This is a genomic window from Arthrobacter sp. Soil_C_49 (assembly GCF_057656635.1).
In genome coordinates this window covers 1-85,564 of record NZ_JBDGJZ010000019.1, presented here as the reverse complement: position 1 = coordinate 85,564, position 85,564 = coordinate 1, and the positions used below count along the sequence as shown (strand labels likewise).

Annotated in this window: 83 protein-coding genes; 47 read left to right on the top strand and 36 right to left on the bottom strand. The window is 65.5% G+C overall.

The window, feature by feature from the left end; translation table 11 throughout:
• Both AC3A4Z_RS21540 and AC3A4Z_RS21535 read left to right on the top strand, forming a co-directional pair.
• A partial coding sequence (locus tag AC3A4Z_RS21540) for an IS3 family transposase (RefSeq protein ID WP_498714243.1) occupies positions 1-132 on the top strand: 132 nt, incomplete at its 5' end.
• 116 nt (positions 133-248) lie between these two features.
• Entirely contained in the window at positions 249-1,307 is a 1,059-nt protein-coding gene (locus AC3A4Z_RS21535; RefSeq protein WP_498714231.1) for a Gfo/Idh/MocA family protein, read from the top strand.
• On the opposite strand, the gene ald is transcribed toward AC3A4Z_RS21535, so the two are convergent.
• Entirely contained in the window at positions 1,304-2,422 is a 1,119-nt protein-coding gene (gene ald, locus AC3A4Z_RS21530; protein ID WP_498714229.1) for an alanine dehydrogenase, read from the bottom strand. The genes AC3A4Z_RS21535 and ald overlap by 4 nt on opposite strands.
• Positions 2,423-2,654: 232 nt before the next feature.
• Here ald and AC3A4Z_RS21525 point away from each other — a divergent pair, with 232 nt between their 5' ends.
• Positions 2,655-3,875 carry a PucR family transcriptional regulator gene (locus AC3A4Z_RS21525; protein WP_498714227.1) on the top strand — a complete coding sequence of 407 codons (1,221 nt, stop codon included), beginning with the start codon at positions 2,655-2,657 and terminating at the stop codon, positions 3,873-3,875.
• 2 nt (positions 3,876-3,877) lie between these two features.
• On the opposite strand, the gene AC3A4Z_RS21520 is transcribed toward AC3A4Z_RS21525, so the two are convergent.
• On the bottom strand, positions 3,878-4,297 hold the full coding sequence (locus tag AC3A4Z_RS21520) for a helix-turn-helix domain-containing protein (RefSeq protein ID WP_498714225.1): 420 nt from the start codon (positions 4,295-4,297) through the stop codon (positions 3,878-3,880).
• A gap of 49 nt (positions 4,298-4,346) precedes the next feature.
• Between AC3A4Z_RS21520 and AC3A4Z_RS21515 the strand changes: the two genes are divergently transcribed.
• A complete protein-coding gene (locus tag AC3A4Z_RS21515; protein ID WP_498714223.1) occupies positions 4,347-5,141 on the top strand; it encodes an alpha/beta fold hydrolase in 795 nt (264 codons plus the stop codon).
• A gap of 15 nt (positions 5,142-5,156) precedes the next feature.
• Here the strand turns inward: AC3A4Z_RS21515 and ptsP are convergent, their stop codons facing one another.
• Positions 5,157-6,842 carry a phosphoenolpyruvate--protein phosphotransferase gene (gene ptsP / locus AC3A4Z_RS21510; RefSeq protein WP_493971446.1) on the bottom strand — a complete coding sequence of 562 codons (1,686 nt, stop codon included), beginning with the start codon at positions 6,840-6,842 and terminating at the stop codon, positions 5,157-5,159.
• Between the two features lie 162 nt (positions 6,843-7,004).
• On the opposite strand from ptsP, the gene AC3A4Z_RS21505 reads away from it, so the two are divergent.
• The 10 genes from AC3A4Z_RS21505 to AC3A4Z_RS21460 all read left to right on the top strand — a co-directional run bounded on the left by AC3A4Z_RS21505 (position 7,005) and on the right by AC3A4Z_RS21460 (position 17,321).
• A complete protein-coding gene (locus tag AC3A4Z_RS21505) occupies positions 7,005-7,733 on the top strand; it encodes a TetR family transcriptional regulator (RefSeq protein WP_493971447.1) in 729 nt (242 codons plus the stop codon).
• An 82-nt stretch (positions 7,734-7,815) separates the two neighbouring features.
• Positions 7,816-9,894, top strand: a complete 2,079-nt coding sequence (locus AC3A4Z_RS21500; protein ID WP_498714221.1) for a PTS mannitol transporter subunit IICBA — start codon at positions 7,816-7,818, stop codon at positions 9,892-9,894.
• Complete coding sequence (locus AC3A4Z_RS21495; RefSeq protein ID WP_498714219.1) at positions 9,894-11,057, top strand: mannitol-1-phosphate 5-dehydrogenase; 1,164 nt, start codon at positions 9,894-9,896, stop codon at positions 11,055-11,057. Before AC3A4Z_RS21500 ends, AC3A4Z_RS21495 begins: the two co-directional genes overlap by 1 nt.
• A gap of 180 nt (positions 11,058-11,237) precedes the next feature.
• Positions 11,238-12,185, top strand: a complete 948-nt coding sequence (locus AC3A4Z_RS21490) for a siderophore ABC transporter substrate-binding protein (protein ID WP_498714217.1) — start codon at positions 11,238-11,240, stop codon at positions 12,183-12,185.
• Positions 12,186-12,207: 22 nt separating this feature from the next.
• Positions 12,208-13,215: an ABC transporter permease gene (locus AC3A4Z_RS21485; RefSeq protein ID WP_498714215.1), complete on the top strand. Its 1,008-nt coding sequence runs from the start codon at positions 12,208-12,210 to the stop codon at positions 13,213-13,215.
• Entirely contained in the window at positions 13,208-14,257 is a 1,050-nt protein-coding gene (locus tag AC3A4Z_RS21480) for an iron chelate uptake ABC transporter family permease subunit (RefSeq protein ID WP_498714213.1), read from the top strand. The genes AC3A4Z_RS21485 and AC3A4Z_RS21480 overlap by 8 nt, the downstream gene beginning before the upstream one ends.
• Positions 14,254-15,015 carry an iron ABC transporter ATP-binding protein gene (locus AC3A4Z_RS21475; RefSeq protein WP_498714210.1) on the top strand — a complete coding sequence of 254 codons (762 nt, stop codon included), beginning with the start codon at positions 14,254-14,256 and terminating at the stop codon, positions 15,013-15,015. Before AC3A4Z_RS21480 ends, AC3A4Z_RS21475 begins: the two co-directional genes overlap by 4 nt.
• 65 nt (positions 15,016-15,080) lie before the next feature.
• A complete protein-coding gene (locus tag AC3A4Z_RS21470; protein ID WP_498714241.1) occupies positions 15,081-15,581 on the top strand; it encodes a GNAT family N-acetyltransferase in 501 nt (166 codons plus the stop codon).
• Positions 15,582-15,622: 41 nt separating this feature from the next.
• Positions 15,623-16,069, top strand: coding sequence for a MarR family winged helix-turn-helix transcriptional regulator (locus AC3A4Z_RS21465; RefSeq protein WP_498714208.1), 447 nt, complete (start codon positions 15,623-15,625; stop codon positions 16,067-16,069).
• 28 nt (positions 16,070-16,097) lie between these two features.
• A complete protein-coding gene (locus AC3A4Z_RS21460) occupies positions 16,098-17,321 on the top strand; it encodes an MFS transporter (RefSeq protein WP_498714205.1) in 1,224 nt (407 codons plus the stop codon).
• Positions 17,322-17,409: 88 nt separating this feature from the next.
• Here the strand turns inward: AC3A4Z_RS21460 and AC3A4Z_RS21455 are convergent, their stop codons facing one another.
• The 3 genes from AC3A4Z_RS21455 to rraA all read right to left on the bottom strand — a co-directional run bounded on the left by AC3A4Z_RS21455 (position 17,410) and on the right by rraA (position 21,448).
• Complete coding sequence (locus AC3A4Z_RS21455; protein ID WP_498714203.1) at positions 17,410-18,849, bottom strand: sugar porter family MFS transporter; 1,440 nt, start codon at positions 18,847-18,849, stop codon at positions 17,410-17,412.
• Positions 18,850-19,183: 334 nt separating this feature from the next.
• Positions 19,184-20,836 (bottom strand): DHA2 family efflux MFS transporter permease subunit, encoded by a 1,653-nt coding sequence (locus AC3A4Z_RS21450; protein WP_493971450.1) that lies wholly within the window; start codon positions 20,834-20,836, stop codon positions 19,184-19,186.
• A 111-nt stretch (positions 20,837-20,947) separates the two neighbouring features.
• Positions 20,948-21,448 (bottom strand): ribonuclease E activity regulator RraA, encoded by a 501-nt coding sequence (gene rraA / locus AC3A4Z_RS21445; protein ID WP_498714199.1) that lies wholly within the window; start codon positions 21,446-21,448, stop codon positions 20,948-20,950.
• A gap of 121 nt (positions 21,449-21,569) precedes the next feature.
• Between rraA and AC3A4Z_RS21440 the strand changes: the two genes are divergently transcribed.
• The 6 genes from AC3A4Z_RS21440 (at position 21,570) to AC3A4Z_RS21415 (ending at position 27,126) form a co-directional block, all read left to right on the top strand.
• Positions 21,570-22,856, top strand: a complete 1,287-nt coding sequence (locus AC3A4Z_RS21440; RefSeq protein ID WP_498714196.1) for an MFS transporter — start codon at positions 21,570-21,572, stop codon at positions 22,854-22,856.
• Positions 22,857-22,993: 137 nt separating this feature from the next.
• On the top strand, positions 22,994-23,602 hold the full coding sequence (locus AC3A4Z_RS21435) for a TetR/AcrR family transcriptional regulator (protein ID WP_498714194.1): 609 nt from the start codon (positions 22,994-22,996) through the stop codon (positions 23,600-23,602).
• Between the two features lie 281 nt (positions 23,603-23,883).
• Entirely contained in the window at positions 23,884-25,083 is a 1,200-nt protein-coding gene (locus tag AC3A4Z_RS21430; RefSeq protein ID WP_498714192.1) for an NAD(P)-dependent malic enzyme, read from the top strand.
• A 98-nt stretch (positions 25,084-25,181) separates the two neighbouring features.
• On the top strand, positions 25,182-25,685 hold the full coding sequence (locus tag AC3A4Z_RS21425) for a DUF456 family protein (protein WP_493971455.1): 504 nt from the start codon (positions 25,182-25,184) through the stop codon (positions 25,683-25,685).
• A gap of 41 nt (positions 25,686-25,726) precedes the next feature.
• A complete protein-coding gene (locus AC3A4Z_RS21420) occupies positions 25,727-26,101 on the top strand; it encodes a nuclear transport factor 2 family protein (protein ID WP_498714189.1) in 375 nt (124 codons plus the stop codon).
• Between the two features lie 47 nt (positions 26,102-26,148).
• On the top strand, positions 26,149-27,126 hold the full coding sequence (locus AC3A4Z_RS21415) for a hypothetical protein (RefSeq protein WP_498714188.1): 978 nt from the start codon (positions 26,149-26,151) through the stop codon (positions 27,124-27,126).
• A 5-nt stretch (positions 27,127-27,131) separates the two neighbouring features.
• Here AC3A4Z_RS21415 and AC3A4Z_RS21410 read toward each other — a convergent pair whose 3' ends face one another.
• On the bottom strand, positions 27,132-27,770 hold the full coding sequence (locus tag AC3A4Z_RS21410; protein ID WP_498714186.1) for a LysE family translocator: 639 nt from the start codon (positions 27,768-27,770) through the stop codon (positions 27,132-27,134).
• A gap of 105 nt (positions 27,771-27,875) precedes the next feature.
• Here AC3A4Z_RS21410 and AC3A4Z_RS21405 point away from each other — a divergent pair, with 105 nt between their 5' ends.
• Positions 27,876-28,331 carry an Lrp/AsnC family transcriptional regulator gene (locus AC3A4Z_RS21405; RefSeq protein WP_142059766.1) on the top strand — a complete coding sequence of 152 codons (456 nt, stop codon included), beginning with the start codon at positions 27,876-27,878 and terminating at the stop codon, positions 28,329-28,331.
• A gap of 18 nt (positions 28,332-28,349) precedes the next feature.
• Here the strand turns inward: AC3A4Z_RS21405 and AC3A4Z_RS21400 are convergent, their stop codons facing one another.
• The 3 genes from AC3A4Z_RS21400 to AC3A4Z_RS21390 all read right to left on the bottom strand — a co-directional run bounded on the left by AC3A4Z_RS21400 (position 28,350) and on the right by AC3A4Z_RS21390 (position 31,041).
• Positions 28,350-29,018, bottom strand: a complete 669-nt coding sequence (locus tag AC3A4Z_RS21400) for a hypothetical protein (RefSeq protein ID WP_498714184.1) — start codon at positions 29,016-29,018, stop codon at positions 28,350-28,352.
• Positions 29,015-30,496, bottom strand: coding sequence for a WXG100 family type VII secretion target (locus AC3A4Z_RS21395; protein ID WP_498714183.1), 1,482 nt, complete (start codon positions 30,494-30,496; stop codon positions 29,015-29,017). Before AC3A4Z_RS21395 ends, AC3A4Z_RS21400 begins: the two co-directional genes overlap by 4 nt.
• 77 nt (positions 30,497-30,573) lie before the next feature.
• Complete coding sequence (locus tag AC3A4Z_RS21390; RefSeq protein ID WP_498714182.1) at positions 30,574-31,041, bottom strand: Lrp/AsnC family transcriptional regulator; 468 nt, start codon at positions 31,039-31,041, stop codon at positions 30,574-30,576.
• 334 nt (positions 31,042-31,375) lie between these two features.
• Between AC3A4Z_RS21390 and gluQRS the strand changes: the two genes are divergently transcribed.
• From gluQRS to AC3A4Z_RS21375, 3 genes are read left to right on the top strand one after another with little or no spacing between them, the layout of a single operon-like run.
• On the top strand, positions 31,376-32,263 hold the full coding sequence (gene gluQRS / locus AC3A4Z_RS21385) for a tRNA glutamyl-Q(34) synthetase GluQRS (protein ID WP_498714180.1): 888 nt from the start codon (positions 31,376-31,378) through the stop codon (positions 32,261-32,263).
• 33 nt (positions 32,264-32,296) lie between these two features.
• Entirely contained in the window at positions 32,297-32,512 is a 216-nt protein-coding gene (locus AC3A4Z_RS21380; RefSeq protein WP_498714178.1) for an AsnC family protein, read from the top strand.
• Between the two features lie 26 nt (positions 32,513-32,538).
• Positions 32,539-33,192 carry an HD domain-containing protein gene (locus AC3A4Z_RS21375; protein WP_493971463.1) on the top strand — a complete coding sequence of 218 codons (654 nt, stop codon included), beginning with the start codon at positions 32,539-32,541 and terminating at the stop codon, positions 33,190-33,192.
• Here the strand turns inward: AC3A4Z_RS21375 and AC3A4Z_RS21370 are convergent.
• Complete coding sequence (locus AC3A4Z_RS21370; RefSeq protein WP_498714175.1) at positions 33,170-34,429, bottom strand: low temperature requirement protein A; 1,260 nt, start codon at positions 34,427-34,429, stop codon at positions 33,170-33,172. The two genes, AC3A4Z_RS21375 and AC3A4Z_RS21370, sit on opposite strands and share 23 nt — an antisense overlap.
• A 9-nt stretch (positions 34,430-34,438) precedes the next feature.
• Complete coding sequence (locus AC3A4Z_RS21365; protein ID WP_050057264.1) at positions 34,439-35,755, bottom strand: ATP-binding protein; 1,317 nt, start codon at positions 35,753-35,755, stop codon at positions 34,439-34,441.
• Positions 35,756-35,968: 213 nt separating this feature from the next.
• Here AC3A4Z_RS21365 and ggt point away from each other — a divergent pair, with 213 nt between their 5' ends.
• Positions 35,969-37,837, top strand: coding sequence for a gamma-glutamyltransferase (gene ggt / locus AC3A4Z_RS21360; RefSeq protein ID WP_498714173.1), 1,869 nt, complete (start codon positions 35,969-35,971; stop codon positions 37,835-37,837).
• An 86-nt stretch (positions 37,838-37,923) separates the two neighbouring features.
• Here the strand turns inward: ggt and AC3A4Z_RS21355 are convergent, their stop codons facing one another.
• The 5 genes from AC3A4Z_RS21355 to AC3A4Z_RS21335 are packed head-to-tail and all read right to left on the bottom strand — an operon-like array spanning position 37,924 to position 46,137.
• A complete protein-coding gene (locus AC3A4Z_RS21355; RefSeq protein ID WP_498714172.1) occupies positions 37,924-39,438 on the bottom strand; it encodes an amino acid permease in 1,515 nt (504 codons plus the stop codon).
• A 10-nt stretch (positions 39,439-39,448) separates the two neighbouring features.
• Complete coding sequence (locus tag AC3A4Z_RS21350) at positions 39,449-40,885, bottom strand: aspartate ammonia-lyase (protein WP_498714170.1); 1,437 nt, start codon at positions 40,883-40,885, stop codon at positions 39,449-39,451.
• 6 nt (positions 40,886-40,891) lie between these two features.
• Positions 40,892-41,956, bottom strand: a complete 1,065-nt coding sequence (locus AC3A4Z_RS21345; protein WP_498714168.1) for an asparaginase — start codon at positions 41,954-41,956, stop codon at positions 40,892-40,894.
• Positions 41,957-41,984: 28 nt separating this feature from the next.
• A complete protein-coding gene (locus tag AC3A4Z_RS21340; protein ID WP_498714165.1) occupies positions 41,985-42,692 on the bottom strand; it encodes a FadR/GntR family transcriptional regulator in 708 nt (235 codons plus the stop codon).
• A 46-nt stretch (positions 42,693-42,738) separates the two neighbouring features.
• Positions 42,739-46,137 carry a DEAD/DEAH box helicase family protein gene (locus tag AC3A4Z_RS21335; protein ID WP_498714161.1) on the bottom strand — a complete coding sequence of 1,133 codons (3,399 nt, stop codon included), beginning with the start codon at positions 46,135-46,137 and terminating at the stop codon, positions 42,739-42,741.
• Positions 46,138-46,320: 183 nt separating this feature from the next.
• Here AC3A4Z_RS21335 and AC3A4Z_RS21330 point away from each other — a divergent pair, with 183 nt between their 5' ends.
• Together AC3A4Z_RS21330 and AC3A4Z_RS21325 are read left to right on the top strand one after the other, a co-directional pair.
• Positions 46,321-46,515 carry a hypothetical protein gene (locus AC3A4Z_RS21330; protein WP_498714151.1) on the top strand — a complete coding sequence of 65 codons (195 nt, stop codon included), beginning with the start codon at positions 46,321-46,323 and terminating at the stop codon, positions 46,513-46,515.
• Positions 46,512-46,892: a PIN domain-containing protein gene (locus tag AC3A4Z_RS21325; RefSeq protein WP_498714148.1), complete on the top strand. Its 381-nt coding sequence runs from the start codon at positions 46,512-46,514 to the stop codon at positions 46,890-46,892. Before AC3A4Z_RS21330 ends, AC3A4Z_RS21325 begins: the two co-directional genes overlap by 4 nt.
• 28 nt (positions 46,893-46,920) lie before the next feature.
• On the opposite strand, the gene AC3A4Z_RS21320 is transcribed toward AC3A4Z_RS21325, so the two are convergent.
• From AC3A4Z_RS21320 to AC3A4Z_RS21310, 3 genes are all read right to left on the bottom strand, one after another.
• Entirely contained in the window at positions 46,921-47,325 is a 405-nt protein-coding gene (locus AC3A4Z_RS21320; protein WP_498714145.1) for a restriction endonuclease, read from the bottom strand.
• A gap of 530 nt (positions 47,326-47,855) precedes the next feature.
• Complete coding sequence (locus tag AC3A4Z_RS21315; protein WP_498714239.1) at positions 47,856-48,995, bottom strand: restriction endonuclease subunit S; 1,140 nt, start codon at positions 48,993-48,995, stop codon at positions 47,856-47,858.
• On the bottom strand, positions 48,995-50,491 hold the full coding sequence (locus AC3A4Z_RS21310) for a type I restriction-modification system subunit M (protein ID WP_498714143.1): 1,497 nt from the start codon (positions 50,489-50,491) through the stop codon (positions 48,995-48,997). Before AC3A4Z_RS21310 ends, AC3A4Z_RS21315 begins: the two co-directional genes overlap by 1 nt.
• Before the next feature lie 123 nt (positions 50,492-50,614).
• Between AC3A4Z_RS21310 and AC3A4Z_RS21305 the strand changes: the two genes are divergently transcribed.
• A complete protein-coding gene (locus tag AC3A4Z_RS21305; RefSeq protein WP_498714141.1) occupies positions 50,615-51,865 on the top strand; it encodes a hypothetical protein in 1,251 nt (416 codons plus the stop codon).
• Between the two features lie 67 nt (positions 51,866-51,932).
• Here AC3A4Z_RS21305 and AC3A4Z_RS21300 read toward each other — a convergent pair whose 3' ends face one another.
• On the bottom strand, positions 51,933-53,045 hold the full coding sequence (locus AC3A4Z_RS21300; protein WP_498714139.1) for a thermonuclease family protein: 1,113 nt from the start codon (positions 53,043-53,045) through the stop codon (positions 51,933-51,935).
• A 290-nt stretch (positions 53,046-53,335) separates the two neighbouring features.
• Between AC3A4Z_RS21300 and AC3A4Z_RS21295 the strand changes: the two genes are divergently transcribed.
• The gene (locus AC3A4Z_RS21295; RefSeq protein WP_498714237.1) at positions 53,336-53,599 is read left to right on the top strand and encodes a type II toxin-antitoxin system Y4mF family antitoxin; all 264 of its coding nucleotides are present in this window, start codon (positions 53,336-53,338) and stop codon (positions 53,597-53,599) included.
• A complete protein-coding gene (locus AC3A4Z_RS21290; protein ID WP_498714138.1) occupies positions 53,596-54,846 on the top strand; it encodes a type II toxin-antitoxin system HipA family toxin in 1,251 nt (416 codons plus the stop codon). The genes AC3A4Z_RS21295 and AC3A4Z_RS21290 overlap by 4 nt, the downstream gene beginning before the upstream one ends.
• Positions 54,847-54,854: 8 nt before the next feature.
• Here the strand turns inward: AC3A4Z_RS21290 and AC3A4Z_RS21285 are convergent, their stop codons facing one another.
• The 3 genes from AC3A4Z_RS21285 to AC3A4Z_RS21275 all read right to left on the bottom strand — a co-directional run bounded on the left by AC3A4Z_RS21285 (position 54,855) and on the right by AC3A4Z_RS21275 (position 57,847).
• Positions 54,855-55,787, bottom strand: coding sequence for a prenyltransferase/squalene oxidase repeat-containing protein (locus AC3A4Z_RS21285; protein WP_498714136.1), 933 nt, complete (start codon positions 55,785-55,787; stop codon positions 54,855-54,857).
• A 13-nt stretch (positions 55,788-55,800) separates the two neighbouring features.
• Positions 55,801-56,418, bottom strand: a complete 618-nt coding sequence (locus AC3A4Z_RS21280) for a uracil-DNA glycosylase family protein (RefSeq protein WP_050057302.1) — start codon at positions 56,416-56,418, stop codon at positions 55,801-55,803.
• Positions 56,419-56,533: 115 nt separating this feature from the next.
• Complete coding sequence (locus tag AC3A4Z_RS21275) at positions 56,534-57,847, bottom strand: HNH endonuclease (RefSeq protein WP_498714235.1); 1,314 nt, start codon at positions 57,845-57,847, stop codon at positions 56,534-56,536.
• A gap of 213 nt (positions 57,848-58,060) precedes the next feature.
• Between AC3A4Z_RS21275 and AC3A4Z_RS21270 the strand changes: the two genes are divergently transcribed.
• On the top strand, positions 58,061-58,591 hold the full coding sequence (locus AC3A4Z_RS21270) for a hypothetical protein (RefSeq protein ID WP_498714134.1): 531 nt from the start codon (positions 58,061-58,063) through the stop codon (positions 58,589-58,591).
• Between the two features lie 40 nt (positions 58,592-58,631).
• On the opposite strand, the gene AC3A4Z_RS21265 is transcribed toward AC3A4Z_RS21270, so the two are convergent.
• From AC3A4Z_RS21265 to AC3A4Z_RS21240, 6 genes are all read right to left on the bottom strand, one after another.
• On the bottom strand, positions 58,632-60,116 hold the full coding sequence (locus AC3A4Z_RS21265) for an amidohydrolase (protein ID WP_498714132.1): 1,485 nt from the start codon (positions 60,114-60,116) through the stop codon (positions 58,632-58,634).
• Positions 60,113-60,496 carry a S4 domain-containing protein gene (locus AC3A4Z_RS21260; RefSeq protein ID WP_493972980.1) on the bottom strand — a complete coding sequence of 128 codons (384 nt, stop codon included), beginning with the start codon at positions 60,494-60,496 and terminating at the stop codon, positions 60,113-60,115. Before AC3A4Z_RS21260 ends, AC3A4Z_RS21265 begins: the two co-directional genes overlap by 4 nt.
• A 58-nt stretch (positions 60,497-60,554) precedes the next feature.
• Positions 60,555-61,679, bottom strand: a complete 1,125-nt coding sequence (locus AC3A4Z_RS21255) for a sulfite oxidase (RefSeq protein WP_498714129.1) — start codon at positions 61,677-61,679, stop codon at positions 60,555-60,557.
• Positions 61,680-61,789: 110 nt separating this feature from the next.
• The gene (locus AC3A4Z_RS21250; RefSeq protein WP_498714127.1) at positions 61,790-62,650 is read right to left on the bottom strand and encodes an SDR family oxidoreductase; all 861 of its coding nucleotides are present in this window, start codon (positions 62,648-62,650) and stop codon (positions 61,790-61,792) included.
• Positions 62,651-62,658: 8 nt separating this feature from the next.
• A complete protein-coding gene (locus AC3A4Z_RS21245; RefSeq protein ID WP_498714125.1) occupies positions 62,659-63,663 on the bottom strand; it encodes an aldo/keto reductase family protein in 1,005 nt (334 codons plus the stop codon).
• A 27-nt stretch (positions 63,664-63,690) separates the two neighbouring features.
• Entirely contained in the window at positions 63,691-64,422 is a 732-nt protein-coding gene (locus tag AC3A4Z_RS21240) for a hypothetical protein (protein WP_498714123.1), read from the bottom strand.
• Positions 64,423-64,646: 224 nt separating this feature from the next.
• Between AC3A4Z_RS21240 and AC3A4Z_RS21235 the strand changes: the two genes are divergently transcribed.
• The gene (locus AC3A4Z_RS21235) at positions 64,647-65,045 is read left to right on the top strand and encodes a YchJ family protein (protein WP_498714121.1); all 399 of its coding nucleotides are present in this window, start codon (positions 64,647-64,649) and stop codon (positions 65,043-65,045) included.
• On the opposite strand, the gene AC3A4Z_RS21230 is transcribed toward AC3A4Z_RS21235, so the two are convergent.
• From AC3A4Z_RS21230 to AC3A4Z_RS21220, 3 genes are all read right to left on the bottom strand, one after another.
• Positions 65,046-65,888 (bottom strand): TIGR04086 family membrane protein, encoded by an 843-nt coding sequence (locus AC3A4Z_RS21230; protein ID WP_498714119.1) that lies wholly within the window; start codon positions 65,886-65,888, stop codon positions 65,046-65,048. It lies immediately after the preceding gene.
• Between the two features lie 63 nt (positions 65,889-65,951).
• The gene (locus AC3A4Z_RS21225; protein ID WP_498714117.1) at positions 65,952-67,991 is read right to left on the bottom strand and encodes an acyl-CoA dehydrogenase family protein; all 2,040 of its coding nucleotides are present in this window, start codon (positions 67,989-67,991) and stop codon (positions 65,952-65,954) included.
• A 59-nt stretch (positions 67,992-68,050) separates the two neighbouring features.
• On the bottom strand, positions 68,051-68,353 hold the full coding sequence (locus AC3A4Z_RS21220) for a hypothetical protein (protein ID WP_498714115.1): 303 nt from the start codon (positions 68,351-68,353) through the stop codon (positions 68,051-68,053).
• Between the two features lie 229 nt (positions 68,354-68,582).
• On the opposite strand from AC3A4Z_RS21220, the gene AC3A4Z_RS21215 reads away from it, so the two are divergent.
• The 4 genes from AC3A4Z_RS21215 to AC3A4Z_RS21200 all read left to right on the top strand — a co-directional run bounded on the left by AC3A4Z_RS21215 (position 68,583) and on the right by AC3A4Z_RS21200 (position 75,352).
• Complete coding sequence (locus AC3A4Z_RS21215; protein WP_493972989.1) at positions 68,583-70,031, top strand: DUF3375 family protein; 1,449 nt, start codon at positions 68,583-68,585, stop codon at positions 70,029-70,031.
• Between the two features lie 2 nt (positions 70,032-70,033).
• Complete coding sequence (locus AC3A4Z_RS21210; RefSeq protein WP_498714113.1) at positions 70,034-70,999, top strand: DUF4194 domain-containing protein; 966 nt, start codon at positions 70,034-70,036, stop codon at positions 70,997-70,999.
• The gene (locus tag AC3A4Z_RS21205) at positions 70,996-74,475 is read left to right on the top strand and encodes an ATP-binding protein (protein WP_498714111.1); all 3,480 of its coding nucleotides are present in this window, start codon (positions 70,996-70,998) and stop codon (positions 74,473-74,475) included. The genes AC3A4Z_RS21210 and AC3A4Z_RS21205 overlap by 4 nt, the downstream gene beginning before the upstream one ends.
• 190 nt (positions 74,476-74,665) lie before the next feature.
• A complete protein-coding gene (locus tag AC3A4Z_RS21200; protein WP_498714109.1) occupies positions 74,666-75,352 on the top strand; it encodes a hypothetical protein in 687 nt (228 codons plus the stop codon).
• A gap of 47 nt (positions 75,353-75,399) precedes the next feature.
• On the opposite strand, the gene AC3A4Z_RS21195 is transcribed toward AC3A4Z_RS21200, so the two are convergent.
• Entirely contained in the window at positions 75,400-75,894 is a 495-nt protein-coding gene (locus AC3A4Z_RS21195) for an FBP domain-containing protein (protein ID WP_498714107.1), read from the bottom strand.
• 378 nt (positions 75,895-76,272) lie between these two features.
• On the opposite strand from AC3A4Z_RS21195, the gene AC3A4Z_RS21190 reads away from it, so the two are divergent.
• The 6 genes from AC3A4Z_RS21190 to AC3A4Z_RS21165 all read left to right on the top strand — a co-directional run bounded on the left by AC3A4Z_RS21190 (position 76,273) and on the right by AC3A4Z_RS21165 (position 82,442).
• Positions 76,273-77,364: an iron-siderophore ABC transporter substrate-binding protein gene (locus AC3A4Z_RS21190; protein ID WP_498714105.1), complete on the top strand. Its 1,092-nt coding sequence runs from the start codon at positions 76,273-76,275 to the stop codon at positions 77,362-77,364.
• Between the two features lie 10 nt (positions 77,365-77,374).
• On the top strand, positions 77,375-78,466 hold the full coding sequence (locus tag AC3A4Z_RS21185; protein ID WP_498714103.1) for a FecCD family ABC transporter permease: 1,092 nt from the start codon (positions 77,375-77,377) through the stop codon (positions 78,464-78,466).
• A gap of 23 nt (positions 78,467-78,489) precedes the next feature.
• The gene (locus tag AC3A4Z_RS21180) at positions 78,490-79,560 is read left to right on the top strand and encodes a FecCD family ABC transporter permease (protein WP_498714233.1); all 1,071 of its coding nucleotides are present in this window, start codon (positions 78,490-78,492) and stop codon (positions 79,558-79,560) included.
• 1 nt (position 79,561) lies between these two features.
• Positions 79,562-80,377 carry an ABC transporter ATP-binding protein gene (locus tag AC3A4Z_RS21175; protein WP_498714101.1) on the top strand — a complete coding sequence of 272 codons (816 nt, stop codon included), beginning with the start codon at positions 79,562-79,564 and terminating at the stop codon, positions 80,375-80,377.
• The gene (locus AC3A4Z_RS21170; RefSeq protein WP_498714099.1) at positions 80,374-81,414 is read left to right on the top strand and encodes a siderophore-interacting protein; all 1,041 of its coding nucleotides are present in this window, start codon (positions 80,374-80,376) and stop codon (positions 81,412-81,414) included. Before AC3A4Z_RS21175 ends, AC3A4Z_RS21170 begins: the two co-directional genes overlap by 4 nt.
• Positions 81,415-81,596: 182 nt before the next feature.
• On the top strand, positions 81,597-82,442 hold the full coding sequence (locus AC3A4Z_RS21165) for an SGNH/GDSL hydrolase family protein (protein ID WP_498714098.1): 846 nt from the start codon (positions 81,597-81,599) through the stop codon (positions 82,440-82,442).
• On the opposite strand, the gene AC3A4Z_RS21160 is transcribed toward AC3A4Z_RS21165, so the two are convergent.
• On the bottom strand, positions 82,439-82,726 hold the full coding sequence (locus AC3A4Z_RS21160) for a YciI family protein (RefSeq protein ID WP_498714096.1): 288 nt from the start codon (positions 82,724-82,726) through the stop codon (positions 82,439-82,441). The two genes, AC3A4Z_RS21165 and AC3A4Z_RS21160, sit on opposite strands and share 4 nt — an antisense overlap.
• 63 nt (positions 82,727-82,789) lie before the next feature.
• Here AC3A4Z_RS21160 and AC3A4Z_RS21155 point away from each other — a divergent pair, with 63 nt between their 5' ends.
• The 5 genes from AC3A4Z_RS21155 to rpsN all read left to right on the top strand — a co-directional run bounded on the left by AC3A4Z_RS21155 (position 82,790) and on the right by rpsN (position 85,069).
• A complete protein-coding gene (locus AC3A4Z_RS21155; RefSeq protein WP_493972999.1) occupies positions 82,790-83,278 on the top strand; it encodes a MarR family transcriptional regulator in 489 nt (162 codons plus the stop codon).
• Positions 83,279-83,341: 63 nt separating this feature from the next.
• Complete coding sequence (locus tag AC3A4Z_RS21150) at positions 83,342-84,103, top strand: SGNH/GDSL hydrolase family protein (protein ID WP_498714093.1); 762 nt, start codon at positions 83,342-83,344, stop codon at positions 84,101-84,103.
• A 254-nt stretch (positions 84,104-84,357) separates the two neighbouring features.
• A complete protein-coding gene (gene rpmB, locus AC3A4Z_RS21145) occupies positions 84,358-84,594 on the top strand; it encodes a 50S ribosomal protein L28 (protein WP_003798559.1) in 237 nt (78 codons plus the stop codon).
• The gene (gene rpmG / locus AC3A4Z_RS21140; protein WP_013602737.1) at positions 84,594-84,761 is read left to right on the top strand and encodes a 50S ribosomal protein L33; all 168 of its coding nucleotides are present in this window, start codon (positions 84,594-84,596) and stop codon (positions 84,759-84,761) included. Before rpmB ends, rpmG begins: the two co-directional genes overlap by 1 nt.
• Positions 84,762-84,763: 2 nt before the next feature.
• Entirely contained in the window at positions 84,764-85,069 is a 306-nt protein-coding gene (rpsN, locus tag AC3A4Z_RS21135; RefSeq protein WP_009358853.1) for a 30S ribosomal protein S14, read from the top strand.
• Between the two features lie 253 nt (positions 85,070-85,322).
• Here rpsN and AC3A4Z_RS21130 read toward each other — a convergent pair.
• The coding region (locus tag AC3A4Z_RS21130) for a hypothetical protein (protein WP_498714091.1) at positions 85,323-85,564 on the bottom strand (242 nt) is incomplete at its 5' end.

The following is an 85,564-nucleotide window of genomic DNA, read 5'->3' as shown; positions in this document are numbered from 1 at the left end:
CGGTTCATCAACACCGACGCACTGGCAAATGCCATAGAGGAATACATCCACTGGTACAACAACGAAAGAATCTCCACGACGCTCAAGGGCCTGAGCCCGGTGCAATACCGGGCCCAGACCCACGCAGCCTAGAATCCCATTTAGCCAGTCCAACCACCGGGGACCAGTTCACTTTCTTGAAGGAAGTGAGAGAGCGTTTGCGGTTAAGGCCCGTTAAGTGAGAGAGCGTGCGGGAGTACGGTAGCCCTATGACCGGAACTGTTGCTGAACGCACCATCCGTACGGCCGTCGTCGGCTATGGCCTTTCGGGCAGCGTCTTCCACGCCCCGTTGATCGGGGCCGATGCGCGCTACTCGCTGGACGTCATCGCCACGTCGAATGCGGAGCGGCAAAAGGCGGCCACTTCCCGCTACCCCGGAGTGAGGACGGTGCACGACGGCGATGAGGTCCTCACGCACGCCGCGGACCTTGACCTCGTGGTGCTGGGAACTCCGCCCGCCACGCACTATCCGCTCGCCAAGGCGGCCCTGGAAGCCGGGCTGGACGTGGTGGTGGACAAGCCGTTCGCGGTGACCAGTGAGGAGGGGCAGGAACTGACCGCCTTGGCCCAAGAGCTGGGCCGGGTGCTGACGGTCTTCCAGAACAGGCGGTGGGACGGCGACTTCCTGACCCTCCGGAAGCTTTTGGCGGCCGAGGCCGTGGGGAAGGTGGCACGGTTCGAATCGCGGTTCGAGCGGTGGTCGCCCACCATCGCCAAGGCCTGGAAGGCACGTGCCACCGCGGCGGACGGCGGCGGTGTTCTGTTCGACCTCGGCAGCCACCTGATCGACCAGGCCCTCCTGCTGTTTGGCCCGGCCGCAGTGGCCCACGCGGAACTCAGGGCCAGGCGGGCGGATGAGCGGGCTGACGACGACGCGTTCCTTGTGCTGCGCCACGAGTCCGGGGTGCTGAGCCACCTCACCATGAACATGCTGTGCGCGCAGCAGGGGCCACGGTTCCGCGTTTTGGGTTCCGTGGGGGCCTTCACCAAGAACGGCGTTGACCCGCAGGAGCCGTACATCGTGGCTGGCGGCAGTCCCCTCGACGCGGACTACGGCGAGGAGGCGCCGGAGTGGGCAGGGCTCCTGGGCCGGGACGGCCACCTGGACGCGCTGCCCACCGAACGCGGCGCCTACCCGGAGTTCTACCGGATCCTGGCGGACAAGATCCTCGACGGAGGGGCAAAGTCAGCCTTGCCCCTCCCGGTCAACCCGGAAGACGCCGTCGAGGTTCTCAAGCTGATCGAGCAGGCCCGGGAACTGGCTTAGGCCGAAACCAGTTCGTGCCAGTCCGCGACGAGGGGCAGGTTGTGCGCCTCGGAGACGGAGTGGTGGGCCACGTGGCCGGCGGCGATGTTGAGGCCGGCGGCGAGGGCGGGGTCGCGGTCAAAGGCGGCCTTGACGCCGAGGTTGGCCAGGGACACGGCGTAGCGCAGGGTGACGTTGGTCAGGGCGTACGTGGAGGTGTTGGGCACGGCACCGGGCATGTTCGCCACGCAGTAGAAGATGGTGTTGTGGACCTTGTACGTGGGCTCCTGGTGCGTGGTGGGGTGTGTGTCTTCGAAGCAGCCGCCCTGGTCCACGGCGATGTCCACCAGCACTGAGCCGGGCTTCATCCGGGCCACGAGCTCGTTCGTGACCAGTTTGGGTGCCTTGGCGCCGGGGATCAGGACAGAACCGATCACCAGGTCCGCGTCCACCACGGATTTTTCGATCTCGTACTTGTTCGACGCTACGGTCTTGAGCCGGCCCTGGTACTGGGCGTCCAGTTCGCGCAGGCGGTTGATGTTGATGTCCAGGATGGTGACGTCGGCGCCGAGGCCCAGTGCCATGGCTGCGGCGTTGGTGCCGGCCACGCCTGCGCCGAGGACAACCACCTTGGCGGGACGGACGCCGGGGACGCCGCCGAGGAGCACGCCCTTGCCGCCGGCCGGGGCCATCAGGGATGAGGCGCCCACCTGGACGGAGAGCCGGCCGGCCACCTCGGACATGGGGGCCAGCAGCGGCAGGGTGCGGCCTTCCTGGACGGTCTCGTAGGCGATGGCGGTGACGCCGGAGTTGATGAGTTCGCGGGTGAGTTCGGGCTCGGCGGCGAGGTGGAGGTAGGTGAAGAGGATCAGGCCCTTGCGGAACCGGTGGTACTCGGCCTTGATGGGTTCCTTGACCTTCATGACCATGTCCGCGCGGGACCAGACGTCGTCGGCCTCGTTGATGATTTCGGCGCCGGCGATGGCGTATTCCTCGTCGGTGATGCCGGAGCCCAGGCCTGCGCCGCGTTCCACCAGCACGGTGTGGCCGTGGGTGCGGAACTCGTGGACGCCCGCGGCCGTGATGGCTACGCGGAATTCGTTGTTTTTGATTTCTTTGGGGACACCGATGATCATCGTGGGCTCCAGATTCTCGGCTGGTAAGCCGGAAAGTGCGGAAGGATTGCGTGTTTCAACGATAAATCCGGTTGTGAGCCAGCTGACATCCGGCATCCATCAGGGTTGGAGTAAAACCCCGGAAATTCAAGGACTTTGCAGTCGGTGGATCGACATTTGTTCAGCCTGCAAGCGTCAAGTGTCGCCTCGTGTTCGTTCGTGCGGGCTGCCTTCCACACAGTAGTCTTGGCCCATGCAGCAGCAGGGCGTGGAGCAAGTGGTCGAGGAAGTGGCGCAGAAGCTGGGCCGCGGCCTTTCGCTGGAGGATCTGGACGGGGTGCTGCTCGCCTACAGTTCCAACCAGTCCCACGCCGACCGCGTCCGGGTGAACTTCCTGCTCAGCAAGAAGGTGCCCGCGGACGTGAGCGCGTGGCAGCTGTCGCATGGCATCGCCACCGCTGTCCGCCCGGTGGTGGTTCCGGCCAACCCGCACCTGGGCATGCTGGGCCGCGTCTGTGTCCCGTTGATGGTCCGCGGCTTCCGCGTGGGTTACCTATGGGTGCAGCAGGACTCGGTGGAGGAGAACCCGACGGCGATCCTCACCCAATTGCCGGACGTGGCCAACGAGCTTGAAATGCTCTCGGCCCTGCTGCTCGACTCCAACACTGCCGAATCCGAATTCCGGCGGGGACGCGAACGGGAGTTCCTCGCGGCCTGTGCGGGGGAAACCAGCGCGGTGGCAGCTGTGGCCGGGTGGAAGGAAGTCCAGGGCCGCGGGCCTTGGCAGATGGTCACCGTGCTGGACGCCGACGGCTGGGCGGGCGGCCCGGACCCGATTGCCACCACCCTGATCCACCGCTCGGCCGCGCTCCAGGCGACCGTCGGTGTGGACGCAGCCCTCTTCAGCGCCGGAACGGAAACCCACTCCGTGGTGCTCTTTCGCGAATCGTCGGGCAGGGCCAACCACGCGCAGGTCCTGGTCCACTACCAACTGGAGCTGGCCAAACGCTCCGGCCGTCCCGTCCACCGCATCATCCTGGGTATCAGCGAAGGGTTTGCGAAGCCCAGAGAGCTCGCCGAGGCCTACCGGGAGTCCAAGCTGGCGGCCCAGGCGGCCGCGGTGGATCCGCAGCTTGGGGAGCTTGTGGACTGCCGCTCCACCGGCGTCTACCAACTCCTGGCATCAGCCGGGGGAGGGGCGGGCGCGTGGGTTGACCCGGGGTCCGTCTATTTCCGCAAGCTTGAGGACCACGACCGCAACGGCGAACTCATCCCGGTCCTGGAACTCCTCTACGACAACGACGGCTCTGTCCAGGACGTCGCCGCCAAACTCCACCTGCACCGAAGCAGCATCTATAACCGGCTGGGGCGGATCCGCCAGTTGCTGGGCGTGGATCCATTGAAGGGGATGCCCCGGCTGGAACTCCATGCCGCCCTCAAGATGCGGCGCTGGGCGGCCCGGCCACGGATCTGAAGCTAAGTGCCGGCGCCGGCCTCTTCCGTTCCCTGCCTGGCGGCCTCCTTCTTCTGCCGGTCCTTCTGCTCCTCCAGCCAGGCCATGATGGCTGTGCGCGGAATGCGCCGGTGGCTGCCGCGGTACTCCACGGGGATCTCGCCTCGGTCGGTCATGTTGCGCAGGTAGGTGTGCGAGATGCCGGCCAGCTCCGCTGCCTTTGAGGTGGTCAGCATGTCTTCAACGCTGCTGACCGTCACGGACTCACCGCGGCTGAACCGCCGCAGGAGGTCGACGACGGCGTCCCTCGCCAAGGGCGGGAGCCGGTGGACAGTGCCGTCCACAAAGACAGTGATGTCGTCGCTGCCGGCCAGCGCCCGTTGAAGCTTCTCGGCCTCTTCGGGCGGGAGGGCTGCGGCCAACCTGGGAGCAATCAGTGCCATGGCCCCAGCCTAGCGGGGATACCCGCCCATCCGGCTGTATGCTCGGCTGATGGCATTGACTGGTGGCCGCGATGTTGAATCCGGCGGTTTGCACGGAAAGCTCTACACCTCGGTCCGGCCGCCGAGGACGGGTGCAGAGGCCGAAGCCCGCCCCGCCTATGTCCTGCTGCACGGCATCGGCGTTTCCCACCGGTACCTGGCGCGGCTGCACCGTAGGCTCGCCGAGGTCGCGGACGTCTACTCCTTCGACCTCCCAGGCTTCGGGAAGGCATCGAGGCCCGGGCGCCAGCTGCAGGTTGAGGACTTTGCCGCCTTTGTCAGTGCCGTCCTGGCAGATGAGGGCGTCTCCACCTACGTCGTGGTGGGCCATTCCATGGGCACGCAGTTCGCTGTGGAACTGGCCCTGCGCGAGCCCGATCGGGTGGCTGCAGTTGTGCTCATGGGTCCCGTGGTCGATTCCAGCCGGAAGTCGGTGCCACGCCAAGCCCTGGCGCTGACCAGGGATGCCATGTTCAGCGAGTCGCCAGCCTCGAACGCAATTGTGTTCAGCGACTACTTCCGCGCCGGCCCGCGCTGGTACCTGACGGAACTGCCCGTGATGATGGAATACCCCATGGAGGACCGGCTGGCCGCCGTCCGGCAGCCGGTCCTGGTGCTCCGCGGCACCCGGGACCCCGTCGCGCGGCGTTCCTGGTGCGCGAAACTCGCCGAGGTGGCCCCGCAGGGCACTATGGTCGAAGTCCTGGGGCAGGGCCACGTCTTCCAGCACACCGCGCCGGGCATTGCGGCGCAGGCCATCAGCGGCTGGGTCCGGGCCGTGGACGTATTCGACGTCACGGCCTGAGCCTAGAGCCGGGGACTAGAGTCCCAGTTCCTCCAGCACCGGCAGCTTTTCCCGTACCCATGCGCGTGCCTCGGTAGCGCTGGGGGCGGACAGTGCCAGCTTGGCCAGCTGCTGCGCCTCCTCGAGCGTTACCGTCTTGAGGACTGCTGCCACGGCTGCGAGCGAGCGTGCCGTCATGGACAGCGTGCTAACGCCCAGGCCGGTCAGTACGACGGCGAGGGCCGGGTCCGCGGCCGCCTCGCCGCAGACGCCAACAGGTTTGTTGTTGCCCTCCGCGCGTGAGCCTTCCACCGTCAGGCCCACCAGGCGCAGGACGGCCGGCTGCCAGGGAGTGTTGAGGTTGGCGAGCGGGCCGAGCTGCCGGTCGGCGGCCATGGCGTACTGGGTGAGGTCGTTGGTGCCGAGACTCGCAAAGCCCACTTCGCGCAGGATGGCTTCGGCCGTGAGGGCCGCGGAGGGAACCTCCACCATCACGCCCGGGGTATTGATGCCGGCGTCCGCGCACATGGAGGCAAAGCGGGCAGCCTCTTCCGCCGTCGAGATCATGGGAGCCATCACCCACACGTCCGCTTCGGACTGGTCCGCTGCCAGCGCGATGGCTTCCAGCTGCCGGTCCAGGACGCCGGGGGTGGTGAAGTCGGTGCGGTAACCGCGGACGCCCAGGGCCGGGTTGGGCTCGGTGGAGTCGGTCAGGAAGGGCAGCGGCTTGTCGGCGCCCGCGTCCAGCGTGCGGAGGACAACTTTCTTGCCGGGGAAGGCGTCAAAAACGCTCTTGTACGCCGCGGCCTGCTCTTCGACAGAAGGCTCGGTGTCCCGTTCCAGGAAGCAGAATTCGGTGCGGAACAGTCCCACGCCCTGGGCGCCCAATTTGGCGGCCGCCACGGCATCCTTGCCGCCGCCCACGTTGGCGAGCAGTGGCACCTGGTGCCCGTCCGCCGTCGTACCTGTACCGGTGAACTCGGACAGCAGGGAAGCCGTGGCTGCCCATGCTTCAGCCGCAGTCCTCAGGGCTTCGTCCGGCTCGGCCGTGACCGTACCGGCTGCGCCGTCCACAAAAACTTCGGTGCCGTCCGGAACCTCGTCCACCCCGACGGCGGCGACGACGGCGGGAAGGCCCAGCGAGCGGGCGATGATGGCGGTGTGGGACTGGGGGCCGCCGCCTGCGGTCACAAGTGCCAGGACCTGGTTGGGATCCAGGGTGGCGGTGTCGGCCGGGGCGAGGTCGTCGGCCACCAGGATGAAGGGCGTGCTCGAGGCCGGGATGCCGGGTGCGGGCACGCCGCGCAGCTCGGCGACGATCCGGGCGCGGACGTCCAGTACGTCGGTTGCACGTTCGGCCATGTAGCCGCCCAGGTTGTGCAGCATTTCCGAGACAGAGGAACCTGACTCCCAGATGGCGCGCTCGCCGGAGGTACCGCGGGCAATGAGCTTGGAAGCGCCCTTGATCAGCATGGTGTCCTTGGCCATCAGTGCCGTGGCTTCGAGAACAGCCTTGCCGTCGCCGGTGGCATGGGCTGCACGCGCCTTAAGTTCGTCGTGCACGGCCTGGGCGGCCGCCTTCAGGGCTGCGGTGGCTTCCTCTGCGGTGGTGTCCGGTGCCAGCTGCTGGCCGGCCGGAGGCTCACTGATGGGTTTGGGCATCTGCCGGACGGTGCCGATAACGCGGCCTGGACTGACGCCTACTCCTGGGAAGTTCTGCACTGAAGGTCCTCATTCTTTGCCGGTTTGCCAGGCCCGCCGGTATGCCCGGCGCCATGCCGGTCCGCCGGCGCACTGCTACGTCCGCCAGGCGTGAAACGTGCCTGAAAAAATTGTATGTGATTCAGTTCATATAGCAATGCTATAGGTGCTAGGGTAGCGGTTATGAGTTTGGATGGCCAGCTTCCCCCCAAAATGCGACTGCTCCGTGCAGCGGCGGAACTGTTGGCAAAATCCGCGGGAGCTCCCGTTTCCACCCGCCAGATCACGCAGCTGGCGGGGGTATCTGCTCCCACGCTCTACCACCACTTCGGTGACAAGGAAGGTCTGTTCGACGCCGTCGTCGCCGCAGGGTTTGAAGAATATGTAGCGGGCGAAAGGGATTTCGCCCCCTCCGGACAGCCGCTCGAGGACATCCGGAGAATGTGGGACAACCATGTGCAGTTCGGGCTCAACCAGCCGGAGCTGTACCTGGTGATGTTCGGCAACATCCGCCCGGAAAGCCGCCCCGCCATCGTTGCCGATGCCGAGGCGCTGATGGAGGAGATGCTGAACAAGGCAGCGGCGGCGGGCCAGCTGAACGTCCAGCCCAGGGAAGCAGCCAGGTCCATCCTGGCCGCCAACGTGGGCGTGACGCTGATGCTGATTGCGGAGCCCGCCTCCGACCGGAACCTCGAACTGTCCACCATGACCCGGGACGCCATGATTTTCGCGGTGTCAGCCGAGCCCGCCAGCGGCGCGGTTCCGGAGGACACCGGAAAGTCGTCGGTGGTGGTGGCGGCGATAGCCCTGAACGCCGCACTTCAGGCCTCGCACTCAGACCAGCTCTCCAGCTCGGAACTCAAACTCTTCCTCGAATGGCTTCACCGCATCTCGACCAGCCCGGCGGGCTAGAAACGCCAGAACGTCAAGCAGTACGTCGTCGGAAATATCGGACCATCCTGCGCAGCCGCAGGAATGACGGTTAGGAAATCACATGGCAACAGAGACAGTTGCAAAACCCCGCACCAGCGCGCGCGTGCACGTCCAAAAGTTCGGGACTTTCCTGTCCGGAATGATCATGCCCAACATCGGCGCCTTTATTGCCTGGGGCCTGATCACCGCCCTCTTCATTGAAAAGGGCTGGATCCCCGTTCCCGAACTGGGCGGCTTCGGCACCAACGCCGAGGGCACGCCGAACACCGGCCTGGTGGGGCCAATGATCACATACCTGCTGCCGCTCCTGATCGCCTACACCGGCGGCCGGATGGTGTACGACGTCCGTGGCGGCGTCGTCGGCGCCATCGGCACCATGGGCGTCATCATCGGCGCCGGTATTCCGATGTTCATCGGCGCCATGATTATGGGCCCGCTGGGCGGCTGGACCATGAAGAAGATCGACTCCATCTGGGACGGCAAGATCCGCCCCGGCTTCGAGATGCTGGTCAACAACTTCTCGGCGGGCATCTGGGGTGCCATCTTGGCGCTGCTTGGCTTCTACGGGATCGCCCCGCTGGTTTCGGCCTTCAGCACCGGCGCCGGCAACGTGGTCCAGTTCCTGGTCAACAACGGCCTGCTGCCGCTCACCAGCATCTTCATTGAGCCGGCCAAGGTCCTCTTCCTGAACAACGCCATCAACCACGGCGTGCTCACCCCGCTGGGCATCCAGCAGTCCCTTGAACAGGGCAAATCCATCCTGTTCCTGCTCGAAGCCAACCCCGGCCCCGGACTCGGGCTTCTGCTCGCCTACATGTTCTTCGGGAAAGGGGCAGCCAAGGCCTCGGCACCCGGTGCGGCCATCATCCACTTCCTGGGCGGCATCCACGAGATCTACTTCCCTTACGTCCTGATGCGCCCGCTGCTCATCCTGGCCACCATCGCCGGCGGCATGACCGGTATCGCCACCCTGGCCATCACCAACTCCGGCCTGGTGGCTCCCGCCGCCCCGGGCTCCATCTTCGCGGTGCTGGCCCAGACCTCCAGGGACAGCTACCTCGGCGTGATCCTGGCGGTCCTGCTCGCAACTGCCGTCTCGTTCCTGGTGGCTTCGGTCATCATGAAGACCACCAAGCACAGCGATGAGGTGGACCTGAACGACGCCACCTCCCGCATGGAGCAGATGAAGGGCAAGAAGAGCTCCGTGGCCTCCACCCTCACCGGCGCCGGCGCAGCTGCCGGTGCAGGCGGAGTGGGTGTCCTCGCCGGCCCGGTGCGCAACATCGTGTTCGCGTGCGACGCCGGCATGGGCTCCAGTGCCATGGGCGCCTCCGTGCTGCGAAACAAGATCAAGGCTGCCGGGTTCCCGGACGTCAAGGTCACCAATGCCTCCATCGCCAACCTCAACGACACCTACGACGTTGTGGTCACCCACCAGGACCTCACCGAACGTGCGAAGCCGGCCACGTCCAGTGCCGTGCACTATTCGGTGGACAACTTCATGAACAGCCCCCGGTACGACGAAATCGTGGAGCTGGTCCGGGAAAGCAACACCGAGGGCAGCACGGCAACCGAGGGCCCGGACGCCGGTGCGGGAACGCCCGGCGGAGCCTCCGCCTCAGGACCGGCAACGGCTGCCGCGGCCGGAACAGCAGCCGCGGGTACCGCCGTCGGAAGCTCCGGTTCCGAAGCCCCCGCGGCAGGAACGGGCGAGATCCTGGCGCGCGAGAGCGTGGTGCTCAACGGTTCGGCCACCACCCGTGACGCTGCCATCGACGAAGCCGGCCGGCTCCTGCTGGCCCGCGGCGCCGTGGACGAGGACTACGTCCGGGCCATGCATGAGCGCGAGCAGTCCGTGTCCACCTACATGGGCAGCTTCCTGGCCATCCCGCACGGAACCAACGCGGCCAAGGACCACATCCGCAAATCCGCGGTGTCCGTGATCCGCTACCCCGAAGGCATCGACTGGAACGGCAAGCAGGTCAAGTTCGTGGTGGGCGTTGCCGGCATCAACAACGAGCACCTGCACATCCTGTCTTCCATCGCGAAGGTCTTCACCAACAAAGAACAGGTGGCCCGGCTGGAGGCGGCAACGTCCGAGGACGAGATCCTGGAACTCTTCGGAAAGGTCAACGCATAGTGAAGGCAGTACATTTCGGGGCCGGAAACATTGGGCGCGGCTTCGTGGGCCTGCTCCTGCACGACGCAGGCTACGAGGTGGTGTTCGCCGACGTCGCCGAGGAGCTCATCAACCAGCTCTCGGCTGCGGACAGCTACGCGGTGCACGAGGTGGGTGAAAACCCGGCCGTGCGGACGGTAGACAACTTCCGGGCGCTGAACTCCACCACACAGGAGGCCCAGCTGGTCGAGGAGATCGCGACGGCGGACATCGTCACCACCGCGGTGGGCCCGCACATCCTCAAGTTCGTGGCGCCCGTGATCGCCAAGGGCATCGTCGCCAGGGCGCCCGGCCTGGCGCCGCTGCAGGTCATGGCCTGCGAGAACGCGATCAATGCCACGGACATCCTCGCCAAGGAGGTGGCCTCCCAGCCTGGGGCCGCCGCCGGGGCGCTGGACGGCAAAGCGGTGTTCGCCAACACGGCCGTGGACCGGATCGTGCCCAACCAGGAAGCCGGCCAGGGCCTGGACGTTACGGTGGAAACCTTTTACGAGTGGGTCATCGACCGGACTGCCTTCGGTGCTTCCGCGCCAGTGATACCCGGGGCCACCTTTGTGGACGAGCTTTCGCCCTACATTGAGCGGAAGCTGTTTACGGTGAACACCGGCCACGCTTCGGCCGCCTACCTCGGGTTCGAGGCGGGCCTGGAGAAGATCTCCGACGCCATGGCGGACCAGGATGTTGCCGAGGACGTCCGGGCGGTGCTGGAGGAGACCAAACAACTCCTGGTCAGCAAGCACGGCTTCAGCAACGACGAGCAGGAGGCCTATGTCCAGAAGATCCTGGTCCGGTTCTCCAACCCGTACCTGCCGGATACAGTGACCCGCGTGGGCCGTGCGCCGCTGCGGAAGCTGAGCCGGCACGAGCGGTTCATCGGCCCGGCTGCCGAACTCGCGGAACGCGGAGTGGTGCCCGAAGCACTGCTCGGCGCCATCGCCGCTGCCCTGCGCTTCAACGACCCCGCCGACGCCGAGGCAACCGAACTGGCTGGCATACTGTCATCCAGCAGCCCGGCCGACGCCACGGCGAAAATCACTGGCCTGGAACCGGAACACCCGCTGTTCAACGCCGTCGCCACGCTGGTGGAGGAGCGCCAGGCGGAGGTGGCCCGCACCCCGGCCTGACCGACCCTTCCACAATGACGACGCCGGCACTCCCCTTGAGTGCCGGCGTCGTTCTGTGTGATCTCTCCCACTTATGAAGGAATGCAGCCGCTTTCGTTTTGAAGTAAGCCTTCCCTTACTTATAGGCTCTGGGCTATTAGGCAACGAAGTTGTGACGTATTAGCCGAGTGGAGAAATACCGTGAAGAAGAAGCTTTCGAGCTACCTGGGGGCACTGGCTGCGGGAGCGGCGCTATTGACCGTCACTGCATGCGGAGGAAGCGCGACGGCCACACCGGCTGGCGAAGCCGCCACCATCACCGTGGAGCACGCCCAGGGCAGCACCGCGAACGTGCCCGTCAACCCGGAGAAGGTCTTCACCTTCGACCTCGGCGTCCTGGATACCCTCGACGCGCTCGGCGTCGAGCCCGCAGGTGTCCCGGAAGCCGCCTACCCTGAAGCGCTGGCCAAGTACTCGGACGCCAAGTACGCCAAGATCGGTTCACTGAAGGAGCCGGACTTCGAAGCCGTCAGCGCGGGCGACCCGGACCTCATTATCATTTCCGGCCGCACCGCCGGCGCTTATGAGGAACTGAGCAAGATCGCCCCCACCATCGACCTTTCCATTGATGCGGCGCAGCCAATGGAAAGCTTCAAGGCCCAGACTGAAAAGCTTGGCACCATCTTCGACAAGTCGGTGGAAGTGGAAGAGCAGCTCGCGGCAGTGGATGCCACCGTCTCTGACACCAAGGCCAAGGCGGCCAGCGCCGGCAAGGGGCTGATCGTCCTGACGTCCGGCGGTGAAGTGACCGCGTACGGCGCAGGTTCCCGCTTCGGGATCATCCACGACGTCCTGGGCGTACCCACCGCCGCCGACGTCAAGGTTGACGGCAGCCACGGCGAGGCCATCTCCTTCGAGTACATCAAGCAGGCCAACCCGGACCTCCTCTACGTCATCAACCGCGACACCGCCACGGGTGGGGATGCCTCGGCAGCCAACCCCATCCTGGACAACGAACTGGTCAAGGCCACCAATGCCGCCAAGAACAACAAGGTCATCAACCTCGACCCTGCCGGCTGGTACGTCGTGGGCTACGGCCTGAACAACGTCAAAGCAATGGTGGACGCAGTCGCCGCCTCCGTGGCGTAACGCTGCCGGCCTCCACGCTCCCATGACCGCCACCGCCGTGCGCCCCCTCGCGCCGGCAACCCGCAGCCAGGCCCGCCACAGTGCAGGCCTGGCTGCGGCCACAGTTGCCGTCCTTGCCCTCGCCGCTGCCAGTATGTTCGTTGGCGTCAGCGATGTTTCCCTGCCGGACCTGTTGGCAGGCAACCCGGCCGCGGCGGAGGTCTTCTGGATCTCCCGCGTCCCGCGCACACTGGCTGTGTTGCTCGCCGGGATGGCCGTGGCCGTGGCCGGCCTGATCATGCAGCTGATGGCCCGGAACCGCTTCGTGGAACCGTCCACCGTAGGTACCGTGGAGTCCGCAACCCTGGGAATCCTGGTGGTCACGGTCTTTGCCCCGCAGGCCCCGGTTCCCGCCAAGATGCTGGTGGCCAGCGTCTTCGCGCTGCTGGGAACCGCACTGTTCCTGGCCATCCTGCGCCGCCTCCCGGCCCGGAACACCCTCCTTATCCCGTTGGTGGGCATCATGCTGGGCGGGGTCATCGCGGCCGTCACCACGTTCTTCGCCTACCGCTACGACCTGCTGCAGACGCTGAGCAACTGGATGATCGGCGACTTCTCCGGTGTGCTGCGGGGACGGTATGAGCTGCTGTGGATCGTTGCCGTCCTGATGCTGCTGGGCATGCTCGCCGCAGACCGGTTCACCGTGGCTGGGATGGGCCAGGACTTCACCACCAACCTTGGGCTGAACTACGCCCGGACCATGCGGCTGGGGCTGGTCATCGTCTCGCTCATCTCGGCCGTGGTGGTTACCACCGTGGGCGCCGTGCCCTTCCTGGGGCTGGTGGTTCCCAACATCGTGTCCCTCATTTTTGGCGACAACCTCCGCCGCGCCGTTCCCTGGACCGCGCTGTTCGGTGCCGCGTTCGTGCTGGTCTGCGACATCATCGGCCGGACCATCCGCTACCCCTACGAGGTTCCCGTGGGCATGGTGATGTCCGTGCTGGGCGCCGTCCTCTTCCTCGTCCTGATCCTGAGGAAGAGCAATGCCTGAAAGCCCAACGCTCCAGCCGCCGGTGAAAGAAGCGCTGGCCGCCCCGCCACCCGCCACGCGAGGCATGCGAACGCTCAAAGCCGCCGCCCGCAGCGCCTCCCCGCTCCTGGTGGCGGGCATCCTGCTCGCGGCGACGGCCGCCGTCGTCTGCTTCTTCCTGTTCTTCGAGCTCAAGGGCAACGTGGGCTACATCCTGCCGCGCCGTGCCATCAAGGTGGCCGCCATGCTGCTGGTGGCCGTGGCCGTGGGCGTCTCGACGCTCCTGTTCCAGACTGTCACCGCCAACCGGATCCTCACCCCGTCCATCATGGGGTTCGACTCGCTGTACATCCTGGTGCAGACGGTCATGACCTTCACCCTCGGCGCCGCCGCGGTGGTGGCGGCCCCGCCCACGCTGCAGTTCGGCGCGGAGGTGCTGCTGATGGTGGCCTTCAGTGCCCTGTTGTACCGCTGGATGTTCACCGGCGCGGCCCGCTCCCTGCACCTGCTCCTGCTGGTGGGCGTCGTCCTGGGCAGCCTGTTCCGCGGCCTGTCATCGCTGCTGCAGCGGCTGATGGAGCCCAGTGAGTTCATCATCCTGCAGGACCTGTTCTTCGCGAGCTTCAACAACGTGGACCCGGCCTTGCTTTGGGTCTCCGCAGTGATCATCACCGCAGTCTGTTCCTTGGTGTGGCGGGCCCGGCACACGCTGGATGTCCTGGCGCTGGGCCGGGACGTCGCCATCAACGTGGGTGTGGACCACCGCAAGGTGGTGATGCGCGTGCTGCTGGGGTGTTCGCTGCTGGTGGCCGTGTCCACCGCGCTGGTGGGGCCCGTGACCTTCTTCGGGCTGCTGGTGGTGAGCCTGGGCTACCAGCTGTGCCGCGGTTTCAGCCATGCCTGGTTGCTGCCCATCGTGGTGATGATCGGCGCCGTTGCCCTGGTGGGCGGGCAGCTGCTCCTGGAAAAGGTGTTCGGCTTCGGCACCGCCCTGCGCGTGGTCATCGAGTTCACGGGCGGCATCCTCTTTCTTTACCTCCTCCTGAAAGGCTCGCTGAAATGACCATCGCGGTCCGGAACGTCTCCAAAAGCTACGGTGGCCAGCCGGTCCTGGACGATGTCAGCTGTGTGATCCCCGAGGGTGGCATCACGTCCATCATCGGCCCCAACGGGGCGGGCAAGTCCACCTTGCTCTCGCTGATCAGCCGGTTGCAGCCGCTCGAGGCAGGCGCGGTCTCCGTGGCGGGCTTGGACATCGCCGCGACCGACAGCCGGGAACTGGCCCGGACGATGGCCATCCTGCGGCAGGAGAACCACCTGACCATGCGGCTCACCGTGCGGGACCTCGTGGCCTTCGGCCGGTTCCCGCACTCCGGCGGGCGGCCCACCGTGGAGGACCTCGCCAAGGTGGAAGAGGCCATCGCCCACCTGGATCTGACCCCCATGGCGGACAAGTTTGTGGACGAGCTCTCCGGAGGGCAGCGTCAGCGGGCTTTCATCGCCATGGTGCTGGCCCAGGACACCCGCTACCTGCTCCTGGACGAACCGCTGAACAACCTGGACATGAAGCATTCGGTGGAGATGATGCGGCTCCTGCGCCGGCTCGCTGACGAGTTCGGCAAAACCATCGTCCTGGTGGTCCATGACATCAACTTCGCGTCCTGCTACTCGGACACGATCCTGGCCATGAAGGACGGGCGGCTGGTCCACCAGGGCAGCCCCCGGCAGATCATGCAGCAGGCCATGCTCCGCGACGTCTACGACATCGACATCCGCATCGAGGAGATCGACGGCAACCGGATCGGCGTCTACTTCGCCTGACCCTCCCCCCCGACGCCTGCTCACTCCTGTGCGAGGCTGGGCTGGTGACCGAGAGCCAAGCTGCCATGCCCTTTCTCCTGACCTCCGACGTCGACGGCGGGACCTTCCGCCTGCGCCACGCCTTGCAAGCTGATCTGCCCGCCATCGTGGGGCTGCTCGCGGACGATTCACTGGGCTCCGGGCGCGAACGCGCCGAGGAACTGGCGCCCTACGAGCGGGCCTTCGAGGCGATCGACGCCGACCCCTCCCACCTGCTCATCGTGGGGGAATTGCTGCCGCCCGGGACCGCTCATGCAGAGGTGGTTGCCACCTTCCAGCTCAGCTTCCTGCCCGGCATCTCACGGCAGGGGGCCTGGCGCTCGCAGATCGAGGGAGTGCGGGTGGCCGACAGGCTCCGGGGCCAGGGCATCGGCAACATGATGGTGCAGTGGGCCATCGAGGAGTCCCGGCGCCGAAGCTGCGCCCTGATACAGCTGACTACACACAAAACGCGGGTGGCCGCCCACCGGTTCTATGAACGCCTCGGCTTCGAAGCCAGCCATGAAGGCATGAAGCTGACGCTCTAAACCTTGACCGTTAGGCTGCCTAACTGTTAGGCTCCCTAACGATGAACAGGAAAAGCGATAACGAGGAGCTGCAGGCACTTGCCGGAGACTTCCGCGATGCCCTCCGCCACAGTGTGTACTTGGTGCGGCGGCTCGATGCCGATGGCGAGCTCAGCGCAGCCCAGCTCAGCACCTTGAAAATGCTGCTGGACGACGGCGTGAGGGTGGGGGAGATCGCACGGAACCTGGGCGTCCGCGTACCCAGTGCCACCGAGCAGATCATCAAGCTGGAGCGGGCAGGATTGGCCCGGCGCGAACCTGACCCGCACGACTCCCGTGCCGTCCTCGTGGTGCTCACCGCGGCGGGCCGTGCCGCCGTCGACTCCGCCAATGCCCGGCGCAATGCCGTGATGGCCGGCATCCTCAGCTCCCTCACTGAGCAGGACCGGCAGGCCCTCGCGGCCGCCCTTCCCGTCATTGGAAAAATCAACGCGTCGCTGCAGCAATGACGCAAGCATCCCTTTAGGAGCAAACTTCATGAACGGCCAAGCAGACACACTGCCGGCAGCAGAAGCAACCTTGAAAGCCGAAAAGGCCTCATTCCTTAAGCAGCCAAAGGCGGTATGGGCCACAGCCCTGGCCGCCGTTTTTGCGTTTATGGGCATTGGACTGGTGGACCCCATCCTGCCCGCCATCGCCACCAACCTCGATGCCAGTCCCAGCGAGGTTTCCCTGCTCTTCACCAGCTATTTCCTGGTGACAGCCGTGGCAATGCTCATCACTGGCTTTGTTTCCTCCCGCATCGGCGGCAAGAGGACCCTGCTGATCGGGCTCGCCGTCATCGTGGTGTTTTCCTCGCTCTCCGGCCTGTCCGGCAGCGTGGGGGAGCTGGTGGGCTTCCGTGCCGGCTGGGGGCTGGGCAACGCCCTGTTTGTGGCCACGGCACTGGCCGTGATCGTCGGTGTGGCCAGCGGCGGGGCCGGCACGGCGATCATCCTCTACGAGGCCGCGCTGGGACTTGGCATTTCGCTGGGCCCACTCCTGGGCGCCCTGCTGGGCGGCTGGCAGTGGCGCGCGCCGTTCTTCGGAACTGCGGCCTTGATGGCTGCCGCCTTTGTAGCCCTGATGGTGCTGCTCCCGAAGACCCCACTGCCCGAGCGGAAGGTCCGCCTGCGGGATCCGCTGCTGGCCCTGGGCCACAAGGGACTGCGCACCACCGCCGTCAGCGGGCTGTTCTACAACTACGGCTTCTTCACCATCCTGGCGTTCACACCGTTCATCCTGGGCATGGACGCCTACGGGATCGGCGGGGTGTTCTTCGGCTGGGGCGTGGCCGTGGCCGTCTTCTCGGTGTTCGTGGCGCCTGTGCTGCAGAACCGCTTCGGGGCCACCAAGGTCCTGGCCGGAACCCTCCTGGCCCTGATGCTCGCCCTCATTGGGCTGGGACTGGCCGCGGGGCACTCGGTGCCTGCCGTCGTCGTCCTGGTGGTGATCTCCGGCGCCCTGCTGGGCATCAACAACACCATCTACACCGAGCTGGCCATGGGCGTTTCGGATTCTCCGCGCCCGGTGGCCTCCTCCGGCTACAACTTCGTTCGCTGGATGGGCGGTGCCCTGGCCCCGTTCGCAGCCGCGCAGCTGGGTGAGCATTTTGGCCCGCAGGTACCGTTCTTTGCCGGGGCGGCGGCGATGGTGTTGGCCATTGGTGTTGCCCTGGCCGGCCGGAAGTACCTGGCAGCGCACGAGCCGCACGTCGTCTAGGCATCATCCGCTCCGCAAACAGCAAACCCTCCGTCACGCCATGTGATGGAGGGTTCGCTGATTGACTGCGGAAGGTGACGGGGCGTTGCTAGGCCTTCTTGGAGCCCTTTGCCACGAACAGCGTCTCCGCCTGCTCCAGTGACATCCCGTTCGTTTCCGGCACCTTGAACATCACAAAGAAGAACGACGCCGCCGCGAACAGTGCGTACATGGCGTACGTGAGCGGCAGGGAACCGGCAGCCATAACCGGGAAGCTCAGTGTGATGGCAAAGTTCGCCACCCACTGCGCGGCGGCCGCCAGGCCCAGTGCGCGGGCGCGGATCCGGGACGGGAAGATCTCGCCCAGGAGAACCCACACCAGCGGGCCCCAGGACGCCCCGAAGCTGACCACAAAAACGTTGGCGGCAACCAGTGCCACCGGACCCCAGGCGCCCGGCAGGGAGATGTCATCGCCGGAACCCACTGCCGAGGAAAACGCCAGCGCCATGGCGCCCAAGGACACGGCCATGCCGACCGAGCCTGCCAGCAGGATGGGCCGGCGGCCGATCCGGTCCACCAGCGCAATGGCCACGAGGGTGACCAGGATGTTCGTGATGGAGGTGGCTACGGAGATGGCGAGCGAGTCCTTTTCCTGGAAGCCCACCGCCTTCCACAGGGTGGTGGAGTAGTAGAAGATCACGTTGATGCCCACGAACTGCTGCAGGACGGACAGGGTGATGCCCACCCAGACCACTGCCTGCAGTCCGAACGCCCTGCCGCGCAGGGAGCCCTTCTGGCCGGCGAGTTTGTCCTCCTCGATGGCTTCGCGGATCTCGCGGATGTGCCGGTCGGTGTCCTCCGCCGGGGCGATCGAATCAAAAACCGTGCGGGCTTCGTCCTCCTTGCCCAGGAACACCAGGAACCGCGGGGATTCGGGCAGGGTGTAGGCAACCCAGCCGTACACCACGGCGGGCACGGCGGCGGCCAGGAACATCCAGCGCCAGGCCTCGATCCCCAGCCAGAAGGACTGGTCGGCGCCGCCGGCGCTGGTGGCGAACAGCGCATCCGAAAGCAGCGCGGCGAAGATACCTGTGGTGATGGCGAGCTGCTGCAGCGATGCCAGCCGGCCACGGACCTTGCGCGGCGAGATCTCGGAAATGTACGCAGGAGCGATCACCGAGGCCAGGCCGATCCCCAGTCCGCCCACCAGGCGCCAGAAGATGAGGTCCCAGACGCTGAAGGCGAAGCCGGTGCCGATGGCGCTGACCAGGAACAGCAGTGCGCCGAGCTTCATGGCCGGAATGCGGCCATAGCGGTCCGCCACTTTGCCGGCCAGGAATGCGCCGGCGGCGCAACCCAGCAGGGCGATGGCGACGGCGAAGCCCGTCACAGCTTCGGACAGTGCGAACTCGTCCTTCATGGCATCCACGGCGCCGTTGACCACGGACGAGTCGAAGCCGAACAGGAATCCGCCCACCGCACCTGCAAGCGCCAGCCAGATCACCCGCCGCGGTATCTGGGCGGTTGTCTGCTCCTGGGCAGTGGGCATGGTTCTCCCTTGGTCTGGGGTTGGGTGGATGCGGTGCGGACGTCGTCGGCTGCGGAACCGGCCAGCAGGCCGGCGCACACGCGGTAAACAGTGTTCCACGCCACCGCGAACTCTTCCAGTCAGCAGCGTTTCAGGGCGGATCGCCTGCAAAACTGAAGAGGACGACGGCGGGCGGGGCGCCGTCGTCCTCGTTCCCTACGCAGGGCCTCACCCGGGGGAGGAACGCCGAAACCCTCCCGCGCGAGAGTGCAGGAGGGTTTCGGTGGAAGCGGCCACAAGTGAGCGGGCGTCCGGGTGGGGCGGCCACAAGTGAGCGGGCGTCCGCGGTGGGCCCTTAGTGCACCGCGGCCGGTTCCTGTGGGGCAGCCTTCGGGTCCGAGAGCTTCTTGTTGGGCAGCGCAAAGCTGATGAGGAACGCGATGCCGGTGAGTACGGCCGCGGTGAGCATCACGGCGTCGATCGCGTAGGCGAAGCCCTCCGTGATGGGGCGGGTCAGGGTGCTGTTGGCGGTGTGGAGCCAGCTGGTGTCGTTGAGGGAATCGTTGGACGCCCCGTTCTGGAAGAACTCGTACAGCTTGGCGTTGGCAGGGTCGGCTGCGACGGCGGGGTCCCGCAGGACGGCCTGGTAGTCCGGGCTGGCCATGGCCGACTTCATGCTGTCCGCGATCCGGCTGGCCGCCAGGCTGAACAGCATCGAGATGAACACAGCGGTGCCCACGGCGCCGCCCATGGAGCGGAAGAACGCGGCAGAGGACGTGCCCACACCCATGTCACGGCGCGGTACGGATACCTGCATGGCCAGCGTGAGCGGCTGCATGCAGAAGCCCAGTCCCATGCCGAAGAACACGGCGATCACACCGGGCACCCACAAGCCAGTGTCCACGCCCAGGGACAGCCCCATCACCACGGCGGCCGCGGTAAGGATGGCCGTGCCCATGATGGGGAAGATCCGGTAGGTGCCGGAGGATGAAATGGTGCGCCCGGCCGTGATGGAGCCGGTGAGGATGCCCACCGTGAAGGTGATCATCATCAGGCCTGCCTCGGTGGGCGTGAGGCCCTTGACCAGCTGCAGGTACATCGGCAGCATGGCGATAGCACCGAACATGCCGATGCCGATGATGAAGTTCAGCAGCGATGACAGCCCGAAAGTTGCATTCCGGAAGAGCCGCAGCGGGATCAGCGCGTAGTCGCCGGCGCGTTTCTCGGCGAGCAGGAACCAGACGATGCCCACCACGCCCAGGCCGTAGCACAGGAACGAGTTCAGGGAGGCCCAGCCCCAGGTGCGGCCCTGCTCGGCCACCAGCAGGAGCGGCACGATGGCCAGGGTGATGGCGGCCGCGCCCCAGTAGTCGATCTTCTGCTTCACGTGCTTGGCCGGCAGGTGCAGGAACAGGAACACCACCGCCAGTGCGGCCAGGCCGATGGGCAGGTTGATAAAGAACACCCAGCGCCAGCCGTCGAAGCCCAGGATGTTGGCAGAACCGGCGAATGCCCCGCCCACTACGGGGCCAAGTACCGAGGAAATGCCGAACACGGACATGAAGTAGCCCTGGTACTTGGCCCGGTCCTTCAGGGACACGATGTCGCCGATGATGGTCAGCGCGAGTGCCAGCAGGCCGCCGGCGCCCAGCCCCTGGACGCCGCGGGCAATGGCGAGTTCGGTCATGGAGTGGACCGACCCCGCGTACAGGGAACCTGCCAGGAAGATAACGATGGCCGTCAGGTACAGCGGGCGGCGGCCGAAGATGTCGCTCAGCTTGCCGTACAGCGGCGTGCTCACCGTGGATGTGATGAGGTACGCGGTGGTGGCCCACGCCTGGAGCGACAGCCCGTCCAGGTCGTTGGCGATGGTGTAGATGGACGTGGACACGATGGTTTGGTCCAGTGAGGCCAGGAACATGCCCAGCATCAGGCCCACCATCACGGTGACGATTTGGCGCTGCGTGAGGGTTTCTCCGGCGGCGCGCGTGGCAGGGGGTTGGGACATGGGTGCTCCAGGGGAAGAATCAGGCTTGATAGTTGCTTTCAGTAACTATCTTACGCGGAGACCTATTCCCTGGAACAGGAAGTTATTTTCTACCTGCAGCGGGGGCGCCCTTCAGCGCTCCACGAGGATCCCGTCCGGGTCGCACCAGATGGTGGCTCCGGGGCGTATGGTCACGCCGTCAATGTCCACTTCCACATCCACCTCGCCGGCTCCCTCTTTGGCGCTCTTGCGCGGGTTGCTGCCCAGGGCTTTGACCCCAAGGTCCAGCGCGGCGATCGCCTCGCGGTCGCGGATTGCCCCATTAATAACGACGCCGGCCCAGCCGTTCGCCACGGCGCTTTCGGCGATCATGTCCCCCATCAATGCCGTGCCCAGCGAGCCGCCGCCGTCCACCACCAGCACGTTCCCGTTCCCCGGCGTGGCCAGGGTGGACTTCACCAGCGCGTTGTCCTGGAAACAGCGGATGGTCCTTACCGCACCGCTGAAGTGCGAGCGGCCGCCCAGGGACTGGAACTGCAGTGACACCGACGCCAGCTCGTCCCCGCGTTCGTCGTAGAGGTCGGCGGTATTAACAGCCGCACCAGCTGTTCCGGGGGTGGTCGCTGCGCTCATATGGTTCTCCTTGATGCTCCGGCTGCCGTCAGTGGTCGCCGCGCGCATCGGACAGCGGCGGCACGGTAAAGCCCACGATAGTCTGATTCCCTAGCCAACCAGCCGTATGGGGGAGAATGCCATGAGCCTGTCCAATACTCCAGCTCCCCCCGATCGCGGCACCGGACCGGACGGCGCTGCGGCGGTGCTTGCGGAGCCCACACGCAAGGTCACTCCCCGGTGGGTCACCGGGCTGGTCCTGGTCAACGTGGGGATCAACGCCGCCTTCTTCGGCCCCATCAATATCTTCATCGGCCAGCAGGCCATCAGCATCGATGAACCCAGCAAGGAAGCGGTCCTTTCCCTTGCCACCGCCTGCGGCGCCGCCGTCTCGCTGGTGGCAAACCCGCTGTCCGGGGCTCTCTCGGACCGCACCACGTCCCGTTTCGGCCGCCGCGCGCCCTGGGTGGCGGCCGGGGCGGTGCTCGCTGCCATCGCGCTTCTTGGGATGTCCGGCGCAACTACCGTGGCGCTGGTGGTGGCCTTCTGGTGCGTGGTCCAGCTCGGGGCGAACGCCGCCTACGCAGCCATTACGGCCGCCGTGCCGGACCGTGTGCCGGTGCTCCAGCGCGGCAAGGTGGGAGGGCTCGCGGCCTTTGGCCAGACGCTGGGTATCCTCACGGGCGCGGTGTTCGGCGCCGTGGTGTCCGGCAACTTCATGGTGGGCTACTGGCTGTGCGCCGCGGCCCTGCTGCTGTCCGTGCTGCCGTACCTGGTGCACCGCGATGACCCGGTGCTGCCCAAGGGCGTCCTGCCCCGGTTGCGGCTGGGTGCCTTCCTCCGGGGGTTCTGGATCAGTCCCCGGCAGTACCCGGATTTTGCCTGGGCCGGGCTGACCCGCTTCCTGGTCAACGTGGGCAACCAGCTCACCATCGTTTACCTGCTCTTTTTCCTGCGCGACATCCTGAAGCATAACGACCCCCCGGCGGGAGTGCTGGTCCTCACCGGCATCTACGCGTTGATGGTGATGATCACCGCCGTGGTGGCGGGCCCCTGGAGCGACCGGGTGGGACGCAGGAAGCCGTTCGTGATCGGATCTTCCGTCATCATTGCCATGGCCGCCCTGATTATGGCCTTCTTCCCGGTCTGGCCCGGGGCCATGGCCGGCGCTGCCGTATTGGGCATCGGCTTCGGGGCCTACGTCGCGGTGGACTACGCCCTGCTGACACAGGTCCTGCCCGCGGCGCTGGACCGGGGCAAGGACATGGGCATCATCAACGTGGCAAACTCCTTGCCCCAGGTGGTGGCGCCTGCACTCGCTTTGCTTGCTGTCACATTGTGGGGCGGCTACCGCTCGCTGTTCCTCGCTGCGGCGGTCATCGGCCTGCTTGGGGCTGTTTTTGTGGTGAAAATCAAGGGCGTCCGCTGAGTTTTCGGGCCGCCGGAAGTAAGGCACCTGACGAATTACCGCACACGGCTGTGCCGTATAGTTGAACCGGATCGCAGGCGGTCCGGGATGGGGACGCTCCTGGCTGCTGCACCGTCAAAACACAACCCGGAATACAGATGCCTGAGACTCTTCCAGACCATCCGCCCATGGCCGCCATGCCCTCAGCCCCGCGTCAGCGGCTGCGCTATTCACGCATCCTGGACAGTGCCGCCGGGTTTGCCCGGAAGGGCCTGGACTCCGTGGACCTGGCCGAGGTCGCGGCCAAGGCGGACGTTCCGCTGGGTACGCTGTACCGCTACTTTCCCACCCCAACGCACCTGATGCTCGCCCTCTACCGGCACCAGCTTGGCGAGCTGCAGGCCGCGGGCAGGAACACCGCAGCCAGGTTCCGGGGCCGCGCCCTGGGCGGCCTGGTGATGGAAATCTTCCACATGCGGGTGATGCAGCCGGCCGTGGAGCAGTGCCTGAGCCGCGGCGTGTACCTTCCGGACCGGGACACCACCACCCTGCTGCGCGAAATCGACGCGCTCGGGGAAAAAGTGGTGGCCACAGCCTGCGGTGACCCCATTGTGGCCAGGGTGCTCCTGCTGACGGTAACTGGTCTGGTCCAGTCCGTCCGGAATCGCCGGCTCTCCCTCTTCGAGGCCGAGGAAGACCTCAAAAAGGCCTGTACAAGGCTCGCACCGGCCACCGAAGGCAGCTACACACTCCATCAGAGCGCGTAACTGGCCTAGACCAATAACCCATTAAATCGGGCTTATTGCCGTGGCGTGGGTCACAATAAGGCCTGCATAAGCGTTTTAGCATCCCTCGGCGGCGTCAAATCGCATCCTGGTGCCCCCTTCCGATGTCTACGATGGGGAACGGAGCAGCAGGGAGCATCCCCGACGCTCCCACGGACCCGCCACCCCTGGGTAATCCGCCGCACCTCTTCCAATGCCTCAGGTCTGTTTGGGCCTGAGCCCCATGTGCCGTGTGACCACGGCGAGCACCAGGAGACAACGACGTGTCCATTGACGCAATTGCAGCCACCGACAACTCCGCAGCCAGCGCGCTGACCGAAGCCGAGATCTTCGACGCCCACCAGGGCGGCAAGCTCTCCATCGCCAGCACGGTCCCGCTGTCCAACAAGCGCGACCTGTCCATCGCCTACACTCCCGGTGTGGCCGAGGTCAGCCGCGCCATCCACGCCAGGCCGGAACTGGCCCGCACCCTGACCTGGGCCGAGCGCCTGGTGGTCGTGGTCAGCGACGGCACCGCCGTCCTGGGCCTGGGCAACATCGGCGCCAGCGCCTCGCTGCCCGTGATGGAGGGCAAGTCCGCCCTGTTCAAGACCTTCGGTGACCTCGACTCCATTCCCCTGGTGCTGAACACCACGGACGTGGACGAAATCGTCGAGACCCTGGTCCGCCTGCGCCCCAGCTTCGGCGCCGTCAACCTCGAGGACATCTCCGCGCCGCGCTGCTTCGAGCTGGAGGAAAAGCTCATCGAGGCGCTGGACTGCCCGGTGATGCACGATGACCAGCACGGCACCGCCGTCGTTGCCCTCGCCGCGCTGACCAACGCTGCCAAGGTGACCGGCCGCGAACTGGACAGCCTGCGGGTGGTGGTCTCCGGCGCAGGCGCCGCGGGCATCGCCGTCGCCGAAATCCTGCTGGCCGCCGGCATCACCGACGTGGTCCTGCTGGACTCCCGCGGCATCATCAACTCCGGCCGCAAGGACCTCGCCGCGGACCCGGCCAGCAAGAAGGCTGACATCGCCGGGCGCAGCAACCCCCGCAGCGTGGAAGGCGGCCCCGCCGAGGCCCTCGCCGGAGCCGACGTCTTCATCGGAGTCTCCTCCTCCAAGCTGGCCGAAGAGCACCTCGCCCTGATGAACCAGGACGCCATCGTCTTCGCGCTCTCCAACCCGGACCCCGAGGTCCTGCCCGAGGTCGCCGTGAAGTACGCCGCCGTCGTGGCCACCGGCCGCAGCGACTTCCCCAACCAGATCAACAACGTGCTGGCCTTCCCGGGCATCTTCCGCGGCGCCCTGGACGCCGGTGCCCGCCGCATCACCCCGGCCATGAAGCTGGCCGCCGCCTACGCCATCGCCGACCTCGCCGCAGAGGACCTCTCCGCGGACTACATCGTGCCCAGCCCGCTGGACCCGCGGGTGGCCCCGGCCGTGACCGCAGCAGTCGCCGCCGCGGTGGAAGCGGAGTAAACACCCTTCCCTTTCAGGAATGTACGACGGCGGTGCCTCCCCTGCGCGGAAGGCACCGCCGTCGGGGGTTGGCGGGCGCCGACCATAGACTGGAAGCCATGAACTCCGAAACCGTGGTGACCATCCTGTGCGGCCTGGCAATCGTCGTCGGCGTGGCGGGCACAGTCATCCCGGTGCTGCCGGGCAGCATCCTGATCGGTGGAAGCCTGCTTGTGTGGGCCATCTGGGGCGGCGCCGGCACTGCAGGCTGGGTGGTGTTCGCGGTTGCCATGGTGTTCGTGGTGGCAGGCATGGCTGCCAGCGCTGTCCTGACCGGGAGGAAGCTCAAGGAGCACGCCATCCCCAGCAGAAGCATCGCAGCTGCGCTCGTAGCCGGAGTCGCGGGAATGTTCATCATCCCGGTGGTGGGACTCTTCGTGGGCTTCGCCGCCGGCCTGCTGCTCAGCGAACTCGCCCGCACCCGGAACCTCGGACGTGCGGCGGCTTCCAGTTGGGCAGCCCTCAAAGCAACGGGTGTGGGTATGCTCGCCGAGTTCGGCCTGGCCTGCCTCGCCGCCAGCACGTGGGTGATCGGGGTGTGGGTGGCGGCCGCCAACGGCTGAGGCGCTTGCGGCCCGTACGCTCAAGGGCGTAGAACGGCAGCATGACGGAGCCTACTTCAGCACGCGAGCACGTACAGGCCTGGATGGAGAAGTACCAGGCGGCGTGGACCACCAACCGGCCAGAGGACATCCGCGCCCTCTTCACCGAAGACGCAGTGTACGAAACACGGCCCAACGATCCGCACGCCTGGAAGGGGCAGGACGGCATCGTCGACGCCTGGCTGGCGGCACGGGATGAACCAGGGGACTGGACGTTCAGCTGGGAGCTGCTGGGCACGGACGCGGACACCGCCTTCGTCCAGGGTGTTACCACCTATTCCGGCGACCGGCCCACGTACGACAACCTCTGGGTGATCCGGCTGGACGGGAACGGCCGGGCCTCTGCTTTCACCGAGTGGTTTATGGAACGCAGCTGAAACTCCCGGTCCCGCGGGCGTCCGGCCGCCACGGCTAGCATGGAGAGATGACCGCCGGGGACACTGCACCGATCTACTGGGACAGACGCGACCTTACGCCGTTCGGCGAGCCCCAGTTGCGTACACCAGTCCACGACCTCGCCGGGGGAGTGGGCGGCCTGCTCACGGGCGTCCTCGGCGGACGCCACCCGGCCCTGCTCACCGTGGACGGGGAGATCCCGCGGCTCAAGCGGATGCTGCCCAAGCCCGCCAAGGCCGTGCACGAGGCCGTCTTCACCAGCCGTGAGCCCGACCGGCTGATCACGCTGGCCCGCGCCTACCCCGGCTGGGCCGGGCTCTGCTACCTCATGTCCGGGCTGCTCGTGTACAAGCACGGCGGCTACCTGCGCGCCTCGGAACTCCTGCAGCGCGGGCTCACCACCAGGAACGAGGACGAAGCGAACCGCTACTCGTCCACGTACCTCACCAGGATCGTCACCCGCATCGAACTCGCCGAGCGCGTGGAGATCCCGGTCCTGTTCAGCGAAGAGTCAGTCTTCCTGGCGCTCGCACACTCGTTCCGCGAGACGGGCCGCACCGAGGCTGCGCTGGACGCCCTGGCCGGGCTGCCGCCGTCGCTCCCCATGGCTCTGGCACGCTGCTCACTGGCGCTGACCCTGGGCCGGAGCCGGACGGTGATCGATTGGACCGAAGGCCTGCTCAATGCTGACGATCTGTCCGCTGCCCTGCTGCTGGTGCGGGCGCGGGCCCTGCGGCGGGAGGGCCGGCTCGAGGCAGCGCACCAGGCGCTCGCGGAGGTCCTGCGCCGGCGCAAAACACACCTGGCCCTGCGCAATGACGCCCTCACTGACCGGGCGCTGCTGGTGCTGGACTCCAGCAGGCGCTCGCTCAACCCCCGCGACTGGGGCCGGCGCCGCCAAGATCCCGTGCCTCAGAAGGAGATCGCCGCGCCGGTGCCCATCCGCAAGGACGAGGAGATGCGCCGGATCTGGGAACAGGACTGGAAGAAGCTCAGCGACGAGTAACGGCCCTAGGCCGCTTCAGGGACCGGCAGCAGCTGTTCGCCGAGCAGTACCGCGCCCAACGCCACCATAATGAGGCCGCTGGCAAGGGTCACCACGCGGGCGGCTCCCGGCCGGCTCTGCAGCAGGGTGCGCGAGAGCAGGGCGACGGTGGTGTAGACCAGGCCTGCGAGCAGCACAAACGTCATGCCGAGCAGGCCGGACTGCACCGGCACGGGAAGGGACGCATCGGCGCTCACGAACTGGGGGACCAGCGCCACGTAGAAGAGCAGTCCCTTGGGGTTGATTCCGCTGGTTCCCATGCCCTGAAGGAACGTCCGGAGCCGGGTGCTGCCCTCGCTGCCGGCACGTGCCGTGAAGCTGGCGCCGCGCCAGGAGCGGAGCGTGCTGATCCCGAGCCACATCAGGTAGGCCGCGCCGGCCAGGGTGATCCAACCCAAGACCCCGGGCATTCCCGTTAGCAGGGCGGCCAGTCCCGCCACCAGCAGCACCGTGTGCAGCACGTAACCGCCGCAGAGCCCGGCGACCGCCGGCACAAAACTCCGCTGCCTGAGCCCGGCCGCAATGGAGTACGCCCAGTCAACGCCGGGCGTGCAGGCGAGGGCGGCAGCCACCAGCACAAAGGCCAAAAACAGCTCGGGGTTCATTCTTTCTCCTGCCACATGGTGCGTCAGGACAAACCCTAGATAGTTTCCGCGCAGAAGTGCTGTCCTTTTTCGCTGCGAAGCAGGCCTGCGCGGTAAGGTTTTTGCGTGATCGACCATATTGACAGAAATATCTTGCGCCACCTCAAAGACGATGGCCGGATGACTGCCACGGCGCTTGCCGCGAAGGTGGGTTTGACGGTGGCGCCGTGCCACCGCCGGCTGCGCGACCTGGAGCAGTCGGGTGTGATCCGCGGCTACCGGGCGGACATTGATCCCTCCGCCGTGGGACTGGGTTTCGAGGCCATTGTGTTTGTCACCCTGCGCCAGGTGGACCGGGCCACTATGGAGGTCTTCGAGAACCGGGTGGCGGAGAACCCGAACGTGGTGGAGGCACAGCGGCTCTTCGGTTCACCCGACTACCTGCTGAAGGTCATCGCCGAGGACCTGCCCGCCTACCAGCGCTTCTACGACGCCGAACTCACGTCGCTGCCCGGGGTGGAGCGGCTGACGTCCACCCTGGTGATGAAGAACCTGAAGTCCAACGCCGGCCCGCCGGTGTAGAGGTCCGCCAGCTGATCGCTACGCTGTTGGACTCACGTGGACGATGATCACCTGGGTTTCCTTCGCGCCGTCGTACCGGAGGTCGTAGCTGACGGCCAGCCCGGTGGAGGTGCCCGGGGCGAGGGAGTAATCACTCTTTCCCTCCGGGTTGGCCTTTCGCGAGGAGATCCAGCGCTCGGCGGAATCGGAATCGATCCCATAGCGCTCCACGCCGTCCCGGATAAGGTCAAAAAGCTCGTCCGGCGAGCCGGTGGTGAGGAAGTACGTGACCTCGCTGAAGTCCTGGCGCTTGGTGGTGGTGTTGAACCGGATACGGTCCGTCTCTCCAGTGACGTCGCCGGACGGCCCGGCAATGGTCAGGCTGATTTTTCCCGAGTCCCGGGTGTTGATTTCGGGGCCGTAGCTGTCCTGCGTGACGCGGACCGTTTCCTTTTCCAGCCGTCCCGAGGTCATGTCCAGCCGGGCGCTTTTGGAGTTCCGGATGTCTGCAACTCCGCTGGCGTCAAGCGTCGAAAATTCGGTGCTGTTCACGGTGCTCCCTGTAGATGAAGTAGTGGCGGAGGTTGGTTCGGCGGACGGGCTGCTGATCTGGCATCCCGCCAGGGCCAGGCTTGCCGCAAGGGCAATGAGTACGACGGCGGCGGGGCCCCGCAGACGGGCGGCAGCACGTTCCGGCGTTGGGGTCACTGGTGGACCTCGGCGTCGAAGCCGTCCAGGAAGCGGTCCATGATTCCGGGGATGTTATTGGTGGGCCGGTACTGTTCCACCCTGTCGTCAAAGTCCGAGGCGATGATCTGTTCAGCGCGGGCAGGATCGGTGGCCAGAAGGTCCTGGTACGCGGGTAGTGTGTCCTGCTGGATGAGTGCCCAGCGCTGGTCGGCGTCGGAGATGTTGCCGGCGGGGAAGCCCGTGGTGAAGTCTGTGCGGAACTGGGTGGGGTTGTCCCAGTTGGTGAAGGGCACGTTTTCCGGTCCGGGGCTCTCCACGGTGAAGGTGTAGGGAAAGACTTCCGGGTAGCTCTTCGCGCCGGGGATCGAGGGCTCGCCGGCCAGGGTCACCAGGTAGGTGACGGCCTCTCCGCCCGGGTGGTTGCGTATGGCGTCGTAGTCATCGGCAATGATCTCGTTCTGTTCGCGATACAGCAGGCTGGTGTTTCCCTCCTGGATCAGTTCGGGATCGCCGGAGTCGATCTGTGCCCAGGCCTTGGCGGTGTCCGCGTTGATAACGCCCGAGTCCCGCAGCCTGTTGATTTCTTCGATGCCGCCGTTCATGTAGGCCTCGTGCTGCCGGGCCTGGTCCAGGAAGATTTCCTTGTTCATGTCCAGCATGCTGGTTTCGTAGAAGCGGATCTCCTGGTCCGTCATCCCCGCGAGCTGTTCGATCTGGTCCAGCATGGGCAGCGGTATGTCCGAGGCGGGGTTGTCGGCGATCTGTTGTGCAAGGTCCCGGAGCATGGCCATATCCCTGAAGCCGCCGGCGAAGGATGGCCCGATCATGTTCGCCATGCCCGCCCACTGCAGGTCCGGATTGGCGAGGTAGGCCTGGCCATAAAAGTCATAGACCTTCTTGATGGTCTCCCAGTTGTACTCGGTCCCCTTGGACGTGTCCCAGTCCGCCAGGTCGATCCCCATCTCCAGCATGGCCTGCTGGTTCCAGTAGGAGCTGAGGAAGTCTGCGTATTCTTCGGAGTCCTTGTCAATCAGGCCTGAATCGGCTGCAGCATCCATGGCGGCCTTGGCGGCGTCAGGGTTGGCCAGCGCCCACTGTTTAAATTCTTCGCCTTGGAGGTATCCGCGGCGTTCCTCAGGCGTCATGGCGTTCAAGATGTCCGTCAGGTCCTGGGCTGTGCCCTGGCCGGCTCCGCCAGTCCCGCCACCGGCCCCGCCGGAGCCGCCGCTGGTGCTGGCCTTTTCCTGCTCGTCCGCATTGGCGAGCAGCGCCTTCGATGCTTCTTCCAACCCTGCCGTTGCGGACCGCAGCAGCTTTTGGTGGGCGGACGTCCACTCGCTCCGGAACCGCTCGCCGTCGTGCCCCCGCCAGGCCGTGGAGCTGATGCTGCTGCCCAGCTGCTGGCCCAGGGCGTTCAGCCGGTTGGCGCCGCCGGCCAGGTCCTTGGCAAGCTGCCGGAGCTGCGCCACATCCGCGCCGTAAAAGTTCCCCGCCATGCTTCCCCCCGTATGGATTCCCGTGCCAGCCTAACCGCCGCCCCGCCCGCGCGCGATGGGGAGAGCGCCCCCGTTCGCTACTCCTGCAGCAGTCCGGTGGTCCGGTAGGGGATGACTTCCCGAAGGAACATGCTGGTGGAGGTCCGTACGATTCCCGGGCACAGCCGGATTTCTTCCGATACCCGGTAGAGGTCGTCCGGGCTGGTGGCCACCACGCGGATCAGAAGGTCGGTATCGCCTGCGGGCGCATGGCATTCGAGGACTTCGGGAATCTTCCGGAGGGCGGCGATGGCCTCGTTGAGATGGCTCTGGTCCAACTCGGCGCTGACCGCAGCCGCCACGCCCCGCCCTAGCGCGGCCGGAAGCACCCTGCTGCTGTTGGGCCGCAGCGCTCCGGAGGCCGCCATCCGCTCCAGCCGGCTCTGCACGGTGCCGCGGGCCAGGCCCAGGCGCTGCGCCAGCACCATGATGGGAACGCGCGGATCCTCGTCCAAGGCATTCAGGATCCGCTTGTCCGTGGCGTCCAGTTGCTGCAATCTGATCATTTCCTGTCGGTTGGAACCTCGGGGCTTGATCAGACTGATCAATCGAGGACCTGCTGGTTGCCCCAACTGTAGGGTGTCTGCTCAAATTGTGGCAACAAGGGCAGAAAGCTACCGCTGATTCCCGCAGGCTACAGGCTCCCCGGCACACCACCCGGCAACTGGACACCGCTTCCCGCAAGGAGGCCGCCGCTGATTGACACTTGTTCACACCACGGTCATTCTGCACCCACTGCAAGAGCCCCTGAGCTACCGACGTTCGGATCCTCCGAAGTCATGTAGCTGAGGGGCTCTTGTGTTTGTCCCTGCAGGCACTCCTCCCGCATAGGCTTGATCCATGACCTCCGCCGGCCGTTTTGCTCCCAGCCCCTCCGGTGAATTGCATGTGGGAAATCTTCGAACCGCCATCTTGGCCTGGTTGTTCGCCCGCTCCACGGGCCGGAAGTTCCTGCTCCGGGTGGAAGACCTGGACCGGGCGCGCTCCGGAGCGGAAGCGGAGCAGCTGCGGGACCTGGCGGCTGTCGGCGTGACGTGGGACGGCGAAGTGGTGCGCCAGACCGCCCGGGGACGCCTGTATTCGGCGGCGATTTCCCGCCTTGAGGCTGCGGGCCTCACCTACGAATGCTTCTGCACCCGCCGGGAAATCCAGGAGGCACCGTCGGCCCCGCACGCGCCGCAGGGCGCTTATCCGGGCACCTGCCGCAACCTTGACCCGGCAGAGCTGGAGTTCAAACGCTCCACCCGGCCCGCGGCCGTGCGGCTCCGGGCCGATGTTTCAGAGTTCAGGGTCCAGGACGTGCTCCATGGAAAATATACGGGCATGGTGGATGATTTTGTGCTCCGCCGGAACGACGGGGTGACTGCCTACAACCTGGCCGTGGTCGTTGATGATGCCGAGCAGGGCATCGACCAGGTGGTCCGCGGTGATGACCTCCTCCCGTCCACGCCGCGGCAGGCATACCTCGCCTCGCTTCTGCATATTCCTGTTCCGGAATATGCGCACGTCCCCCTGGTGGTGAATTCCGACGGCGTCCGGCTGGCAAAGCGCGACGGCGCGGTGACGCTGGCCGACCTGGCGGCCGAAGGCGTGCCTGCCCATGCCGTCCGGGACGGGCTGCTGGAATCGCTTGGGCTCCCGGCCGGAGAACTGGAGCGCGCGCTGGATGCCTTCGACCCGGCCGCCCTGCCACGGGAGCCGTGGGTATGGAACGTCAACTTTCATTGACGCCGTCCCGTCCTGTCAACTAATGTTGACGGCATGGAGGTGGAGCGGATGAAAACGCTGGTGGGATCAATGGACGGCATGGGGCCTGCGGAGGCATTGCATGCCGTGGCGGAATTGCAGAAGGAAGTGAGCCGCACTGAATCGGCCCTCGTCCGCGGCGCGCGGCAGGCTGGACTGTCCTGGGAGGCCATTGCGCTGTGCCTCGGTATCAGCAAACAGGCCGTGCACAAGAAGTATGGCAAGCAGTAGACGTCCGGCCAGCCTAGGCTTGGGACATGTCAGAAGAGCAAATGCCGGACCAGAGTCCTGCGCCCAGGTTCACCGTTGAGACTGCCAAGGTCCTGGCCGAGGTGGCCCACAACCGGCAAAAGGACAAGCTCAAGCGGCCGTACAAGGACCACGTCCTCGCCGTCGGCGACGCCCTTGCCGATTTCGACGACGACATCCGGATTGCCGGGTACCTGCACGACATCGCCGAGGACACACCGATAACACGGCAGGCACTGCTGGACATGGGTGTGTCCGAGCGGGCCGTGGAAATTATCGAACGCGTCACCAACCGGCTGCACGAGAACCCCGACGACTACCAGTCCGGAATCCGCGAGATCGCGGAGCACCATGACGCCGCCCTGGTCAAGATCGCAGACAACGCCCACAACTCGCTGCCGGAGCGCGCCCAGGCGTTGGCGGAGAAGTGGCCGGACAAGCCTCCGGTCACCAAGTACCGCGATGCCCGGCCCGTGCTTTACGCCGCAGTCGAGGTGGAAGAGGTTCGAAAAATCCTCGCCCGGGTTAATCCCTGGTTGCTGGAAGAGCTGGACGACCGGCTGGATGAGGAAGACACCACCGACTACGAGAACCTCTCCTACGAGGGAACGGACGCCGCTGGTACCCCCGAACCTGGCGCTAGGACCGCTGGGGAGCGGTAGTTTCCGCCTCCAGTTTTTCCAGGGCGTGATGGAGCCGCTCCGAGCCGCGGCGCTCATCAATAACAACGGAAGCGGCAAGCGCCAGCACGATCACCAGCAGGCACACCGGGACGGAGACGCCCGCCGCGGCCAGGCCCACTGAAACGGCCAGCGCTGCCAGCAACCCCACCGCGACGGAGATAACGGTCCGGTCCGGACCAAGCATGGCGCTGTAAAGCCACGTGAGCGAGGCCTTGAACAGTGCCACCGGAACGGCAATGGCGGCCACCGCCGCTGCTGCGCTGATGTGCGCCTCGTGGTCGATGTAGTAGGCCGCTACATGCAGGCCCGCCCCGGTGGCGGCGATTGCGGCGAAGATCGGTATATGGCCGTAGCCGAACAGGAATGACCTGTGCCGGCGCAGGTGGAGCGCCCGGCCTGCCGGCAGCAGAAAGTAGATCCACCACATGCCGAAGGCCAGGGCTGTTCCGCCGAAGCCCACCAACGCGGCATCCACGCTCCAGCCGTGGGCCGCCACGATGGCGCGGAGCGTCTCGATGGCACCGATGAGGCATTCGCCCAGGGCAATGATGGCCAGCAGCCCGTACCGCTCGGCGATGTGGTGCGCGTGCCAGGGGGTGCGGGCCTTGCGCTCGGCGGCGTAAGGGGTGGCCATCTCCAGCACGATCAAGGGGACGATCATGAACAGAGTGGTGGGAACGTCGGCCTCGATGAAAAGCACCGCGATCCAGCCGAGCTGGACCACCACCAGGTACTTGGCGTAGCGCAGACACGTGTCGCGTCCGGCCGGATCCTGCCTGGCTGCCCGCAGCCATTGGGCCACCAGCGCCAGCCGCATGATCACGTAGCCGCCCACTATCACCACGTTGTCCACGTGCTTGCCCTCCACCAGTGAGTGGAACATCGGCTCAATGCCCATGGCAAGGATCAGGACTCCCACGATCTGGATCATGGTGACCACGCGGAAAATCCAGTCATCAGTGTCATAGGCGCTGGCGAACCATGTGAAGTTGATCCAGGCCCAGATCACGGCGAACATAGCGAAGGAGAACCCCAGCAGGCCCGGAATGAAGTGCGCTTCGGCAATTTCATGGGCAAACTGGCTGCCGGCCACGCCAAACGCGATCACAAACGTCAGGTCGAAAAAAAGCTCAAGCGGTGTGGCAGCCCGGTGTTTTTCATGCGGGTCGCGGCCGCCCATGCGCGCCATGGCATGGCGGAGGGGGTTTGAGGACATAAGTAAAAGCTACACGCGGCCCAGCGCGTCGATGTCCTCCAGGAAGTCCTGGTGCACTTCGGCGCTGACGGTGGTCCGGGTTTCGGCGATGGCGTCGAGGTAGTCCTGGGTGGAGGGCCCCTTCCGCACCGCCTCCCGGACCGAAACAGTCCCGCCGGAAGCCAGCCCGCCGTCGTCGTACACTGCCTTCTCCAGCGCGCGCTGGGAAGCGCTCCGCGCGGCGTACTCGATGTCGGCGGGGGAGAAGCCCTCGGTGCGTTCCACAAGCAGTTCCACGTCCACGGCGTCCACCACGGGCGCCGGGATGAAGCGCTGCCACATCGCTTCACGGGCCTGCCGGTCCGGCAGCCCGATGGGGATGACGTAGTCGAACCGGCCGTGGCGCAGGAAGGCAGTGTCCAGGGCCCGGATGAAGTTGGTGGCGCACACCAGCAGGCGGCCGGGCTGTTCACGGAAGGCGGGGATGATCTTGAGCAGTTCATTGGTGACGCCCTGCAGCGGCGACGGCGGTTCGCCGGAGCGCTGGGAGGCGATCTCTTCCACCTCGTCGATGAACACCACGGCGTGCTCCAGCTCGGCGATCTCCAGGAAGGTCTCGCGCAGTGCACCGGCGAGGCCCTGCGGGTCCGCGGCGAGCCGGGAGGGGAAGACTTCAACGAAGGGCCATTCCAGGCGGGAGGCGATGGCTTTGGCGAAGGTGGTTTTCCCGGTGCCGGGCGGGCCGAAGAGGACCACGGCGCGCGGCGGTACCACGCCGAATTCATCGGCGAGGTCCGCCTCTGCCAAGGGCAGGACCAGCCGGCGTTCGAGCAGTTCCTTTTCCTTGCGCATGCCGGCAACGTTTTCCCAGAGGTCGCGGGCCAGGACCCGGCCGCCGAGCTGGCCGAGTGCGCCGAGTTCCTGGCGCTGGACGGGGATGGTCCGCTCGAAGTAGCGCAGGTTTTTCTTGAGTGCGAAGCCGCGGCCCAGGAATGCTTCCACCCGGGTTTCGGATTCGGGCATCAGCGCAGACAGTTTGTTGAGCCCGTGCGGGGCCATCCGGTTTTCGACGGCGGCCAGCAGCGAGGTGCCGATGCCGCGGCCGCGGTACTCAGGCAGGGTGGCGAGGAAGACGATCCAGCCCTGGTCGTGCGCGGCGCGGCCCACTGCAGCTCCCACTACCTGGTCGCCCTGCACCGCTACTACGGCATGGTCCTTTTCGCAGGATGCGAGGACTTCGGAAAGGGCGTAGACCGGTTCGACGTTGTGGGACTTGAGGGTCTCCCAGAGGTGCAGGATCCCGTCGAGGTCTGATGAGTGGAAGTCCCTGATCCGCCAGTTAGTCATGCCGTCTCCCGGTCTGTTCGTCGTTGAACGCACGTGGTGCGCGCCGCGGTGATGGGCTGCACAGGAAGCATATGCGATCCACCCCCCGAAGGGACGTTGCCGCCCGGTTGCATGACGTTTTGAGGGGGCCCGTTGGGTAGGGAATTCCGTTGAGGGTCCCCCGTCCGAGGAGTAGCGTGACTGGCATCACTCAAAACCCGTTCAGGAGCCATCATGCCAATTCTGGGACGCCGGGCAGCCGCAGTAACAGCCGCGCTGGCGATGAGCGTGACCACCGGTGCCATAGCAAGTCCGGCCTTTGCCCATCCACGGCACGCGGACAGCACCGAAAAGACCCCCACCGCCGAGGGCTATGGCGGAGCTGTCAGCACCGTGGATCAGGACGCATCAGCTGCCGCCATCGAAGTCCTTCGCAAGGGCGGCAACGCCGTCGACGCCGCTGTCGCCGCAGCAGCCACCCTTGGAGTCACCGAGCCCTACTCCGCCGGCATCGGCGGCGGCGGCTACTTTGTGTACTACGACGCAGATTCCGGTGAGGTCAGCACCATCGACGGCCGCGAGACGGCGCCGGCGGAGATGCCTCAGGACGCCTTTATTGATCCCGCCACCGGAAAGCCCTACAACTTCACGCCCGAACTGGTGACCAGCGGGGTTTCCGTCGGCGTTCCGGGCACTCCGGCTACTTGGGAACGTGCACTGAAGCGCTGGGGAAACCTCAGCCTGGAAGAGGCGCTGGAGCCGGCCATTGAGGTGGCCGAGGACGGGTTCGAAGTTGATTCCACCTTTATGCTTCAAACCGAGGAAAACAAAGTACGTTTTGAAGCCTTTCCCTCAACCAGCGAGCTCTATCTTCCCGGCGGCGCTGCACCCGCTGTGGGGTCTGTGTTGAAGAACCCCGACCTCGCAAAGACGTACCGCCTGCTGGCTGAGGAGGGCGTCGACGCCTTCTATAACGGCCCGCTCGCAAAGGAGATTGCGGCCACAGTACAAGAACCGCCGAAGACTGCGACTACCGCCTTGCCTGTTCCCAAGGGGTTCATGACCGCGAAAGACCTGGCAGACTACCGCGTTTTGGAACAGGACCCCACCCATGTGAACTACCGCGGGTATGACGTCTACGGTATGGCCCCCTCCAGCAGCGGCGGAACAACCGTTGGTGAGGCACTGAATATCCTGGAGCCGTTCGACCTGGCGGACCTGGTGAAAGGCAACGGCAATGCCGGGAACCAGTCCGCGGTCCTGCACCACTACCTCGAAGCCAGCGCGCTCGCCTTCGCTGACCGGGGCAAGTATGTGGGCGATCCGGCCTTCGTGGATGTTCCCACGGAGGAACTCCTGGACGAGGTCTTTGGCAAGGAACGGGCCTGTGAGATCGACCCGCTGAAGGCGGCAACGAAGCCTGTGGCAGCCGGGGACGTGGCGGACTACGACGGCACCTGCGACGTTGCGCCGGCTGCGCTCGCAGATGAAAAGGACACCGAGAACATCAACACCACCAACCTCACCGTCTCCGATAAGTGGGGCAACGTGGTGGAGTACACGCTCACCATCGAGCAGACCGGTGGATCGGGGATTGTGGTTCCCGGCCGGGGATTCATCCTCAACAATGAGCTCACGGACTTCTCGACCGTCTACAGCGAAACCGACCCGAACAGGATCCAGCCCGGCAAGCGGCCCCGTTCGTCGATGTCGCCCACCATCGTGCTCAAGGACGGCGATCCGTTCCTGGCCCTCGGTTCACCCGGCGGCTCCACGATCATCACTACCGTGCTGCAGACGCTGGTCAACCGGATCGACCTCGGCATGAGCATCGAGGACGCGCTCGCCGCCCCGCGCGCATCACAGCGCAACACCGCCAGTGTGACCGCCGAACAGGCCTTCATCGACTCGCCGTCCGGGCAGGTCCTGTCGGCCAAGTACGGGCATACGTTCACCGCGGCCGGCAAGCCCGGAACATCCGCGGCGGAAATCGGCGCCGCCACGGCCATCGAGTTCAGCCATGACGGCCAATCCGTAACCGCGGTAGCCGAACCCGTAAGGCGCGGCGGCGGTTCGGCGATGGTCGAGAAACCGGCACGCTGACCGCTGACTGAACAGCACATAACGACGGCGGCACCCCGGGCTCTTGACTCAAGAACCTGGGGTGCCGCCATCGTCCGCGGGCGGGACTACTTCTTAAAGGTCTCGGCGGGTGGGTTGGCGATGACGGGGGAGAGGCCGGTGTGGCCTTCGCGGGTTTCGGCGATTTCGCGGATGCGTTTGCGGCAGGCGTACCAGCCGAAGACCATGAGGGCGCAGGCGATGGCGGTGACGAGCATGGTCAGGGGTGAGTCGATGAAGACCATGATGAGGACGCCGGCGAGGAAGAGCAGGGAGAGGTAGCCGGTGTAGGGGGCGCCGAACATGCGGAAGGAGGGGCGTTCGAGCCAGCCTTTGTCGGCCCAGCGTTTGAGTTGGATTTGGCACAGGACGATGGTGGCCCAGGTCATGATGATGCCGACGGAGGCGATGTTCAGGACGATTTCGAAGGCTTGGGCGGGGACGAGGTAGTTCAGTGGGACGCCCAGGAGGGAGACGCCGGCGGTGATGGCGATGCCGCCGTAGGGGACGCCGGCTTTGTTCATCCGGGAGGCGAATTTGGGGGCGGAGCCGTTGACGGACATGGAGCGCAGGATCCGGCCGGTGGAGTAGAGCCCGGCGTTGAGGGAGGACAGGGCGGCGGTGAGGACGACGAGGTTCATGATGACGTCCACGCCTTGGATGCCGATGGAGCCGAAGAACGTTACGAAGGGGCTGACGCCTTTTTCGTAGGAGGTGTAGGGCAGCAGCAGGGCCAGGAGGATGACGGAGCCGACGTAGAACACGGCGATGCGGAAGACTACGGAGTTGATGGCTTTGGGCATGATTTTTTCGGGGTTTTCGGTTTCGCCGGCGGCGGTGCCGACGAGTTCGATGGAGGCGTAGGCGAACAGGACGCCTTGCATGAGGATGATCATGGGCAGCAGGCCGTTGGGGAAGATCCCGCCGTTATCACTCAGGAGGCTGAGGCCGACTTGTTGGCCGTCGACGGGGGTGCCGAAGATGACGAAGTAGGTGCCTACGAGCAGGAAGATGACCAGGGCGGCGACTTTGATCAGGGCGAACCAGAATTCCATTTCGCCGAAGACTTTCACGGAGACGAGGTTCAGGGCCAGGACGACCAGGAGGGCGGTCAGGGCCCAGGCCCACTGCGGGACGTTGGCCATCCAGGGGATGTAGTTACCGAAGAAGTGCATGTAGAGGGCGGCGGCGGTGATGTCCACGATGGTGGTGGTGGCCCAGTTGATCCAGTAGAACCAGCCGGAGACGAACGCGGCTTTTTCGCCGAAGAATTCGCGGGCGTAGGAGACGAACGAGCCCGAGGAGGGCCGGTGCAGGACCAGTTCGCCCAGGGCGCGCAGGATCAGGAACGCGAAGAACCCGCAGACCGCGTAGGCGATGACCAGGGACGGGCCGGCCGCGTTGAGGCGGCCGCCGGCACCGAGGAACAGGCCGGTGCCGATCGCACCGCCGATCGCGATCATCTGGATCTGCCGGGGCTTCAAATTCTTGTGGTAGCCCTTGTCCTCGGCATGCAGGGCAGTCTCGGAGGCATGCGCATGCCCGCCGTCTATGAGGTGGTCGAGTATGGGGGAGTTCGTCATGGGGATGTCCTTACTTGCTGAGGTTCGCGAGGCGTTCGGGGCTGAGGAGTTCCTGGAGTTGGGTGTGGGTGAGGAGTCCGTGTTCGAGGACGAGTTCGGCGACGCCTTTGCCGGTGGCGAGTGCTTCCTGGGCGATGGCGGTGGCGGTGGCGTAGCCGAGGTGGGGGTTCAGGGCGGTGACCAGGCCGATGGACTGCTCCACCGTGCGGCGGAGGTGTTCGGTGTTGGCGGTGATGCCGCGGATGCAGCGGGCCGTAAGGGTGCGGCAGGCGGCTTCCAGGTGGGAGATGCTCTTGTGGAGGCTGTGGACGATGATGGGTTCGAAGGCGTTGAGCTGTAGCTGCCCGGCTTCGGCGGCCATGGTGATGGTGACGTCGTTGCCGATCACTTCGTGGGCGACCTGGGAGACGACTTCCGGGATCACCGGGTTGATCTTGCCGGGCATGATGGAGGAGCCGGACTGGACAGCCGGGAGGTTGATCTCGCCGAACCCGGCGCGGGGGCCGGAGGAGAGCAGGCGGAGGTCGTTGCAGATTTTGGACAGTTTCACGGCCACGCGTTTGAGGACGCCGGAGAGGTGGACGAAGGCGCCGACGTCCTGGGTTGCTTCGATCAGGTCGACGGCGGTGACCAGGGGCAGGCCGGTGATCTGGGCCAGGTGCCGGCAGGCGGTTTCGGCGTAGCCGGCGGGGGCGTTCAGGCCGGTGCCGATGGCGGTGGCGCCGAGGTTGATTTCGTGGATCAGCAGTTCGGCTTCGGCGAGGCGGAGCCGGTCTTCGCCGATGGTGATGGCGTAGGTGCCGAATTCCTGGCCCAGGGTCATGGGCACGGCGTCCTGGAGCTGGGTGCGGCCCATTTTGACGACGGTGCGGAATTCGAGGGCTTTGGCGGCGCAGGCTTCTTCGAGTTCGGCCAGGGCGTCGAGGAGTTCGCGGGCGGCGAAGATGGTGCCCAGTTTTACCGCGGTGGGGTAGACGTCGTTGGTGGACTGGGAGAGGTTGACGTGGTCGTTGGGGTGCAGCCGGGTGTAGTCGCCCTTGGGGTGGCCCAGGATTTCCAGGGCGCGGTTGGCGATGACCTCGTTGGCGTTCATGTTCGAGGAGGTCCCGGCGCCGCCCTGGATGACGTCCACCACGAACTGGTCGGCGAGTTTGCCGGCCAGGATGTCCTGGCAGGCCTGCCCGATCGCGTCGGCGCGTTCAGCGTCCAGCAGCCCGAGTTCACGGTTGGTGCGGGCCGCGGCGAGCTTGACCGCCGCCAGGCCGCGGACCAGGTGCATGTTCGAGGACAGCTTCTGCCCGGTGATGGGGAAGTTCTCCACGGCCCGGAGCGTGTGCACGCCCCAGTAAGCACCGGCCGGAACATCCCGGTCCCCCAACAGATCATGCTCAGACCGGGTAAGTGCGCCGGTAGGTGTGTGGTTCCCGGCGGTTTCGATGGTAGTCATGTGTCCTTACAGGGCTTCGTTGACGGGTGCGGACGGTTGGTTCAAGAAGTCGGTTGCCTGCAGCAGGCCTACCTGGCGGCCTCCGCCCACCACGGGGGCGGTTGCGATCCCTTCGAGCGGTTCGATGTTTACGCCGGTGCTCGCGAGCAGTTTCACGGTGGCCGGCATGCGGGCGCGGTCACCGCCGTCGGAAATCTTCACACCCACGGCGCTGCCATCGGCCAGGCCCACCAGCTGCACACCTTCAAAGCCGTCCTTTGCCACAGAGCCCGGGAGCAGGCGCATCAGCTCGGTGACGTCGCGGCCTTCCCCGGCCACCATGTCAGGGTGGCGCTGCATGGCGAGCCCGACGGCGGCTTCCGCACACTGCGCGGCCGGCCCGCCGTCGTCGTTCGTCCCTTCGGAATCAGCAGCTGCCCGCGCGATGAGGCCGAAGGCGCGGGCCATGCCGCGGAGTGTCAGGGCAAAGAGCGGCGTGCCGCAGCCGTCCGTGCTGAGGGCGGAGGGTTGCTCGCCCGTGAGCCCCGTGACGGTTTCGGCAACCAGCTGCTGCAACGGGTGGGAGGGTTCCAGGTAGCCCCGGACCGGCCAGCCGTTGATCATGCAGGTGGCGGCCATGGCGGCGTGCTTGCCGGAGCAGTTCTGGGTGAGTTGGGTTGCGCCGCCGCCGTTTCGGAGCCATTCTTCGCGCTCGTTCACGCCGTACGGCAGGTCCGAGCTGTTCTCGAAAGCGCTGACGCTCAGTCCGTGCAGCTCGAGGATGCGCAGCGCCCCTTCACGGTGCTGCGCCGCGCCGGAGTGGCTTGCGGCGGCCAGGGCAAGGAGATCGGCCGGCAGTTCCAGCCCGGCGCGGACCATGGCTACGGCCTGGAGCGGCTTCAGTGAGGACCGGGGGTAGAACGGCGCGAGGGGATTGCCTGCAGACGCCACCGTTGAACCGTCCGCCGCAACAGCAATCGCCGAGCCGTAGTGCACGCTTTCCACGAGGCCGTCGCGAACGGCCGTTACCAGGGGTTCGTGCGTGGGAAGCGATACGGCCGTTTGGGCAGCGGAAAACACAGGGGAGCGCATGGGGTCCTTGGGTGGGTTGTTGCGGTGGTTAGTTGCTGAGGATGGAGTCGAGGGCAAGGCCCACTGCCTGCAGGTGGCGGGCCATGGCGGCGCGCGCCTTTTCGGCGGAACCGGCCTCAATAGCGGCCAGGATGTCCTGGTGTTCCACATCGGAGGCGTGCTGCCGGTCTGCCACCATGTTCAATGTTTCGGACTGGTGGGCCAGGGCGTCCCGGATATCGGCCACCACGCTGGCGAAGACCTTGTTGTGGCTGGCGCGGGCAATGGCGGCGTGGAAGCTTGAGTCCAGTGCTACCCAGGACTCGGGATCGGTTTCGGTAGACATGGCGGCAACGATGTGGCGGAGCGTTTCGAGCTCTTCGTCGCTGCGGCGCTCGGCGGCGAGCCCGGCGGCGGGAACTTCGATGTGCGGGCGCGCTTCGGTCAGGTCCCGGGCCGAGTACTGGCCCAAGGTGAGATCGTTGGCCACCTTGTTGGCGACCACGAACGTTCCCTTGCCCGTTTTGGTCACAGTGAGGCCCAGGGCGGTGCAGGAGCGGAGCGCCTCCCGGATCACCGAGCGGCTTACGGCGTACTGCTGGGAGAGGGTCGCTTCAGAGCTGAGCTTGCTCCCCACTTCCAGCCGCCCTGACTCGATCTCCTGACGGATGGCGTTGAACACTGCTTCGGCGGCACTGAGCCGTGCGAGCGGAAGGGGTGCAGGCTGTCCTGCTGTCCGGCTGTCTGACAGGTTCACGCCTTAAATATGGCAGGGGTCACACGCGGTGTCAATACCGGCCTGTTCAGCTGACGCGGGCGTTGTCCTCAATGGAGCGCAGAATGCCGAATAGTCTCACAACGCCGTCGTCACCGAACAGCACGTCAGGACCGGATGGTGCTAGCTCGTTGTAGGGCGAGTCGAAGAGGGCAGCGGGATTGACCTTGCCGTTCTCCACCAGGTGGTTGGTCAGGACCTGGAGGAAGTCGAGCTGCTGGGCTGTCAACGTGGTTCCGGCAACGAATTCTGCAAGTGCTTCCTCTACGGCGTCCCGGTCCAGGCCCACTAGCGACCGGACGTAGAGTCCGAGCCCTTCAGCTGCGGCCCTGTCTAGGTCTTCCCGTGAACCGAGGCCGCTTTCCAGCAGGATGCGTTCCAATTCCGAAAGGTCCAGGGCGGTGAGCTGTCTGTTGCGGCGGAGGCGCTGGACGGCGGCGTGGTCCTGGTGGTCGGCAAGGTAGAGGCGGATCTTCTCGCGGTATCGTGCCAGGTCGATGTGGCCGTTGGATGCTCCGGCAAGCTCAATTTCTTCAAGTTCGCCGAGTTCGTCGAGGAAATTGGTGTAGACGACGTTCCGCTTGCGTTTCTCGATCAGGTGGACAAGTTCGCGGAGGCGGAGCCTGATGTCCTCCAGCCATTCCGCTGAAACGGACTCCCACTCAGCGTCATCGAGGATTGCCTCTATCAAGGGCAGTTGGGCCGCGATGGCGGGAACGTTCGGCTGGTCCTGGAGGGCGGCGGCTACTGCTTGTACTTTCGTCCGGAACGGACCCAGCGGATTCCCCTGGAGCGCTGCCAGTTCAGTCTGCAGCAGAAGATAGTCAAAGCGCTTGGCCTCCTCCGTGTCCGGCAGGGCGCCGATGGGGGCGAGCCGTGCAACGTCTACCTCAAGGGCATCAAAGTCCTCGGTGCCCAGAGACTCCCAGGCGGCTGGTTCGGCAAACTTGTCCACCCATCTGCGGGCGGGCCTGACCAGGAAGTTTTCCAGCGGCAGCCGGCCCACGGAGTGCTTCAGGGACTCCCGCAAGTCAACAACGAAGGGGGAGGAGGCGTCCCAGGCGAGATCCGCCGTCGTACGCAGCAAGCGGACGCGCGTTGCGAAGGTGCTCTCGGCGAGGGACTTGCCCAGGGATCCTTCATTGCCGGGCATCCCGGCGTTGAAGTATTCAGCGTTGCGGCAGAGGTCGAAGATGAAGAAGTCCTTCTTGTCTTCGCCGGGGCCGAAGAGGTCCGGGCAGAGGCGAGTGCCGCGTCCCACCATCTGCCAGAACTTGGTCTTGGACCGGACCATCTTGAAGAAGACCAGGTTGACCGCCTCGGGGACATCGATGCCGGTGTCCAGCATGTCCACGGAGATGGCGATGTGCGGGTTGCTGTCGCGGCGCGAGAAATCGTCGATGAGGGTCTGCGCGTAGTTGACCTGGTAGGTCACCACGCGGGCAAAGTGGCCTTTGAGGTGCGGGTAGTTCTTGTCGAAGCGCTCGGCGATGTAGTCGGCGTGCCGGTTGTTCTTGGCGAAGATGATGGTCTTGCCCAGCCGGTCGCCGCCCGCCACCTTGTGGCCGTGCGTCATCAGCACTTCCAGCGCTTTGTCCACGGTGTCGGTGTTGAAGAGCCAGGAATTGACGACGGCGGGATCGACGGATTCGGGGATCTCGCCGTCCTCGTTCCAGTCGAGCTCGTCCCATTGTTCCTTTTCGTGCTCGGGGAGGTCGTCGTAGGCGATGCCTTCGTAGGGGAACTTCAGCGGCACGGGCACCACGCGGGGCGGGACCAGGTAGCCGGCCTCGATGGCCTCGTTGAGTTCGTAGGCGAACGTGGGGACGTTGTCCTCGATGCCGAACAGGCTGTAGGTATTGCGGTCCACTTCCGACTGGGGAGTGGCGGTGAGTCCGATCAGAAGCGAGTCGAAGTAATCGAAGATCGCCTTGTACTTCTGGTAGATGGACCGGTGGGCTTCGTCCACGATGATGAGGTCGTAGTGGCCGATCCCGAACCGCCGCTGGCCCAGCCGGCCCTCTGTCTTGTTGATGAGGTTCATCATGGTGGGGTAGGTGGCCACGTGGATGCGGCTGTCTGCCTCCTCGCCGGAGCCCAGGATGACGGGGCCGGAACCGGGAAGGTGGGTTTTGAACGCGTTGGCTGCCTGTTTCACCAGGGCAACGCGGTCCGCCAGGAACAGGACGCGCTTGGCCCAGTTGGCTTCCTGCAGCAGTTTGGTGAGCGCGACGACGGTGCGCGTCTTGCCCGTGCCCGTCGCCATGACCACGAGGGCCTTGCGTTCGTAGTCCTTCTCGTAGGCTTCGGTGACGGCCCGGATAGCGTTGTGCTGGTACGTCCGCTCCACGATTGCGTCGTCAATTGGCTGCTGCGCCAGCGGTTTGCGGGTCTGCCGGCGGTTGATGAGGAGCTGCAGCTGGTCCCGGGTGTGGAATCCTTGGACCGCCCGCTCCGGGTACTTGGTGTCGTCCCAAATCCAGGTCTCGTAGCCGGACGTGTAGTAGATGACCGGGCGGCGGTTGTAGCGGCGCTCCAGGCAGTCGGCATACAGCTTCGCCTGCTGCTTGCCCACGTGCGGGTCCTTGGTGGTCAGCTTCGCTTCGACGACGGCGAGCGGCAGCCCGTCCGCACCCCAGAGGACGTAGTCAACGTAGCCGGTGCCGCTCAGGGTGCCGCTGTTGGTGGGCATGCTGTCCACCTTGAACTCACGGTCTTCCGTGTTAGTGAGCGGCCAGCCGGCTTCGTTCAGGTCCCAGTCAATAAGATGTTTCCGGGTCAGCGCCTCGTCGTAGTCGTGCTGGTCCGGGACCGTTTGGTTCTGTTTCCTGGTGGCGGCGATTTCGGCCCGGAGCTGCGCCAGCTGAGCTTCGAGGTCTGCCGACTTGGCGGCCTCCGCGGCAAAGGCGTCGTTCTTCGCCTGCAGCTCTTCTTCGAGTTTCTGCAGTTGCTCGGGGGACTGCTGCTGGGCAGGCGCCGTGCTTGCCGGAGCGAGGTGGCCGGCGTCGAACGCCAACGACGGCGGCAGCTGGGTGCCGTTCTTCGCGTAGTTCCGCGCGAGCCAGTAGCAGACGTGGTGCAGCTCGCGGAGGACGATTTCCGCGCCTTGTGCGGTGGGGTTGACCGGGTTGTGGACCGCGTTGTTGCCGGCTTTGCGGATGATGGTGAGCTTGCTGCCGATGGTGCTGCCCACCAGGCCTTTGAATGCAGGCTCGTTGAGCAGGGCGTTGAGGTCGTCCTTATACGGGAGGACCAGCGCCACCTCTACCTTGTAGAGCCATTCGACGAGCCGCTCAACGGTGTAGCGGGAGTAGAACATGGAGGCGCGCGGGTCGACGCGGGCGAACTTCTCGGCCCGGCGAGCATGCTGTGCCAGATCCGGCCATTCAGTCTGCAGAAAGCCGAAATTGCTGTTGACTGCCCCCACTATTTGACCCCCGTCACTGCCACGCCGCGTATGGGCACTAGTCAACCACGCGAAAGCGGCCGTTCAGTACTTGTAGAACAAAGACTACTTCGGGAATACACTGCACGTATGGACAAGGTGGGCGTTCGGGAACTCAAGCAAAACCCTAGGGCTGTCATAGAGCGCGTTGAGCATGGAGCCAGCGTGGAGATCACCCTGCAGGGGCGGGCCGTGGCCAGGATGTCTCCCATTATGCACCGCAGGAAGTGGACGCCCGCTGCCGACGTTGCCCGTGCTCTTGAAGTGGCCGGCCTCGGCGCGGACCAGACCGGCTGGCTGGAAGAGCACCGGGAATCCCGGGATGCGGACCCGTTGGTGGACCCGTGGGAGCGTCTTTGATCCTGCTCGATACGAACATCCTGATCAGCCCGCCGGCAGAGTGGCCGGAAGGTGAGGTGCTGGGGTCAAGCATTATTTCGTTGGCGGAACTGCACTTTGGCATCCGTTCTTCGGCCTCCGAGGAGATCCGGCGGCAGCGGGTGCGCCGGCTTGCCGTCTGGCGAGAGCTGATGGACTGGATCCTTTTCGATGAGCCAGCGGCGGAGAGCTACGGTGAGCTGGCGGCCAAGGTTCGCTCGCTTCGGCCGCAGCATGCCAGAAGCAAGGACATCATGATCGCCGCGCAGGCCCACTCGCTGGGCATACCCCTGATGACGCGGAACGCCAAGGATTTCGAGCTGGTCAGCGACGTCGTCGAGATCCTCGAGCTGTTATGAGGCCAGGCCCCTTATCCTTCGTCGGTCTTTACTCGAAGAAGTCCTCGTCCAGTTCCACCACGTCATAGCTCTGCTTCACTTGGACGCCCACCCGGTACTTGATCATGAGGCTGACCAGGCGGGCGGAGTCGATCAGGATGATCCGTGAGGGGACGTTCTCGGCATACTGGCGGGCTCCGGAGGTGAAGGTGCTGGTGGTGATGAAGACTCCACGCGATGCCCCGACTCCGTGCAATACGCCCACAAAAGCCTGGATTGTTTCACGGCCGACGGTGTTGCCGTCCGCGTAGCTTTTGGCTTGGACATAGATCCGGTCGAGCCCGAGCGCATCCTGGTCGATGACGCCATCCACCCCGCCATCGCCCGAGCCGCCAATACGACGCCCACGCTGCTCTGCACCGCCGTAGCCCATTTTGAGGAGCAGCTTGACCACCGCCTCTTCGAAGAAGTCGGGATGGCCTTGCGGAGCCGGGAGAGCAGGGAGACGCCCACCTCGGCGTGGATCCGGTTGATCCCCTCCTCGATCTGCTCGACGGGCTCCAGTTCTTCAGCCGTTGGAAGGCTGGTGGTCAATGTTTCTTGTGCCGATACCTGCTTCTCCGACTTGGGCCAGTACTTGGCGAAGATCTCGTGGGCCTGGCGGTAGTTGATGCCTCCGGGGTTCTCTTTGAGCCACCGGCGGCCTTCGTCGGTGATGCAGTAGTGCCCCTTGGTGGGCCGGTCAATCCAGTCGGCACGGGTGACGTGGCTGAGGCCCCACCCCATCCGTTGCGCGTAGCGGAGGCCGCCCGAGTTCAGCGTCTCAAGCCGTGCAGTCTGAAAGGCCCGCTTTGTCTGCGGCCTGATGAAACAAATCCTTGCGGTGGAGCGTCCGGCCGTCCTCAAGCGCCTGCAGGGCAGGAACTATGAGCGCCGGCCAGATCGGAACTTCGGTGGCTGTCGATTCCGTTTGAACTTCCGACATCACAGTTCTCCCTTGAACGCTCGGTGCTGAAGTGATGCGAACAGGGCGTCCAGCTCAGCCAGATGCTTGCGCTGCAGTTCTTTCAAGCGTTCGACGCCGGCGACCCGGATCGCAAAGGTCCGCTGGAGTTCCAGCGGAGGCAGATATATGTCAAAGGTGCGGCAGTATGGGACGGAAAGGTGTTTTACCGTTGAGCCGGATCCATTCTTGAGGTACTCGCTCTGCATATATTCAGAGGTAAGAAAGTACAGCAAGTACGTTGCTTCGAGTTTTGATGTATTCGGACGATAAAGCATGGTCCGTTGACCCAAAAAGACCTGGTCACTCGTTCTGATGACACCAGCCTCACCCATCGGGGCCTCCCGCGTTAGGACCACGTCGCCCATCAGGGGAGTGGTGCGTCTATTCCAGCGTTTGAAAGTTTCTTCGTCTACATACCTGACGTTACTAAGATCAATTGCTCGAGAACGAACATTGCTGGTCCGGATCATTTTGAAGTCTGTGGGACCGTCTGCCAAAGGGGCAGTTCGGTTTACGCAGTCAACGATGGCTGAACAAACTTTGCCAATGGCGACTCGTGGCCATGGAACATCGGTCCGGAGGTCGCCGAACATGGAGTGGAAGATTGACTGAGTGAGGGTGTCGAGGTGGGCGAGGGCTTCGCGGCGCTTGGTGCGGAGCTCGTCGGCCTTGTCCAGGATCGCCGCAATCCGCCGCTGCTCGTCGAGGGGCGGAAGGCTGATTGGAATCCGAGAAGCCGCTGCTTTGGTTAACTTTGCGCGGGTTGTTCCCGTTAGGAATGGGCGAACGTCATAGTTTTCGAGAACGCGAGCAAGAAATGCAATATCCGTACCGGTTCGGGGGCGGAGTACATGCGCATGGTTGTTTACCCAAGACTTACCTTCGATCTTGTATGCGATGCCACGGCTCGGGTTGTCAAAATAGCCGCCGTCTTCGGCTAGGAGGACGAGCGATTCATCGAAAATGTGCCCGCGCACGGAGTCTTGTTGGCCGTTGGCTCCGTAATAAGGAATTTCACCAGGGATGCGGTCCTTCGCAGTAATTGGGCGGCGACGATGATCGAGGAACTCAACAACGTCTCCGAGCTTCACCTGGGAGCTGGGTATCTCTGCCTTCATCACTTCAGCAGCTCCCGCAACTCTGCCAACCCCTCGGTGATATCAGCCTCCAGCTCGTCCACCGTCGCCAGAATCTCCGCAGGCTCGGCGTGATCGACGTATTCGTGTTCGATCTCCTTGTACCGGTTCAGGGACAGGTCGTAGTCGTTGGCGGCGATCTCGGAAAGCGGCACACAGAACGACTGGTCCGTGCGCGCGCGCTCAAGTTCCGTCGTCGAACGTTCATTCCAGCGGGCGAGGACATCGGGGAGGTCGGACGTGCCGAGCGGGGTGCGCTTGTCGTCGAGGCTGAAGCCGTCGGACTTCACGTCGTAGAACCAGACGTTGTCCGTGCCGCCGGAGTTCGTCTTGGTGAAGAACAGGATGGCCGTGGACACCCCGGCATACGGCTTGAAGACACCGGAGGGGAGCTTCACCACGGCGTCGAGCTTGTGGCCCTCGACAAGCGTTTTCCGCAGCGACTTGTGCGCCCCGGTGGAGCCGAACAGCACGCCGTCGGGAACGATGACGGCAGCCCGGCCGCCCGGCTTGAGCAGCTTGATGAAGAGCGCCAGGAAGAGGAGCTCGGTCTTCTTGGTCTTGACGACGGTCAGGAGGTCCTTGGCGACGTTCTCGTAGTCCAGGCTGCCGGCGAACGGCGGGTTGGCCAGGATGACGTTGTACTTTTCCTCCTCGTCGGCATGGAGGTCGGCGAGCGAATCACGGTACGAGATGTCCGGGTTCTCCACGCCGTGCAGCAGCATGTTCATGGAGCCGATGCGGAGCATGGTGGAGTCGAAGTCGAAGCCGTGGAACTGCTGGTTATGGAAGAACTTGCCGCTCTCGTCATTGGTGAGCAGGTTCTGGTTGTTCCTCCGCAGGAACTCGCCGGCCTGCACCAGGAAGCCGCACGTGCCCGAGGCCGGATCACAAATGGCCTCCAGCGGCTTGGGCGCGATCATGGCCACCATTAGGTCGATGATGTGCCGGGGCGTCCGGAACTGGCCGTTGGTGCCGGCGGATGCCAGCTTGGAGAGCATGTACTCGTAGAGATCGCCCTTGGTGTCCTTGCCGTCCATGTTGATGCTGTCGATGACGTCGACCACCTGCTTCAGGACGCCGGCGTTCGGGATCTTGAACTGGGCATCCTTCATGTGGTGGCTGTAGGTGGAGTCCTCACCGTTGGCCAGCTTGGGGAGCTCATTGCGCAGGAACGGGAAGATGCTCTGCGAGAAGACGGTGAACATCTCAGCCTGCGAGAAGTCCTTGAACCGGGACCAGCGAAGGTCCGAGTAAGGCCGGCCCTGCGGGTCCAGGCCTTCGGGGAACACCGCGTTCTGCAGCGGCTGGCCCAGCAGGTTGGCCCGTTTCTCCTCGCGCGTGTGGTTCTCGTCCAGGCGCTTCAGGAACAGCAGATAGGTGATCTGTTCGATGACTTCCAAGGGGTTTGAGATACCGCCGCTCCAGAACGTATTCCAGACCTTGTCTACTTGGGACTTGATTTCACCTGTGATCACCCATGTGAGTTTAGTGGCTGACGGAGTAGCGCTTGGCTTTCATGGGTAGTGCTGCCCTGTGTTGGATCGGACACTCAACGTGGCAACGGCCGTCTGTCTGAACCGTGTGTGAAGATGTCCCCTATGAATGATGTGAACCCGGACCTTGCCCTCTACGTTGAGGGCGAGTCCGCCCTGGTGGCAGGATCACCTGATGCCATCGCGGAACTCTTTCGGAAGCTCGACGTTCCCCCCGAGTCAACGGCAAAGGTCGGGACAGCAGTCACTGACATGCTGGCCGCTGCTGGCGGGCTGCTCGGCATGCTGGGGCAGGGTGGAATAAGTGGCAACTCGTTCCAGATGACTCCCGAGTCCTATGCCAAGTACCTGGAGCTGGCAGGTTCTACCAAAGAAGCCTTCGGCCTCGTCAGCGGGGTCCTTCGCAATCCTGACGGAAGAATCGATACCGTCGTCGAGCTGGTGAAATCTTCACCCGTGGGCCTCCCAGCCGGACCAAACCCTGCGATGCTGGCAGCTGCGATCGCGATACGATCTGCTATTCACAGCTTGGAGGTGCAGCTCGAATCGATTGACGCCAAGCTCGATACGGTGCTGCGGGACACCCGGAACGAAGCGCTGGGCAACATCCAGGGGACCACCTTTATCCTGGAGAAGGCCTTTGGCTATTTTGAAGAAACGGGAGAACTGACGCCCACCCTGTGGGACCAGGTGGCGGGGCAGGCTGCTGCTTTGTCACAGATGCACGCGGTGGCTCTCAACCACATAGATGCGCTCGCGGACGGACTAAATGCGAAGAGCTTCGGCAAGCGGCTGGACGGGGCAAGGAACGCTGCCTCAGGTGAACTTCAGCATTGGCTGATCATCACAGCGGTGGCGCTGACGAACATGGTTCGGATGGATTCACTCGAAATTGTTCATGCGTCCAAGGCGGACCCGGCGGGCGCACACACCCGCCACGTAGCGCAGGCCAAGGACCGCCGCCTTGAGCTCACCAGATCCAAAGTGCAGAAATTGGCAGACGCTGCTGCGAAAGCGTCCAAAGTGGACACCCTAACTCGCGTGGCGAACCCCTTCGAGCTGCCCAAACTCTATGATGCGGTCTCTGAAATCCAGCGGCTTCTCGTGGTGTTCTCCGAGGCCTACGGCATGCCGGCTACAGAGGCATTCGAGCGCAAGGAATGGCATACATCCCTTCTTGATCTGGGCCACGCAGCCGGGAGCGCCGTGGCCGGGGCTGTGGGTGCCGCGGCCGGCTCTGTTGCGGCAGCACCAAAGGCCATCGCCGGAGGAGTGGAGGACAGCATTCTGCAGGTCGCCCAGAGCATCGAGGAACGCCGCAAGAGCGCCCATTCGGGCGATCAAACGACCTCCTGATCCGACCATTGCAGCGGCGGGTCCGGAGAGTAGCTAAGCTCTCGGACCCGCCGTTGTTGATGGGTGTTCAGCAGGGCGTCCAGGTTTTCCCGCCTGGCGCATAGCAGCGGGGTCCTGTGTATTTGGAGGGTGCCGGTGGTACATAGGGTGCGGGTGCTGGTGGAACGTATGGCTGGGGAGCCGGGGCCACGTACGGCGCCGGTGCGGGCAGCCTGCGAAGCCGCTCTGCTTCAGCAGCGGCCTGCCGGGCGGCTTCGTCCGCTGCTGCCTTTGCGGCGGTTGCGGCTTCGTCGGCCGCCTTCTTCTCGGCAGCTGCACGTTCTTCGGCGGCCTTCTTTTCAGCGGCTGCGCGAGCTTCGGCTGCCAGGCGGTCTTCTTCGGCCTTCTTTTCAGCTGCCGCCAACGTCGACTGCTGTGCCTTGAACTCATCCCTCTTCTGCTCGCCAGAGGTGATCTTCTTTTCGAGCGCGGCCACAGCGGCCGTAGTGGCGGCCGCCGAAAGCCCGGCCCAGTAGATTGCCCTGTTGGCGTCCTTGGTAGCAGCAAGGACCGCCCTGAGGGATTTGGCAGCGGCAAGCTTCGCAGCCAGTGCGGCCGCCGCCGTGCCCGCGGCCGCCGATGTTGTTGCCGGCGCAGCCCCGGCTGCCTCTTCCAGTGCTTTGGTTGTCTCAGCCAGCTGCGCGGGAAGGGTGCAGTCTATGGCCTCGGAAAAAAGGCCGGACTTCGCAGCCCGGGCTTCCTCGTAGGCTGCCTGCACGGGCGGAAGGAACTTGCGGTTTTCGCCGAACTGCACCGGTATCCCCAGCCCTTCCCTTGCAATCTCGGCATTCACGAGGGAACCGTCCGGAGCAAAGACTCCCGCCAGCGTGCGGCCGTATTTGTCGTGGCGCTCGACATCGAATTCCAGCCTTACCTGGGTGCCTTTGGGGAGGGCCTCTTCGAGGTACTTCGAGGCTTGCGGGCCAAGGCATTCGACCGGCTGGTTGGGGTCTTTTGTTTCAGGAGTGTCCACATTGAGAAGCCGAATGGTGTGATCGCCGTTGTTGATGGAAACGATGAGAGTGTCGCCGTCGACGACTCGCACCACCGTCCCTGAATCTTCGTTCGCTGCTGCGCCGACTGCAACGGAGCCTGCCACCAAGGCTGTGGTGGCCACGGTGGCGATTATCAGTTTCTTCACTTGGTGCTTTCGGTAGACGCTGCGCCAGGTCCGTGCCGGAAGAATGCATCAACCGTGAAGGAACCTGAGTGCTTGTTCTATGTATGCTGGTCACGAAAACGCAAGAGTTCTTCAAGCGGACCTCAAGATTGCCGCAGTTCTGTTCCACATCGGTTTACCGCCGTGCTGGCCCTTCCAGGGGACGCTCCTCCGGCACGCTCGTACCGGTCTTCTTCTTTGATCCGGTCTCGGTTCGTTCTAAACTGGCCGCAAGTGCCCAATCGGAACGTTCGTACCTATAGGAGGCTGCCATCAAAGCGTCCTTTGCCGATCGCCTTGCCTCCGAAGTCCGGTCCCGCCGCGCCGTGCTCCGGTTGACGCAGCATGATCTTGCCCAGCTGGCGGGGGTATCGGAGCGCTTCGTGCGGTTCGTGGAACAAGGCAAGCCAAGCGTCCAGCTCGACTCACTCCTGGCTCTCCTGGATACGCTTGGTTTGGAGCTCCAGGTCGGCACACGGACACGCACCGCCCCTTCAGCGGCGACGATGACAGGTTCTGAAGAGGCCCGGCCGTGAGGCACCGCATCGCGGACATCTACAAAGCCGGAGTCCTCGCCGCACGGCTCGAAAGGCACGACGGCGGAACCAAGTTCGGCTATCTGCCTGCCTACCTCCACAGCGGCGGGCCCGCCGTCGCCACTTCCCTGCCGCTCACCAGCGAACCTGTCTTTTCCGCCGCCGGCGCCGCCCCGCCATATTTCACCGGGCTGCTGCCGGAGGGCCGCCGACTCAACGCGCTGCGGCGTTCCATCAAGACCAGCGCGGACGACGACCTGTCCCTGCTGATCGCTGCCGGCGGCAATCCGGTGGGAGATGTGCAGATCGTAGGGCATGGCGAGCCCTTGAACCGTGACGAGCATGCGGTCCAGCTGGACCCGCAGCGGAGCCTGGACTTTGACCAGTTGCTGGGCGACCCCGACCTTATCGATCCGGTGGCACTGGCAGGTGTGCAGGACAAACTCTCCGCCGGAATGATTTCCGTGCCGGTGGCCAGTACCGGGCGGCAGTTCATCCTGAAACTCAACGCACCCGAGTTCCCGCATGTGGTGGAGAACGAGTACGTGATGTTCCGCTACGCGGCAAAGCTTCGGATCCCGCTCAGCCGCGTCCAGCTGGTCCGGGACGTTGCCGGCAGGCCCGGGCTGCTGGTGGAGCGCTTCGACCGTGTACCCGGGCCGGATAACGGACCCGGCGACGTCCGCCGTCTCGCCGTGGAGGACGGGGCGCAGGTGCTGAAGCTCTACCCGGCGGATAAGTACAACGTGGGGTACGGCCAGGTATGCCACGCCCTCGCGGACCACTGCTCCGCGCCGCTTCCCGCGCTCCGGAACCTGGCGATCCAAGGGGCCTACGCCTGGCTGACCGGCAACGGGGACCTGCACGCGAAGAACGTATCGATGGTCCAGCAGCCACATGGCGAGTGGACCATCGCGCCCGTGTACGACATTCCCTCCACCGTGGTTTACGGCGACAAAACCCTTGCCTTGACCCTTGGCGGAAAGCGGACCGGGATTTCGCGCCGCCAGTTCCTCGGCTGGGCCTCGGAGCTAAGACTGACCGACCGTGCGGCGGCCCAGGTTGTCGAGATCGCCCTCAAGGCCTCGGCCCCTCTGATCGCGGATCTGGAATCAGGAACGGCTTTCCGTGTCCTGGGCGGCGCCGGGACAAAAGCCAACGACGACGGCGGCTCGCCATTTCCCGAGTTGGTCACCAGGGCGTGGGTCAAGGAGCTGAAGCACCGCCGCAGGCTGATGGAAGGCTGATCGCAGTCCTAGCCGGATTCGTACCAGCGAAGCACCCGCAAGGCGCGGAGGGTGTTCCACCGGCTTGGTTGTCCGTCTCCGCCCTCCAGTGCGAAGTGGACCTTCCCGGGGTGGGTGCCCTCCAGCAACCACCTGCCGTCCGGCTGCTCCTTGGACCTCACGACGTCGATGGCCGCGTCAATCCGTCTGTCGGGGGTGCCGCCGGCGCCCCGGAAGTAGTCCAGGCCGCGGAGGACGTCGTAGAACCATCGGGTGGGGTAGGAGAACTGCAGCCAGTCACGGCTGATCAGTTCACGGCTGGACTTGCGCCGCAGCAGCCCGCGCTCCAGCAGGTACTCTTCCGCGCGGTGCCGGGCCTTGCCTGATTCAGGTGTTCCCCCTGTGGCCCGCTCATGTTCCAGGAGCCCCTCAAGGACGCAGATGGTGGTGTGGAAGGACGAGCGGGTGGAGCCTCGTTCCGTTTCGCAGTTCCAGCCGCCGTCGGGCAGCTGTTCGCGGGTCAGCCGCTCCACCACGCTGTCCACGTTCTCTCCGAAATACGCGCCCAGGGCCACGGTCATGCCGTTGATGCAGGGTTCAACTTCGCCGTCGAAGAAGAGCTGGTTGCCTTCCTCCCAGCGGCTGTTGTCACGGACCAGTCCGATGGCGTGCCGGGCTTCCCGGCTTTCGGGGTCCAGGCCGAAGTCCCTGAGGAGTAACAGGCTGTATGTGGTCGCCGTCCAGGGCTGGCTGTCGGGATCGTCATCGGCGGCGGGCCAGTACGTGCCGCCCGCCCACTGACCGTCCGTGCCCTGGAGGGCCAGAAGCCTGGCTCCCCAGCCTTCGGTGGCAATCCGCTCACGCTCTGCCTGAACGTCACCAGTCGAAGCATCCGTCAGATCGCGCAGGACCTGCGAGCGGATGGCAGGATCGCCGTCGAGCAACCAAGTCAGCACATCCATCGGCGCTGTCCGTTCAGAGGTGCTGGATGCCCGCCCGCTGCATGGCGTCCTTATAGATCTCCACGTTCTTGGCCAGCAGTTCTTCCTGCTTGGCTTCGGAGACAGCAAAGGCCCGGCCCCCGAGGGCCGTGGCCTTGTAAACCTTGATGCCGCTGTTCTTCAGCGACGAGTGGTAGGTCTTCTCGAACAAGGTGAGGAAGGTGGCAGCGTCCGTGCCGTGGGCGATGATCGCCGAAACGCGGGAGTTGATCTTGAGGAACTGGCGGAAGGGCCGCAGGCCGTCAGTCTTTTCCTGCACGCTCAGCGCCGATGGCATCCCCGGGTCACGCACCCAAGGGTAGGCGTTCCACGGCATAACGTAGCGGGAATCCAGCTCGGCAAGCTCGTAGATCTGGGTGGCGCGGCGGGCCGCTTCGTCATCGTTGTAGTGCGAGACGAAGCCGGACTCGGTGCCCTTTCCCGGGCTTACCTGCAGGCTGACAATCCGGCATTCATCCTCGTCATGCACCGGGTCGATGTAGGGGACGGTTGAGCCCGGCTTCTTTTCCATCAGTTCGTCGCAAAGCTGGGTTACCTTCGCGATGTTCGGTTCCTGTAGCAGGGCTTTCTTTTCGTCCCAATCAATCGTCACGATTTCTCCCTCAGCAGCAAGGCGTCCAGAAACAGGCGTCTTAGGCCACTCTACGCTTTCGGGCTTGAGGGTGGGCAGGGGAAGTTCTGTCTCCCTTCTGCTGGATACCCTGCGCTCACGCCCAGGACCGCGTCTTATGGGCGCGTTTGAGGACCCTCATCCGCTGCCTCTTTTCCCTACGACGGCGGGAGAGCTGCTTGACAGGTACGGCCACAACTCCTGGCAGCGCTGTCCCCGGCAAGGGCGGCGAGGTCGACCTGTAGGTGTGGCCGGTGGGTGTCCTTGTTTCGACTGAATGCCTTTGACCTGGTCTGGTAACCGTCTTTGCGGCCCAGCCTGGTGTTTCTTTGGTGTGGTTGCAGGCTTCGCAGAGGCCTTGGCCGTTGGTGCCGGCGGTTGTGCCGTCGTTATGCCAGGGAATGATGTGGTCCAGGTGGCGGATGGGCGCGTCGCAGTAGGGGGTGCGGCAGGTGTCGTCCCGTACCTGGATGAACCGGCGGAGTCCCGGCGGGAAGAGCCGGGCTTTGGAGTCCATCGCGACGAGCTCCCCGCTGGTGGGGGCGGTGTAGAGCCGGCGGAGCCATACCTGAAGCTCGGAACCATCCGCGAAGTGCCCAGCTCCCGCGTCTGTCATCAGTTCGCCCTTGAGTGCTTTTCGGGCCCATTCGCCGGGGACGATGCCGTAGCCGGTGAGGCGGGCGGGTTCGCTGTGGCCTTGGAAGAGGGTGCGGTCGGTCATGACGAGTTGGAGGTCGATGCCGGTGTAGCCGCCCGGGGTGCCGGTGACGCATTCCACGAGTCGATCGGCCATGATGGCACCCTTGGGCCGCTCATCCCCGGAAGACTTCAAGGCATCTGCGTGCCTGGTCAGCTCCGCATAGGCGGCGACCCCCTGGGCCACCGGAAGGAGAGCGGTCAGCCGGGTCATGGTGTCCGGCGCCGGCCGGAGGGTCACGGTCCGTTCATTCACGGCATGGCTGGCCCGCCTGGCGACTGAGTGCGGGTCCCGCCGGTATGCAGCGGCCTGCACGGCGGCGATGGTGGCCCGGTCCCCGCAACCAGCCAGGGACCCGGTGTCCGCCGCGATCTCTTCATCCACAGCGGCCCGGTCCTCAACCGACAGGCATGCCGTTTCCCTCACCACCAGGGTGGCCCGCCACTCGTTCAGCTGGCCAGATTCCAGCGCCGCGAACGTGTGGGGCATCTCAGCCAGGGCTTTCCCCAACCCCAGCAGCCTGCTCCCACGGGACGGGGACTCCCGACGCGCCAATGCGATTTCCGCGCACACACCGGCACCGAGCTCATCCGCCGGCACACCCGCGGCGGCCTGTTCCCGCCGGACGCCAAGATCGTAGGCCACGGCGATGCGGGCCTGCTTCGCCGCGGCAGCGGACTTCACGTCCTCCAGCTCCCGCATCTGGTCAATCATTCTTTGCCGGTCAGCAGCGGGACGAACCAAAGACAACGTCCGCAGGACATCCCCAACCTCAGGCCCCGGGCGGCCTACCGCCCTCTGCTGCCCCGCCGTCGCCACTGCTTCCATAACCAAAGTCTTCCAGCAGGGTGTGAAAACACTGCGCTACCAATCTTGCTATGTGGATAAACCCGTCCGCTGTGGATAAGCAGCCAGGGACAAGGCACCATGCTGTTCAATGTAGGGATGCTGTTCACCAGGAAGGGCCTGAAAGACGACGGGTTCACGGGCTTCAGGCCGTTCAAGGACCTTGATCTCATGCGGGTTCCGCAGGGAACGGGCATCTTCGCCGTCCTGACGCCGGAGGGGTTCCAGCCGGATTTCCTGAAGAAGAGCACTGCCGGCGTGTTCAAGAAGAAGGACCCATCGGTGCCGGCGCCGGAGCTTGCTGTCGCATGGGTGGATGCCGCCGTCGTCCTCTATCTTGGCAAGGCAGGCCCGGGCAGCAAGGGCAACCGCGGGCTGAGGCGGCAAATCCAGGAGTTCCTGGACTTCGGACAGGGCAAACCGCCGGGCCATTGGGACGGCCGCCTGGTCTGGCAGCTCAAGAACGCCGGGCAGTTGCTGGTCGCCTGGAAGGAACTGCCCGCTGAACGCCTGAACAGGGCCGAGGCGGAGTATCACGCTGCCTTCGTGGCTGAGTTCGGAAAACTGCCGTTTGCCAACCTGGTACAGGCGCGGAGCCGAGCCGGAGGCTGACACCCGAACGAGAGGGGCCGACAGCAAAAGGTGCCCTGCCTCAGGAGCGGGCCAGGCCGCCGTCGTAAGTGAAACGGCCGGCAACCATCGTCCCGGCCACCGGCATTGCGGCAAACACGGCATCCGAAACAGAGAGTGGATCGCCGTCAAGCAGCACAAGATCGGCGGGATCTCCGACGTGAACACCGGCCCGTCCACGCGTGGAGGCCAGAATTGCCTGCTCCCGTGTGATGGCCTCCCGCGGATGCCACGGTTCCCGCCCATCATCACGTGCCCGCAGGACGGCAGCCGACATTGCCAGCCAGGGCTCAAGCGGCGCCACGGGGGCGTCCGAGCCCAGCAACAGCGAGGCGCCGGCGTCGAGCAGGGAGCGCAGTGGAAATGCTCGGTCGGTGCGCCCCCGCCAGTTGAAGTCGGCGGCGTCCCTGTCGTCAAGCGCGTGCAATGGCTGGACACTGGCCACCACCCCAAGCGGGCCGAACCGGGCGAAATCCTCCCCGCGCACAAACTGCGCATGCTCGATCCGACCGCCTACCCCGGCCTGCTCAAACGCATCGAGGGCAACCTGGTTGGCCGCGTCACCGATGGCGTGGACGGCGGGGACAAAACCGGCCTCCCCCGCCCGCATCAACAGCGCAGTCAACTCCTCAAAGGCCACGGTCAGCAGGCCATGGCCGCCAAAGGGATAGGGATCCACGCAAAAAGCCGTCCGGGTATTAAGGGCTCCGTCAATAAGGACCTTGAGCGGACCGACCCGCAGCAGTCCCCTGCCGCCGTCGACATCCATACCCGTCCGCATGCCGCCGGCAACCGCACGTTCAAGGTCGGCCGGATAGACGCCTGCATCAACACGGAGGGAATCAAAGCCGTCGGCGATGCGCCGAAGCCACGGATCGTGGTTCCACGTCATCTCGAAATCCACGACACCCACCACTCCACGTGCGGCGGCTGCCCGCGCGGCCGCGGCAACCCACTCGTCAACCACGGCGTCGGGAAGGCGGCCCAGGTCTCGCGTCAGCGCGAAGGCAGGTTCTTCGCGCAGCAGCCCGGACGCATCCATGTGCACCCCGTAGCGCGCTGCGGCAGCCGAGTTGAGCCACACGCTGTGGAGGTCGTGGCTGACCAAGGCCGTGGGCTGGTTCCCGGTGGCGGAATCCAGCAGTTCCAGCGACGGCGCATCCGGCCACAGTGCATCGCGGAAGCCGACGCCGACCATGGTCATGGCTGCCTCGGCGGTGGACAGGGATGAACGGACGACGGCGGCAGCGCCTTGGGCGCTGGCCGCACCGGAGAGGTCGATCCTGTTGGCATGCAGGGCCCACTGGGTCATGTGGACGTGCTCGTCCCACAACCCCGGGATGAGATAACGGCCGTCCGCGTCAATGACGTGCTCGCCACCGGCTGCTTTGCCGGCAGCACCAACCCAGCGCACGCTGCCCGACCGGATGTGGACGTCGTAGAGCCCCGCGTCTCCCGGAAACCGGACCGAGGCCAGGATCAGGCTGCCCGCAGCGCCGTCACTCATGCAGGCCCGCGCAGGCGCTCCATCTCGCGCCGGTCCTTCTTGGTAGGCCGGCCGGCGCCGCGGTCGCGCTGCGGCAGGCCCAGCGCAGGGGCGACGGGCCGAGGCGGCGTGTGGTCGGTGAAGCAGTGGGAGGCGGCCTCCGCGCCCACGCGTTTGTTGATCAGGCGGCGCACCTCAAGGATCCGTTCGTAGCCCGGCATCCGGACGGTGACGGAATCCCCGTTGACCAGCGTCGCAGAAGCTTTTGCCGGGCTGCCGTTCAGCCGGACATGTCCTGCCCGGCAGGCAGCCGTTGCCGCTGAGCGGGTCTTGTAGGCGCGGATCGCCCACAGCCAGGCATCGATGCGGACACTGGCGGGGGCAGAGGGAAGGCTGGTCATGGCTGGCACCGAGTATAGCCCCGCCGGCACAGCTAACGGGGCCGGCAACGCCAAACAGCTACTCCACTGTCACGCTGACCCGCTGCACCATATTGTTGCCGAGCCCCTGGTAGTTCCAGTTCTGCTCCAGGGGCTGGCTGGCTCCGCTGGCATCCGTGGCCCGGCATGCGAGCTCATGTTCGCCCGGATCGGCTACCCAGGGCAGCGTCCATTTCCGCCAGGCGAACCCGCCGGCGGGTTCCTCCAGCTGGGCCGGCAGCCATTTTCCGTCGATCCCTACTTCAACGGCAGTAACAGCCGCGTGCCCGGACCATGCCCTGCCCTGCAGCATCACAGGCCCAGGCGGCAACACCCGCTTGCGCGTGAAAAAGTCCGGGATACCCGGCGGAACCATCAGCGAACGCACCCTGATCCGCGAAACCGGTGTGCCGTCGTCGTCCCCTGATTGCTGGTAGCGGTAGGCGACCTGCTGCTGGTAGCCGGCAAACGGGGCGGTGACCACCTCGATGGATTCCAGCCACTTCACGCTCGCCATGCCGTACCAGCCCGGGACTACCAGCCGCAGCGGGTAGCCGTGCTGGGGCGGCAGTTCGCTGCCGTTCATCTTGTAGGCGAGTACGACGTCGGCACGCATCGCCTCGCGGATCGGCAGGCTCCGCGCGTACCGCTGGGTGACGCCGCCCTGGATCCCGGCGTCCGCACCGGTGAACACCACCTCCACCGCGTGCGGAAGGATTCCCGCCTTCCCGAGGAGGTAGGCGAGCGGAACGCCGGTCCAGTTCGCCGTGCCCACGCCTTCCATAATCCACGGCTGGCTTAGGGGCCGTGGCTTCAGGAGCGAGCGGCCGTTGCCCGCACACTCGAGGGTGACCGGCACCGTGATGGCGGGATCCTTGCGCAGCGCCGCCATGCTCAGCTCAAGGGCGCGTTGCACGGCACCGCCGACGCGCAGGTGCCATGACGGCGAGTCGATGTCCGGGATGTCGAAGTGGGTGAGCACATAGTGCAGGCCCGGTGGGGTGATATCGCGCCGGAGGGCTTCCAGGGGCATCGAATGGTTGCGGGCGCCCAGCTGGAGTTCCTCCGGTGTGAGGGGACCGGTGGTTGGGCCGGCGGCGGCCTGCGCCTGCTGTTCCGGGGCTGAGACGGGGCGGGTTGGCGGGTTTGGCTGGATCTGGGTCATGTCGCTGCGATTCTGCTGGGCTGCGGTTTCTCCGGCGTGGGGGCTCCCGCGGGGGAGCACCCGTTGCCTCAGGTTTACGCCCGCCCCGCGAGCCCGTCAACGCCCCGGAGCTACAGCTGCGGCTGCTTGACGAACTCGGCCAGGCGCAGCGGGTCCTGCCCTGTGAGCCCGTGGATGTCCGGGGAAACTCCTGCCATCTCCCCGGCGGCCATCGCGGTATACGTACTCACCCATGCGTCCACCTGCCAAGGCGGCGCAGCGTATGACGCCCGGGACGCGTAGGCTTCCTCCACTGTCTCGGGGTGGTAGGCGATGGTCCGTCCGGTTTCTTCGGTGAGGATCCTGGCAGCATTTGCCAGGGTGAGTTCCTCGGGGCCGGTGAGGTTGTAGGTCCTGCCCTTGTGGATGGCGGGGTCCCGGAGCACGGCCAGGGCGCAGCGTGCAATGTCCTCGCGTGCCACCGCGGCAAAGACGCCCTCGCCGGCAGGCCCGCGGATGACGCCGTCTTCGCCGGCCAGGAGCGGGAGGAAGTCCATATAGAAGTTGTTCCGCAGGAAGGTGTAGTCCATCCCGGAACCCTGGATGCGCTGCTCCGTGGCGTAATGGTCCCGGGCCAGCGTGAAGGTGGCGTCCGGGGCTGCGCCGTAGAACGAGGTGTACACAACGTGCTGCACGCCCGCCGCCGCGGCGGCGTCCACGAAAGCGTAGTGCTGCTGTACCCGGTCCTCGGTTTCCGCGGCGGACACCATAAACAGGACCTTCACACCTTCCAGGGCCTGCCGCGCGGCGGCGGCATCCCCGTAGCTGCACACCACGGGCGGGGCGTTCTCGATCTCCGGCGCGCGGGCGGCGTCGCGGACCAGCAGGCGCTGGGCAGAACCGGCCGCGGCAAGCTGCCGCGCCACCATTCCGCCCAGGCCGCCGGTGGAACCGGTGACAGCAAGGTCCGGCAGGTCCAAGGCGTCAGTCACCAGGAGTCCTAGGCCTCGCGCGCGGCAGGGGACTTGGTCTGCGCAGGGTCGCGCTCGGCCAGGGACCCGATGGCGTCGTCGATCTTTTTCAGGACTTCCGGTTCCAGGGTCACCCCTGCGGCTTCCACGCTGTCGGCGATCTGCCCAGGCCGGGACGCGCCGATGATGGCAGAGGCCACGTTGGGGTTCTGCAGCACCCAGGCGACGGCGAGCTGCGGCATGGAAAGCCCGGCTTCCTCCGCGATGGGCTTCAGCTCCTGCACGCCGGCCAGGACGTCGTCGCGCATCCAGCGCTGGATCATCTTGGCGCCGCCCTTCTCGTCGGTGGCGCGGCTGCCCTCGGGAGCCGGCTGCCCGGGCAGGTACTTGCCGCTCAGAACGCCCTGGGCCATGGGTGACCAGACGATCTGCGAGACACCCAGCTCTTCGGACGCCGGCACCACCTCGGCTTCGATAACCCGCCATAGCATGGAGTACTGCGGCTGGTTGGAGATGAGCTGGAAGCCGAGTTCCTTGGACAGCGCGTGGCCTTCCCGAAGCTGCTCCGCCGTCCACTCGCTGACGCCGATGTACAACGCTTTGCCCTGCCGGACGATGTCGGCGAACGCCTGCATGGTCTCTTCGAGCGGCGTTTCGAAGTCGTAGCGGTGGGCCTGGTAGAGGTCCACGTAGTCCGTCTGCAGCCTCCGCAGGGAGCCATTGATGGAATCCATGATGTGCTTGCGGGACAGGCCCAGATCGTTTTTGCCCTTGGGGCCGGTGGGGCCGTAGACCTTCGTAAAGATCTCCAGGGACTCCCGGCGCTCGCCCTTCAGCGCTTCGCCGAGGACGGTTTCCGCAGCAGTATTCGCGTAGACGTCAGCGGTGTCGAACGTGCTGATGCCGGCGTCGAGGGCGGCGCGCACACACTGGCTGGCGACGTCGTTCTCCACCTGGGAACCGTGCGTGAGCCAGTTGCCGAAGGTGATTTCCGAGACTTTGAAGCCGCTGTTTCCGAGGTATCTGAATTCCATGGGTTTCACGCTAACCCAGATGGTTGCTCAGGGTAAGGGCTGTTTGCCGTTGCCGGCCCTGTCCTTGAGTACCTGCGCCGGACCTGACAGGGACACAAGGGATCCCGTGTCCAGCGGTGACAGCGGCTGCGGAACCTGCGGCTTCTTGAACGACCGCGGGACGTGTGCGTGGCGGTGGTCCTCCAGTTTGGACTCGACGAGCGGAGCGACCTCCACCACCTTCTCGGCGGGAACATGCGGATCCGGCAGGTCCCGCACGGAGAGCTTGATTTCCGGTGCAGCGGCACGTGCCCGTGCGATGGCCCGCGCGTCCGCCTCAGCGACGGCGGAGGCCCAGTCCTCGGCTAGGACGGGAGGCTCGCGGCGTGCGGCCGCCAGGGTTGGATGGCGTACGACGGCGGTGCGGAGCGCCTGACGCAGGCGGGCCGGCTTCAGCGTGGCGCGCCAGTCGCGGGGCTCGCGGCCGGGTTGTGGGGTTTCACCTGCTGAAGGCCCGCCATCGGCCGGGCGGCCCTCCGATTCCGGGGCGCCGTCGTCGGGCGTTGCTGTTGCAGGCACACCGAAGCGGACGAGCGGAAGGTTTTCGCTGCGGGAGCGCCTGCCGAACAAGGCCATGAGGGTGATGGCGGCAAGCCGGCCGATGCCCGCCAGGACGAGGGTAATGACGCCCAGCAGGAAGAGCACCAGGAACATCAGGAAGGCCATTCCCACGGTGCCCAAAAAGGTCAGGTTGAGGATGAGCGTATCCGAATTTTCCACGTCATCTCTCCTCTCTGCCAGCGTCGAAGCCCGCGCCGGCACCCCACCGCCGGCTCAATGGCTCCTTCTCCACCATACGGATTTTTGCCGCGCCGTGCCGCCGGACGCGGGCTGCCGGCCGGGGTTGTTTCAAAGCTGTTATCCGATATGACATGGGCCCGGGGCCTATAGTCGGACGGACCCGGCGTGCGCCGCGGGTCCGGGAGAAGGAGGCAGGAGCGCTTATGGTTGAGGACGCGGAAAGCAGGAACTGCATGTGCCTGTCCGGCGAGCAGTACCGGATGTGCTGTGGCAGGTTCCACTCGGGATCGGCGGAGGCAGCAACGGCAGAGCAGCTGATGCGGTCCCGCTACAGCGCCTTCGTACTTCTTGATAGCACTTATCTGCTCCGGACCTGGCACCCGTCGGAAGCCCCGAAGCACCTGGACCTGGACCCGGAGATGGAGTGGCGGCGCCTGGACATTGTGTCCACCGACCGCGGAGGTCCACTCGATGTCCAGGGCACGGTGGAATTCAAGGCCTACTTCCGGCAGGGCGGTGACCGCGGGGTCCTGCACGAGGTGAGCCGGTTCGTGCGGGAGCATGGCCGCTGGTTTTACCTGGACGGAAAGATCCTGGCCTGACTACACGTCGTCGTAGTCCTCATCCGGCGTGAAGCCGGCCTTGTCCACTTTGCGGTGGAACCGCATGCCGGCAAGCCCGCCGAGCACGGCGCCCAGCAGGGCCACCAGCGCCACCACTACGGCGGCGATAATGCTCATGGTGTTGAGCTGGCCTTCGTTGATGGGGATCCGCGGGAAGCTGTTGAGGTTGGCCAGCACGTTGAACTGCTGCCCGGCCACGAGCCCCAGGATGGATACGAGGACCGCAACGATCAGCGCCCAGATCCACACCATCAGGCCCTGCTTGACTCCGTTGAAGCGCGCCATGCGGCCTGCCACGTACCCGCCGCAGTAGTAGGAGAGAAACAGGATGACCAGCAGCACAATGATGCCCACCAGGCCAACAGTGCCGCTGTTGGAAGCTGCCTGGTTGACCGCCTCGTTGACGTCCGTGTTGGTGGCCAGTCCCACCGCTGTTCCAGCGGCGGCCACGAGGGCTGTCAGGAGGACGGCCATGCCGGTGGCGGTCAGCCAGCCAAAGAACGCCGAGCCCACCTTGATACCGCCAAACTGCTCCTTTTCGCGGGCCACCGCCGTCTGCCGGTCCGTCAGGTTTGGATTGGCGGCAGGCGCCGCCGCCGCGGGCACGTAGTCCCGCTCTGCATAAGCGGCCGTGGCCCGTTCGTCCCGGGACGCCGGTACCTGTTCATAGGTGGAAGTGCTTCCCGCGTCAGTGGCCGGCACCTGATCGAAGGTGCGCGTTGAATCGTCTCCGGCCGAGGCCGCACGGTAGCTTCCGCTTCGGTCAGCATCCTCGCGGGCTCGCCGCGGAGGCAGGTTCTCGGGATCTCTTGGGCTGCTCATGGCTCCACTCAACCATCGGCCCGCAGAGATAGCAAGGATGCTTACTATTTCGTGACCTGTGGATCAGCGGTACTTGCGGTGCAGGTTTTCGCGGCGGGACGGGCCGGGGGAGGCGTCGGCGATCCACGGGCCGGTGCCTTCGGACTGGTCCAGCACCCCGGCCTCCAGCCAGGTGTAATCTCCGGCGAGCACCTTGCGGGTGAGCCGGTGGTCGCCGTCGTCCGTGTTCCGCCACAGCTGGTCAAAATACTCCTCCACGCGCACCCGTGCCTGCTCGCAGTACGCCTCGGCAAGCTCGTAGGCGCTCGCGGCCTTTTCAGGGGCGGTGTGGAGCAGCATTTCTGCCCGCGAGCAGCAGGCGGTCATGGCGAACAGTTCCGCGCCGATGTCCACCACACGTCCAAGGAATGCCTGCTTGCGTTCCAGTTTTGCCTGCCAGCGGCCCATGCCGTAGAACGTCTGCCGGGCCAGCTTGCGGGACGAGCGCTCCACGAAGCGCAGGTGCCTGGCCAGCCGCCCGAACTCGCCGTACGAACGCGGGTCCATGCCCGCCCCGGCCACCAGCTTGGGCAGCCAGCGGGCATAGAAGCCGGAGGCGCCGACGGCGGCCTTTGCTTTGTCGCCCAGGCTCGCGTTCAGGGATGCAAGGTCTCCCGCGGCGGCCAGGTGCGCATCCACCGCTTCCCGGGCAATGAGGAGCCGCATAATCTCCGAGGAACCCTCAAAAATCCTGTTGATGCGCAGGTCCCTCAGCTGCTGCTCGGCGGGTACTGCGCGTTCTCCCCGGGCGCCCAGCGATTCGGCGGTCTCGAAGCCCCGTCCGCCGCGGATCTGTACCAGTTCGTCGGCGATCCGGCAGCTGATCTCGGTGGACCAAAGCTTGGCGAGGGCGGCCTCGATCCTGACGTCCTTCTGGCCGGCGTCGGCAAGCTCGGCGGAGAGCTCGAACACGGCGTCCAGGGCGAAGGCCGAAGCGGCAATGAAGGCGATCTTCTTGCCCACGGCCTCGTGCTCGCCTACCGGCCGGCCCCATTGCGTCCGGGCGTTGGACCACTCCCGCGCGATCTTCAGGCTCCAGCGGCCGGACGCCACGCAGAGCGCCGGAATGGAAAGCCTGCCCGTGTTCAGGGTGGTGAGGGCGATTTTGAGGCCCTGGCCTTCCCGGCCCAGCCGGTTCGCTGCGGGGACGCGCACCTGGTGGAACCGCGTAACGCCGTTTTCGATGCCGCGCAGGCCCATAAAGGCGTTCCGGTTTTCCACGGTGATGCCCGGTGAGTCCATGTCCACCACAAACGCGCTGATGCCGCCCTTGTGCATGGTTCCGTCCGCGTCAGTGCGGGCCGGCACCACGGCCATCACCACCACCAACTCGGCAATGACGCCGTTGGTGGTCCAGAGCTTGACGCCGTCGAGAAGGTACGCCTCGCCGTCGTCCGTTGGCGTTGCTGTGCTGCCCATCCGGGCGGGATCGCTGCCCACGTCCGGTTCGGTGAGGAGGAAGGCGGTGACGGCGCCGGCCGCGCAGCGCGGCAGGAATTCCCGCTTCTGCTCCGCAGTACCGAAGACTTTGACGGGTTCGGGCACCCCGATGGACTGGTGTGCGGAAAGCAGGGCGCCGAGGCTTGGGTGGACGCAGCCCAGCAGGGCGAGCGCCCGGCCGTAATACACCAGCGACAAGCCGAGGCCGCCGTATTCCGCTGGAATCTTCATCCCGAAGACGCCGAGGTCCGCCAGGCCCTTGAGGTATTCGTCGGGGATGCGCGCGTCCCGTTCGATGATCCGGCCATCCATGGTGCGCGCGTAGTCCATCAGGCGGGCCATAAAGGCCTCGCCGCGTTCCACGTCCGCCGGGTCCGGGGTGGGCCAGGGGTGGACCAGGCTGAGGTCGAAACTGCCAAGGTAAAGACCTTTGGCGAAGCTGGGGCGGTCCCATCCGGATTCCCGTGCGGCTTCCGCAACGGCGCGTGCCTCATCCGCCGTGACGCCTGCGCCGATCTTGCCTGCCGGTACCGGGGTGTCTTCAGCAGGGGCGTCCGTTGGTGTACCGCCGAAACCTGCGGGTGCAGGGCTGGTTTGTGAGGGGCTGTCAGTGGCGGAGCTCATGGGTTATCTCCTTGGCCGGATGCTTCGTAGCCATGGGCTCCGCCGGGTTGGAGAACCCTTTAGCTGTCTCTCAATATTACCCGCGGGTAGGTTCCTGTGCCAGGGGACGCCTGCCCCTGGAAGTCCCCGCCGGCGTCGATGGCGGCAGCGTGGTGCACCAGCCGGTCCCAGCCGGCATTGATGCCATGAACCACGGCCAGCAGCGTCCTGGAAACCACCGTCCAGCTGAGCTTCCCGGCGCCCAGCAGGACCAGCGCCACCAGCCCCGCCGCCAGGACGAAAGCGGCCAGGACAAGACCAAATACGAGCGTTCCAATGAATACCAAGGTTGCGGTTTCCACCGAGCTTAAATCGAACTGCATGAATCCCCCTGCTGCGACGTTGCTTGGCCTGAAGTCAGTAGCACGAGCGTAGGGGGAGACAGCCTGCCCGGCCAGAGCCGCGGCGGGATCCGGAGGCTCTTGATATGGGATCGAAATACTACGGCGAAGTAGGTCACGGCGCGGTTTCGAGCGCCTGGGTTAACCTTGTAGTCGGCACTTTTCCGTCCGTGCCCATGCCCCAGCCCTTTAAACAGTCCAAGGAGAGTGTGTGCCCCGCTCCGCCAGGTCATCCGCTGACGCCATCAGCGCCCGGCTCCGGGACCTCGAACTCCTGACCAAAGGACCTGCCTGGGCCCTGACGCGCTCCGCACCCTGGGTGATCGCGGTGCTGCAGGCGTCCTTTACCCGCACCCGGCCGCAGCTGCCGCTCGAGGAGTTCCATGCCGACGTCGACTCCTTCCTTGAGGAGCTCCGCCGGCAGGAGCCCGGGCTGGGAGGCGGGGCAAACGGAAAAGCCTTCGGCGATGAGTGGACGCGGCGGCAGTTCCTCACGCGGCGGAACCAGTCCGGCCAGATCGTTTACGAGGTCACCGAGCCGGCGGCCCGCGTGCTGGCGTTCCTGGACAGCCTGTCCAGTGAGCGGTCCACGCTTAACGGTTCCCGGCTGGGGACGCTGCTCGGTGACGTGGAGAAGCTCGCCAACGAGACCAACCCGGACCAGAGCGCACGCCTCGAGGCCCTGGAAGAGGAGATCGAGGAGCGCCAGCAGCTGATCCAGGACATCAGCACGGGCGAATTCGACGGACTGCTCGACGACGACGAAGCCGTGGAGGCTGCCGGGAACATCCTGGACCTCGCCGCCAGCCTGCCTGCTGACTACAAAAAGATGCGTGACCGGATCGAGGAACTGGTGGGCGAGCTGCGCAACCAGATCATCGAGGAGTCCCTGACCAAGGGCGCCACCATGGCCCAGGTCCTGGAAGCGGACAAGCGGCTCCGCCAAAGTCCCGAGGGCCGGACCTTCCGTTCCTTCACCGCGTTCCTGGAGGACCCGCAGCAGCAGCTGCGGTTCCGCTCGGCCATTGGGGAGGTGCTCAGCCGGCAGTTCGCGGACGACCTTTCGCCGGAGGACAGGGAAACCCTGAAGAACCTGGTGGCCGAACTCCGGCAGCAGCACAGCCAGATCCAGCGGATCTACGGCAAGCTCAGCGAAAGCCTCAACACGTACATTCAAAGCGACGACTTCCGCCAGTCAGTCCGGCTCCGGCAGGTGTTGCGGGAAGCCGAGCAGGCCATCCGGTCACTTCCGTACGAGCGGGAACGCCCGGCCCTGGTGCGCGGGCCCGTCCTCTTTAACGCGGGATTCGAGTCGCTGTCCATGGTGAAGCTCTTTGATCCGGACGAGTTTGCGGCTCCGCCCAAACTGGCCGACCCCATCGCCTTCAGCGATTCCGACCGCGTGCGCTCGCCGAGGACCGGCAAGGCCAAGCCCGAGGTGGTGCGGTCCGCCATGGCCGGCGCATCCACCCTTTCGGAGGCGTGGCAGCAGTTGCCGCCTGAGGAGCAGCACATCAATACCATCCGGGCGCTCCTCTCGCACGCCCTGCACGACGGCGCCGCCTTCAACACCCAAGCGGTGGACGCCCTGGACTTCGAACAGATTGACGGCACCACGCGCAGGGCCTACCTGCCGCTGGTCACCCTCCCGAAGGATTGACGATGACTGAAGATACGACGACGGCCGCCCCGGTGGGTGAGTCCGTCGAAACCCCTGAAACCGACGTCCCGGTGGTTGAACCCGTCGAAACCCGGCAGGATCCCTTTTCGGTAACTCCCCGCGACACCTTCGTGGATGGTGCCGCCCTGTTCCCCGGCGACACGGGCGTGCTCTCGATGAAGGTGCGGCAGGCGCTGGTGAAACTCCTCAAGGGCCCCTATGTGGACGGCGGCCGCGACGAAAAACTGTGGACGGTCCTGCTGGATCACCAGGTCATTCTCCGCAGCCGTCTCTCCGAGCTGTTCCTCACCATACAGCTGGACCACGAACGGAAGATTGCCGTGCTGCGCCCGGTTGATCCGGACGCCATCGGAGGCAGTGCCCGCTCCAGCATCCTCCGGCAGCAGCGCGCGCTCAGTCGGGTGGAGACCATCGTGCTGCTGCGGATGCGCCTGCTCCTGGACCGGCACGTCACCGCCCAGACGGATCCCACCATCACGCGCGAGGAAATCGCCGATCTGGTCACCCATTACCAACCCGCCGGCCAACAGGACGCGCTCCGCGATTCCGACGTGGTCAACCGGGCCATCACCAAGCTCCTGGCCCGCCAACTCCTCCTCCCGACGGGCCTGGACGACGTCTACACCATCTCCAACGCCCTGCCCCTGGCACTCCCCTTCGAAAACATCGGCGACATCCCCGCCCAAATCGAAGCCCTCGCAGCAGCAACCACCGACCCCGCCGGCACAGAGGCGCTCATCGACCTTGACGGCGCCTCGCAGGAAGAGGACGACGACGCCGACGGTGACGTGAAGAACGACGACGGCGGCGCTGCCGCCCCGGGAGTGGCATCGGGCCTGTCGGAGCCGGACGGCTCGCTGCTTGCAGCAGAGCCGTCCGGCGGAGGGGCGGGGGCGGCAGCGCCGGCGTCGTACCCAGCCACGGAAACAAACGGAGGAGCCAAGTGAGCATCGCGAGCATGCTGCCCATCGGCGAAGTGACGAACCCTGGCCAGATGCGCCTTGCACTGGTGCAGGTGGTCAACTGGGGCACGTTCCATGGGGCGCACACAATGCACGTGGACCGGAACGGGACGCTGCTGACGGGCAACTCGGGTGTGGGCAAGTCGACGCTGTTCGATGCGATGCTGCGGGTGTTCGATGCCCGGCCGAGGTCCAATGAGGCCGCTGCCCAGCGGTCGGGCGGTGCGGTGGAGGACAGGCGCACCACGTTTACGTACATGCGCGGCAAGGTGGGCGACAAGGCCGTGGGTGAGGGCTCGGCGAGCGCCTTCCAGCGGCCGGGTGCCACGTGGTCCGCCGTCGCCCTGACGTTTGATAACGCCGCCGGCACCCGGGTGACCATCTCGGCGCTGTTCGACCTGCCGAAGAACGGTACTGAGTCGAGCGTGGGGCGGTTCTACGTGATCGACCATTCTCCGCTGGACCTCGAAGCGCTGGAAGCCATCGCGGACAAACGGTTCACCAAGGCTGCCCTGGAGACGATCTTCCCGGACGCCCAGGTCTTCGATGTGCACAAGGCCTTCGCGGAACGCTTCCGCCGCCTGCTGGGCATCAACTCGGACCAGGCCCTGCCGCTCCTGCGGGTCATCCAGGCGGGCAAGGGCCTGGGCGGCAGCGTGAACACCTTCTTCCGGGACCAGGTCCTGGACGCCCCCGCAACGCTCGCCGCGGCGGACGACGTGGTGGAGGAGTTCAGCAACCTGATGTCCATCCGGCAGCGGCTGGAGGACGTCCGGCAGCAGCGCGACCAGCTTGCCCCGGTGCCGGGCCTGAACCGGGAGTATGCCCAGTCGCTGCTGGATGCGAACCGGCTGCGGGACCTGGCCGGCGAGGAATTCGAGGCCTACAAGCAGAAACTGGCCGTCACGGTCCACCAGAAAACCCTGGCGCGCTTCAAGGAGCTGGCCCAGGCGAAGGCCAAGGAGCTCGGCGCCGAGCGAAGCGTCCGGGACGGCCTGGCCAAGGAACTGCGCCAGCTGGAGACGGATTACAACAACCAGGGCGGCAACGCCATTTCCGCCATCGAGCAGTCGCTGGAAAACGCGCGGGTGGGCCTGAAGCTCCGCCAGCAGGTGGAGGAAGCGGCACGCCAGGCATTGGCCGACGCCGGACTGCAGCTTGAGTGGACGGAGGAAGGCTGGGAGCAGGCGCATGAGCAGGCTGCCGCCCGGTCCGCAGAGCTCAAGGATGATTCGCAGGCCCTGCAGGAGCTCCGCTTTGAAGCCTTCGACGCCCACGCAACCAAGAAGCGGGAGCTGGCCGCGGCTGAGCAGGAGCTCGTGTCCCTGAAGACGCGCAAATCCCTGCTGCCGCCGTCAAGCATTGAAAACCGCGCGGCCATCGCGGCCGCCACCGGCATTCCGGAGGACCGGATGCCCTTCGCCGGCGAACTGATGGACCTCGCCGAGGGGCAGGAGAAATGGCGCCCGGCCGCCGAGCGCGCCCTCCGGAACCTCGCCACCACCCTGCTGGTACCCGGCGAGCATTTCACCGCCGTAACCCGTTACCTGAACGACCACAACGTCCGCGGCGCGCTGCGGGCGGTGGACGTTTCAAAGCCGCTTGCCGGCGGTGCCCTGGCCCTGGAGGACGTGCACGACGGCGACCTGCTGACCAAGCTGGACATCCTCACCACGGGCGCCGCCGCCGAAGCCGGGGCATGGATCCGTGAGCGCATCGCTTTGGACTTCGCCTACCCCTGCGTGGAAGATCCGGACGAACTCGCGCGGCTGGACCGCGGCCTGAGCCTGGGCGGCGTGGTGAAGCGCAACCGCCACACCGTGGAGAAGGACGACCGGTTCACCAGCCGGCAGGATTACGTCCTCGGGTTCGATAATGCCGCCAAGCTGGAACTCGTGGCCGGCCAAGTGGAGGACCTCCGCCAGGAAGTGGCTAAAGCGGCAGAGCTCGCGCAGAGCCGCGAGGATTCGCACCAGGGCATGAGCCGGCAGCTTGACGCGCTGCGCCGGATCGCGGAGGACCACCGCCCCTGGGATCAGGTTTCTGCTGCCGTGGCGGCTGATGAGCTGGCCCGGATCGAGCAGCGGCTGAAGGATGCCCTGGCCGCGCAGGCCGACCTTGAGCCCCTCCGCGCCACCATCGAGGGCGTGCGGCAGAAGCACCAGTCCAGCACTGAGGCGGCTGCCGTCCTGCAGAGCGAATACAAGGCGCTGGACCGGCAGCTCACCGCTGCCGATACCCTGCTGGAAGCTGCGCGGGACCGCCTTACCCAGGCTCCGCCGTCGGACGCCACTGTCACCGCGCTGGAACCGTACTTCGCCGGTTTCGGCGACGTCAGCGAGATGCACGAGCTGGACAACCTCGCCAACCGGGTCCTGACCGCGCTCCTGGGCGAGCTGCACACCGCGGAGTCCCGGGGGCAGGCCACGGCCGAGCGGCTTACCCGGATTTTCGAAGGCTTCGTGCGCGAATGGGGCAGCGCGATTTCTGCGGACCACGGCACCACCATCGGCGCCGCCAGCGAGTTCGAGACGCGCTACCACGCCATCGTCAGCGACGGCCTGCCCGCGCAGGAGGCCGAATTCCGGCAGTTCTTCAACCAGCGCACGCACGAATCCTTCAGCACGCTGCTCCACCTGCTCGACGAGGAACGCCGGTCCATCACCAGCCGCATCCTTCCCCTGAACGGGATCCTGTCCCAGGTCAACTTCCACGAGGGCAGCTTCCTGGAGCTGGACATTAAGCAGACCCTGCCGCCCACGGCCAAGCAGTTCAAGGACGCCATCCAGAACGCCCTCAAGGCCCGCCATACGCGGCCGGCCAGGGCTGACGGTACCCGGACGGACGGCAGCAACGGGGCAGGGGATGACGATGCCGAGCTCACCGCCCGCTACAAGTCCCTGGAAACCCTGGTGAAGCGGCTCGGTTCGCAGGCGCCGGAGGACAGGCGCTGGCGGGCAGAGGTGCTGGACGTCCGCGGCCACCTGTTTATCCAGTGCAAGGAGCACCGCGAGGTGGCCGGGGCGTCCTCGGGCAAAAAGGGCGGTGCCAAAAAGACCGAAGTTTTTATGCATGCGGACACCGGATCCATGTCCGGCGGCGAGCGCCAGCGCTTCACGGCCTTCATCATGGCCGCCGCGCTGAGCTACCAGCTGGGCATCGCCGAGCAGGGCTTCACCACGTACGGCACGGTGATGATGGACGAGGCCTTTGTGCTGGCGTCCGAGGAGTTCGCCGGCGCCGGGATCAAGGCGTTGCACGAGTTCGGGTTCCAGCTGCTGCTGGCCGCGCCGGAGAACGTGATCGACCTCTCCCGGCACCTTGGATCAGTGACCGAGATCCTCCGCGACAGGCGCACCAACCGCTCTGGAGTACTGACCGCACCCGTCATCAAGCGGCCGGCGGGCGAAGAGGGAACCTGGCGCTCGGAGGCGAACCCCGTGGACATCATTTTGCGCTAGGCCCTCCCGGTATGCGGTTTATAACAAATCGATGGATATATTGCGCGGGAGCTGTTGGGGAGTGCTGTCCTGGTGCCATGCTGGTCGGCATCAATCACTCGCCCTCATCCTCCTGACGGTACTTGTGGAACGCTGGGTCCCGCGCCTGACGCCTTGGAGTGTGACGGCCTTCGCTTGAAAGGCACCCCAGATGCGCCCAGCACATCGCGCCACCACCTTCATGGCGCTCACCGCGATCGCGGCCCTCACCCTCACGGGCTGCGCGGAGGGCCCTGCCGCGGACGGAAGCTCTTCCGGTGGCACTGCCGCCCAAACGGCGCCTGCCGCAAGCCCGCCTGCATCCATCATTCCCGTCGCCACCTCTTCGCCCGCTCCTGCCGGGCCGGTGACCTTCACGTTCCCGGACGGCCGCCTGTCCTTTGCCCACCCGGAGGGGTGGCGTGTGGAGCATGAACAGGTTTCCACGTCCCCTGCGGTGGAAACCGCGACCGTCTACGACGCCGGCGGCCAGGAACAGGTCGCCATCTACTACAGCGAAATCGGTGACGCCACGGCCGGCAATGTCTCCAGGTTCATCATCGAGACGGACCCGGTTCCAGGATTGATCGGGGCTGCGGTTCCCACACCCAGTTCGTCGTTCTTTGTCGACCACGCTTTTGGCACTCCTACATACCGCATGGGGCTAACGCCGGGATCGCCGGTCTCTCCCGACGGGCAGGTGCAATACGGGCTGGTGATGCTCGGCGACCGCATTCTGACCGCAGACGTGCTTTTCGACGGTCGACAGTTTGCGAACGACGAGGCGGCCAAGGAGTGGTACTGGGGTGATGAAGGCCGCTCCCTGAAAGCGTTGCTGATGAGCTTCACTTACCGCTGACCGGCGTGCAAGAGGAACCCTCCCCACGGGGAGGGTTCCTCTTGCTGTTATTTGGCCTGCACCCGCGACAGGAACTGGGCCGTGCGTTCCTTCAGTCCATCAATCTGGCGAAGGACGACGGCGGCCGGGTCGGGATTGATCTCGTTGGCCGGCGGTTCCTTGCGGACATTGCCGCAGCACAGGAAGTCGGCGCAGATCAGTGTTCCGACGGTATTGCCGTTGCGGCCGGACTGGCCGGCGCGCCTGGCCACCCAAAGGAGGACGTCCTCCTTTGAAAAGACGTCCCGGCACAGTTCGCACAGGACGGAGCGGTTTTTCCGCGCACCGCCTTCGGGTGCGCGAAGCATGATGCCCGTGAGCCCCGTAGGGCCGGGTATCACCAGGTAGCCGCGGAGCGGCATCTTCTCGTCCCGCCACCCCAGGAAGTCGAGGCGGTCCCAGTCCAGCGCGTCAAAGTCCTTGGGCAGGGTGAGCTTGGCCGCCTCCGAGCGGCTGGCATTAACGAAGGACGAGCGGATTTGTTGAGGCGTGATGGATTGCATGGCAGAGCTTTCGAAAGATAGGGAGCCCCGGGACTGCGGGGAATGGGTGTAAAGGGTCAGCAGGTCTCCGCGGAGCAGGCCAAAGCGGCCACCCCGCTTCCCATGGCAGCGATGGCCGGGCTGGCCGTCTGCGTGCGCATCGTTCCTGGTGTCCTATCTCGAAAGCTCGGGCTCGGGTGCAGTGGTTCTGATGCACTGGCCGGTGCCCAATCAACCGGCAGTGCCATCCTGCCAAAAGCTGCGGTCGGTGTCCAAGGAGCGGCGAGCGGGAAAGTGTGTCGTTCGTCACGAGAAGGATTAAGTGACGTAAACGTTGCGTAATGGCTGCAAGGGTAGGCTAGCCTTACTTAAGTTCGCTTCAGACACTTAAGGAGTTCCGTGACTTCCCCCCTCTTCCCCGGGCCCAGTGCCACCCGCCGCACGCTGTTCAAGTCAGCCGGCAAGGCGGCGGCCGTTCTGGCCGCAGCGGCGCTCACCCTCTCCGCCTGCTCCACAGGTCCCGCAACCTCCGCCCCGGACTCAACGGCCTCCAGCTCCAGCAGCGCCCAGTTCCCGGTCACCATCGACCACGCCTTCGGCCAGACGACCATTGAAAAGCAGCCCACGCGCGTGGCCACCGTCTCCTGGGTCAATGACGACGTTGCCATTGCCCTCGGCGTTGTTCCAGTCGGTGTCCCCAAGAACGAGTGGGGCGGCAACGACCAGGGCTCCACTCCCTGGAAGGATGCAGCACTCGAGGAGCTCGGCGCCGGCTTCGGCACCGACAAGGCGCCGGTCCAGTACTCCGAAGCTGACGGCATCAACTTCACCGAGATCGCCAAGCTCACCCCGGACGTCATCCTCGCTGCCTACTCCGGCCTCACAGAAGAGGACTACAAGAAGCTCAGCGAGATCGCCCCCGTCGTGGCCCACCCTGAGCTGGCCTACGGGACTTCATGGCAGGACGCCACCACCATCATCGGAAAGGCACTCGGCAAGGACACCGAAGCGGCCAAGCTGGTCGCGGACACCGAGGCCACCGTGAAGGAGGAAGCCGCCAAGTACCCGCAGATCGCCGGCAAGACCTTCATTTACGGCTACGCCCTTCCCTCGGACCCCACCCAGACGGGCATCTACACGGCCAATGACAACCGGCCCAAGTTCCTGTCTGCCATCGGAATGAAGCTCGCCCCGGTCGCCGAACAGGCCTCCGCAGGCTCCAAGGAATTCTTCGTCCCCTGGTCTGCCGAGAAGGCCAATGAACTGGAATCGGACATCTTCCTCAGCTCCGTCGAGGACGCCAGCGAGGCGGACGCCATCAAGAGCGATCCCCTGCTCGGCCAGATCCCGGCCGTCAAGAACGGCGCGTTCGTCGCAGACGCAAACAAGAGCCTGGTCCTGGCAATCTCTGCATCCTCCCCGCTGAGCCTGCCCTGGGCGCTGGACACGTTCCTGCCCGAGCTGGCCACTGCTGCGGACGCAGTGAAGTAGCAGTAGTCCAGTGACACAGAGTACGACGACGGCGGCCCACCAGGCGCGGATTCCCGGCACTTCCGTGCCGGGAAGGGGAGCACGTGCCCTGCTCCGCGGTGACGCTTCCAGTGGAAAGCGGGCGGCATTGCTGCTGGCCGCCGTCGTTGTGCTCGCCCTCCTGGCCGGGGCATCCCTGGCCACCGGAGCCCGGGGCCTTCCCCTGGAGACGGCGTGGCAGGCCCTCACCGCCTTCGATCCTGCCAACGGGGACCATGCCGTCGTCCACGCGCGCATCCCGCGGACCGTCCTGGGCCTGCTGGCCGGCGCGGCGCTCGGCCTGGCAGGCGCCGCCATGCAGGGTGTGGCCCGGAACCCCCTTGCCGATCCGGGCATCATGGGTGTTAACGCGGGCGCCGCCCTCGCCGTAGTGACGGGCATCTACGTCTTCGGCGTCGGCTCACTCTCCGGGTACATCTGGTTCGCCTTCCTCGGCGCCGCAGCTGCCGCCGTCGTGGTTTACCTCATCGCGTCACTGGGCAGGGACGGCGCCACTCCCGTGAAACTCGCCCTGGCAGGGGCGGCGCTGAACGCGGGGCTGTACTCCCTGATGAACGTCATCCTGGTCTCGAGCCAGGACACCCTGGACCGGTTCCGCTTCTGGCAGGTGGGCGGGATCGCCGGGCGCGACTGGTCCGTGCTGCTGTCCGGACTCCCGTTCCTGGCCGCCGGAGCACTCATCGTGCTGCTGACCGGACGGATCCTCAACAGCCTGGCCCTGGGTGATGACATCGCCCGCGGCCTCGGCCAGCGCGTGGGACTGGTCCGCGCCATCACAGCCCTCGGCATCGTGCTGCTCTGCGGCTCGGCCACGGCCCTTGCCGGGCCCATCGCCTTTGTAGGCCTGATCATTCCGCACGCCGTCCGGTTCCTCACCGGGCCCGACTACCGCTGGATCCTGCCCTTCTCCATGGTCCTGGCTCCGGTGCTGCTCCTGGGCGGGGACATCATCGGCCGCGTGGTGCTGCTGCCCGGCGAAGTGCCCGCGGGGATCATGACAGCCCTGGTCGGGGCTCCCGTCTTTGTCTGGCTCATCCGCCGCGGAAAGGGGGCCGGACTGTGAGCGTCACCCAGACTCCGCGCGAGATGACACTTAACAACAATCCCGCGCGCAAACATTGGGGTTTTCTGCCGTCTCGCGGCTTGAACCGGACCGCGATCCTGGCAGCCGCCGTCGTGGTCCTCTTTGCAGCGTCCGTCCTGCTGGGCAGCTACACCGTGACCATCCCGGACTTCTTCAAGATCCTTCTCGCGCACCTGACCGACGGTGAGAAGATCCCCGGCGCCAGCTTCATTGTGATGGAGAACAAGCTGCCCCGTGCGGTGATCGGCACCATGATCGGCCTCGCGTTTGGCCTGGCCGGCGCCCTCTTCCAGACCATGCTCCGCAACCCGCTGGCCAGTCCGGACGTCATCGGCATCAGCTACGGGGCCAGCGCAGCCGCGGTTATGGCCATCGTGGTGTTCGGCGCCTCCGGTGCCGCGGTCTCCGGGGCTGCCCTGGGCGGCGCGCTCGTCGTCGCGGCCATCATCTACGCGATTTCCAGCAGCGGCCTGCGGGGAACCACCCGCGGCGATGCTGCCGGAAACCGCCTCATCCTCGCAGGCGTGGGAATCGCGGCCGCACTGCAGGCCGTGGTCAACTTCCTGATGACCCGCGCCGATATCCGGACCGCCGCCGACGCCCTCGTCTGGCTCAACGGATCCCTCAACTCGGCCAACTGGGACCGCGCCGGCGTCCTGGCCGTGTCCCTCGTGGTCCTCATTCCTGCGGTTGCCGCCATTTCGGGCCCTCTGCGCATCCTGGAGCTAGGCCCCGACGCCGCCGCCGGCCTGGGTATCAGAGTAGGGGCCACCCGGCTCGCGCTGGTGGTCATTGCGGTCGCGCTGGCGGCAGTGGCGACGGCGGCAGCCGGGCCCGTCTCGTTCGTCGCCTTCCTGTCCGGGCCCATCGCCCGGCGCTTCACCGGCAAAGCCAGCCTCCCGGCGTCGGCCCTCGTGGGAGCCCTCATTGTCCTCGCGGCCGATTACGCCGCCGCCAACCTCGCCCCCCTGCTGCTGGACGGCACCGTTTTGCCGGTCGGTGTGATCACCGGTGCGCTCGGTGCCCCGTTCCTGCTGTGGCTCCTGGTCACGGCCAACCGAAAGGACGCCTGACGTGGCTGTACTCAACGCCAAGGACCTGACGCTGAAATACGATCAGCGCTGCGTGGTGGACGGCCTCAGTGCCGAAATCCCCGAGGGCAAGGTGACCATGATCGTGGGCGCCAACGCCTGCGGGAAGTCCACCCTCCTGCGCGGCCTGTCCCGGCTCCTCAAGCCCGCGTCCGGTGCTGTGACCCTGGACGGCAAGGACATCCACTCCCGCCCCGCCCGCGAACTTGCCCGCACCCTCGGCCTGCTCCCGCAGCACCCCACCGCGCCGGACGGCATCAAGGTCCGCGACCTCGTGGGCCGCGGGCGGTACCCGCACCAGGGCCTCTTCCGCAGCTGGAGCGAAAAGGACGACGCCGCCGTGCAGCGCGCGCTGGAAGCCACCGAAACGCTGGCCCTCGCCGGGCGGAACGTGGACGAACTCTCCGGCGGGCAGCGCCAGCGGGTGTGGATCGCCATGGCCTTGGCCCAGGAAACGGAGGTGCTGCTCCTCGACGAGCCCACCACCTACCTCGACCTCGCGCACCAGGTGGAGGTCCTGGACCTGGTCACGGACCTGAACCGCCAGCGCGGCACCACCGTGGCCATCGTCCTGCACGACCTCAACCTCGCCGCCCGCTACGCCGACAACGTGATCGCCATGAAGGGCGGCGCGGTGGTGGCGGTCGGTGCGCCGCAGGACGTGGTGACGGAGGGGCTGGTCCGCACTGTCTTCGGCCTCGAATCCCGCGTCATCCCGGACCCCGTGTCCGGAACCCCCCTGATCATTCCCATCGGCCGACACCACGTCCCTGCCAACGAACTGGAGCTCGTTTCATGAAAACCCGCGATATCGCCGCCACCGAGCCCATGACCCTGGCCTTCGAGGTCACGGTCTCTTCCGTGCAGGAACTAAGCCCCAACTTCCGCCGGATCACCTTCGGCGGGTACTCGCTGCGGGACTTCGGCGTCCACGGCGAGACCCTTGACCTCCGGATCAAGCTGATGATCCCGTCGCTCGCTGCTGACGGCACGCAGCTTCCGCTGCCGGTCTTCGAGATGGCCGAAGCGGGCTGGTACCGCGAATGGCTGGCCATGGACCCTGCAGTGCGCGGCTCCATGCGCACGTACACGGTCCGGCAGGCCCGCCTCGACGCCGTGTACCCCGAGATCGACGTGGACTTCGTGATGCACTTCGATGACCACGGAAACGGTGGACCCGCCGCTAACTGGGCCCTCAATGCCAAGCCGGGCGACGCGATCAGCATCATCGGACCCAACAACCGCGCGGCGCACTGCGTCACGGCCGAAATCTACTCCGGCATCGAATGGCGCCCCGGACTGGCGCAGCGCATCCTGCTCGCCGGCGACGAGACCGCCATCCCGGCCATCTCCGCCATCCTGGCAAGCCTGCCCGAATACATGACCGGCCACGCCTTCCTGGAAGTCCCCGAAGCCGGCGACTTCCTCGAACTGGCCTCACCCGCCGACGTCGAAATCACCTGGCTCGCGCGCGGCGCCTCCATCGGACGGTCCCGCCCGCACGGCGAACTGCTCCAGGAGGCAGTGCGCAAGGCAGTGCCGGTGCCCGGCTGGGTCGGCATCAAAGCTGCCGACGGCGGCGCAGGTCCCGAGCCCGAGGACGTCAACGTGGACGAGGACATCCTCTGGGAGACCCCCGCCCGGATGGAAACCGCCGAAATCCAGGCCACCAAAAACCCGGACATGCCCGCCGGCGCCATGCCCTTCTACGCCTGGATCGCCGGCGAAGCCGGGGTCATCAAGGACATGCGGCGTTACTTGGTCCGCGACGTCGGGATTGACCGGAAGCAGGTTGCCTTCATGGGTTACTGGCGCCAAGGCAAAGCCGAAGGCTAAGCCTCCCGCGCGACTCGTTTGGGCACGGCGCCTTCGCGGCTGTTGGATCAAACGCCCCATCAGATCCTGCCGCCTAATTCCCAACGCTCTATCAGTTAATGCTGCTTTTTCTGGAACGCTCTCGCACTTGCTGTTCATCCCGGCGTCGTTCTGCCTTTTCCTTGGGGCGCTACTTTTGGTGCGTGGTGCCTGAACCTTTGCTTCCTGAGTCCGGGCGGCGGGTGTTTGTTGCCCTGGGGGACTCGTTTACTGAAGGTGTGGGGGACCGGGACGAGCGGTTGCCCAATGGAGTCCGTGGCTGGGCCGACAGGGTTGCCGAGAAACTGGCGAAGGCGCAACCAGGGTGGCGCTACGCCAACCTGGCGATCAGGAGCAAACGGCTCCGGCATGTCATCGGTGAGCAACTGCAACCGGCACTGAGCATGCAACCCACCCTCGTCACGCTCTATGCCGGCGGCAACGACATCCTGGATATGAAGACGGACATGGCCGCACTCATGGCCGACTATGAGAAGCTCGTCGAGCGGCTCGCTGGAACAGGCGCCACGGTGGTCCTCTTCACCGGCTTTGACGTCAAGGTTTCAGCACTGCTCGAGCCGCTGAAGAAACGCAACACCTTCTACAACGAGCGGGTCCGGGCTGTCGCCGGAAAGTACGGTGCAGTCCTCGTTGATTACTGGTGCCTGGATGCCTTCCATGACCGCCGGATGTGGGACTCGGACCGCCTGCACATGTCCAAGGCGGGCCACAAGTACCTGGCAGGGCAGGTGCTGGACCAGTTGGGTGTCCCGCACAAGATCCGGCCCAAGGACTGGGACCCGCCGCCAAGGCTCGGGCTGCGGGAGTGGGAACGCCGGCAGCGTCGCTGGGTCCACGACTGGGTCCTGCCGTTGTTCGGACGCAAACTGCGGGGCATCACGCTCGGTGATGAACTCACCCCGCGCTGGCCCGAACCGGTCAAGGTGCCGCGCAAAGGCGGCCTGAAGAAGCTGGCACGGGACCCGGCGAAGGCCCGGCAGGAGTTTTAGCTGTCCAGCAGGTTCTCAAAGCCGGGAGCCACCCGGCCAGCGTGGAACTCGACTACTTCGAAGTCAGCTACGCCGTTGGTGTAGAACGGGTCCTGGGCCAGGCTGGCGTCGAGGGTGGCGCGGTCGGCCCGGGAGAGCAGCAGGCCGCCGGTCCGGGGTACCTTGCGCCCGGCGGCGATGAACACGCCGTCGTCGAAGGCGTTCTGCAGCCAGGCGATGTGCGCATCATTGTGGAAGTCCACGATGTCCTGGGGAACCCGGTAGCTCAGTGAGACAACATACATGGGCCCAGCCTACCGGCCCCGCCTGTCCCTACTTGAAGGATCAACCCACCGTAGAATGGACGCATGACCGAAACCCGCTGGCTCAACGCCGACGAACGCCGTGCCTGGCTGGCCCTGGTAAGTATCAACACGCTGCTGCCCGCAGCCCTCGATACCAAGCTCCACGCAGCGGGAAAACTGTCCCTTTTCGACTACACCGTCCTGGCCATGCTCTCCGAGGCGGAGGAGCGCTTCCTGCCGATGAGCGAGCTGGCCGCCCGCAGCAGTGCTTCCCTGTCGCGGCTTTCGCATGTGGTGACCAAGCTGCAGAAACGGGGGTGGGTGGAACGCCGGCCGCACCCGCACGATGCCCGCGTGACAACAGCACACCTCACTGAGGAAGGCATGGCCACCATCGTGGGACTCGCGCCCGGGCACGTTGAGACGGTGCGGGATTTGTTCCTTGACGCCCTCACCGAGCAGGACGTCCAGGACCTGGCACGGATCGGCGAAAAGGTAGTGGGCCGGCTGGACTCGGACCACTGGATCTTGCGGGAGAACCCCGACGCGTAGCCGGTAAAGCAGGGAACCACGGGGAACTTGGTTGCCCCCAGCAGCGGGTGGCAAACTGGCCAGATGGATTTCACAACGCGCTTCGTTGCCCTTGGTGACTCCTTCACCGAAGGCGTGGGCGACGACGATCCCACCCGCCCCAACGGCGTCCGCGGCTGGGCAGACCGCGTAGCTGAGCAACTCGGCGCCCCGGACCCGGGTTTCGGGTATGCCAACCTCGCCGTCCGCGGCAGGAAGCTCCGCCAGATCCTGGCTGAGCAGGTGGACGCCGCCGTCGAGCTCAAGCCCACGCTGGTGAGCATTTACGCCGGTGCCAACGACATCCTCCGGCCCAGGATCGACATTGACGACCTTCTGGTGGAGTACGACGACGCCATCGCCAAACTGCGCGCCTCCGGTGCCACAGTGCTGATGTTTACCGGCTTCGATGCCCGCGGCTCGAAGGTGTTCAGCACCATGCGGGGGCGGACCGCCATTTACAACGAGCTGGTGCGCGGCATCGCGGGAGACCATGGCGCCCTGCTGGTGGATTACTGGCGCTTCAGCGAGTACTACGACTGGGGCATGTGGGCGCAGGACCGGATGCACATGTCCGCGGCCGGACACGCCAACATGGCCAAGCGCGTGCTGGACGTCCTGGAACATGATCACTCCATCGACGTCCCGCCCATGACCCCTGTCCCCGAGCTCAGCGGGCTGGACGCCATCCGCGCGAACGCCCGGTGGTTCCGTGAGTACGCCGGGCCCTGGGTGGTCCGCCGGGTCACCGGAAAGTCCTCGGGCGACGGGCTGCAGCCCAGGTATCCGCAGCTGACACGCCTCTAACGGAAGCGGCCGCTTATACACCCTCAAGCGCCGGATTGGTCTTTAATTGCGTGAACTCGTAGACTTGGTAGGCGCTAAGTGCGCGGAGCGTGCGCAATTGCTCCGGTTGCCCGGTATTTTCTCCAGGGTGGCCGGTAGTTAGGGGCTCAAGTTGCGTGACTAACCGTTGCCCTTCTTCACTTTTGGGTCGCCCTTAGCAGCATGGTCCAGCAGCAGATATGCGGATCATTACTTTCAATTCTTGAGGAGAAGTCATGGCAGCACACTGCCAAGTGACCGGGGCCGAGCCGGGCTTTGGGCACAGCATTTCGCACTCGCACCGCCGCAACAAGCGTCGGTTCGATCCGAACATCCAGAAGAAGCGCTACTGGGTTCCGTCCCTGCGCCGTAATGTCACGCTGCAGGTATCTGCAAAGGGCATCAAGACCATCGACGTACGCGGCATCGACGTTGTCGTCGCCGACATTCTCGCTCGTGGGGTGAAGCTCTAGTGGCTAAGGACAAGGACGTACGTCCGATCATCAAGCTCAAGTCGACCGCGGGCACGGGTTACACCTACGTAACCCGCAAGAACCGTCGTAATGACCCGGACCGCATGGTTCTGAAGAAGTACGACCCCAAGATCCGCCAGCACGTCGAATTCCGAGAGGAGCGCTAAACATGGCTAAGAAGTCCAAGATTGCTCGCAACGAGCAGCGCAAGGTCATCGTTGAGCGTTACGCTGCAAAGCGCCTCGAGCTGAAGAAGACCCTGGTTGACGAAAACGCAACCGACGAAGCACGCGAAGCAGCCCGCCTGGGCCTGCAAAAGCTGCCCCGCAACGCGTCCCCGATCCGTCTGCGTAACCGCGACATCATCGACGGCCGTCCCCGCGGTACCTTCCAGAAGTTCGGTATCTCCCGTGTCCGCTTCCGCGACATGGCCCACAAGGGCGAACTCCCGGGCATCACCAAGTCTTCCTGGTAATCCAGCCCCGCTGATACCAGCTGCTTGAGAAGGGCCGGCAACCTCACGGTTGCCGGCCCTTCTGCTGTTTAAGCCGCCTGGGCTTGCGGCAGGGAGTGCCCCTGCCGCGTCCGCGTGGCGCAGCCCACAGGGAAGAAGTACGACGCCGGGTGGCCCTTGATGGCGCGCATGCCCGGTTCTGCCGCGTAATTCCGGGGTCCAGGACCTCCGCCGGAGGGCATTTGCGGAACCGCCGGAGGAGGTGTATTGTTTTCTAAGTCGCCGCGAGGGAGACAGCGAAGAGCTGGTTACCGCGGGCGGCCAAACCCCCAAAATATAAACCAAATTCTGGTAGGGCTTTAGGGCGCTCCAGAAGCGGGTGGGGACGACTTCCCACCGGTGAAATCCTGAAATACGGATTTGCACCGGGACGGATAGTCGGGTAAGTTTGAAAAGTTGCTCCGGAGCGATCCTGAACGTTGGTTTGGGTGGTGCCGGGTGTGTCTGTTGTTTGAG

Bases quoted from the DNA above. Each gene is read 5' to 3' on its own strand.
- AC3A4Z_RS21410 (WP_498714186.1), bottom strand. From the start codon at position 27,770: ATGAACCCCGAGCTGTTTTTGGCCTTTGTGCTGGTGGCTGCCGCCCTC.
- AC3A4Z_RS21245 (WP_498714125.1), bottom strand. From the start codon at position 63,663: ATGGAATTCAGATACCTCGGAAACAGCGGCTTCAAAGTCTCGGAAATC.
- AC3A4Z_RS21535 (WP_498714231.1), top strand. From the start codon at position 249: ATGACCGGAACTGTTGCTGAACGCACCATCCGTACGGCCGTCGTCGGC.
- AC3A4Z_RS21170 (WP_498714099.1), top strand. From the start codon at position 80,374: ATGAAAACCCGCGATATCGCCGCCACCGAGCCCATGACCCTGGCCTTC.
- AC3A4Z_RS21390 (WP_498714182.1), bottom strand. From the start codon at position 31,041: ATGATCAGATTGCAGCAACTGGACGCCACGGACAAGCGGATCCTGAAT.
- AC3A4Z_RS21155 (WP_493972999.1), top strand. From the start codon at position 82,790: ATGACCGAAACCCGCTGGCTCAACGCCGACGAACGCCGTGCCTGGCTG.
- AC3A4Z_RS21500 (WP_498714221.1), top strand. From the start codon at position 7,816: ATGGCAACAGAGACAGTTGCAAAACCCCGCACCAGCGCGCGCGTGCAC.
- AC3A4Z_RS21150 (WP_498714093.1), top strand. From the start codon at position 83,342: ATGGATTTCACAACGCGCTTCGTTGCCCTTGGTGACTCCTTCACCGAA.
- ggt (WP_498714173.1), top strand. From the start codon at position 35,969: ATGCCAATTCTGGGACGCCGGGCAGCCGCAGTAACAGCCGCGCTGGCG.
- AC3A4Z_RS21270 (WP_498714134.1), top strand. From the start codon at position 58,061: ATGCTGTTCAATGTAGGGATGCTGTTCACCAGGAAGGGCCTGAAAGAC.
- AC3A4Z_RS21235 (WP_498714121.1), top strand. From the start codon at position 64,647: ATGGTTGAGGACGCGGAAAGCAGGAACTGCATGTGCCTGTCCGGCGAG.
- rraA (WP_498714199.1), bottom strand. From the start codon at position 21,448: ATGAGCGCAGCGACCACCCCCGGAACAGCTGGTGCGGCTGTTAATACC.
- AC3A4Z_RS21420 (WP_498714189.1), top strand. From the start codon at position 25,727: ATGACGGAGCCTACTTCAGCACGCGAGCACGTACAGGCCTGGATGGAG.
- rpsN (WP_009358853.1), top strand. From the start codon at position 84,764: ATGGCTAAGAAGTCCAAGATTGCTCGCAACGAGCAGCGCAAGGTCATC.
- AC3A4Z_RS21435 (WP_498714194.1), top strand. From the start codon at position 22,994: ATGCCTGAGACTCTTCCAGACCATCCGCCCATGGCCGCCATGCCCTCA.
- AC3A4Z_RS21480 (WP_498714213.1), top strand. From the start codon at position 13,208: ATGCCTGAAAGCCCAACGCTCCAGCCGCCGGTGAAAGAAGCGCTGGCC.
- AC3A4Z_RS21230 (WP_498714119.1), bottom strand. From the start codon at position 65,888: ATGAGCAGCCCAAGAGATCCCGAGAACCTGCCTCCGCGGCGAGCCCGC.
- rpmB (WP_003798559.1), top strand. From the start codon at position 84,358: ATGGCAGCACACTGCCAAGTGACCGGGGCCGAGCCGGGCTTTGGGCAC.
- AC3A4Z_RS21525 (WP_498714227.1), top strand. From the start codon at position 2,655: ATGCAGCAGCAGGGCGTGGAGCAAGTGGTCGAGGAAGTGGCGCAGAAG.
- AC3A4Z_RS21350 (WP_498714170.1), bottom strand. From the start codon at position 40,885: ATGACTACCATCGAAACCGCCGGGAACCACACACCTACCGGCGCACTT.
- AC3A4Z_RS21370 (WP_498714175.1), bottom strand. From the start codon at position 34,429: ATGTCCTCAAACCCCCTCCGCCATGCCATGGCGCGCATGGGCGGCCGC.
- AC3A4Z_RS21365 (WP_050057264.1), bottom strand. From the start codon at position 35,755: ATGACTAACTGGCGGATCAGGGACTTCCACTCATCAGACCTCGACGGG.
- AC3A4Z_RS21160 (WP_498714096.1), bottom strand. From the start codon at position 82,726: ATGTATGTTGTCTCACTGAGCTACCGGGTTCCCCAGGACATCGTGGAC.
- AC3A4Z_RS21260 (WP_493972980.1), bottom strand. From the start codon at position 60,496: ATGACCAGCCTTCCCTCTGCCCCCGCCAGTGTCCGCATCGATGCCTGG.
- AC3A4Z_RS21415 (WP_498714188.1), top strand. From the start codon at position 26,149: ATGACCGCCGGGGACACTGCACCGATCTACTGGGACAGACGCGACCTT.
- AC3A4Z_RS21355 (WP_498714172.1), bottom strand. From the start codon at position 39,438: ATGACGAACTCCCCCATACTCGACCACCTCATAGACGGCGGGCATGCG.
- AC3A4Z_RS21470 (WP_498714241.1), top strand. From the start codon at position 15,081: ATGCCCTTTCTCCTGACCTCCGACGTCGACGGCGGGACCTTCCGCCTG.
- AC3A4Z_RS21375 (WP_493971463.1), top strand. From the start codon at position 32,539: ATGTCAGAAGAGCAAATGCCGGACCAGAGTCCTGCGCCCAGGTTCACC.
- AC3A4Z_RS21455 (WP_498714203.1), bottom strand. From the start codon at position 18,849: ATGCCCACTGCCCAGGAGCAGACAACCGCCCAGATACCGCGGCGGGTG.
- AC3A4Z_RS21195 (WP_498714107.1), bottom strand. From the start codon at position 75,894: ATGCAATCCATCACGCCTCAACAAATCCGCTCGTCCTTCGTTAATGCC.
- AC3A4Z_RS21305 (WP_498714141.1), top strand. From the start codon at position 50,615: ATGAATGATGTGAACCCGGACCTTGCCCTCTACGTTGAGGGCGAGTCC.
- AC3A4Z_RS21425 (WP_493971455.1), top strand. From the start codon at position 25,182: ATGAACTCCGAAACCGTGGTGACCATCCTGTGCGGCCTGGCAATCGTC.
- AC3A4Z_RS21515 (WP_498714223.1), top strand. From the start codon at position 4,347: ATGGCATTGACTGGTGGCCGCGATGTTGAATCCGGCGGTTTGCACGGA.
- AC3A4Z_RS21395 (WP_498714183.1), bottom strand. From the start codon at position 30,496: ATGGCGGGGAACTTTTACGGCGCGGATGTGGCGCAGCTCCGGCAGCTT.
- AC3A4Z_RS21520 (WP_498714225.1), bottom strand. From the start codon at position 4,297: ATGGCACTGATTGCTCCCAGGTTGGCCGCAGCCCTCCCGCCCGAAGAG.
- gluQRS (WP_498714180.1), top strand. From the start codon at position 31,376: ATGACCTCCGCCGGCCGTTTTGCTCCCAGCCCCTCCGGTGAATTGCAT.
- AC3A4Z_RS21315 (WP_498714239.1), bottom strand. From the start codon at position 48,995: ATGAAGGCAGAGATACCCAGCTCCCAGGTGAAGCTCGGAGACGTTGTT.
- AC3A4Z_RS21345 (WP_498714168.1), bottom strand. From the start codon at position 41,956: ATGCGCTCCCCTGTGTTTTCCGCTGCCCAAACGGCCGTATCGCTTCCC.
- AC3A4Z_RS21255 (WP_498714129.1), bottom strand. From the start codon at position 61,679: ATGACCCAGATCCAGCCAAACCCGCCAACCCGCCCCGTCTCAGCCCCG.
- ald (WP_498714229.1), bottom strand. From the start codon at position 2,422: ATGATCATCGGTGTCCCCAAAGAAATCAAAAACAACGAATTCCGCGTA.
- AC3A4Z_RS21505 (WP_493971447.1), top strand. From the start codon at position 7,005: ATGAGTTTGGATGGCCAGCTTCCCCCCAAAATGCGACTGCTCCGTGCA.
- AC3A4Z_RS21180 (WP_498714233.1), top strand. From the start codon at position 78,490: ATGACACTTAACAACAATCCCGCGCGCAAACATTGGGGTTTTCTGCCG.
- AC3A4Z_RS21485 (WP_498714215.1), top strand. From the start codon at position 12,208: ATGACCGCCACCGCCGTGCGCCCCCTCGCGCCGGCAACCCGCAGCCAG.
- AC3A4Z_RS21450 (WP_493971450.1), bottom strand. From the start codon at position 20,836: ATGTCCCAACCCCCTGCCACGCGCGCCGCCGGAGAAACCCTCACGCAG.
- AC3A4Z_RS21275 (WP_498714235.1), bottom strand. From the start codon at position 57,847: ATGATTGACCAGATGCGGGAGCTGGAGGACGTGAAGTCCGCTGCCGCG.
- AC3A4Z_RS21265 (WP_498714132.1), bottom strand. From the start codon at position 60,116: ATGAGTGACGGCGCTGCGGGCAGCCTGATCCTGGCCTCGGTCCGGTTT.
- AC3A4Z_RS21210 (WP_498714113.1), top strand. From the start codon at position 70,034: ATGACTGAAGATACGACGACGGCCGCCCCGGTGGGTGAGTCCGTCGAA.
- AC3A4Z_RS21200 (WP_498714109.1), top strand. From the start codon at position 74,666: ATGCGCCCAGCACATCGCGCCACCACCTTCATGGCGCTCACCGCGATC.
- AC3A4Z_RS21475 (WP_498714210.1), top strand. From the start codon at position 14,254: ATGACCATCGCGGTCCGGAACGTCTCCAAAAGCTACGGTGGCCAGCCG.
- AC3A4Z_RS21380 (WP_498714178.1), top strand. From the start codon at position 32,297: ATGGAGGTGGAGCGGATGAAAACGCTGGTGGGATCAATGGACGGCATG.
- AC3A4Z_RS21225 (WP_498714117.1), bottom strand. From the start codon at position 67,991: ATGAGCTCCGCCACTGACAGCCCCTCACAAACCAGCCCTGCACCCGCA.
- AC3A4Z_RS21460 (WP_498714205.1), top strand. From the start codon at position 16,098: ATGAACGGCCAAGCAGACACACTGCCGGCAGCAGAAGCAACCTTGAAA.
- AC3A4Z_RS21440 (WP_498714196.1), top strand. From the start codon at position 21,570: ATGAGCCTGTCCAATACTCCAGCTCCCCCCGATCGCGGCACCGGACCG.
- AC3A4Z_RS21285 (WP_498714136.1), bottom strand. From the start codon at position 55,787: ATGGATGTGCTGACTTGGTTGCTCGACGGCGATCCTGCCATCCGCTCG.
- AC3A4Z_RS21465 (WP_498714208.1), top strand. From the start codon at position 15,623: ATGAACAGGAAAAGCGATAACGAGGAGCTGCAGGCACTTGCCGGAGAC.
- AC3A4Z_RS21220 (WP_498714115.1), bottom strand. From the start codon at position 68,353: ATGCAGTTCGATTTAAGCTCGGTGGAAACCGCAACCTTGGTATTCATT.